Source organism: Moraxella macacae 0408225 (assembly GCF_000320365.1).
Classification (GTDB): Bacteria; Pseudomonadota; Gammaproteobacteria; order Pseudomonadales; family Moraxellaceae; genus Faucicola; species Faucicola macacae.
Genome location: NZ_ANIN01000002.1, coordinates 115,344 through 230,686 on the forward strand (window position 1 = coordinate 115,344; position 115,343 = coordinate 230,686).

Annotated in this window: 98 protein-coding genes, 2 tRNA genes, 3 rRNA genes and 2 riboswitches (1 of these 105 only partly in view); of the genes, 71 read left to right on the forward strand and 32 right to left on the reverse strand. The window is 40.5% G+C overall.

Annotated elements, in window-relative coordinates; genetic code table 11:
- From MOMA_RS06035 to MOMA_RS06045, 3 genes are all read left to right on the forward strand, one after another.
- Nucleotides 1-253 carry the final stretch of an amino acid ABC transporter permease gene (locus MOMA_RS06035; RefSeq protein ID WP_009501594.1) on the forward strand. Its footprint begins 419 nt before the window's first position, so 253 of the gene's 672 nt are visible here — the last part of the coding sequence; its start codon lies beyond the left edge, outside the window; its stop codon occupies nucleotides 251-253.
- A 103-nt stretch (nucleotides 254-356) separates the two neighbouring features.
- Nucleotides 357-1,085, forward strand: a complete 729-nt coding sequence (locus MOMA_RS06040) for an amino acid ABC transporter ATP-binding protein (protein WP_009501595.1) — start codon at nucleotides 357-359, stop codon at nucleotides 1,083-1,085.
- Between the two features lie 113 nt (nucleotides 1,086-1,198).
- On the forward strand, nucleotides 1,199-1,489 hold the full coding sequence (locus MOMA_RS06045; protein ID WP_009501596.1) for a GNAT family N-acetyltransferase: 291 nt from the start codon (nucleotides 1,199-1,201) through the stop codon (nucleotides 1,487-1,489).
- 105 nt (nucleotides 1,490-1,594) lie between these two features.
- Here the strand turns inward: MOMA_RS06045 and MOMA_RS06050 are convergent, their stop codons facing one another.
- Complete coding sequence (locus MOMA_RS06050; protein WP_009501597.1) at nucleotides 1,595-2,482, reverse strand: transporter substrate-binding domain-containing protein; 888 nt, start codon at nucleotides 2,480-2,482, stop codon at nucleotides 1,595-1,597.
- A 280-nt stretch (nucleotides 2,483-2,762) separates the two neighbouring features.
- Here MOMA_RS06050 and MOMA_RS06055 point away from each other — a divergent pair, with 280 nt between their 5' ends.
- Complete coding sequence (locus MOMA_RS06055; RefSeq protein ID WP_009501598.1) at nucleotides 2,763-4,655, forward strand: DUF294 nucleotidyltransferase-like domain-containing protein; 1,893 nt, start codon at nucleotides 2,763-2,765, stop codon at nucleotides 4,653-4,655.
- Nucleotides 4,652-5,317, forward strand: a complete 666-nt coding sequence (locus tag MOMA_RS06060) for a 3'-5' exonuclease (protein WP_009501599.1) — start codon at nucleotides 4,652-4,654, stop codon at nucleotides 5,315-5,317. The genes MOMA_RS06055 and MOMA_RS06060 overlap by 4 nt, the downstream gene beginning before the upstream one ends.
- Nucleotides 5,318-5,364: 47 nt before the next feature.
- On the opposite strand, the gene MOMA_RS06065 is transcribed toward MOMA_RS06060, so the two are convergent.
- Nucleotides 5,365-6,402: a polyprenyl synthetase family protein gene (locus MOMA_RS06065; RefSeq protein WP_009501600.1), complete on the reverse strand. Its 1,038-nt coding sequence runs from the start codon at nucleotides 6,400-6,402 to the stop codon at nucleotides 5,365-5,367.
- 238 nt (nucleotides 6,403-6,640) lie between these two features.
- On the opposite strand from MOMA_RS06065, the gene rplU reads away from it, so the two are divergent.
- On the forward strand, nucleotides 6,641-6,952 hold the full coding sequence (gene rplU / locus MOMA_RS06070) for a 50S ribosomal protein L21 (protein ID WP_009501601.1): 312 nt from the start codon (nucleotides 6,641-6,643) through the stop codon (nucleotides 6,950-6,952).
- A gap of 21 nt (nucleotides 6,953-6,973) precedes the next feature.
- Nucleotides 6,974-7,234 carry a 50S ribosomal protein L27 gene (gene rpmA, locus MOMA_RS06075; RefSeq protein WP_009501602.1) on the forward strand — a complete coding sequence of 87 codons (261 nt, stop codon included), beginning with the start codon at nucleotides 6,974-6,976 and terminating at the stop codon, nucleotides 7,232-7,234.
- 118 nt (nucleotides 7,235-7,352) lie between these two features.
- Here the strand turns inward: rpmA and MOMA_RS06080 are convergent, their stop codons facing one another.
- On the reverse strand, nucleotides 7,353-8,588 hold the full coding sequence (locus MOMA_RS06080) for a lipoprotein-releasing ABC transporter permease subunit (protein ID WP_009501603.1): 1,236 nt from the start codon (nucleotides 8,586-8,588) through the stop codon (nucleotides 7,353-7,355).
- Nucleotides 8,589-9,041: 453 nt separating this feature from the next.
- Between MOMA_RS06080 and MOMA_RS06085 the strand changes: the two genes are divergently transcribed.
- A complete protein-coding gene (locus MOMA_RS06085; protein WP_040625166.1) occupies nucleotides 9,042-9,971 on the forward strand; it encodes a hypothetical protein in 930 nt (309 codons plus the stop codon).
- A 154-nt stretch (nucleotides 9,972-10,125) separates the two neighbouring features.
- Here the strand turns inward: MOMA_RS06085 and htpX are convergent, their stop codons facing one another.
- The 5 genes from htpX to hflX all read right to left on the reverse strand — a co-directional run bounded on the left by htpX (nucleotide 10,126) and on the right by hflX (nucleotide 15,209).
- Nucleotides 10,126-11,016, reverse strand: a complete 891-nt coding sequence (gene htpX, locus MOMA_RS06090; RefSeq protein ID WP_009501605.1) for a protease HtpX — start codon at nucleotides 11,014-11,016, stop codon at nucleotides 10,126-10,128.
- Nucleotides 11,017-11,294: 278 nt separating this feature from the next.
- Nucleotides 11,295-12,020 carry a lytic transglycosylase domain-containing protein gene (locus MOMA_RS06095; protein ID WP_009501606.1) on the reverse strand — a complete coding sequence of 242 codons (726 nt, stop codon included), beginning with the start codon at nucleotides 12,018-12,020 and terminating at the stop codon, nucleotides 11,295-11,297.
- Nucleotides 12,021-12,446: 426 nt separating this feature from the next.
- Complete coding sequence (locus MOMA_RS06100) at nucleotides 12,447-13,208, reverse strand: LrgB family protein (RefSeq protein ID WP_009501607.1); 762 nt, start codon at nucleotides 13,206-13,208, stop codon at nucleotides 12,447-12,449.
- Complete coding sequence (locus MOMA_RS06105; RefSeq protein ID WP_009501608.1) at nucleotides 13,205-13,645, reverse strand: CidA/LrgA family protein; 441 nt, start codon at nucleotides 13,643-13,645, stop codon at nucleotides 13,205-13,207. The genes MOMA_RS06100 and MOMA_RS06105 overlap by 4 nt, the downstream gene beginning before the upstream one ends.
- A 214-nt stretch (nucleotides 13,646-13,859) precedes the next feature.
- Entirely contained in the window at nucleotides 13,860-15,209 is a 1,350-nt protein-coding gene (hflX, locus tag MOMA_RS06110) for a ribosome rescue GTPase HflX (RefSeq protein WP_009501609.1), read from the reverse strand.
- Between the two features lie 219 nt (nucleotides 15,210-15,428).
- On the opposite strand from hflX, the gene MOMA_RS06115 reads away from it, so the two are divergent.
- The 8 genes from MOMA_RS06115 to MOMA_RS06150 all read left to right on the forward strand — a co-directional run bounded on the left by MOMA_RS06115 (nucleotide 15,429) and on the right by MOMA_RS06150 (nucleotide 22,225).
- Nucleotides 15,429-16,346 carry a lysophospholipid acyltransferase family protein gene (locus MOMA_RS06115; protein WP_009501610.1) on the forward strand — a complete coding sequence of 306 codons (918 nt, stop codon included), beginning with the start codon at nucleotides 15,429-15,431 and terminating at the stop codon, nucleotides 16,344-16,346.
- A gap of 303 nt (nucleotides 16,347-16,649) precedes the next feature.
- On the forward strand, nucleotides 16,650-17,012 hold the full coding sequence (locus MOMA_RS06120; protein WP_009501611.1) for a roadblock/LC7 domain-containing protein: 363 nt from the start codon (nucleotides 16,650-16,652) through the stop codon (nucleotides 17,010-17,012).
- Between the two features lie 127 nt (nucleotides 17,013-17,139).
- Nucleotides 17,140-17,637 (forward strand): PAS domain-containing protein, encoded by a 498-nt coding sequence (locus MOMA_RS06125; RefSeq protein WP_009501612.1) that lies wholly within the window; start codon nucleotides 17,140-17,142, stop codon nucleotides 17,635-17,637.
- Nucleotides 17,634-18,380 carry a phosphate/phosphite/phosphonate ABC transporter substrate-binding protein gene (locus MOMA_RS06130; protein WP_009501613.1) on the forward strand — a complete coding sequence of 249 codons (747 nt, stop codon included), beginning with the start codon at nucleotides 17,634-17,636 and terminating at the stop codon, nucleotides 18,378-18,380. Before MOMA_RS06125 ends, MOMA_RS06130 begins: the two co-directional genes overlap by 4 nt.
- Nucleotides 18,381-18,667: 287 nt before the next feature.
- Complete coding sequence (locus MOMA_RS06135; protein ID WP_009501614.1) at nucleotides 18,668-19,333, forward strand: hypothetical protein; 666 nt, start codon at nucleotides 18,668-18,670, stop codon at nucleotides 19,331-19,333.
- 83 nt (nucleotides 19,334-19,416) lie between these two features.
- Nucleotides 19,417-20,754: a hypothetical protein gene (locus tag MOMA_RS06140; protein WP_009501615.1), complete on the forward strand. Its 1,338-nt coding sequence runs from the start codon at nucleotides 19,417-19,419 to the stop codon at nucleotides 20,752-20,754.
- A gap of 138 nt (nucleotides 20,755-20,892) precedes the next feature.
- Nucleotides 20,893-21,429 carry a GTP-binding protein gene (locus MOMA_RS06145; protein WP_009501616.1) on the forward strand — a complete coding sequence of 179 codons (537 nt, stop codon included), beginning with the start codon at nucleotides 20,893-20,895 and terminating at the stop codon, nucleotides 21,427-21,429.
- A 118-nt stretch (nucleotides 21,430-21,547) separates the two neighbouring features.
- Nucleotides 21,548-22,225 (forward strand): hypothetical protein, encoded by a 678-nt coding sequence (locus MOMA_RS06150; RefSeq protein WP_009501617.1) that lies wholly within the window; start codon nucleotides 21,548-21,550, stop codon nucleotides 22,223-22,225.
- A gap of 106 nt (nucleotides 22,226-22,331) precedes the next feature.
- Here the strand turns inward: MOMA_RS06150 and MOMA_RS06155 are convergent, their stop codons facing one another.
- From MOMA_RS06155 to ccoG, 9 genes are all read right to left on the reverse strand, one after another.
- Entirely contained in the window at nucleotides 22,332-23,099 is a 768-nt protein-coding gene (locus tag MOMA_RS06155) for a segregation and condensation protein A (RefSeq protein ID WP_009501618.1), read from the reverse strand.
- A 39-nt stretch (nucleotides 23,100-23,138) separates the two neighbouring features.
- Nucleotides 23,139-24,191 (reverse strand): tryptophan--tRNA ligase, encoded by a 1,053-nt coding sequence (gene trpS / locus MOMA_RS06160; protein WP_009501619.1) that lies wholly within the window; start codon nucleotides 24,189-24,191, stop codon nucleotides 23,139-23,141.
- A gap of 144 nt (nucleotides 24,192-24,335) precedes the next feature.
- Nucleotides 24,336-26,141: a monovalent cation:proton antiporter-2 (CPA2) family protein gene (locus tag MOMA_RS06165; RefSeq protein WP_009501620.1), complete on the reverse strand. Its 1,806-nt coding sequence runs from the start codon at nucleotides 26,139-26,141 to the stop codon at nucleotides 24,336-24,338.
- Nucleotides 26,142-26,236: 95 nt separating this feature from the next.
- Nucleotides 26,237-26,953, reverse strand: a complete 717-nt coding sequence (locus MOMA_RS06170) for a hypothetical protein (RefSeq protein ID WP_009501621.1) — start codon at nucleotides 26,951-26,953, stop codon at nucleotides 26,237-26,239.
- A 113-nt stretch (nucleotides 26,954-27,066) separates the two neighbouring features.
- The gene (locus tag MOMA_RS06175; RefSeq protein ID WP_009501622.1) at nucleotides 27,067-29,319 is read right to left on the reverse strand and encodes a primosomal protein N'; all 2,253 of its coding nucleotides are present in this window, start codon (nucleotides 29,317-29,319) and stop codon (nucleotides 27,067-27,069) included.
- A 78-nt stretch (nucleotides 29,320-29,397) separates the two neighbouring features.
- Entirely contained in the window at nucleotides 29,398-29,676 is a 279-nt protein-coding gene (locus tag MOMA_RS06180) for a hypothetical protein (RefSeq protein ID WP_009501623.1), read from the reverse strand.
- 65 nt (nucleotides 29,677-29,741) lie between these two features.
- The gene (gene hisC / locus MOMA_RS06185; protein ID WP_009501624.1) at nucleotides 29,742-30,869 is read right to left on the reverse strand and encodes a histidinol-phosphate transaminase; all 1,128 of its coding nucleotides are present in this window, start codon (nucleotides 30,867-30,869) and stop codon (nucleotides 29,742-29,744) included.
- Nucleotides 30,870-30,893: 24 nt separating this feature from the next.
- Nucleotides 30,894-31,442, reverse strand: a complete 549-nt coding sequence (locus MOMA_RS06190; RefSeq protein ID WP_009501625.1) for a FixH family protein — start codon at nucleotides 31,440-31,442, stop codon at nucleotides 30,894-30,896.
- A 123-nt stretch (nucleotides 31,443-31,565) separates the two neighbouring features.
- Nucleotides 31,566-32,945, reverse strand: coding sequence for a cytochrome c oxidase accessory protein CcoG (gene ccoG, locus MOMA_RS06195; RefSeq protein WP_040625266.1), 1,380 nt, complete (start codon nucleotides 32,943-32,945; stop codon nucleotides 31,566-31,568).
- Nucleotides 32,946-33,691: 746 nt separating this feature from the next.
- Here ccoG and MOMA_RS06200 point away from each other — a divergent pair.
- From MOMA_RS06200 to gloB, 9 genes are all read left to right on the forward strand, one after another.
- A 16S ribosomal RNA gene (locus MOMA_RS06200) occupies nucleotides 33,692-35,222 on the forward strand.
- Nucleotides 35,223-35,321: 99 nt separating this feature from the next.
- A tRNA-Ile gene (locus MOMA_RS06205) sits at nucleotides 35,322-35,398 on the forward strand.
- 12 nt (nucleotides 35,399-35,410) lie between these two features.
- Nucleotides 35,411-35,486, forward strand: a tRNA-Ala gene (locus MOMA_RS06210).
- Between the two features lie 413 nt (nucleotides 35,487-35,899).
- Nucleotides 35,900-38,752, forward strand: a 23S ribosomal RNA gene (locus MOMA_RS06215).
- 148 nt (nucleotides 38,753-38,900) lie between these two features.
- A 5S ribosomal RNA gene (rrf, locus tag MOMA_RS06220) occupies nucleotides 38,901-39,014 on the forward strand.
- Together the 16S, 23S and 5S rRNA genes with 2 tRNA genes alongside form the textbook arrangement of a ribosomal RNA operon.
- Before the next feature lie 178 nt (nucleotides 39,015-39,192).
- Entirely contained in the window at nucleotides 39,193-40,056 is an 864-nt protein-coding gene (cysT, locus tag MOMA_RS06225) for a sulfate ABC transporter permease subunit CysT (protein WP_040625267.1), read from the forward strand.
- A complete protein-coding gene (gene cysW / locus MOMA_RS06230; RefSeq protein WP_051012741.1) occupies nucleotides 40,020-40,913 on the forward strand; it encodes a sulfate ABC transporter permease subunit CysW in 894 nt (297 codons plus the stop codon). The genes cysT and cysW overlap by 37 nt, the downstream gene beginning before the upstream one ends.
- Nucleotides 40,914-40,984: 71 nt before the next feature.
- A complete protein-coding gene (locus tag MOMA_RS06235; RefSeq protein WP_009501630.1) occupies nucleotides 40,985-41,725 on the forward strand; it encodes a sulfate/molybdate ABC transporter ATP-binding protein in 741 nt (246 codons plus the stop codon).
- A gap of 76 nt (nucleotides 41,726-41,801) precedes the next feature.
- The gene (gloB, locus tag MOMA_RS06240; RefSeq protein WP_009501632.1) at nucleotides 41,802-42,617 is read left to right on the forward strand and encodes a hydroxyacylglutathione hydrolase; all 816 of its coding nucleotides are present in this window, start codon (nucleotides 41,802-41,804) and stop codon (nucleotides 42,615-42,617) included.
- A gap of 74 nt (nucleotides 42,618-42,691) precedes the next feature.
- Here gloB and MOMA_RS06245 read toward each other — a convergent pair whose 3' ends face one another.
- Together MOMA_RS06245 and MOMA_RS06250 are read right to left on the reverse strand one after the other, a co-directional pair.
- Complete coding sequence (locus MOMA_RS06245; protein ID WP_009501633.1) at nucleotides 42,692-43,546, reverse strand: SPFH domain-containing protein; 855 nt, start codon at nucleotides 43,544-43,546, stop codon at nucleotides 42,692-42,694.
- Between the two features lie 81 nt (nucleotides 43,547-43,627).
- Nucleotides 43,628-44,038, reverse strand: coding sequence for an NfeD family protein (locus MOMA_RS06250; protein ID WP_227498096.1), 411 nt, complete (start codon nucleotides 44,036-44,038; stop codon nucleotides 43,628-43,630).
- Nucleotides 44,039-44,045: 7 nt separating this feature from the next.
- On the opposite strand from MOMA_RS06250, the gene MOMA_RS09880 reads away from it, so the two are divergent.
- From MOMA_RS09880 to MOMA_RS06270, 4 genes are all read left to right on the forward strand, one after another.
- Entirely contained in the window at nucleotides 44,046-44,297 is a 252-nt protein-coding gene (locus tag MOMA_RS09880) for a hypothetical protein (protein ID WP_202593261.1), read from the forward strand.
- A 178-nt stretch (nucleotides 44,298-44,475) separates the two neighbouring features.
- A complete protein-coding gene (gene yejB / locus MOMA_RS06260) occupies nucleotides 44,476-45,525 on the forward strand; it encodes a microcin C ABC transporter permease YejB (RefSeq protein WP_009501638.1) in 1,050 nt (349 codons plus the stop codon).
- A gap of 65 nt (nucleotides 45,526-45,590) precedes the next feature.
- Nucleotides 45,591-46,607: an ABC transporter permease gene (locus tag MOMA_RS06265; protein ID WP_009501640.1), complete on the forward strand. Its 1,017-nt coding sequence runs from the start codon at nucleotides 45,591-45,593 to the stop codon at nucleotides 46,605-46,607.
- 66 nt (nucleotides 46,608-46,673) lie between these two features.
- Nucleotides 46,674-48,305 carry an ATP-binding cassette domain-containing protein gene (locus tag MOMA_RS06270; protein ID WP_009501642.1) on the forward strand — a complete coding sequence of 544 codons (1,632 nt, stop codon included), beginning with the start codon at nucleotides 46,674-46,676 and terminating at the stop codon, nucleotides 48,303-48,305.
- 4 nt (nucleotides 48,306-48,309) lie between these two features.
- Here the strand turns inward: MOMA_RS06270 and MOMA_RS06275 are convergent, their stop codons facing one another.
- From MOMA_RS06275 to infC, 3 genes are all read right to left on the reverse strand, one after another.
- The gene (locus MOMA_RS06275) at nucleotides 48,310-50,037 is read right to left on the reverse strand and encodes a sigma-54-dependent transcriptional regulator (protein WP_009501644.1); all 1,728 of its coding nucleotides are present in this window, start codon (nucleotides 50,035-50,037) and stop codon (nucleotides 48,310-48,312) included.
- A gap of 198 nt (nucleotides 50,038-50,235) precedes the next feature.
- Entirely contained in the window at nucleotides 50,236-51,765 is a 1,530-nt protein-coding gene (locus MOMA_RS06280; protein ID WP_009501645.1) for a catalase, read from the reverse strand.
- A gap of 263 nt (nucleotides 51,766-52,028) precedes the next feature.
- Entirely contained in the window at nucleotides 52,029-52,526 is a 498-nt protein-coding gene (infC, locus tag MOMA_RS06285; RefSeq protein WP_051012753.1) for a translation initiation factor IF-3, read from the reverse strand.
- A 357-nt stretch (nucleotides 52,527-52,883) separates the two neighbouring features.
- Here infC and MOMA_RS06290 point away from each other — a divergent pair, with 357 nt between their 5' ends.
- Entirely contained in the window at nucleotides 52,884-58,898 is a 6,015-nt protein-coding gene (locus tag MOMA_RS06290) for a YadA-like family protein (protein ID WP_009501648.1), read from the forward strand.
- A 135-nt stretch (nucleotides 58,899-59,033) separates the two neighbouring features.
- Complete coding sequence (locus tag MOMA_RS06295) at nucleotides 59,034-59,441, forward strand: outer membrane protein assembly factor BamE (RefSeq protein ID WP_009501650.1); 408 nt, start codon at nucleotides 59,034-59,036, stop codon at nucleotides 59,439-59,441.
- Nucleotides 59,442-59,622: 181 nt separating this feature from the next.
- Here MOMA_RS06295 and cysK read toward each other — a convergent pair whose 3' ends face one another.
- From cysK to gmk, 3 genes are all read right to left on the reverse strand, one after another.
- Nucleotides 59,623-60,606, reverse strand: coding sequence for a cysteine synthase A (gene cysK / locus MOMA_RS06300; protein WP_009501652.1), 984 nt, complete (start codon nucleotides 60,604-60,606; stop codon nucleotides 59,623-59,625).
- Between the two features lie 259 nt (nucleotides 60,607-60,865).
- Entirely contained in the window at nucleotides 60,866-61,720 is an 855-nt protein-coding gene (locus MOMA_RS06305) for an SDR family oxidoreductase (RefSeq protein ID WP_009501653.1), read from the reverse strand.
- A gap of 174 nt (nucleotides 61,721-61,894) precedes the next feature.
- A complete protein-coding gene (gene gmk, locus MOMA_RS06310; RefSeq protein ID WP_009501654.1) occupies nucleotides 61,895-62,509 on the reverse strand; it encodes a guanylate kinase in 615 nt (204 codons plus the stop codon).
- Nucleotides 62,510-62,746: 237 nt separating this feature from the next.
- Here gmk and ispH point away from each other — a divergent pair, with 237 nt between their 5' ends.
- A complete protein-coding gene (gene ispH / locus MOMA_RS06315; protein WP_009501655.1) occupies nucleotides 62,747-63,685 on the forward strand; it encodes a 4-hydroxy-3-methylbut-2-enyl diphosphate reductase in 939 nt (312 codons plus the stop codon).
- Between the two features lie 52 nt (nucleotides 63,686-63,737).
- Nucleotides 63,738-65,051 carry an ABC1 kinase family protein gene (locus MOMA_RS06320; protein ID WP_009501656.1) on the forward strand — a complete coding sequence of 438 codons (1,314 nt, stop codon included), beginning with the start codon at nucleotides 63,738-63,740 and terminating at the stop codon, nucleotides 65,049-65,051.
- Here the strand turns inward: MOMA_RS06320 and MOMA_RS06325 are convergent.
- Nucleotides 65,048-65,905: an ion transporter gene (locus tag MOMA_RS06325; protein WP_009501657.1), complete on the reverse strand. Its 858-nt coding sequence runs from the start codon at nucleotides 65,903-65,905 to the stop codon at nucleotides 65,048-65,050. The two genes, MOMA_RS06320 and MOMA_RS06325, sit on opposite strands and share 4 nt — an antisense overlap.
- A gap of 254 nt (nucleotides 65,906-66,159) precedes the next feature.
- Here MOMA_RS06325 and MOMA_RS06330 point away from each other — a divergent pair, with 254 nt between their 5' ends.
- The 20 genes from MOMA_RS06330 to MOMA_RS06430 all read left to right on the forward strand — a co-directional run bounded on the left by MOMA_RS06330 (nucleotide 66,160) and on the right by MOMA_RS06430 (nucleotide 91,861).
- Nucleotides 66,160-66,909 carry a YebC/PmpR family DNA-binding transcriptional regulator gene (locus MOMA_RS06330; RefSeq protein ID WP_009501658.1) on the forward strand — a complete coding sequence of 250 codons (750 nt, stop codon included), beginning with the start codon at nucleotides 66,160-66,162 and terminating at the stop codon, nucleotides 66,907-66,909.
- 213 nt (nucleotides 66,910-67,122) lie between these two features.
- Entirely contained in the window at nucleotides 67,123-69,006 is a 1,884-nt protein-coding gene (gene mnmG / locus MOMA_RS06340) for a tRNA uridine-5-carboxymethylaminomethyl(34) synthesis enzyme MnmG (protein WP_009501660.1), read from the forward strand.
- Nucleotides 69,007-69,008: 2 nt separating this feature from the next.
- Complete coding sequence (locus MOMA_RS06345; protein ID WP_009501661.1) at nucleotides 69,009-69,965, forward strand: AEC family transporter; 957 nt, start codon at nucleotides 69,009-69,011, stop codon at nucleotides 69,963-69,965.
- Between the two features lie 37 nt (nucleotides 69,966-70,002).
- Complete coding sequence (locus MOMA_RS06350) at nucleotides 70,003-70,890, forward strand: ABC transporter substrate-binding protein (protein ID WP_009501662.1); 888 nt, start codon at nucleotides 70,003-70,005, stop codon at nucleotides 70,888-70,890.
- 470 nt (nucleotides 70,891-71,360) lie between these two features.
- Entirely contained in the window at nucleotides 71,361-72,737 is a 1,377-nt protein-coding gene (locus MOMA_RS06355) for a diaminobutyrate--2-oxoglutarate transaminase (protein ID WP_009501663.1), read from the forward strand.
- A 105-nt stretch (nucleotides 72,738-72,842) separates the two neighbouring features.
- A complete protein-coding gene (locus tag MOMA_RS06360) occupies nucleotides 72,843-74,402 on the forward strand; it encodes a pyridoxal phosphate-dependent decarboxylase family protein (RefSeq protein WP_009501664.1) in 1,560 nt (519 codons plus the stop codon).
- 132 nt (nucleotides 74,403-74,534) lie between these two features.
- A riboswitch (glycine riboswitch) is annotated at nucleotides 74,535-74,679 on the forward strand.
- 4 nt (nucleotides 74,680-74,683) lie between these two features.
- A riboswitch (glycine riboswitch) is annotated at nucleotides 74,684-74,877 on the forward strand.
- A gap of 139 nt (nucleotides 74,878-75,016) precedes the next feature.
- Nucleotides 75,017-76,141: a glycine cleavage system aminomethyltransferase GcvT gene (gene gcvT / locus MOMA_RS06365; RefSeq protein ID WP_009501665.1), complete on the forward strand. Its 1,125-nt coding sequence runs from the start codon at nucleotides 75,017-75,019 to the stop codon at nucleotides 76,139-76,141.
- 169 nt (nucleotides 76,142-76,310) lie between these two features.
- Complete coding sequence (locus MOMA_RS06370; RefSeq protein WP_009501666.1) at nucleotides 76,311-76,691, forward strand: MliC family protein; 381 nt, start codon at nucleotides 76,311-76,313, stop codon at nucleotides 76,689-76,691.
- A 277-nt stretch (nucleotides 76,692-76,968) separates the two neighbouring features.
- On the forward strand, nucleotides 76,969-77,349 hold the full coding sequence (gcvH, locus tag MOMA_RS06375; protein ID WP_009501667.1) for a glycine cleavage system protein GcvH: 381 nt from the start codon (nucleotides 76,969-76,971) through the stop codon (nucleotides 77,347-77,349).
- 139 nt (nucleotides 77,350-77,488) lie between these two features.
- Nucleotides 77,489-78,211: a nitroreductase family protein gene (locus tag MOMA_RS06380; protein WP_009501668.1), complete on the forward strand. Its 723-nt coding sequence runs from the start codon at nucleotides 77,489-77,491 to the stop codon at nucleotides 78,209-78,211.
- Nucleotides 78,212-78,282: 71 nt separating this feature from the next.
- Nucleotides 78,283-81,138, forward strand: coding sequence for an aminomethyl-transferring glycine dehydrogenase (gene gcvP, locus MOMA_RS06385; protein ID WP_009501669.1), 2,856 nt, complete (start codon nucleotides 78,283-78,285; stop codon nucleotides 81,136-81,138).
- A gap of 238 nt (nucleotides 81,139-81,376) precedes the next feature.
- Nucleotides 81,377-82,960, forward strand: coding sequence for a PIF1 family DEAD/DEAH box helicase (locus MOMA_RS06390; RefSeq protein ID WP_009501670.1), 1,584 nt, complete (start codon nucleotides 81,377-81,379; stop codon nucleotides 82,958-82,960).
- Between the two features lie 137 nt (nucleotides 82,961-83,097).
- Entirely contained in the window at nucleotides 83,098-84,714 is a 1,617-nt protein-coding gene (gene sthA / locus MOMA_RS06395; protein WP_009501671.1) for a Si-specific NAD(P)(+) transhydrogenase, read from the forward strand.
- 2 nt (nucleotides 84,715-84,716) lie between these two features.
- Nucleotides 84,717-85,391, forward strand: a complete 675-nt coding sequence (gene rsmG / locus MOMA_RS06400; protein ID WP_009501672.1) for a 16S rRNA (guanine(527)-N(7))-methyltransferase RsmG — start codon at nucleotides 84,717-84,719, stop codon at nucleotides 85,389-85,391.
- Between the two features lie 124 nt (nucleotides 85,392-85,515).
- Nucleotides 85,516-86,322 carry a ParA family protein gene (locus tag MOMA_RS06405; protein WP_009501673.1) on the forward strand — a complete coding sequence of 269 codons (807 nt, stop codon included), beginning with the start codon at nucleotides 85,516-85,518 and terminating at the stop codon, nucleotides 86,320-86,322.
- 114 nt (nucleotides 86,323-86,436) lie between these two features.
- Nucleotides 86,437-87,531, forward strand: a complete 1,095-nt coding sequence (locus tag MOMA_RS06410) for a ParB/RepB/Spo0J family partition protein (protein WP_009501674.1) — start codon at nucleotides 86,437-86,439, stop codon at nucleotides 87,529-87,531.
- 33 nt (nucleotides 87,532-87,564) lie between these two features.
- A complete protein-coding gene (locus MOMA_RS06415; protein ID WP_009501675.1) occupies nucleotides 87,565-88,242 on the forward strand; it encodes a MotA/TolQ/ExbB proton channel family protein in 678 nt (225 codons plus the stop codon).
- A gap of 16 nt (nucleotides 88,243-88,258) precedes the next feature.
- Complete coding sequence (locus MOMA_RS06420) at nucleotides 88,259-88,711, forward strand: ExbD/TolR family protein (protein WP_009501676.1); 453 nt, start codon at nucleotides 88,259-88,261, stop codon at nucleotides 88,709-88,711.
- 149 nt (nucleotides 88,712-88,860) lie between these two features.
- Entirely contained in the window at nucleotides 88,861-90,615 is a 1,755-nt protein-coding gene (msbA, locus tag MOMA_RS06425) for a lipid A export permease/ATP-binding protein MsbA (RefSeq protein WP_009501677.1), read from the forward strand.
- 175 nt (nucleotides 90,616-90,790) lie between these two features.
- A complete protein-coding gene (locus tag MOMA_RS06430; protein ID WP_009501678.1) occupies nucleotides 90,791-91,861 on the forward strand; it encodes a sulfate ABC transporter substrate-binding protein in 1,071 nt (356 codons plus the stop codon).
- A gap of 51 nt (nucleotides 91,862-91,912) precedes the next feature.
- On the opposite strand, the gene MOMA_RS06435 is transcribed toward MOMA_RS06430, so the two are convergent.
- Both MOMA_RS06435 and MOMA_RS06440 read right to left on the reverse strand, forming a co-directional pair.
- A complete protein-coding gene (locus MOMA_RS06435; protein WP_009501679.1) occupies nucleotides 91,913-92,239 on the reverse strand; it encodes a YbeD family protein in 327 nt (108 codons plus the stop codon).
- A gap of 98 nt (nucleotides 92,240-92,337) precedes the next feature.
- The gene (locus MOMA_RS06440) at nucleotides 92,338-92,922 is read right to left on the reverse strand and encodes an FxsA family protein (protein ID WP_009501680.1); all 585 of its coding nucleotides are present in this window, start codon (nucleotides 92,920-92,922) and stop codon (nucleotides 92,338-92,340) included.
- Nucleotides 92,923-93,118: 196 nt separating this feature from the next.
- On the opposite strand from MOMA_RS06440, the gene ruvC reads away from it, so the two are divergent.
- The 17 genes from ruvC (at nucleotide 93,119) to MOMA_RS06530 (ending at nucleotide 110,027) form a co-directional block, all read left to right on the forward strand.
- Nucleotides 93,119-93,724, forward strand: coding sequence for a crossover junction endodeoxyribonuclease RuvC (gene ruvC, locus MOMA_RS06450; protein ID WP_009501682.1), 606 nt, complete (start codon nucleotides 93,119-93,121; stop codon nucleotides 93,722-93,724).
- 162 nt (nucleotides 93,725-93,886) lie between these two features.
- Nucleotides 93,887-94,405: a peptidoglycan-binding protein LysM gene (gene lysM, locus MOMA_RS06455; RefSeq protein ID WP_009501683.1), complete on the forward strand. Its 519-nt coding sequence runs from the start codon at nucleotides 93,887-93,889 to the stop codon at nucleotides 94,403-94,405.
- Nucleotides 94,406-94,638: 233 nt separating this feature from the next.
- Nucleotides 94,639-95,145 (forward strand): hypothetical protein, encoded by a 507-nt coding sequence (locus MOMA_RS06460; protein ID WP_009501684.1) that lies wholly within the window; start codon nucleotides 94,639-94,641, stop codon nucleotides 95,143-95,145.
- 28 nt (nucleotides 95,146-95,173) lie between these two features.
- Complete coding sequence (topA, locus tag MOMA_RS06465; RefSeq protein WP_009501685.1) at nucleotides 95,174-97,873, forward strand: type I DNA topoisomerase; 2,700 nt, start codon at nucleotides 95,174-95,176, stop codon at nucleotides 97,871-97,873.
- Nucleotides 97,866-98,873, forward strand: a complete 1,008-nt coding sequence (locus tag MOMA_RS06470; protein WP_009501686.1) for a DNA cytosine methyltransferase — start codon at nucleotides 97,866-97,868, stop codon at nucleotides 98,871-98,873. Before topA ends, MOMA_RS06470 begins: the two co-directional genes overlap by 8 nt.
- A gap of 13 nt (nucleotides 98,874-98,886) precedes the next feature.
- Nucleotides 98,887-99,663 carry an Eco47II family restriction endonuclease gene (locus MOMA_RS06475; protein WP_009501687.1) on the forward strand — a complete coding sequence of 259 codons (777 nt, stop codon included), beginning with the start codon at nucleotides 98,887-98,889 and terminating at the stop codon, nucleotides 99,661-99,663.
- Nucleotides 99,660-100,748 (forward strand): DNA cytosine methyltransferase, encoded by a 1,089-nt coding sequence (locus MOMA_RS06480; RefSeq protein WP_009501688.1) that lies wholly within the window; start codon nucleotides 99,660-99,662, stop codon nucleotides 100,746-100,748. Before MOMA_RS06475 ends, MOMA_RS06480 begins: the two co-directional genes overlap by 4 nt.
- Nucleotides 100,742-101,302, forward strand: coding sequence for a hypothetical protein (locus MOMA_RS06485; protein ID WP_009501689.1), 561 nt, complete (start codon nucleotides 100,742-100,744; stop codon nucleotides 101,300-101,302). The genes MOMA_RS06480 and MOMA_RS06485 overlap by 7 nt, the downstream gene beginning before the upstream one ends.
- A 21-nt stretch (nucleotides 101,303-101,323) precedes the next feature.
- Nucleotides 101,324-102,373: a tRNA (adenosine(37)-N6)-threonylcarbamoyltransferase complex transferase subunit TsaD gene (tsaD, locus tag MOMA_RS06490; protein WP_009501690.1), complete on the forward strand. Its 1,050-nt coding sequence runs from the start codon at nucleotides 101,324-101,326 to the stop codon at nucleotides 102,371-102,373.
- Nucleotides 102,374-102,632: 259 nt separating this feature from the next.
- The gene (locus MOMA_RS06495; protein WP_009501691.1) at nucleotides 102,633-103,163 is read left to right on the forward strand and encodes a hypothetical protein; all 531 of its coding nucleotides are present in this window, start codon (nucleotides 102,633-102,635) and stop codon (nucleotides 103,161-103,163) included.
- A 337-nt stretch (nucleotides 103,164-103,500) separates the two neighbouring features.
- A complete protein-coding gene (locus MOMA_RS06500) occupies nucleotides 103,501-104,169 on the forward strand; it encodes a c-type cytochrome (RefSeq protein WP_009501692.1) in 669 nt (222 codons plus the stop codon).
- Between the two features lie 292 nt (nucleotides 104,170-104,461).
- Nucleotides 104,462-105,616 carry a phosphate ABC transporter substrate-binding protein PstS gene (gene pstS / locus MOMA_RS06505; protein WP_009501693.1) on the forward strand — a complete coding sequence of 385 codons (1,155 nt, stop codon included), beginning with the start codon at nucleotides 104,462-104,464 and terminating at the stop codon, nucleotides 105,614-105,616.
- Nucleotides 105,617-105,739: 123 nt separating this feature from the next.
- Nucleotides 105,740-106,693 carry a phosphate ABC transporter permease subunit PstC gene (gene pstC / locus MOMA_RS06510; protein WP_009501694.1) on the forward strand — a complete coding sequence of 318 codons (954 nt, stop codon included), beginning with the start codon at nucleotides 105,740-105,742 and terminating at the stop codon, nucleotides 106,691-106,693.
- Nucleotides 106,690-107,670, forward strand: a complete 981-nt coding sequence (gene pstA / locus MOMA_RS06515) for a phosphate ABC transporter permease PstA (protein ID WP_009501695.1) — start codon at nucleotides 106,690-106,692, stop codon at nucleotides 107,668-107,670. The genes pstC and pstA overlap by 4 nt, the downstream gene beginning before the upstream one ends.
- A gap of 112 nt (nucleotides 107,671-107,782) precedes the next feature.
- Nucleotides 107,783-108,577 carry a phosphate ABC transporter ATP-binding protein PstB gene (gene pstB / locus MOMA_RS06520; protein ID WP_009501696.1) on the forward strand — a complete coding sequence of 265 codons (795 nt, stop codon included), beginning with the start codon at nucleotides 107,783-107,785 and terminating at the stop codon, nucleotides 108,575-108,577.
- A 138-nt stretch (nucleotides 108,578-108,715) separates the two neighbouring features.
- Nucleotides 108,716-109,540, forward strand: coding sequence for a threonine/serine exporter family protein (locus MOMA_RS06525; protein ID WP_152411810.1), 825 nt, complete (start codon nucleotides 108,716-108,718; stop codon nucleotides 109,538-109,540).
- Between the two features lie 22 nt (nucleotides 109,541-109,562).
- Entirely contained in the window at nucleotides 109,563-110,027 is a 465-nt protein-coding gene (locus MOMA_RS06530; protein WP_009501698.1) for a threonine/serine exporter family protein, read from the forward strand.
- Between the two features lie 79 nt (nucleotides 110,028-110,106).
- Here the strand turns inward: MOMA_RS06530 and MOMA_RS06535 are convergent, their stop codons facing one another.
- Nucleotides 110,107-110,574, reverse strand: coding sequence for an Lrp/AsnC family transcriptional regulator (locus MOMA_RS06535; protein WP_009501699.1), 468 nt, complete (start codon nucleotides 110,572-110,574; stop codon nucleotides 110,107-110,109).
- Between the two features lie 202 nt (nucleotides 110,575-110,776).
- Between MOMA_RS06535 and rarD the strand changes: the two genes are divergently transcribed.
- Nucleotides 110,777-111,742 carry an EamA family transporter RarD gene (gene rarD, locus MOMA_RS06540; RefSeq protein WP_009501700.1) on the forward strand — a complete coding sequence of 322 codons (966 nt, stop codon included), beginning with the start codon at nucleotides 110,777-110,779 and terminating at the stop codon, nucleotides 111,740-111,742.
- On the opposite strand, the gene MOMA_RS06545 is transcribed toward rarD, so the two are convergent.
- From MOMA_RS06545 to MOMA_RS06555, 3 genes are all read right to left on the reverse strand, one after another.
- Entirely contained in the window at nucleotides 111,720-112,322 is a 603-nt protein-coding gene (locus MOMA_RS06545) for a DNA-3-methyladenine glycosylase I (protein WP_009501701.1), read from the reverse strand. The genes rarD and MOMA_RS06545 overlap by 23 nt on opposite strands.
- A 24-nt stretch (nucleotides 112,323-112,346) precedes the next feature.
- Nucleotides 112,347-113,666, reverse strand: a complete 1,320-nt coding sequence (locus tag MOMA_RS06550; protein ID WP_009501702.1) for an MFS transporter — start codon at nucleotides 113,664-113,666, stop codon at nucleotides 112,347-112,349.
- Nucleotides 113,667-113,835: 169 nt separating this feature from the next.
- Complete coding sequence (locus MOMA_RS06555; RefSeq protein WP_009501703.1) at nucleotides 113,836-115,194, reverse strand: GGDEF domain-containing protein; 1,359 nt, start codon at nucleotides 115,192-115,194, stop codon at nucleotides 113,836-113,838.
- Nucleotides 115,195-115,343 lie beyond the last annotated feature (149 nt).

Consider the following 115,343-nt stretch of genomic DNA (forward strand, 5'->3'; position numbering starts at 1 on the left):
TTATGTGATTTTACCGCAGGCATTTCGTAAAATGTTTCCGTTATTGTTGCAACAATCGATCATTTTATTTCAAGACACAACCCTTGTGTTTGCGATTGGTTTGGTGGATTTTTTCCGTGCAAGCTATGTGCGTGGCGATTTGATGGGTTTTTTAACCCAATATATTTTGCTTGCAGGTTTTGTTTATTGGATTGTGGGTTTTGTGTTGTCAAGTCTTGTCAATCATCTTAAAATGAAATTTAAAACTTCTTAATAAGGATAAAAATATGGCGGTTGTAACCAAAATTGATGACAAAACATGGATCAATGAATTTGGCGGACTGGTGTCAGATGCAGGTCATCAAAGTGATGAAATAATGATTAATATCAATAAGATAAGCAAATGGTATGGCAGTTTTCAAGTTTTGACTGATTGTACCGCCCACGTTCATAAAGGTGATGTAACTGTAGTTTGTGGGCCGTCAGGGTCAGGAAAATCCACGCTTATTAAGACGGTAAACGGACTTGAACCGTTTCAACAAGGTGAGATTTTTGTCAATGGCATTTCGGTTGGTGATAAAAAAACCGATCTACCAAAACTGCGCAGCCGTGTAGGCATGGTGTTTCAACATTTTGAATTGTTTCCGCATTTGTCTATTGTGGATAATTTAAGCCTTGCACAGATTAAGGTTTTGGGGCGTTCTGAATCAGATGCCAAACAAAAAGGCCTGGGTTATCTTGATCGCGTGGGCTTATCTGCTCATGCCAATAAATTCCCCGCTGAACTATCAGGTGGGCAACAACAACGCGTGGCAATTGCTCGTGCGTTAAGCATGGATCCGATTGCCATGCTCTTTGATGAACCAACTTCCGCCCTTGATCCTGAAATGATTCAAGAGGTGCTTGATGTGATGATTGAATTGGCTCGCGAGGGCATGACGATGATGTGCGTAACTCACGAAATGGGTTTTGCTCGTCAAGTGGCAAACCGTATTATTTTTATGGATAAGGGCAGTGTGGTGGAAAACTGTAGCCGCGATGAATTTTTTAGTGGGGCAAAATCAGAAAGAGCACAAGATTTTTTGGCAAAGATTTTAAATCATTAACAGTTGGTTGTTGGCTAATGTTTTAATCCAATTTTTTTAATCCAACTTTGTTGAGATAAGTTTTTTGATCTAAATTTTTGATATAAGTTTTTGATCTAAATTAAGGAAAAGCTATGGTGAAAGAAAAAGCGATGAAAATTGTGCATAAAGCCGACAATCAGCGTTTTGAAACCACGATTAACGGCCACACGGCTTTTTTAAGTTATGAAAAAGTGAACGAAAATACCTTGAATTATAATCATACCATCGTACCTTACGCATTGGGTGGGCGTGGCGTAGGTAAGGCGTTGGCTAAATTTGCATTGGATTATGCTTGTGATCATAACTTTAAAATTATACCAAGCTGCTCATTTGTTAAATATTTTTTAACCAAAAATCCAGAGTATGCAGATTTGGTGGTTTAGGTTTTGCCAAATTTAATGAGTTGGGTTGTGTGTTATTCAACCCAACTTAAATGTGTTTTGTTAAATGCTGTTTTGTTAAGCGATTGCTGTGCTACAAAACGGAAGTTAAGACACGCCTCCAAACCATTTTTGCATTAAACGGTCATAAGTGCCATTTTCTTTGACTTTTGCTAAGCCACTGTTTAGTTTGGTTAATAACTGAGTGTCGCCTTTTTTCACCGCGAAAGCCAAGTCTTTTTTGCCACTATTTAGATCAATGGTTTTGATTTTGATGTTTGGATATTGGGTGATGTAATAATCAAGTACGCGATTGTCGCTAATTACCGCATCCGCTTTGCCAGAAAAAACCTCTCTGACAGAAAAATAAAATGACTCTAGCGGTACAACAAACTGTTCTGAACCCGATAGCTTAAGTGCATATTCTGATGTGGTTTTGGCGTTTTTGTTTACGGCGATTTTTTTGCCTTGCAAATCTGCTGCAGTTTTGATATTTGCATTTTTTTCGTTATCAATCACGCCTGCAATTATCTCCGAACTGATGATCGGCGTGGTAAAATCCATCACTTCAGCACGTTCAGGTTTGATTGACAATGCCGATGCCCAAATGCGATATTTGTTATTATCGAGGGTTTCTTTGATTTTGGTGCGATCGTGGTGAAGAAATTGTACATTAAATTCTTCAGCTTTGCCAATTTCTTGTAACAATTCTACCTCAAAACCCGTTGGTCTGCTGTTACTGTCTTGAAATTCAAAAGGCGGATAGTTAATCTCTGAACCAACCAAAAGGGTTTCCCATTTTGGATTTGGTGTGTAATCAGAAACGGTATCGATGGCGGTTGGTGTTTCGGTTAGTGTGGAGGCTTGGGCGGAGGCGGTGTCAGTTTTTGGTTGGTTTTCGGGTTTTGAACAGCTTGCTGTTATAACCGCCACGCACAAACACGATGCCAACAATGTATTTTTTCTGCACAACACATTCTTTGAAAATAACAACATAAATTTCTCGCTAAATTAACATGAATGGGATTGGTGACTTAATAAATTGAAAACAACTAACAATAAAACAACTAACAATAAAACGACTAACAATAAATAAATAGTTAACAATAAACTATAAATTTTAAACATTTTAGCAAAAACAGTTGTAAACAGTTGTACTATTTTGTTTTATTTTGTATCAAAAATAAATCTTTTTTTCAAGTGAAATTTGATAAAATAAATCAAATTCAATTTTAAGTCTAATAAAACTAAGTCTAATAAAACAAGGAATGGTTTTATGAACAACGCTTTATTTTATCTTACCAATCCGCCCTTTGATGTGTTAACCGATAACGAACGTCAGATTTTGGCAAACAACAGCCAAATTAGCTATTTGGAACAAGATCAATCCATTCCAAATAGTTGGCAACATGATTTTTTTGTCATTATTAAAGGCAAGATTAAGCATTATGCAGACGGTGAACTGATTGCAGGATTGAACGCATCGGATTGGTTTTTTAACAAAAACACCGAAGCGGTTACATCGGAACAAACATTGTTATATCGCTTAGATGGGGTTTTGATTGAAAAAATTGCCAAAACCAATGCCAAGTTTGGTGCGTTATTGTTTGCTGATTTGTCTGCACGCACTCATGCACAAAGTGAACGTAAGGCCTTTTCTGAAACGCAAAGTTTGCTATCCATTGCTATTGCTGATCTAAAAGATCATATTAAATTGCCTAACATCATTGATGGCCAATTAAGTTTGTTTGAGGCAACCGTTGCTATGAATACCGCCCATGCCAAGCATATTTTGGTAAAAAAAACCACGGACAATCAACCAATTAGCCTGGCAAATTCCAATCCAACAAATTCCAATCCAATAAATTCTAACCCAATAAATTTACAAAACATTGGTATTTTTACCCAAACCGACGTATGCAAAGCAGTGGCGGATAATGCCAATTTTCATGCCACGCCTGTTGCCAATTACAGTTTTTTTGATGTCAAAGCCGTTCATCACGAACAAGATGTTGGCGAAGCCTTGGTTTCTATGCTGGAAAATAAAGTACACCGCTTGCCAATTATTGACGACAATGGTGATATTATTGGCGTGATTGGACAGACCGAGCTGTTAAATTTTTTGGCAAATCACACCCAAATGATTATGGCTCGCATCGAAAGTGCAACAAGTTTAGAAGAGCTTAACACAGTGGTAAATCTTATTGGTAAATATATCCGCCGCCAGTCTGAACAGGGCATGAAAGTAGGGCTAATTGCACGTGCAGTGCAAAGTTTAAATGTTCATGTGTTCAAAAAAACATGGGAGCTGATTGCACCTAAGCAGGTTTTTGCCAATACCGCTGTTTTTGTCATGGGATCGGAGGGGCGTGGCGAGCAGATTATGCGTACCGATCAAGACAATGCCTTGATTGTGAATGATAATTTTTTTGCTGATAAGCCAAATTTTGCCAAAGATTTACAAAATTATGCCAACCAATTTAACAATGCACTAAATGATTTTGGCTACCCATTTTGTGAGGGCGGCATTATGATGAAAAATCCAAAATGGCAAATGCCCTTAACAAAGTTTAAAGAGCAGATTAGCAGTTGGTATTTATCACCTGATAGCCAAAATCTGATTTGGCTTGCGACACTTTTGGACGCTTATTTTGTTTGTGGGGATAAGGCGTTGTTTGAGGCATTACGCAGGCATACGTTTGATTTTTATCAAGCGTTTCATGGCAGCAATTTTATCAATCGTTTTGCTCTACCTGGTGTACAAATTGGCAACACTGCAAGTTTTTGGCAAAAATTTACAGGTGGGGCGGACAGCGATATTGACTTAAAAAAAGCAGGCATTTTTCCCATTGTTCACGGTACACGCACGCTTGCTTTAGAATTTGGCATCACCGAAACCAGTACCAAAGCTCGGTTAAACGCCCTTGTAAAACGCGGTGCAATTGACAACAAACTTGCCAAAAACACGCTTGAGGCGTTGGAGTTTTTTCTAAGCAAACGCTTGGCTGTTTCTTTGATCACCTCCGATAAAACCGCAAGAAAAGTTAATCCAAATACTTTGTCAAACCTAGAGCGCGATCTGTTAAAAGAAAGTTTGATTGTTGTCAAGCAGTTTAGAAGTTTTATCATTCATCATTACCGCTTGGACGTGTTTGGGGTGAGTAGATGAATTTTTTTAAAAAACTATTTAATAAAAACTATAAATTTAATCATTTGCGTCGTAAGGCCTTGGCAAAACTCAATGACGATGGTTACCGCTATTTGTTTGATGATACGATGACAGATGAGTGGGTTTGCTTGGATTTTGAAATGACAGGCATCGATCCAAAGCGTGATCAGATTTTAAGCGTCGGAGCGGTAAAAATCGTTAAAGACCAGGGTTTTTTTACCTTAGACATGTCAACATCGTTGTCTATGATTTGTCGCACGCCCATTATGCCACCGCCTGCAAGCATTGTTGTGCATGGGATTCGCCCTATGGATTTAGAAGCAGGCGTGGATTATGATACGATATTAAAGGCGTTGTTGCCTTTAGTAGGCAGTCGTCCGATTGTAGGGTTTTGCCCTCAGATGGATAAGGCGTTTTTAAATGTGCAAGTGAAAAACTTCTTAGGCACAGAGCTTATCAATCCGTGCATTGATGTCAGTATTATGGAGAAAAATCACCGCCAAAAACTCATGCCAAACCCCGATATGATAGCCGAACAAAAGCATTTAACAACCTTATTGGCTGAATACAATATTCCACTGCTTCCTGCCCATGATGCCTTAAATGATGCAATCATGACCGCCATGCTGTTTTGTAAATTAATGAATTTAACTAAAATTTAATTAAAATTTAACTAAAAAATAAGTTGGTTTAAACTTAATAGATAAATTTAATATAAGCGTTGGCTTGCCAATTGCATCAAATCAAGCAAGCCTTGACGATAGATGGAGTTTGGTAAACTTAACACCGCGTTTTTTGCCAAATTGGTTTCATTGAGTGCTTTTTGACAACAATAATCCACCGCCCCTGATGATTTGACAATATGAATGATCTTGGTAATGTCTACCGCCTCACCTGTTTGGATAGCAATACGCAAGGTTTCATAATCATTTGGATTATTGGTTTTGGTAAATTCTAAGGCTTTAATTAAAGGCAATGTTGGCTTGCCCTCAGCAATGTCGTCGCCAACATTTTTGCCTAAAACGTCGCTATCACCTGTAAAATCAAGCACATCATCAATAATTTGGAAAGCATTGCCAAAATGTTGTCCAAATTTGGCAAAAGCGTCGTTAAATTCTGGACGGTTGTGCAAAATTGCCACGCCTTGACTGGATAACATAAACAAGCGAGAGGTTTTACCATCAATGATTTTCATGTAATCTTCTTCGGTTGCTTGTGGGTTGTGTTGATGTTGTAACTGCAATACTTCGCCCTCGGCAATATCGCATGTACCGTCTGAAAATAGCTTTAGCAAAGGCAATGAACCAAACTCTACCAACAGATTAAACGCCCGCGCGATCAAATAATCACCCACCAATACCGCGGTTGCATTATCCCACATTGCGTTGGCGGTCGGTTTGCCACGTCGCATTTTTGAACTGTCAATCACATCATCGTGTACAAGGGTTGCTGTGTGGAGCATTTCGGTAATTGCACCTAAGTGCATAGCTGGCTTGAACTGTTTGTCATCACAAATTCTTGAGCATAACAGCGAAATTAACGGTCGCATCCGCTTGCCACCTGCATCAATCACGTGTTGGCTTACCGACATGACAAGCTGAACTTTGGAGTTTAAACTACCAAACACTTGTTTATCCATGATCTCAAAATCACAAGCGACAATGGATTGGATTTGGGCGTAACTAATAGGATTGCTGTTTGTGTCAATGTGATGGGCGTGATTGGTAACAGTGTTTGGGGTTGGCATATTTAAAAACTCAATAAAGTGTTGTTAAAGTATTGGTGCTGTCAAAAGTTGCAAAACTTAGCAAAAATAACCGCCACTATACCACAAAAGCCTTAAAGAAAATAGTGCTAAAACCACTTGCAAAACCCTAAAAAATCAAGTAAAATTACGCCCCTATATTCTATTTATGTCCCTGTGTATCCGTTTAAAAGCATTACCGTCGGTAATCACGGTGTACGGGTTTTTTGGAGCAACTTAAATGTATGCAGTAATCAAAAGTGGCGGTAAACAACACCGTGTAACAAAAGATGAGCTTTTAAAAGTTGAACTTTTAAGAGCAGAAAAAGGTGCAACCATTAAAATTGAAGAGGTATTGATGGTTGTTGACGGTGAAAACATCAAAATCGGTCAGCCGTTAGTTGCTGGTGCAAGTGTTGAAGCAGAAGTGGTTGAATATGGTCGTGGTGAAAAAGTACGCATTGTAAAACATCGTCGTCGTAAGCACTACCACAAAGAGCAAGGTCATCGCCAATGGTATACCTTGTTAAAAATCAAAGCAATCAACGCTTAATTTATTTTTAGGAGCTAACTTATGGCACATAAAAAAGCAGCAGGTTCGACTCGTAACGGTCGTGATTCTAATCCAAAAATGTTGGGTGTAAAAGTTTTCGGCGGTCAACAAGTTATCGCAGGTAACATCATCGTTCGTCAGCGTGGCACGGAGTTTCATGCAGGCGAGGGTGTTGGTATGGGACGCGATCATACTTTATTTGCTTTAACTGATGGCGTGGTAAAATTTTCAGTAAAAGGCAAATTTAACCGCCGTTATGTAACGGTTGAAAGTGCATCTTAATTTATTATGCAGTTTAACTTGTTGATCTTAACTTGTTAACCTTAACTTATTAAGTAGTAAAACCAAAAAACCCAGTCTTATCAGATTGGGTTTTTTATTGTGGGGTTTTTTGGCCAGTTTATTCATAACGCAAAGTTTGAGCAGGTTGAATGCTTGCTGCTCGTCTTGCAGGATAAATTGTTGCTAAAAAACTAATGACAAGCGATGCCGACACGATCATGAGCACATCTTGCCATTGTAATTCTGATGGCAAATAATTGATAAAATAGGCGTCAAATAAATGCAAACCAAACGCCGTATTCACCCAGCTTACCGCATGACTTACCGACAATGCCATAATGATACCCAAAATCGTACCAAAAATTGTACCGATGACGCCAATAAACAGACCTTGCACCATAAATACTTGAGTGATAAGTTTTGGTGAGGCACCAAAGGTTTTTAAAATTGCAATATCGGCTTTTTTATCGGTAACCAACATCACAAGCGATGACACAATATTAAAAGCCGCTACCAAAATAATTAAGAATAACAGCAAGCCTACCATAGCTTTTTCCATTTGGATTGCTCCAAATAAATTACCATGCGTGGTTGTCCAATCACTTGGCAATAGCAACTTAGGCGATAAGTTGGCAGCCTCGCGAGCGACTTTTGGGGCGACAAACAGATCGTTAAGTTTCATGCGAATGCCTTGAGCACCCTCAGGCAAACGCAATAATGTACCAGCATCTTGCATTGGAATAAACGCCATAATGCCATTAACTTCAGGACTAATGTCATAAATTCCGCTTACGGTAAAGCGTTTAAAACGCGGAATTACCCCTGCAGGCGACGGCGATGCTTCTGGCAACACCAAGGTTACTTTATCACCCAGCCTCACATCAAGCGATCGTGCCATGTCTTGCCCGATGACAATGTTAAACGTACCTGCTGTAAGACTGTCAATGTTGCCCTCGTGCATGTGTTTATGAATAATAGACACGTTTTTTTCGTATTCAGGTTCAATTCCTGTTACCATAATGCCCGCAACTTGGGCGTTTACGGTAAGCATGCCTTGTAATTGGATAAAAGGGGCAACCGCTTCTACATTGGGGTTTTCATCAATTTTTTTGGCAAGTTGTTGCCAATTGGGAATAATTTCACCTGCGATCACCGTTGCTTGTGGCACCATGCCTAAAATCCGGCTTTTAAGTTCGCGGTCAAAACCATTCATCACCGACAATACTGTAATCAATACTGCCACTCCAAGCGTCAGTCCAATCATTGAAATCAGCGAGATAAACGAAATAAAGCGGTTACTACGCTCGGCTCTGGTATAACGTAAGCCCAAAAATAAAGCTAAAGGACGAAACATAAAGTTTTTACTTCCAATTTTTGCTATGAATTTATTAAGTTTAATTTACATTTTTTACATTTTTTACATTTTGTTTAAATTTGCAATTTGCAATTTGCTAAAAAGTTGTTGGTGATTAGCTGTTTTACAAAAAATGTTATAGTTTGGCATATTTTAACCCAAAAAGGTATTGTTTTTTTATGAAGATTCACAAAATTTTGCAAATGATGATGTGGTTGTCAAAAGTTGCCAAAAATTACCCAAAAATTTGGTTTTTGTGAAAAATTTTTTGTGAAAAATCATGCTTAATGGGTGAAAAAAAATTAACCGCCCCCATTAACAATCTGTTAAAGCAACAACCTGTTAAAACCGACAGCACAAATCAAATTAAACATATCAAATTAAATATAAATTAAAACCGCGTAAATTAAAACCGACCGCGTAAATTAAAATCGATAGCACAAAAGGCTTTTCATGATGACCAATTCGCCAGATATTATTTCACTAAACTGTGAACAAGCTGTTGGACATGCCGATCATTGGGCGTGTTTTACCAACAATATTTCACAAGACATACCAAAATGGCTTGCCGAACATATTGACAGTGCAACCTTGCCAACACCGCTTAAGGCAGATGTGCAAAAACCTTGCATGTTGTTGTCAGGCAATCAAGCCATTCATCTAAATCAGGTTATTGAGATAGACGAGCAGGGTAGACCGTTGCGTTTTGTCAATGCCTATCCTTGTATAAACAGTCCGTATACACAGTGGGCGGTGATTGAAAGTGTGTATCACTGCAAAGAGCAAGTCGAAGCAATTTTACGTTTAAAGTTAGATGATGGTACGATTTTGTACGCATTTGATACCTGTTATGCGATGAATGCTCAATGTTATGAAAAAAATCAACGTTATCGGATCAATCTTGGAGCACTGGCTTATCAGGTAAAGCCGAGCAACCGTTCAGAGGTGATTGTGGTGGATCAGCCTGATGCCATTCGCTATCATCGTGCTTTTAACGATATTTTGGCAAAAAATAACAATGTTGCCCCTATGGATTTAGAAGATCAAATTGCCAAATGGCAACCTGATCCTGCAGATTTGCCACTTGAACCAATTGAAATTAATGTGGGCAATATGTGTGCGTATTTGTTTGGTGATACGCTTGGACAACAAGACGAAGCGTGGTGTCAAGGACAAGTTGTTGGCAAACAAACCACAGCGTTTGATGGCATTGAATTTGTATTGTTGGACGTGGTGATTTTGCGTGAAAGCCTTGAAAACCCTGTGGTTATTCGCATGGCGGTGAATGTAAACGATATGGATAAATCCATTGAGGTCAATGATTATATTCAAGCCAATATTTGGCTACAAGCTACGATTTATCAGAAAAACCAAACAACTTAATCATTTTTAAAAAATTTACATATTAAAATAAAAATTTAGCCCAACAATATACATGATTGGGCTAAATTTTTTGGCTAAGCGATTGATTTTTAGCGATTGATTTTTTGTTTGAATTAAATCAATTGTTCATGAAAATTATGCGTGTTCATGAAAATTACGCGGTTAGTTTTTGCAAACTTGCAATTCTGTCATCTAAACTCGGGTGGCTTGCAAACAATTTAGCCAAGCTAAAACCTTCAGTTTTGCCCTCGTTAATTGCCATAGATTTCATATTTTCTGGCAAATAATCAGGGTGCCCGCTGGCAGGTTTTAGCATGTTTAACGCTGCGATCATTTTGTCGCGTCCTGCTAATTTTGCACCCATTTCATCGGCACGAAACTCACGATAACGCGAAAACCACATCACAATTGCACTTGCTGCAAAACCAAACACAATATCCAGTACAATTGTGGTGAGATAATAGCCAATGCCATAACCTTCTTCGTTTTTAAACACCGCTTTATCTACAAATTGACCGATAATGCGTGCAAAAAACATCACAAATGCGTTCATAACACCTTGTACAAGTGCCAGTGTTACCATATCGCCATTGGCAACATGTCCAATTTCGTGGGCGAGAACTGCCTCTACCTCGTCTTGATTCATGGTTTGTAGCAATCCTGTCGATACGGCTACTAAGGCTTGGTTTTTATTCCAACCAGTTGCGAACGCATTGGGCGACGGATTGTCAAAAATTCCCACCTCTGGCATATCAATGTTTACCGCTTCGGCTTGACGGCGCACGGTTTCTATAAGCCAAATTTCCATTGGATTGCTTGGATTTGTAATAATTTTTGTGCCTGTTGAGCGTTTTGCCATCCATTTTGACAAAAACAACGATACCAATGAGCCGATCATACCATACATAAAGCACATTACCATCAGCCCTGTCATGTTGCCATGACCTACATGAATGCCAAATACTTGGCTTAAAATCATCATGACAATGCCAAATACCACCATGACTGCAATATTAGTCAACAAAAATAGACCAATTCTTAACATAACATTGTTTCCTATTGAAACCTAAAATTAAACTTAAAACCTAAATTATTAAACCTAAACTATTAAACCTAAACTATTAAAACCTAAATTAAAACAAAAAATAAGCAAAATTGCCATGTATCAAAACGAAAATATAAGGTAAAAAACCCAAATTAACAAGTAAAATTTTGCAGATTATTGTATTTTTTAGTAAAAATTTTGCAAAACAAAGCACAAAATCATCAAAGTACAAAAACCAGTCATTAACTGGTTTTTGTCAAACAATCAGCAACTAAAAATTAATGTCGTGCTTGTAAGTTTGGATCATTGCGATATAAATTGTGATAACGGCTAACCACGCGTTTTACATAATCGCGTGTTTCACGAAAAGGCGGAATGCCACCGTATTTTGATACATTGCCCTCGCCTGCGTTATAACCTGCAATGGCGTGTTCCAAATCAGCAAAACGCTCGGTTAAATATTTGATGTATTTGGCCGCCCCTTCAATGTTTTGGGCGGGATCCCATGCATTGGCAACGCCAAATCGTCTGGCGGTAGCAGGCATTAACTGCATCAAACCTTGAGCGCCGACTGGTGAGCGCGCGTTTGGATTAAAGCCTGATTCGGTGTGCATCATTGCTTTCATCAATGCAGGATCAACGCCATGACGCAAAGCTGAGGTTATGATTAGATTGTCATAGGCATTGCGATTTTTGCTGCCACTGGCAGGCACGGAGGATTCGGTTTTGCCCCAGTTGCTGTAGCTATGCACGTTGGTGTCTGGGTAATAGGTTACTTTTACCGTTTGGGTGAATTTGGAAAAATTCTCGCCTGTTGGTTTGCCATTATTGACCACATTGGTTAATAGCACTTGCCCTTTGTTGTCTTTAAACACATACATATTGGCAGCATGGGCAATGTTTGTTGCACCAAATGTCAATAACAATGAACAGGGCAACAATGAACAAGATGTTAAATGAGACAAAAATAAATTAAGCAAAAATCGTGTCTGTTTTACAAACATGAATTAACCTTTTCACAATCGGACAACTTAAAAATTTGACAACAAATAATCAACCAAAAACAACAAAAATCTTTCAACAACAATTCTAGCAATAATTGCAAGTACAGTCTTTTTAATAATAACATGATTTTGCAAAAAAAGCGAAAATTTTTGTTAAAATGAATTTGTTAAAATGAAAATGAATTTTTAACGTAATAAAAAAACAAAAAATAAAAAAAACAAAAAAATTGCTTGATTTTTCTAAGTGTATGATTTTTTTAGCAAAAAAGCAACATTAAAAATTGGTTAAAAAATGTACAATTTTAGCCAAAAGCCGATAACGATAAGGGTTAAGTTGTCAAATTTTTTAACTTATCCACAAGGTTATCCACAGATTTTGTGGAAATTTTTATAACTTATTGATTTTAAATAAAAAATTTAAGCGGTTTAGGCCGATTGCCAAGCCAAATATACAAGCGGAAACCAAATGGCGGTGATGATGCCATTGACCGCCAATCCAAAAGCTGCGTAACGCCCAGCCAGTGGGCTAATTTGCCACGCTTCTACTGTACCAAATGCATGAGCAACCAAGCCTAACGCTAAGCCTTTGGCACGTTCATCGGTTACGTCTTTGAGTAAAAATTTGCCTGCAAACGCTCCCATTAAGCCCGAAATGACGATGATTAAATTCACCATAGCAAGCGGCGCGTTGACAAGTGTTGCGATATTAAGCCCAATTGGTGTGGTTACCGAGCGAGAGGAGAATGCCATAATTGTGTCATGACTTAAGCTTAAACCTGTTGCCAATAACATGGGAAATAAAGCCCCAGTTGTGGTGGCTAATACAATGATTTTGCTAAGTTTTTTTAAAGGAATGCCCTCAAAATTTAGCGATGCCAGTGGGATAGCAAGCATGACGGTTACATAGCCGAGCAAATGTCCAAACAAAGGTTGAGCAAGGTCATAATAATGACGATAGCCCCATTTTGTTAAAAATAAAAACAACAATGTTAAGCAAATTGCAAAAATAATTGCAGGAATAACATTAAATTTGGCATTTAATAGCCTGGAGCCAATATGAGCACCCAAGGTTAACAATACCGCACAAATAAGCATCATACCTGAACTGATATTTTGTAGGTATTCTGGCGGTAAATTGGTGGTTAAACCACTTAACATAAGGCCGGTTGGCACAAAATTTGCTATCATTGGCTTTCTCCTTGTGTGGCTGATGAGGCTTGTTTTTGGCGTCTGCTTAAACTTTTGCCATTAAGCCACCTTCCGGCCAAATGTCCAATTGCCCATAGCGGAAGCAGAGTGCTAATTGCCATAATTGCAAACATGCGCCAAAACTCGTCGCCCAAATTAAACATAAGCAAGCCTGCCCCTGCTGAAATGGGCAAAAATGCAAAACCGCTGTCTTTAAGCCAAATGTTACTGGATTCGGTAAGCCAAGTGGGTAAGCCTTTGGTAAAGCGCCAAATGATGAGTAAAATTAACATAACCACCATGCCAATAATATTACCCGCCGAGCCTAAACCAAGCGGCTCACTTAGCCACATACAGCCCTCGCGCACCACAATAACCAACAATAATGTGGCAAGCATCGGTAAAAACCGCTGTTTTACGTTGGCAAAATTTGGCATAACAATCACTCTTTACTTTCAATTTTTTTACTTGAATTTTGGGTTTATGTTGTTTTGTGGGGAGGGTGGCTTTGCAACCTGCCGATTATGAATAAAATCAATAATAAACCAATTAAACCAATGAATAAATCAATTATAGTCAATCAATCTTAAAAATTATAGTAAAAAATGATTGGTATTTTATTTAAAAATACCATCAGTCAAATTTGGCATCTTAAATGTTAGGAATCTCAAATGGTTCTGGGGGTGGTATTAGCCGTGCGATATCAGTTGGTGCCAAGACATCATTGGCTAAAATTTTGTGTTGTCCGAGCAATTGACGCAAACGATTGTTGGCAAGGCGTATATTGACGAGGGTATTGCCTTGTTCATCGTAGTTTAGTTGCCAAATCACGCCCAAATCGTGTAAATGATTTAACAATTGTCCACTGTTTGGCAAGGTTGGAGCTATGGTTAGTTGATAGTTTTGTAGATCGCCTGCGATAAGCTGTTGCACGGCTGTGGTTAATTTGTCTATGCCAAGTGCGTTTTGTGCTGAAATATAGACGCGGTTTGGTTGATGGTTGTCGCTGTAACCAATGTGTGCAGGCTTGCAGGTTAAATCAATTTTGTTAAACACATTTAAGACAGGCACGTTGTTTTTAATTTGGCTTAATACGCTTTTTACGGCATCAATTTGTTCGTGCATATCTTCGCGACTGCTGTCAATGACGTGTAGCAATAAATCCGCTTCCAAGGTTTCTTCTAGTGTGGCATGAAAGGCTTCTACCAATTCATGTGGCAAATGACGTACAAAACCTACCGTATCCACCAAAATCACCGAACCAAGTCCTTTCCAGTTGACGTGGCGTAAAGTTGGATCTAATGTGGCAAAAAGTTTATCAGCTGCGTAAACGGTTTCATTGGTCAAATGGTTAAATAATGTTGACTTTCCTGCGTTGGTATAGCCCACAAGCGAAATGGTTGGAATGTCGGATTTTTGTCGTTTGGCACGCCCTTGAGCTCTGGTTTGCTTGACTTTATCCAGTTTGGTGTTAAGTTGATTGACACGCACTTGTAACAAACGGCGATCGGTTTCTAACTGGGTTTCACCAGGGCCACGCAAGCCAATACCGCCTTTTTGTCGCTCCAAATGCGTCCAACCACGCACAAGACGCGTTGCCAAATGATTGAGTTGGGCTAATTCCACTTGCAGTTTGCCCTCATAAGTTCTGGCGCGTTGGGCAAAAATATCCAAAATCAATCCTGTGCGATCAAGCACACGACATTTTAGCAAACGTTCCAAATTTCGCTCTTGTGATGGGGTTAAACTGTGATTAAAAATCACAATATCTGCTTCGTGTAGCGTTACCAATTGGGCAATTTCATCGGCTTTGCCTGTACCGACAAAATATTTGGCATCAGGTTTACTGCGCCTGCCTGTAACGAGTGCTTGCTGAATTGCTCCTGCCGACTCAACCAAAAGTTGAAATTCTTCCAAATCGTCAGGATCGGTTAAATGGGTTAGGGTTAGATGTACCAAAATGGCATTTTCACCGCCTTGATGTCGCTCAAAATATTGCAAATGTAGATCCTTTATATAGTATTGTTTGTATTATATGGTAACAATTGGCAAAATTACAATTGTTAAATTACTGTTGTTAAATTACTGTTGTTAAATTGTAGTTGTTAAATTGTAGTTGTTAAATTACAGTTGTTTTGGTGCGTTGTGGTGATTTTTTGTCATGCTTTTTTGTAAAAAGATTGTTATAATAAAAAACATTTGTTAACAAAAAGGTCATATATGCCAATGCAAACGAAGAAAAAACTCAAGCCCAACAATGTCAATAACGCTAATATCAATAACAGCAACACCGATTATAAAAGCACAATGACAAACCTGGTATTTGGCACTGCCAAACAATTAATAAAACCAAAAAACTACACACCGTCCGCAATAAAAACCCAGCTTTCTCGCAGCAAACGCGTGGCTTATGCCTTGGTTTCCTTGGCAAAGGTGAGTAAAACCGCCTATGAGATCGATCAGAAATCAAATGTCACCAATCAAGAAATTATTGCAGCCATTCAAAAATTTTGTTTGGAGTTTTGTCAATCCATTCGATTAGATGTGGTTGCAATAAAACCCATTCCGCAAGATCATGCGTTATGGACAAGCAACCATATTTCGTGGCTGGATATTCCGGTAGTGGGTAGCATTATTCCGACGTTTTTTTTGTCAAAAGCTGAAATTGCCCAGTGGCCACTCATTGGCTGGCTTGCACGTACGGGCAATACACTGTTTATTCAGCGTGGTTCTGGTGATACAGGCAGTGTTGGCGAGCAGATGGCTAAGTTTTTACAAGCAGGATCGCCTGTGGTGTTTTTTCCTGAGGCAACAACCACAAACGGTCGATCCATTAAAAAAATTCATGGCAAATTATTGCAATCAGCGATCGACACGAAGGTGAATATTCAGCCAATTGTAATTGCTTATGTGAACGATAAAGGCAAGCTTGACGACAGCATTCCTTATTTTGGTGATATGAGTTTTTTGCAAAGTATCAAACGCGTGCTTGACAATCACCCTGCCAAAGCCTATGTTTTGCCACTTGATCCAATCAGCCCCATTGGTAAAAGCCGCGATGAATTAACTTACGCACTTCAGCAGGCTATGACAGACGGTTTGGCAAAATTGCACAAACAAGTGTTAATCCAAGATTAATTCTAAGATTAATCCTAAAATTATTCACCAAATAACAATGACAAACTCAACAAAAAATTGGGTAAAAGTGATAAAAGTAATGAAATGAACGATAATTGGTGATTTTTGCCACAATTTTTTGGTGAAAACTGCTTTAAAATCGGTTATAATCGAGAAATATTTTTAAACAGTTGGTTATCAATTGCTAACAATCAGCGGTTGTTAACAACTTTTTAGTAAGATGGGATTTTAATTGGATTTTATTTTTTAATAAACAATTAAAATATGATTAAAAATTAATAACAAAACTAAAGGACAGTCGCCATGCGTACCGAAATGTTTCAACAAGTATTAAATGATTTAAACAGTTCATCATCAGATGTAGAAGCATCTGCATTGATTTCAACCGACGGTTTGATGATAGCATCAGCCTTGCCAGTGGGTATTGATGAAGACCGCGTTGGTGCGATGTCAGCTGCTTTGCTATCACTCGGTGATCGTGCAGGCCGTGAATTGGCTCGTGGTACAATCGAGTGTGTTATGGTGCAAGGTGAAAAAGGCTATGTCATCATGTCATCATCAGGTTCTGAAGCGGTATTAACTGTTTTAACCAAGCCAAATGCAAAATTGGGCTTGATATTTTTGGATATTAAACGTGCGTCAGAAGCCTTGGCAAAATTAATTTAATTGATTGGCGTTTTTTGATAAATTTGTTAAATTTAACATGAATTTTTAACATTGATTTTTAATATTAATTGTTTTTAGCATTAATTGTTTTTTAATATTAATTTTAGGGCTAATTAAGGAATGAACAATGACAGTGATTGAACTTCCAGATATGCAAAAACCTGCAGGCGACAGCAAAGAGTATCGGCTAAAATTTAATGACAATAGCGAGCGTACTGTGTATGCAACCAGTAATGAATTGCCGTATCCTGATGGAAAATTGATTGTTTCGCGTGTGGATTTAGATGGTGTGATTACGCATGCCAATGATGCGTTCGTGGATATTAGTGGTTATACACGCGATGAATTGATCGGAAAACCGCACCATATTTTGCGTCACCCAGAAATGCCAAAATGGGCGTTTAAAGACTTGTGGGAGACGGTAAAATCAGGCAAAAAATGGCATGGCTATGTAAAAAATTTGTGCAAAGATGGCAGTTATTACTGGGTGTATGCAACCGCTGTACCAAACGTGCGTCGTGGTGAAACTGTGGGTTATACCTCGGTGCGTCGCAAACCATCGCGTAGCAAAATTGCTGAAACAGAACAACTGTACGCCAAAATGCTACAGGAGGAGCAGGCATGAAATTGAACTTATTAATTGCTCTGGATTTTGCCCCAGAGCGTTTTGCAGGTTGGCATATGCTTAACACTTTGTTACAAAAGCGTGCAGGCATTCATATGCACCTACTAACCCCTGCCAATCACCAAGAACAAACGCAAATGATTGACGAAGGTGATGTGGATATTATTTATGCCAATCCATTTGATGCGGCTCATTTGATTCGCGAAAAAGGCTACCGTGCCGTTGCTCGTCCCAAAAACAAAGCCAATGAAATGGTAATTGCCACTAAAGCTGAAGGTGCATTTAAGCAACTTGATGAACTAAAAAAAGGCTGTAAAGTTGCGATGGCGGACAATCGCGATGTTAAATTAATTGGCTTGCGTTTGCTAGAAGCGGTGGATTTGGCAGAAAATGACATTGAATGGAATATTACCGAAAACTACCAAGCGGCTGCTCGCGAGGTGATTAAAGGCAATGCCGATGTTGGTTTTTTCTTATCAGAGGTGTATCACAGCTTGTCGCGCTTAACCTTGTCGCAACTGCATATTTTGATCGAAAGTGATTTAAGTGATATTACTCATGTTGTGCTTGTCAATGAAAAAATGACAGGCAATCAAGAGGCCTTGCAAGCATTAATGGGATTGACCGCAGATACTGAAGGGCAGGAAGTGTTGGCAGAGCTTGGTATAACCGCAGGTTTTGAGCCAATGACCGAAGAAGACGGTGAGTTTATGATTGATTTAATGGACACGTTGCTGGACTGATGTTGTATTAATGCAGTTGGATTGATCCAATTTGTTGATTTGTTAATTTTAAACAAAAATCCATTAAAGCGTCATTTATCAGGCATGAATGACGCTTTTTTATGACAAAATGTTTAGTTGCACTAAAGTTATGCTAAAATAGCACAATTTTACCCTGATTATTTATTACTCTGATTGTTTAAGGTGTGATAAATTGGCAACATGCCTTAAGCGTTGCATTTTTGTTATCCATAAATTTTGTTTTTGTAAATTTTTTTATAAGTTTTTGTTATTCATAAGGAATTTGTATGTATTCATTGTCGGCACATAGCCGTAAAAAACACAACAAGCATTGGATAAACTACCGTTTTTATAGCCGTCAAATCATCAGTCAACCGATGAATATGGATTTGCATACCAGTCGCGTTATGACGGCAATGGAGCTTGATGAAAAAGAGCCGCTACAGGGTGCGTTGACCGATATGTTTTTTGGTTGTTGGTATGATGTGCCTTATTTTGGTGAACGCATGTTGTCTCAAGTCAAAGAAAAACTCAATCCAAAAGTAATCGAAGGTTATGAAGAGTGTATTAATAATAAAAAATATATTTTAGAAAGCAGTGTGCTTGCGACGCGTTGGAGCGTGTTGGTTTCGCCGTCTATGTCGGTATTTGACAACCAAATGTTTGTATCGCCTGATGATTCGCGTTCTGTGGCTGCCATCACCATTTCGGCGTTGCTTGATGCGTTAGAAGATTATGAAGATGACCCTGAAGAAGTTGGGGCGGAAATTGTTGCAATTGAAGAAGAGTTTTTTAAGCATTGCTTAACAACCGACGATCGGTTGGCGTTTACCATTGTGTGGTGGGAATTGTCTAAAAGCAAATGGCAGTTTAGTGAGCATTGGACAAAAACGCGTCATGCTTTTGAGGAAAAAATGCGCCAAAAAAATGATAATAAAGAAACAAAAAATTGATGAAGCGTAAGTGTCAAAAACGTAAATATGTGCTGATTTTGATATGAATTTGATTGTTTATGGGTTGTTTATGGGGAGTAAAAATGCCAAATACGCCAAGTTTATTGTTGATTGGGTTTACCGAAACCAATGCCAATGTTATTCAAATTTTTTTGGAAATGACGTTTAAAAACATTCAGGTTAATCGGATTATCCGTAACTTGGGGCAAACCACATTTGAGTTGCCAACCTTGAGTGATAAAGAGCAACAAAGCGATGTTTTTATCATTGATTTTGAGGGCGTGGGGCTTGATTTGGTTGACAACAAACCGCCAAAAAAGTTAAAAAGTTATACCAATAACAAGCCGATTTTGTTTATCACGCGTCAAAACGAGATTTTGCTTGATACATTTGCCAACTATGAATTTTTGACCATACCTTACACGCGTCAGCAAATGACAGATTGTATCAAAGTTATGCTTGATTTGCCAAAATTTGCACCAACAAATCACGACATTAATAACGATAGCGCAAATATAAAAAACGTAAAAAACGTAAAAAATGCGTTAAATATATTGCCAAAAAACCCAAACAAAGCAGTGCAAGATTTGATCAACGAATCGTTTGCAGGGACAAAAATTGCCAATTCTCGCTCATTCACAAACTCCAATTTATCAACAACTCAAAAATCACCAAACCTTAATAATAGCCTAAGCAAAACAAGTGGCAATGTCGATGAAATTAATCAAGTATTTGCACTGTTGTCGGATATTTTCACTGATATCGCTGAACGCCCATTGTTTAGTTTTGCTAAAAAATTGCAGTCGCTTACCGAATTTAGCAGAGTAACGATTAACGGCTATCAGATGTATATCAATCCGATTGACAAAAGTGTGATTAGCGATAATTTAGAGCGTATTGGCGATGGTTTTGTCGTGGGGATTGGTTTAAAAGAAGAAAATTTGCTGTTTCAAGTGCTAGATATCAATCATTTTCGGCAAAGAACAGCCAATTTACTGGAGCTGGGGGCAAAGCAATACAGTCTAACTCAGGTGATTTGGTTTATTGGATTAGAGCTTATGCAAGTGCGTCGCAATAATTATGGCGAAAGTCATTGCTTGCAAATTCAAGCAACATTTATGCCAAATTTTGCAGGTATCAATTTTGTGCCAAATTATGTTGTGCCCTTGATCGCAAGCTGTTTGGGGCGTCCGCGTACATTGTTGGATTTTAACACATTATTTCCACAACTAACCAATGCACAAGTTAACCAAGTGTTGTTATTGCTTATTATGTCAAATGCGGTAAATAATGAAGTTTTGCTAAACAGTTACAATAAATCTACGCAAAATACTTCACAAAATTTGGTTAAAGCAGTTGACAATCCGATCAATACAGGCATTCAAAAAGCCAATAAAACAGGATTTTGGCCAGATTGTTAAACCGTTTGGGCGTGGCATAAAATTGATTGCTTGCTAAATTGTTCTTAAAACGATATTATGAATGCAATATACATTTTTTTTTGCTAAAACTAAATTGCTAAAACTAAAATTGCTAAAAACTAAAATTAGAGTAAATCCATGTTAACATCACAAACTGATATTTATAAAATTATTTTTGCAGGACCTGTTGGAGCAGGCAAAACCCAAGCGATTAAATCCTTGTCTGATAAAGAAGTGGTTACTACCGAAGAAAGTGCCAGTGATGACGTCAAATTGATGAAAAAAACCACCACAGTGGCAATGGATTATGGCATTATGAAATTACCAACCGGTGAACAGGTGCGATTGTACGGCACACCTGGGCAAAAACGTTTTGATTTTATGTGGGAAATTTTAAGCGAAAATGCGTTGGGTTTGGTGCTATTAATCAATGCCGAAAATCCTGATCCTGTGCAAGATATGAAAGATTATATGGCAAGTTTTTTGCCCTTAATTCATAGCAGTGCGTTGATTGTTGGTATTACTCATGCGCAAAATATGCCGTGGGATTTACACCAAAGGCTGTCTGATGAATTGATAAAAATGAACATTCCGGCCAATGTGATGGTGGTTGATGCCAGAGATAAAGCCCAAATGGCACAGTTAATTAGCGTGTTGGTTTATGCAATTTTGTGATGTTTTGCCAAACTGACTAATAAATTCACTACCTTTTATCGTAACAAACTTTTTATTTTGCGAAAATTACGCTAAAATTAGCCAATTTTTTATAAATCAAACAAAAAAGGACAACTTTATGGCAACGATCAACGAACCGATTGTTAATCATGTGATTTTAACCCCTGATGGTGTGTTGCATGGTTTTTCACAAGTGAATCCATCGGAACAACAACTTGCTTTGCAAGCCATGCTCTCACCTGAACAAACGATGACTGCTCATGAATGGAGCGAGCGTTATAGCGAAACCTGGCTTGATATGTTTATTGAAGAAGGGTGGGTGGAGGTTGTGGATAAAGCCATTGTTGCTCCACGCGTTCAGTTAGATGATTTTTTGCGTTATGTGTCAGCGAGTTTGTCCAGTTCGCGCCGTGTGGCAATTGGTTCCGATGAGGGTTTTTGTTTGGCAAAAATGGGCTTTACGCAACAAGAAGCCGATACATTGTGTGTGGCGGCGGCTGATTTTTTTGGCTTTTTACAACGTCAACAACAACGCGGTTGGGCGATTCATGGTCAAGCGGTGTCATTTTTCTCAACCATTGACATGCTAATGCCAAACACAAGTTTTATTTTTCTGTGGATTAACAACCAAGGCTACTGGCTGATTATTGAAGATGAACCGCTGTTAAATAACCGTGCGTTTGTTGAGTTGGTTTGGGGTATTAAAGCCACAGGCGAGCGGTTTGAGTTGCGTGCTGAACGTGCTTTGCAAGAAGAGCAAGGGCGCGAACAGGCAGAAAGCGAAGCTCAAAAATAAGCCAATATACCAAATCTTTAACCTTTAATCTTTTAAATTAACCAACTCTTAAATTTACGGTTTAAGGGTTTGGCTATGCTGTTATGACGAGGTTATGACGATGCTGTTAGGCAGTCCAAATTAATGTCAAGTCATTGATGTTGGTTGCATTATCGCGTATCAGTGCAAAATCAATCAACTTTTGTTTGGCAAGTTCAAGGATAGCGACAAAACTCACCACCACGCCAAGCCGTCCTTGTGATTTGTCTAAAATCTCCCCAAACTCACTTTTGCCACGGCTTGCCAAAATCTGACTGATGTTTGCCATACGTTCAGCAAGCGGAATTATATCTGCTTTGATATGGTGCATTTGATAGTCTGGTTTAATTTGCATGTTAATTAAACTGTTGGTTAATAACACAACAGGGTAAGATGGGCTTTTGGTAAGGTTTTCATCTGGTAGACTGGCAAATGCCAAAAATACATCGCGCTCCAAACGGATAAGCATGTCAATTTTTTTGCTGACTGCTTTAATTTGGGCGTACTCTTCTAAGCGGCGGATAAGTTGCTTAGTGGGATTTTTTTCGTCATCGGCCAGCTTTGGTGTTGGCAACAGTAGGCTGCTTTTGATGTTGATCAGCGTGCTTGTCATTAACAAATAATCACCTGCCAACTCAAAATACTGTTCGTCTAATTCGTTGATATAACTCAAATATTGTTCAGTAATTGGCAAAATTGCAGTTGTTGTAATGTCAAAATTGTTCTTTTTGACAAGGTATAATAAAAAATCCAAAGGCCCTTCAAATTGCTCAAGCCAAACAGCAAACGCTTCTGGCGGAATGTATAAATCGTCAGGAAGCGATTGGACTGGTGTGGTGAAAATACGAACTTGCATGCTTGGTACTGTTATTTGGTGATTGTTTTTATTTCATGATTATTTTAATTTTGCCAATGGTTTAATTCCCACGGCTTTTCGTATTTTTGCTAAGCGTTTGCGACTTTCATAGCGAGCTTTATTAGCGCCAAATTGTAAAATTTCTTCCATTTCTTTGGGGTTTGCCATAAGATCGGCATAACGTTTGCGAAATGGGGCAATTTCATCATTGATTTTGTTAAATAAAATTTCTTTAGCTTCGCCCCAGCCAATGCCTGTTGCAAAACGTGTGCGAAACTTAGCAATTTCATTTGGAGTGGCAAAGGCTTTATAAATCTCAAAAATCGTACTGTCGTCTGGGTTTTTTGGTTCTTCTGGCAATTGAGAATTGGTTACAATGCGCATAATTGCTTTTTTTAGGGCTTTTTCGCCATCGATATTTGGATCTTCGCCAAATAACGGAATGGTATTGTGGTATGATTTACTCATTTTACGCCCATCAAGCCCTGTCAATAAAGGCGTATCGTCATCAATCATTGCATTTGGCAACACAAATAGCGGATTGTCTTTTGTGCAGTATTTAAAATTAAACGTACCTGCGATATCACGTGCCATTTCAATGTGCTGAATTTGATCTTTGCCAACTGGGACGTGCGTGGCGTTAAACATCAAAATATCTGCAGCCATGAGAACCGGATAACCAAACAATCCCATCGAAATGCCAAAATCTGGATCAAGCCCTGGCGTGGTATTGTTAATATCAACTTGGGCTTTGTAGGCGTGGGCTCGATTCATCAAGCCCTTGGCACAATTACAGTTTAACACCCAAGCAAGCTCTAAAATTTCAGTAATATCGGATTGACGATAAAAAGTTACACGTTCAGGATCAAGTCCGCAAGCAAGCCATGTGGCTGTAATGGCTTTGGTGCTGTTATGTACCGCGACTGGATCTTGGCATTTGATAAGGGCATGCAAGTCTGCCAAAAAGAAAAAAGCCTCATCGTCATTATTTTGGATTGATTGAATAGCAGGGCGGATTGCTCCGACATAATTACCCAAATGTGCAATGCCCGAGGTAGTAATGCCTGTTAAAATGCGTTTTTTTTCGCTCATACAAGTCTCTTTTGTGGTAAATTCAATTAACGTATTGACAATAAATAGGTGGATTATACCAATTTTTTGCTGATTTATCGATATTTGATTGTTTGTTGATAACGATTTATTATAAAAAGTTTATAATCTGTTTAATATTTTTGCTTAATGTTGTTCTTTTTGGGCTTCATCAACATCGCTGTCAAACAGTCTTTCTAACTCACGGCTTGCAGATAGGGCGGATTCTATGAGTTTGGCTTCGTTGTCATAAATTGCTTGTTGGCATGCCAATAATTCTTCATCATATTTGCGAAAAGTTTCAATGCTGTTTGAGGCTTGTGCATCGGAAAAACCCAATATATTAAGCGAGGTTTTTGCCATGTCAAGCGAGGACAAAAATGTTTCGCGCCAAATGTATTGCACACCAATTTCACGCAAGCGATAATAGTATTGGCGGTCGGTGGCTCTTGCCAAAATGGTGATGTGTGGGTATTGTCGCAAAATATACTGGGCGGTACTAAGGGCAAGTTCAAGATCGTCAAAAGCAATGACAAATAATTTGGCTTTACCAATGCCTGATGTGCGTAAAATTTCGGGGTTTTGTGGGTTGCCATAATACACTTGATTGCCAAATTTTCGCACAAAATCAACACGGTGGGCTGATTTTTCAATGGCGGTAAATTCAATGTTGTGCATGCTTAACACGCGTCCAACGATTTGTCCAAAACGTCCAAAGCCTGCGATAATCACGCGGTGGTTGTTGTTGGGAATTTGGTCAAATTCACGAATTGGCAATTGTTTGGCAAATTTTGGTTCTAATATTTTCTCAAGTAGTAAAAATGCAAACGGCGTTAAAGCCATAGATATGGTAACAATTAAGTTTAAGGCGGTGTGATGTGGCGTGGTTAATAAGTTTTGAGCGTAGGCTTCGCTAAACAACACAAATGCAAATTCACCGCCTTGAGCCAAAGTTAAACCCAAACGCGTACTGTTGGCGGTGGTTTTTTTTAAAAATTTTGCCAAAACGCTTAAGATAAAAAATTTTACCAACATTAAACCAATTGCACTGCCAATAATAAATAACGGCTGTGCGATCAATAATTTAACATCGGTTAACATGCCAACCGACATAAAAAACAAACCGAGCAACAAACCTTTAAACGGTTCAATGCTGGCCTCCAGTTCATGACGATATTCTGAATCAGCAAGCAAAACCCCTGTCAAAAACGCCCCCAATGCCATAGACAAGCCAATTGATTCCATCAATACCGACACGCCAAACACGATAAACAATGCCACCGCAGTCAACAATTCATTGGCACCGCTGGCATCAATAAATTTAAAAAACGGACGCACCACATAGCGACTGGCGAGGATTAAGCCTGCAAAAACACCACCGATTTTGGCAAAATACACCCAGTCATAAGTTTGTGCTTGTACGCCTGACAAAAACGGCAACATAGCAAGCAGTGGAATGACGGCGATGTCTTGAAATAATAAAATGGTAAATGCTTGCTGTCCGTGGGTGCTGGATAATTGTTGTTTTTCGGTTAATAGTTGTAACACAAAGGCTGTAGATGACAAGGACAAACCAAAACCTATGACAAAACTTGTGGACAAACCAAGACCAAAAATTTGCCAAACCAGCATCATTAACGCAAGCCCTGTTAACAAAACTTGCAAACCGCCCAATACAAAAATTGCATGACGCAACGCCCATAACCGCGATGGTTGTAACTCAAGGCCAATGATAAACAACAACAAAACCACGCCAAATTCAGAAAAATGCAACAGGGTTGTTGCATCATTTTCCACCGCAAACCCACTTGGACCTAGCATTAAACCGAGTAATAAATAACCCATAACGGTTGCTATGCCAAAACGTTTTAGCAGTGGGATAAATATCACCGCCACGCCTAAAAATAGGGTGGCTTTAAGCATTAAATTATCCGTCAAAGACACTAAAAGCATTGGAGCAATTCCCTTTTATATGGTTTTGTTAACAATATGGACTAAATGGGCTAACGATTGTTTAGGTTAATTTAAATTTGTTCAATTCGTTTAAATTAATGTTTAACAAAAACCTTCCAAAGATCATTATTGGCAATTGGGTTTTGGTAGGCATCGTTGCGTTTTTTTCTCGGCGTTTGTCGACTGTCAACCAATTTAAAACCGGGCAAGGCGTGAATGATAAGTCCAGTTCGGTAAAAGCGTAACCGCTGTGGATCAAGCATTTCACCATGTGCATCGCGACAAAACACATAGGCACGTAAGTCAATAAATTCACGATGGGCGACCAACCTGGCATTGGGGTTTTGATTAAAAACTTGCTCCATTGCCAAAATTTCAGCATCTTTAAATTCGCCACATTTGTTGAGCAATGCACCCACCGAACCAAAATTTTTTGACTCTTTGGCATACGTTTTGGCTAAATGTAGTTTTTGCACCCAATATACAAATTGTGGAATTTCAAGACTGGCAGGCAGTGGCAGATAGTCAGGGGGCAAATAGGCGGACGGATAAAAAGATTTTGCTCGTTCAATAAAATTTTGCCATTCAGCTTGATATTGTTGAACCTCGGCCAAGTTGCCTGTGTAGATTGGCATGTCTTGCACTTGTTTTAAAATTGGTGGTGGAAAACGGCTGCTTTTAAATTGGGCAATATCCGCTTGCAGTGTAGACAATAGAACTTTTGTCTGCTTTTTGGCAGATTTTTCGTCCAAAGTTTGTTGATTTTCACCAATAAGTGGCGGAATGGTTAGCGGTGCAGAGCGGTGAGACATAGTATTCTTCTGTATCCTGTCAAGTTTTTGCCAGTTTAACATAAATAGCCTAAGTAATAAAGAGCAAGAATCTTATGCACTAATGTTATGCACTAATGTTACAATTTGTAAAGTTAGCCCCACCCACTGGGATCGATGTCTAAGGTGATTTTGATGTATTTTGCTGATGGCAATGTTAATACTTGTTCCCACCATACATTGAGCAAGTGATGTAAACTTGATCGTTGTGGGCTTAATAGCAACAATTGAGAATGATAACGGCTATTTTTTTTTGTCATCGGTGCATCAATAACGCCCATCACCGCCAAACCCATTTGGATTAATGTTGGTTGATCGGGTAATAATTGTTTGGCATCATTTAATAATTTATGATTTTTTTCTAAAGAATTGCTTTCTGTTCGCACCAAACAGGCAAACCTTATCGGTGGCAAACCAAGCAGTCTACGCGTGCTTAACAGTTGCCTGGCCAATGCCTCGTAGCCATCGCGCACAAGCAACAACAAATCAGGATTATCAGGCTGTAATGTTTGGATTAACACACGTCCTTGCTTATCTGCCCGCCCTGCCCGCCCTGCCACTTGGGTGATAAGTTGGGCGGTGTGTTCAGGCGAACGAAAATCCGCGGACAAAAATCCCCTATCAGCATTTGGCATTGCCACCAAAGTTACATTGGGAAAATGATGTCCTTTGGCTATCATCTGTGTGCCAACCAAAATTGCTTTTGGGTTGTCTGCGATTTGTTGGTAAATTTTTTGCCAACTGTCCTTGCGTCTTGTGGTATCGCGGTCAATTTGAATGATCGGTATGTCGGTAAAAATCTTACCAAGCCCTTCTGTAAGCCGTGCCGTTCCCATACCAACAGGGTCAATATTGCCACTACCACAGTCAGGGCAAGTTTTTGGTATGGGGTTTTGCCAATCACAATGATGACATTTTAACAAGGCAATGGGTGATAAATGTACGGTCAAATGGGCATCGCACCGCGGACAATCCGCTTGCCAACCGCACGCATCGCACAATAAAATCGGAGCATAGCCGCGACGATTAAGAAAAACCAACACTTGTTCGTTTTTATCCAAGGTTTTTTGCATAGCGTTAATCAGATTTTTTGCCAAACCGTGAGTGCGTTTTTGTTGCCGAGCATCAATGAGTTGAATGGGAGCGGATTTGGCATTGCCCGCTCGTTTGGTTAAACGCAGTTCGGTTAATTTACCCAAATTCACCAGTTGCAAACTTTCAAGCGACGGCGTTGCTGTACCAAGTATGACAGGAATTTTTGTCATTGCCCCACGGTATAACGCCACATTGCCTGCATGATAACGCAAGGTGTCTTGTTGTTTGTAGGATTGGTCATGACTTTCATCAACGATAATCAAACCTAAGTTGACAAATGGATAAAAAATCGACGAGCGAGTGCCAATGACAATTTGGGCTTGTCCTGTGCGACACGCTTGCCAACCGTGTAGGCGTACTTTATCGGTCAAATCCGAGTGCAACATCAGTACATTGGCTTTAAAACGTTCAGAAAACCTGGCCAATGTTTGTGGGGTTAAACCAATTTCAGGGACGAGAATTAGCACCTGTTTGCCTTGTTGCAAAATCGGTTGCATGACTTGCAAATACACCTCGGTTTTGCCAGAACCTGTAACGCCGTTTAACAAAAACCCTTGATAAATCTGATCGTTAAAGGCTTGTACAACTTTATCAAGTGCAAATTTTTGTTCATCATTTAATGTTAAATTGGCTTGTTTTAGTTCAACTGGCGGCGGTGGGGTTAATTTTGGCAAAGCGGTAAAGGATTCAATCAATCCTTTTTGGGCGAATTTTTTTAAAAAATGTTTTTTTACCCCTTGCTCCAGCAGCTTGCTTTCTAAAATTTGAGTGGTTTGATTGGCTAAGTCAAATTGACAATGCTGTTCAATGAGTGCAAATTGCTCACGCTCTTTGGTTGCTTTGGCGGAAAAATCATGATCATTTTTTTGGCGTAATAGGCGCCAAAAAGTCTCATCTTGTTCAAGCGGACTGCCTTGTCGCACTAAAGTTGGCAAAATCACTCCAAACACATCACCAATTGGATAATGGTAATACCGCGCGAGCCAATGGGCAAGTTGTAACAAATTTTCGTCAATAATTGCTTGATTATCAAGCACTTCGATGATAGGTTTGAGTTTGTTTTGTGCAATATTGCTGTGTTTTAGATGGGCAACAACAATACCAATCAACTTTTGTCGACCAAAAGGCACGCACACGCGACTGCCAATTTTTGGGAAGTTTTTTGTGTTTTGCAAATCATCAGGGATCAGATAATCAAACACGCGGTATAGTGGCGTGGGTAGGGCGACTTGAATAAGCATAAGTTCTTGCATGATAAATTCTTACATGATAAATTTTTGCGTGATAAGTTTTGTATGATAAATTTTGTATGATAAATTTTGTATGATAAGTTATTGCAACCATTCATGAAGTTGCACGCGTCCATCTAACGCCGTGTTGATATCTCCACTGTTGATTTTTGTGGCATGATCAAACGCATCATTGTTAAACGGATTAAACAAAGGTTGTATGTCATAAAATACAATATGTGTATCAATAATTGATAATAATTTTTCACCAATCAACTTAGAAAAATTTAACAAATCTTGTTCATTGCTAAATCGATACGTCAAAATTTGACCGGTTTCAACCTGCTGACATTTTAAATAATATTGTAAAACAGCACTCATTTTTTGATAACTTCCAAGCAAAGACACTTCCAAGCAAAGGTAACTTCCAAGCAAATGTTCATGAATTAAGGGTTGTTAAGAATTTCTTGTAGTGCATTGATTAAACGTTGATTTTGTGCTTGTGTGCCAACGGTAATGCGCAAATAATCTGTGATTTTTGCTGAATCAAAATGACGCGTAATCACGCCTTGGTTGCGTAATCTTTCAAACAATTGTTTGGTTTCACCGCAGTAGCTTGGCGGTTTGGCAAACACAAAATTAGCCTGTGATGGCAATACATGAAAACCAAGCATCATCAGATTTTTTACCAAGTCTTGACGCAGTGCAATCACCTGCTTGCAACAATCTTGAAAATAAGCATGGTCTTGTAGGCTTGCTGTTGCGCCGACTTGTGCCAAACGATCAAGCGGATAACTGTTAAAACTATTTTTGTAACGGTTTAACGCTTCAATGAGCGAAGGATTAGCAAACGCCATGCCAACTCGAAGCCCCGCCAATGAACGCGATTTTGAAAAAGTTTGGCTAACGATTAAATTGTCAAATTCATGTATTAAACCTATTGCTGAGCTTGGATTTTCGGCAAAATCAATGTAGGCTTCATCTACAACCACCACGCTATTTTGATTATTTTTTAATAACTGTTTAATTTTTTCTAAACTTAATAAAATTCCCGTTGGGGCATTTGGATTGGCAAAAATAATGCCACTGTTTGGTTGATTATAATCGTTGATATCAAGGCTAAAGTCTTGTTTTAACGCAATTTTTTGTAAATTTACCCCAAACGTATTGGCGTATACAGGATAAAAACTATAACCGATATCAGGCGTCAAAATAGGCAGATTTTTGACAAAAAAACACGCAAAAATATGTGCCAATACTTCATCAGAACCATTGCCAACAAAAATTTGGTTTTTGTCTAACTGGTAAACATCGGCCAAAGTTTCTCGCAATGCGTCAGATTCAGGAGCTGGGTATAAGCGTAAATCATTGGCTTGGTTGCTAAGAGCTTGGGTAATTGCTTCGACGACTTTTGGTGATGGTGCAAAGGGATTTTCATTGGTGTTGAGTTTGCACAGATCGGCGTGTTTGGGCTGTTCGCCGGGTGTGTATGGATTTAGGTTTTTTACCACATTGCTCCATAAGCGGCTGTTAATTTGGTGATTGTTAATTTGGTTTTGGTCAAAATTGGACATGGTTATTCCTTTTTTGGTTTTGATTTATGGGTTGTCAAACGATGTCAATGGCTTAAAGTCAATTTTTTTATCAGTTGGCAAAATGTGCGTGCTGCGCAATCGCCATGAATTTTCAGGGTTATGCACGATAATGTAATATTTTCCTGCATCGGGATCAAAATCCACCATTCCGCTAAACTTGCCATTTGCTAAGTGTTTTAAAGTAAGATCGCGATCTTTTTGCACTTGGGTTGCGTGAGAAATTTCTATTTTTAACTCATCAGGGATATGAAAGTCTTGTGTTGGTGCATGTAGTTGAAAATTAACATGATTTTGTTGAATATCCATCACGCCATTTAAGCCCAAATCATGGGCAAGTTTGTCTTTAGACACGTCGGCGTACAAAGTTTTTCCGTCCATATACCAGTCATCACGCACCACGCTGTCCTTGATTTGCACCGAATAAATGATAAAAAAGATACAAGCAATCACCACAAACACAGGCAAACCAATCACAAAAATCCAAACCATGTAATTTTTATACCAAAGTTTTGAAATGGGCTGTGTGGCATTTTTAGTTGTGGTTTTGTTCATCATCGTGGCTCAATCTTAAAAAACAAAAAGTTAAAAAACAAAAGGTTATTAGTTATTATAGCAAAAAATGTTAAACTGATACCAATAAGTACCAGTTTATTTTTGGTAAGGTTTAAAAGGCTTTTATTTAGCCTTAATAAACACATTTTCTTTTGTGGCTTTATATTGACCATTGTCATCAACGCTAATAACCTGCAACTGAATTGGGGTTTTGTTTTGTGTGATAACATTTGGATCGCCAATAACACTCACAGGCATGTCGTAACTTTCACCTGCTTCTAGCGGAATGGTTTTAAAACGACTGTCCAGTGTTAAACCTTTTTGTGGTATAAGGCTAATTGCATATTCATGCGAATGTTGGGTTTTGTTGGTAATTTTGACAATATAGGTATTTTCCACCATGCCTTGAGCGGTTATAGATGACAATTGACCACGATCGCGCCGAATATCCAGCTGTAGTGGCACGCGTCCCCATAAGGTATAAATCGACCCACCAAACAACACAATCAGCACAAACATATAAGCAAATAAACGTGGACGCAGTAATTTGCTTGTTTGATTTTCTTCTAATTGTCTTTCGGTAGAATATCGAATCAAACCGCGTGGCAAATTTACTTTATCCATAATTTCGTTGCATGCATCAATACACGCTGCACATTGAATGCACTCTACTTGTAAGCCATCGCGAATATCAATCCCAGTTGGACAGACTTGCACACACATAAAACAATTGACACAATCCCCTAAATCAGGATTTTCTTTGCCTTTTTTTCTTGCACCGCGTGGTTCACCGCGTTTGTAATCGTATGAGACAATCAAGGTATCTTTGTCAAACATAACGCTTTGGAAGCGGCCATATGGACAAATATGAGTACACATATGTTCACGCATATACCCTGCGTTAATAAAAGTTGAAACGGCGAAAATAAACAAAGAAACCCAAGTTAACGTTGACCAATTTAAAAAATCGCCATATAAATAATCTGTGCCAACTGCATAACTGGTAAATGTTAACGCTGTTATGATTGACATTAATGCCCAAATCACATACACAATACTGCGTTTGATAATTTTTTCAGTATTTAAAGGTGCTTTATCCAGTTTAAATTGTTTGTTACGATCGCCGATCACAAGTTTTTCGGTATATTGAAACATATGAGTCCAAATTGTTTGTGGGCACGCATAACCACACCACACCCGTCCTGCATACACGGTTATAAAAAACAATAAAAACGCAGCAATGATAAAGAAAAACGCAAAAAAGAACATATCTTGAGGCAAAAATGTCATTCCAAAAATATAAATGCGTTGCCCTGTAAAATCAAACCAAATTGCCTGATGCCCATCGTAGCGTAGCCATGGCAATGCCAAAAACAACGCCAATAAAAAATACATACTTACCAAACGAATATTTTGATAAAATCCAGTTACAAAGCGCGGATGCACACGTTTTTTGGTCGCATCTATCTGATGTACGGGAATTTTATAATCCGAACTTGACATATAAGCCCCCATGAAAAATAAGCTAACGCATCATTTAGTCAATTTAGTGTAACAAAATGACTTGCTGGCAAAACTACTTTTATTATACGCTTATAAACCATTAAAAGCCAATAAAACTCAAAAAAGCAAAAGAAACAAAAAATTTGAAAATAAATCCCCCTAAAAAACAAACACTTACACAAAAAACCCCAAAAACCCCAAAAAACCCCTTGACCTATCCAAAAACTTCTATATAATACGCACCCACTTAAGCAACAAAGCTTATCTTATTCTTATTAACTTAAGCAACAAAGTTAAGTTAAGCAACAAAGCTTAAACAAATAATTTTTTTAAATAAAAACAACTTAATTAAAACAACTTACTTAATCTTAATTAAAAGTTTTTTTAATCAAAAGTTTTTTAATCAAAAGTTTTTTAATCAAAAGTTTTTTTAATCAAAAGTTTTTAATTAAAAAAAGCATAAAAAATAAAAAACAGCTTGACAATAAAAATAAAGCTGATAAAATATGCAACTCTTAACAGACGATGTTAAGAACAAAACTAAATAACAAATTAAAATAAAAAACAACTTGTGTAGATTTTCTACTGGCACAAATAAATATATAAAACAAAAAACTTTTTATATTCTTTTGTACAGAAGAAAACTTTCGTAAGTTTATTTGAGCAAACAGTATAAAAAGAGCCTGAGTTTGACTAATAACATAATAATAAAATATTATGCAAAAATCAACTCTAAATAAAAGATTAAACTGAAGAGTTTGATCATGGCTCAGATTGAACGCTGGCGGCAGGCTTAACACATGCAAGTCGAACGATGATTATCCAGCTTGCTGGATAAGATTAGTGGCGAACGGGTGAGTAACATTTAGGAATCTGCCTCATAATGGGGGATAGCTTGGGGAAACCCAAATTAATACCGCATACGTCCTACGGGAGAAAGATGGCGCAAGCTGTCGTTATGAGATGAGCCTAAACCAGATTAGCTAGTTGGTGGGGTAAAAGCCTACCAAGGCGACGATCTGTAGCTGGTCTGAGAGGATGATCAGCCACACTGGGACTGAGACACGGCCCAGACTCCTACGGGAGGCAGCAGTGGGGAATATTGGACAATGGGGGAAACCCTGATCCAGCCATGCCGCGTGTGTGAAGAAGGCCTTTTGGTTGTAAAGCACTTTAAGTGGGGAGGAACAATTATCAATTAATACCTGATAATCTTGACGTTACCCACAGAATAAGCACCGGCTAACTCTGTGCCAGCAGCCGCGGTAATACAGAGGGTGCGAGCGTTAATCGGAATTACTGGGCGTAAAGCGAGCGTAGGTGGCTAATTAAGTCACATGTGAAATCCCTGGGCTTAACCTAGGAACTGCATGTGATACTGGTTGGCTAGAGTAGATGAGAGGGGGGTAGAATTCCAGGTGTAGCGGTGAAATGCGTAGAGATCTGGAGGAATACCGATGGCGAAGGCAGCCCCCTGGCACCATACTGACACTGAGGTTCGAAAGCGTGGGTAGCAAACAGGATTAGATACCCTGGTAGTCCACGCCGTAAACGATGTCTACTAGCCGTTGGGTGTCTTGAACACTTAGTGGCGCAGTTAACGCGATAAGTAGACCGCCTGGGGAGTACGGCCGCAAGGTTAAAACTCAAATGAATTGACGGGGGCCCGCACAAGCGGTGGAGCATGTGGTTTAATTCGATGCAACGCGAAGAACCTTACCTGGTCTTGACATATCTAGAATCTTGCAGAGATGCGAGAGTGCCTTCGGGAATTAGAATACAGGTGCTGCATGGCTGTCGTCAGCTCGTGTCGTGAGATGTTGGGTTAAGTCCCGCAACGAGCGCAACCCTTTTCCTTACTTGCCAGCGGGTCATGCCGGGAACTTTAAGGATACTGCCAGTGACAAACTGGAGGAAGGTGGGGACGACGTCAAGTCATCATGGCCCTTACGACCAGGGCTACACACGTGCTACAATGGTAGGTACAGAGGGTTGCTACACAGCGATGTGATGCCAATCTCAAAAAGCCTATCGTAGTCCGGATTGGAGTCTGCAACTCGACTCCATGAAGTCGGAATCGCTAGTAATCGCGGATCAGAAAGCCGCGGTGAATACGTTCCCGGGCCTTGTACACACCGCCCGTCACACCATGGGAGTTGATTGCACCAGAAGTAGTTAGCCTAACGCAAGAGGGCGATTACCACGGTGTGGTCGATGACTGGGGTGAAGTCGTAACAAGGTAGCCGTAGGGGAACCTGTGGCTGGATCACCTCCTTAAAACAGTGGTAGTAGAGAATCTACAGCAAGTTGTTTTTTATTGAGTAAGCAGCTAATAAAGTTAAAAAGCCAAAAGCATTGCCTTTTTAACAGCTTTTAGGGTCTATAGCTCAGTTGGTTAGAGCACTGCCTTGATAAGGCAGGGGTCATAAGTTCAAGTCTTATTAGACCCACCAGCTTTTAATAGCGGGGTTATAGCTCAGTTGGTAGAGCGCCTGCCTTGCACGCAGGAGGTCAGGAGTTCGACTCTCCTTAACTCCACCAGTTTATTAACTAACAAGTAAACTTATATTAATAGAAAAAGTAATTATAGCAAACAAACAAGTACAACAAACAAACGATTGCTGATTTACTGATTGCTTTATTCTATTAAGTATAATAGAACTGTCCCTGATGAAGTGACAGACAATTCAATAACAACATAGAGAAATGAGTCTGGGTTAATTATTTAATTCCAACAAATAATTAACCTTTACCACCACACAATCTGTTGACAGCACAATCTGTTGACAAAACTGTATGGTGGTATAAAGTAAAGAGAACTGAAATACCATCACAAAACACCGTGATGGTAAAAATCAAGCGTAAACCAGGTATTAAAATCGTTACAATTACCGATACAGCTCATACATGAAGTATGTCATTAAATATGACACAAAGCATGCTTAAGGTTGTATGGTCAAGTAATTAAGTGCACATGGTGGATGCCTTGGCAGTCAGAGGCGATGAAAGACGTGACAGCCTGCGAAAAGCGTCGGGGAGGTGGCAATATCCTGTGATCCGGCGATATCTGAATGGGGAAACCCACTTATCATAAGATAGGTATCGTAATTTATTACGAGGCAAACCGGGAGAAGTGAAACATCTCAGTACCCCGAGGAAAAGACATCAATAGAGATTCCCTTAGTAGCGGCGAGCGAACGGGGAGGAGCCGACTGATTTAAATGTAGAAGAACAACTTGGAAAGGTTGACCGTAGAAGGTGATAGTCCTGTATTTTAAACATTTAAAAAAGCATATTAAGTAGTGCGGGACACGTGAAATCCTGTATGAAGATGGGGGGACCATCCTCCAAGGCTAAATACTCCTGACTGACCGATAGTGAACCAGTACCGTGAGGGAAAGGCGAAAAGAACCCCTGTGAGGGGAGTGAAATAGAACCTGAAACCGTGTGCATACAAGCAGTCGGAGCCCACTTGTTGGGTGACGGCGTACCTTTTGTATAATGGGTCAGCGACTTATATTCTGTAGCAAGGTTAACCGTTTAGGGGAGCCGTAGGGAAACCGAGTCTTAATAGGGCGTCTAGTTGCAGGGTATAGACCCGAAACCGAGTGATCTATCCATGAGCAGGTTGAAAATGCCGTAACAGGCATCGGAGGACCGAACCCACTGTCGTTGAAAAGCCAGGGGATGACTTGTGGATAGGGGTGAAAGGCTAATCAAACTCGGTGATAGCTGGTTCTCCCCGAAAGCTATTTAGGTAGCGCCTCGGACGAATACCATTGGGGGTAGAGCACTGTTTCGGCTAGGGGGTCACACCGACTTACCAAACCGATGCAAACTCCGAATACCGATGAGTACTATCCGGGAGACAGACAGCGGGTGCTAACGTCCGTTGTCAAGAGGGAAACAACCCAGACCGCCAGCTAAGGCCCCAAATTCCTAGTTAAGTGGGAAACGATGTGGGAAGGCACAGACAGCTAGGAGGTTGGCTTAGAAGCAGCCACCCTTTAAAGAAAGCGTAATAGCTCACTAGTCGAGTCGGCCTGCGCGGAAGATGTAACGGGGCTCAAACTAGGAGCCGAAGCTGCGGATTTAATTGTTTCAATTAAGTGGTAGGGGAGCGTTGTGTAAGTCTGTGAAGGTGTGTTGTAAAGCATGCTGGAGGTATCACAAGAGCGAATGCTGACGTGAGTAACGACAAAACGGGTGAAAAGCCCGTTCGCCAAAAGACCAAGGGTTCCAGTCCAACGTTAATCGGGGCTGGGTGAGTCGACCCCTAAGGCGAGGCCGAAAGGCGTAGTCGATGGGAAATTGGTTAATATTCCAATACTTGTTTATGATGCGATGGAGGGACGGAGAAGGTTATGTCAGCCTGGCGTTGGTTGTCCAGGTGAAAGGTTGTAGGTAGGCTAAGTAGGCAAATCCGCTTGGCTATTACTGAGAGCTGACAGCAAGCCAATTTATTGGCGAAGTGGCAAATACCCTGCTTCCAGGAAAAGCTTCTAAGCACAATCATAAACAAATCGTACCCGAAACCGACACAGGTGGTCAGGTAGAGAATACTAAGGCGCTTGAGAGAACTCTGCTGAAGGAACTAGGCAAAATGGTACCGTAACTTCGGGAGAAGGTACGCTGCTGATGGTGATAAGACTTGCTCTTTGAGCTGTTGGCAGTCGCAGATACCAGGCCGCTGCAACTGTTTATTAAAAACACAGCACTCTGCAAACACGAAAGTGGACGTATAGGGTGTGATGCCTGCCCGGTGCTGGAAGGTTAATTGATGTGGTTAGCGCAAGCGAAGCTATTGATCGAAGCCCCAGTAAACGGCGGCCGTAACTATAACGGTCCTAAGGTAGCGAAATTCCTTGTCGGGTAAGTTCCGACCTGCACGAATGGCATAATGATGGCGGCGCTGTCTCCAGCAGAGACTCAGTGAAATCGAAATCGCAGTGAAGATGCTGTGTACCCGCGGCTAGACGGAAAGACCCCGTGAACCTTTACTACAGCTTTACATTGAACTTTGACCTAACTTGTGTAGGATAGGTGGGAGGCTTTGAAGCAGATACGCCAGTATTTGTGGAGCCAACCTTGAAATACCACCCTGGTTATGTTGGGGTTCTAACTTAGAATTAACAAATTCAAGGACAATGTATGGTGGGTAGTTTGACTGGGGCGGTCTCCTCCTAAAGAGTAACGGAGGAGTACGAAGGTGCGCTCAGGACGGTCGGAAATCGTCCAAAGAGTATAAAGGCAAAAGCGCGCTTAACTGCGAGACCCACAAGTCGAGCAGGTACGAAAGTAGGTCTTAGTGATCCGGTGGTTCTGTATGGAAGGGCCATCGCTCAACGGATAAAAGGTACTCTGGGGATAACAGGCTGATACCGCCCAAGAGTTCATATCGACGGCGGTGTTTGGCACCTCGATGTCGGCTCATCTCATCCTGGGGCTGAAGCAGGTCCCAAGGGTATGGCTGTTCGCCATTTAAAGAGGTACGCGAGCTGGGTTTAGAACGTCGTGAGACAGTTCGGTCCCTATCTACCGTGGGCGTTGGAAATTTGAGAGGATCTGCTCCTAGTACGAGAGGACCAGAGTGGACGAACCTCTGGTGTTTCGGTTGTCACGCCAGTGGCATTGCCGAGTAGCTATGTTCGGATGGGATAACCGCTGAAAGCATCTAAGCGGGAAGCCCACCTTAAGATAAGATTTCCCCAAAGAGCCGTTGTAGACTACGACGTTGATAGGTTGGGTGTGGAAGTGTAGTGATACATGTAGCTAACCAATACTAATTGCTCGTTTGGCTTGACCATACAACGCTTAAGTGTGTTTATGGGTTAACGATTAAATACCAAAACCTTGATTGAAAACCTTGATTGGTTGGTTCTTTTTACAAAGATAAAGACAGAACCTAAGTTAACTAAAAAACTTAACTTAGCTTCATTTCTCTATACCCTTTTTGCTGACGATTATAGCTTGTTGGTACCACCTGATCCCTTCTCGAACTCAGAAGTGAAACAACAATACGCCGATGGTAGTGTGGTTTTCCCATGTGAGAGTAGGTAATCGTCAGCTTCCTATTTAAACCCCTGTTGCTGTTTGAGTGATGGGGGTTTTGGTTTTTGGTTTTGGGTATATTCTTAGGGTGAATAAGTATAGGATATAAAACTATTTTTTAGCATATTAAAAAATGGGTTACAATACTGAAAATTTATTTTTTATTGTAACATTGTTGTATCACAAGGATTATTGCATGGCAACCGTCAATTCTTTGCTAAGTTTATCCAAAAATACAAAACGCCATATTATGCCCTTTTTTAATCTAAGCCTTGGCATCAGTGTGTTTGCGTTGTCGCTTTTGGTGTTTTTACCTTTTGTGGCACTTGTGTTTACCGCAAGTGATTTGGGTATGACTGGGTTTTGGCAGGTGATTAATGAAGCACGCGTAAAACACGCCATTTATTTGACCTTAAAAACATCACTGTTGGCAACGGTAACCAATTTGGTATTTGGTACTTTGATTGCGTGGGTGTTGGTACGCTATGAGTTTTGGGGAAGATCGCTTGTAAATGCCTTGGTGGATTTGCCTTTTGCTTTGCCAACTGCGGTAATGGGAATTTCGTTGGCTACTTTGTATGCTCCAAATGGTTTGATAGGGCAATGGTTTATGCTGTTTGGTGTTCGCATTGCATTTACGCCGATTGGGATTTGGCTTGCGTTAATTGTGGTAAGTTTGCCGTTTGTTATCCGATCGGTGCAACCTGTCTTAGCCGAAATGTCAGTGGAGTACGAGGAAGCCAGTGCGGTTTTGGGAGCAAATCGCTTGACGACTTTTGGTAAAGTGGTGCTGCCAGAGCTGTATCCATCTTTACTTATGGGTGGTGGCATGATGTTTGCGCGGGCGATGGGTGAATATGGCTCGGTGATTTTTATTGCAGGCAACCTGCCAATGAAATCTGAAATTTTACCGCTTATCATCATTGGCAAATTAGACAGCTATGATGTGGCGGGTGCATCGGCAGTGGCTTTATTTATGTTATTGATTTCATTTATTATTTTATTTGTGATTAATGCATTGCAATGGTTATTTACCAAACGCATGGGAGGGGTGTTGTGATTGGTGGGCATGGTTATCACTATCAGACACAGGTGGCAACAAAAGAACCGACGTGGGTGCGTTATGTGCTGATTGTTGTGGCGGTTGGTTTTATGTTTGTTATGCTTGTCATTCCTTTGCTTGCAGTGTTTTATGAAGCGTTAAAATCAGGTTGGCAGTTATATCTTGCGTCTTTAACAGAAAGCGAGGCTTTGCATGCTATTAAACTTACGCTGATTACTGCATTTATTGTTGTGCCAATTAATGCTGTGATTGGTGTTGCTGTGGCATGGCTTTTGACTCGGTTTGAATTTAAAGGCAAGCAGATTGTAACAACGTTGCTTGACATTCCCTTTTCGGTGTCGCCTGTGGTTGCAGGGCTGATGTTTGTGGTATTGCTTGGGCAAAATTCGTGGCTTGGTGGTTGGCTTCAATATTTTGGTGTTCAGGTGATTTTTGCCCTTCCGGGGATAGTGATTGCCACGATGTTTGTAACTTTTCCTTTTGTGGTTCGTGAGATTATGCCTCTTATGCAATCGCAAGGAGCAAGTGAAGAGCAGGCGGCTTTGACACTTGGAGCAAGTGGTTGGCAGATGTTTTATCGGATAACTTTACCTAATATTAAATGGGCATTGCTTTATGGTATGATTTTAACCAATGCTCGTGCGATGGGTGAATTTGGGGCGGTGTCAGTGGTGTCAGGGCATATCCGCGGACAGACGAATACCATGCCTTTGCTTGTAGAAATTGCTTATAACGAATACAATTTTACCGCAGCTTTTGCGTTGTCAAGTTTATTGGCATCGCTTGCGTTAATCACCTTGTTGTTACAACAATTTTTAAGTTATCAACAGCGTAAAAAGCAATTGGCAATGTAAAAAATTTATTTTTATTAAATAATAATTTTAAAAATATTTAATTAAATGAATGGGTTAGATGGGGTTATTAGATGAGTATTGAAATTCGTGATGTTACCAAACGATTTGGCAATTTTACCGCCTTACAGCCTCTTAATTTAACCGTTGCGACAGGAAAGTTAACCGCACTGCTTGGGCCGTCAGGGTGTGGCAAAACCACGTTATTGCGCATTGTTGCAGGGCTTGAATGTGCTGATACTGGGCGGGTTTTGTTTGATGGTGTAGATGTAACCGACACGCCTGTGCAAAAGCGTCATATCGGTTTTATGTTTCAGCATTACGCTTTGTTTCGGCATATGAACGTGTTTGATAATGTGGCGTTTGGTCTTCGTGTTATGCCAAAACATAAACGTCCAAACAAAGATGAAATTGACAAAAAGGTCAATCACTTGCTGGAGCTTGTGCAATTGGCTCATATGATAAAAAAATATCCGCACCAACTTTCAGGTGGACAACGCCAACGCATTGCCTTGGCTCGATCTTTGGCGATAGAACCAAAACTGTTATTGCTTGATGAGCCTTTTGGCGCTTTGGATGCCAAGGTGCGCAAAGAGCTTAGAGCGTGGTTAAAATCCATGCATCAAAAACTTGGCGTAACGAGCATACTGGTTACGCACGATCAAGAAGAAGCGGTAGAACTTGCCGATGAAATTGTGGTGATGAATCACGGACAAATTGAGCAGGTTGGTGATTATAAAACCTTAAAAAATAGCCCAAAAAGTCATTTTGTGGCAAGTTTTTTACAAGATGGTTATGACAAGATAGACCGATAGATTTTGTTTTCATGATTGAACGTGTTAAAATAAGTGTTTCGTACGATAATTTTGCCGACAAATGTTAAGGAATATTATGCTGGATATCACACCGATCGCTGCTTTTGATACGAATTATATTTGGTTGTTGATTAATCGCGATAAGCAAGAAGCGATTGCTATTGATACAGGTGATGCAACCGTTGTGCAGAATTTTTTACAACAAAATCAAATAAAACTACAAGCAATTTGGATAACGCATCACCATCATGATCATACTGGTGGTGTGTTGCAATTGGTAAAACAAAACCCTGATGTGCAGATTTTTGCTCATAAAAATCATGGACTAACGGATAAAATTGCTCAAAAAAATTTAACCTTGATTGATGAAAATATTCCGATAACCGCTTGGGAATATGCGGTAAAAGTTTGGCAAACCTTTGGGCATACCGACAGCCATTTGAGTTTTTTATTGCAAGTTGGTAATAAGCAAGTTGGTAATAAAATACATGTTTTTTGTGGTGATACATTGTTTGCAGCAGGCTGTGGGCGTGTGTTTACAGGCACGATTGAACAGTTGTTTGCCAGTTTTCAGCGCTTTAATGCGTTAGCGACAGACACGTTATTTTATCCTGCGCACGAATATACGCTACAAAATCTTGAATTTGCCAACTTTATTTTACCAAATGATAACAATATCAAGCAAGCCCTGAAAAATTATGCACAACTACAAAAAATCAACAAGCCAACTTTACCCACAACTTTAGCAAATGAACGCCAAATTAATGTATTCTTGCAAGCACTTAACCCATCTGATGACTTAAGTTTGGCGGTGCAACAAAAAACCAACATCAGCGACAACCAACCGCTCACCATTTTTGCAGCATTAAGAAAATTAAAAAATAATTTTTAATCAAAACTCAATGGAATATTAGCGGTGAGTTGTTTTTTAAAAGTAAAAATTTACCACGTCAATGTGTTTATAAATTAAACTTTAAATTTATCTCCTGCTAATCCCTTAATGGTGCTTAAAATATCCGCGGGCAATACCACCATTTTGGAATTATTAGAGCTTGCCAAATCGTTCATCGCTTTGATGTATTGTTCGCCAAGCAAATATACCGCGGGCATTTCTTTGCCATCTAGGGCTTGGCTGATTAGGCGAATCGAGGCTTCCGAACCGCGTGCCAGTACCACTTGTGCTCTAGCATCGCGGCGCGAGGCTTCCAGTCGCCCATCGGCTTCCAAAATCGCGGCCTGTTTTTGCCCATCGGCGCGCGTAACAATGGCGCGGCGCTGGCGCTCGGCGGCGGCTTGTTCTTCCATCGCCAGTTGCATGGTGGGCGAGGGCTTGATGTCTTGAATTTCAACGGTTTTGAGCGTAATGCCCCAATCGGCAATCTCGGCGCTAATGGCTTGTTTGAGCTGCGCTTTGATTTGGTCGCGGCTAGACAGCGCGTTGTCCAAATCCATCTCGCCCACAATGGAACGCAAAGAAGTTTGCACCAGCGTGCGAATGCCTTGCTCATAATTTTCAATGCCATAAACCGCCTTTTCAGGCTGCACAATGTTGATGTAAGCGACAGCGTTAGCGATGATAACGACGTTATCGCGCGTGATGACTTCTTGACTCGGGATATCCAGCACGATGTCTTTTGTTGTAATTTTGTAAGCGACGGAATCCACAAATGGAATAATCAAGCTAAGACCGGGTTCTAGCGTGGTGTGATATTTGCCCAGCCTTTGCACAATCCATTTGCTGCCTTGCGGCACAAGGCGCACGCCTTTCATTAAGATGATAAGGGCAAAAACGATTAAAATGATTGATAAACTAAGTCCCATGGTTGCTCCTAAGTAAACTGATGTTGTTGTTTTGTAATAACAGTGTAACTAAAATGTAATTAAAGTTTAATTAAAGCGTAACTAAAGTTTTGTAACCAATAATTCATTGCCTAAAATATTGCTAACCAACACTCTGTCGCCCATGGTCAAAAGTTCGTTTTGCGCGCGGCACGCCCATTCGGTAGCGCCTGCTTTAGGGGTGCTAAAGCGCACAAGCCCCGCTGCATCAGGTGTTGGCGGCACGACAATCATACCAACATCACCAATAATAACGCCCGCGCCAAGCCCCGATTTGGTGCGCGTTTTGATTTTGGGATTGATAAACACAAACCACAGCGCGCACAAAGCGGCGGATAAAATCAGCCACAACACCACCAGCGACAAATAGCCATCAAAAGTGGCAGGCATCAAGTAAAAAATGACAGCGGTCAAAATGCTCGCCACGCCCAGCCACAACAGAAAAAAACTCGGCAGCAGAATTTCGGCGCTCATCAAAACAATGCCTAGCGCTAACCAATGCCACGGTTCTAAAAATAGCGTCATTTTGCCTCCTTATTGTGTGTCTTTTATTTTTCTATTTTTGCCCTTATTGTTGCACAACAAAACGGCAAAACCAAATGGCAAACTGTTAACAATTGTGATAGGTTTTGTGGCAAATTTGCACCAAATTTATACCAAACGCACTGTTGCTAAATTGTATTTGCCAAATTATGTTGCCAAATGTGCTATAATGACGGATTATTTGCTTTGATGGTTGCTTATGACTGACACTTTAACTGATAATGTTTTGTCCGCTTGTCCAAAGTGTGCTGAAAATTTTACTTATGATGCGGTCATGTATTCTTACAAGCACTCAATCGCTCACCATTTTTGCAACATTAAGGGAATTAAAAAAATAATTTTTAATCAAAACTCAATGGAAGATTAGCATGGCTAAATATATTTTAAAGCGAATTTTATTGATTATTCCGACTTTGTTATTGATATTATTAACCAATTTTGCCCTTATTCAATCCGCTCCCGGTGGGCCTGTGGAGCAGAAAATTGCCCAAATCGAACACGAACAAAAGCAAAGCAAAATAGACACGCAAGTGATTACCCAAAATTATCAAGGCAGTCGCGGTTTATCACCGGATATGGTGGAAGCGATTAAAAAACAATACGGTTTTGACAAATCCGCCCCTGAACGGTTTTGGCTTATGCTAAAAAATTATGCCACGCTTGATTTTGGTGAGTCGTTTTTTAAAGGCAAAAAAGTTACCACGTTAATTGTGGAAAAAATGCCTGTTTCCATTTCGCTTGGACTTTGGAGTACCTTGCTGATTTATATCATTGCCATTCCGCTTGGTATTTATAAGGCGGTTTATCACAATTCTTTTTTTGATAAAAGCACGGCTTTTTTGTTGGCGGTGGGTTATGCTGTGCCTGTGTTTATTTTGGCAATTTTGTTGTTGGTATTGTTGGCAGGCGGTAGTTATTGGCAAATATTTCCGTTGCAAGGATTGGTGTCGGAAAATTTTGCTGAATTGTCTATGACGGCTAAAGTGAAAGATTATTTTTGGCATTTGGCATTGCCCTTAATTGCAAGCAGTATTGGTGGATTTGCAGGGCTTGCGTATTTAACCAAATTTAGCTTTATGGAAGAGTTGAGCAAACAGTATGTTTTAACTGCACGAGCCAAAGGTTTGCCTGAAAAAAAAGTACTCTACGGTCATGTGTTTAAAAATGCAATGCTGATTATTATTGCAGGCATTCCGTCTGCAGTGGTGGGGATATTTTTTACCGGTAATTTTTTGATAGAGATTATTTTTAACCTAGATGGGCTTGGACGCTTGGGTTTTGAGGCAACACAGCAGCGTGATTATCCAGTTATTTTTGGCACGTTGTTTATATTTACGCTTGTTGGATTGATATTGCAATTAATGAGTGATATTAGCTATCAGTTTGTTGATCCGCGCATTGATTTTGAAAGTCGTTAGATTATGAAAGGATACTGTTGTATGAATTTAGCATTGCTTAATTATTTGGTATGATGAGGTTGGTTATGAAGCTATCTGCCATTCGTAAAGCCCAGTTTCGCCGTTTTAAAAATAACAAAATAGGCTTTTGTGCGTTTATTTTATTTATGATTGTTTTTGTGTTGTGTTTGGGGGCAAATTTTATTGCCAATGACAAACCATTGTTGGTTAAATATAACAACAGCTTTTATGTTCCTGTGCTAAAAACCTATCCTGAGACGACATTTGGCGGGGTGTTTGAAACCGAAGCCGAGTATAAAGACCCCATTGTGCAACAATTAATCAAGCAAAACGGCTATATGCTTATGCCACCGATTGAGTTTGCCGATCAAACACCAAGTTTGGATCGCACGGAATATCCTGCACCACCAAATGCTACTAACTGGCTTGGTACGGACGATCATGGGCGTGATGTGTTGGCTCGGATTTTGTATGGACTTCGCGTGTCGCTTTTGTTTGGGTTGGCACTTACGTTGGTAGGATCTGTGATTGGTATTTTGGTTGGGGCGGTGCAAGGTTATTACGGCGGAAAAATTGACCTTATCGGCCAGCGATTGATGGAAGTGTGGAGCGGTATGCCACAGCTTTTTATGATTATTATTTTGGTAAGTTTGTTTAGTCCCAGTGTGATGGTGCTGTTTTTTATGATGTTGTTGTTTGGTTGGCTGGGGCTTGTTGGGCTTGTGCGTGCAGAATTTTTAAAGGCGCGTAATTTTGATTATGTGCGTTCGGCCAAGGCTATGGGGGTAAGTGATCGCAATATCATGTTTCGCCATATTTTGCCTAACGCTTTGGCAAGCAGTCTTTCGCAATTGCCATTTATTTTAACAGCAAATGTGGTAAGTTTAACCGCCCTTGATTTTTTGGGTTATGGGCTACCAGCAGGATCGCCGTCTTTGGGAGAGCTTATGAATCAAGCTAAAAATAACCTTGATGCGCCGTGGTTGGCTCTTTCGGCATTTTTTAGCTTGACAATCATTTTATCACTGCTGATTTTTATTGGCGAGGCATTAAGAGATGCGTTTGATACACGGCAAAGTTAGCATGTGTTGACAACTCATTGTATTTTTATCAAAAAAACAAACCGCAAGCTCGCCTTGGAAAAAATCATGCAAAACACAAACAACTTACAAAAAACAAACAACCTATTAAGCATCGAAAATCTGACCATAAAATCTACCAGGCAAACCTTGGTTGATGGGTTAACTTACCAATTAAACTTGGGTGAAACGCTTGCGATTGTTGGTGAAAGTGGTTCAGGAAAATCACTGTCCAGTCTTGCTTTGCTTGGACTTTTGCCAAATAGCCTAAGTGTTTTTGGCAAAATTAGCATAACCGATCCACAAACACAACAAAATTTTACCGAACAATTTGAACGCTTGTCTAAAAACAAAACGTTTTTTCAAAAATTGCGTGGCAAAAAAATTGGTATGATTTTTCAAGAACCGATGACCGCACTCAATCCGTTGCATCATATTGGCAAACAATTGTTTGAAAGTTTGTTGCTTGCTGATACGCCAAAAAATGAGTTAAAAAACCAAGCGATCCGGTTATTAGAGCAGGTGAATATTCGTAACCCCAGTGGACGGTTGTTGGCTTATCCGCATGAATTGTCAGGCGGTGAACGCCAGCGGGTGATGATTGCGATGGCATTGGCACAGCGGCCACAAATTTTAATTGCTGATGAACCCACCACAGCCCTTGATATGAGTTTGCGTCATGAGATTTTGGCGTTGTTAAACAAACTCAAACAGCAGTACAATATGGCTATCATTTTGATCAGTCATGATTTAAACTTGGTAAAAAATTACAGTGATACGGTTTTGGTAATGCACCAAGGGCGAGTGCTTGATGAGGGTAAAACCCAACAAATTTTTGCCAATCCACAACATGATTATACCAAGGCCTTGATTTATCAGGATTTTGGCAGTCCAAATCCATTTAATCCAAACACTCAAACAAGCGTGTTGACGGTACAAAATTTGTCCATTGGTTTTGTAAAAGATAAAAATTTGTTTGGCAAAGCGTTAACTTATACCGATACGGTAAAAAATCTGTCTTTTGAGTTAAAACAAGGGCAGTCGCTTGGTATCGTTGGCGAAAGCGGATCTGGTAAAACCACCACATCATTGGCTTTGCTAAAATTATTGTCAAATAAAACCAAATTGTTTGGTAAAATTAATTTATCAATAGCCACAAAAACCATCGATATTTTGGCGTTAAACCATCAACAATTTAAACCCTATCGTTCGCAGATCCAAATGGTATTTCAAGATCCATATGCCAGTATCAATCCGCGTTTTACTGTGGGTGAGATTATTGAAGAGGGGTTGTTGGTACAAAAAATTGATAAGCCGGCGCGAGAACGCATGGTGGCAGATGCCTTGCAAACGGTGAATTTACCGACTGATTTTGTGCATCGTTATCCGCACGAGTTGTCAGGTGGTCAACGTCAACGTGTTGCCTTGGCAAGATCGCTTGTTATGAGGCCAAAAATTTTGATTTTAGATGAACCAACGTCAGCATTAGACAGCCAAACCCAAATTGCCGTGGTAAAATTATTAAGAAAAATTCAACAAGAATTTAACTTAAGTTACATTTTTATTAGTCATGATTTGGCTGTGGTGCAAGCCTTGTGTCAGCAGGTGATTGTACTAAAACAAGGCGAGTGCGTGGCGTATGGTGATACGGACAGTGTTTTGCACAGCCAGTTTAAGCCAAACGTTTCATGGTTGGCTTAAGCGTTTATTCATCTTCTAAACCCAATTTTTTTAATCGATAGCGCAATGAACGAAAACTCATGCCGAGTTTTTTGGCAGCACTGGTTTTATTCCAGTCGCTTTTTTGTAGGGCGGTGATGATAAGTCGCCGTTCCTGATCGTTTAGGTATTCTTCTAAGCCTTCTTTTGGCAAGGTGTCAAATCCTGTGCCTTCAGGGTAATGTTTTGACAATGGGTGTTCGCCATAATAGCGCCGTTCATTGTTGGTGGCGATTGAGGGCATGATTTTACCGATAATTGGCGGTAAGGTTTGGATAATGCGTTCGGCGGTTCGTGGTGGGGTAATGCTAACCGATGTATTGCTGTGATTGCCAAAAATCCCTTGCGTATAATTGCCAAATAAACCATGATCTTGTGCTTGGTTTTGTGGTATGGTGGTTTGTTGTTGCGTGGCTATGTTTTGAATGTGATTGATGGGATTTGGTACGGTTGCATGGTTTACACGATTATTGTTATGATTGTTATGATTGTTATTTGATTTGGTCGTTGGATATATTGTGTTGGCGGCGGTATTTTGTACATGGCTCGGTGTTTGCTTATCGCGCTGCAAATTTAGATGTTGCACTTCGATCACATGGCCGTCAGATAGGGTAATGGCGCGTTCTAAAATATTGCGTAATTCACGCACATTGCCTAAATAATGATGTTGTAATAACGCTTGACTGGCAGATTTGGTAAGTTCAATTTGTTGTTCAAGTCCCCAATCGTTGGCAATCAGCTGTAAAAAATGACCGGCCAGCAGCGGAATGTCGCTTTTGCGTTCGTTCAAACTTGGCAATTTTACCTCGATCACATTGATGCGATAATACAAATCTTGACGAAAATCACCTTGTTCTACAAGTTTTGCCAAATTTTTATGAGTGGCTGAAAGCAGGCGAATGTCCACGGCAATTTCTTGCATACCGCCGATCGGACGGATTTTTTTTTCTTGAATGGCACGCAGCAGTTTTACTTGCATAGCAAGCGGCAAATCTGCCACTTCATCTAAAAACAGCGTGCCTCCATTGGCTTGTTGAAATAAGCCTTCTTTGTCGGCGGTAGCACCGGTAAAACTGCCCTTTTTATGTCCAAAAAACTCACTTTCCATCAGTTCAGATGGAATTGCACCACAGTTAACCGCCACAAAATTTGCCAACTTGCGTGGGCTAAGTTCGTGAATGAGTTTGGCAACCACTTCTTTACCGCTGCCTGACTCCCCCCATAAAAATACCGGAGCTTGGCTGCGAGCGAGTTTTTGAATGGTCTGTTTTAAGGTGGTAATGGTGGCAGATTGGCCGATAAGTTTGCCTGCAAAAGGATCGGGTGTGTCGGTTTTGGCATGAAGTTTGTCTTGAGCGACTTTTAGAGCGTTTTCTACCAACAGGCGCAATCTTGGCAATTCTAACGGTTTATTGACAAAATCAAAAGCGCCAAGTTTTAACGCCTCAATCCCCAAATCAGTGCTGCCATGGGCGGTAATGACAGCCACAGGCGTGCGCGGACTGTGTTCGTTAATCAGTTTGACGATATCAAGCCCTGATCCATCTGGTAGGCGTAAATCGGTCAGACAAAAGTCAAATTCGCGGTTTAAAATATAATCTTTTGCAGTGGCAAAGTCATAGGCAATGATACTGTTAATTTGCATTTTTTTGAGTGCCATTTGCATTAAACGGCATAAATCTACTTCATCATCAATAATTAGTGCTAAAGACATTGTTTAAACCTTTATGATAATTGATAAAACTTGTCATCATTATAACACAAAGGCGTAACATTGGATAAATTTTGTTAATGCTTGGTGATATTTATCCATGATATTTATCCATGATATTTATATTGGTTAAACCTCCAAACAAAAACCACGCCAAACAACGTGGTTTTTATTTAATTGGTAAAACTTCTTAAAAGCCAATCACGGAGCCAAACAGCCCTCAAGTCCTTTGGCAGGATCTGTGTCGTATGCTTTAATAGCATTTTCTACCGTTAAACCGAGTGATTTTGCCACGCCTTTGGCATAATCTTCGTGGCATTTTAGGCAATTGCGAATATGACGGTATTTGATAAAATCGGGGGCATCGCCCATAGCGGCTGCTGTGTTGTCAAACAGTGCTTGTTTTTGTGTGTCGTTCATGAGTTCAAACAAGGCTTTTGGTTGACTAAAGTAATCACTGTCATCTTCACGAAAATTAAAATTCTCTGCTGTATCGCCGTAGAGTTTTAGGGCAGGGTCGGCGTATTGTGGCTGCTGTTGCCATTGTCCAAAACTGTTTGGTTCGTAGTGGGGACGCCCGCCGTAATTGTCATCGGCTCGCCCTTGCCCATCACGCTGATTGCTAAACACGGGGCAACGTGGGCGGTTTACCGGAATTTGGTTACGGTTCACCCCAAGGCGGTAACGCTGGGCATCGGCATAGTTAAACAGGCGCGCTTGCAACATTTTGTCAGGGCTTACCGAAATGCCCGGAACAAGGTTACTGGGGGCAAACGCCGATTGTTCCACATCTAAAAAGAAGTTTTCTGGGTTTTTATTAAGCTCAAACTCACCCACTTCAATCAGTGGCCATTGTTTTTTGCTCCAAACTTTGGTTAAATCAAACGGATTAAAATCCACTTCACGAGCCTCATCTTCACTCATCACCTGAATGTACATGGTCCATTTTGGAAAATCACCGTTTTCGATGGCATCAAACAAATCACGCTGATTGCTTTCACGGTCTGATGCGATGACGGTTTGTGCTTCGCTATCGGTTAAATTTTGTATGCCTTGTTGGGTGCGAAAGTGGAATTTTACCCACACACGTTCGTTGTTGGCATTGATAAAACTGTAAGTGTGCGAGCCAAAACCGTGCATGTGGCGGTAAGATTTTGGAATGCCACGCTCACTCATGACGATGGTAACTTGGTGAAAGGCCTCAGGCAATAGCGTCCAAAAATCCCAGTTGTTGGTGGCAGAACGCAAATTTGTGCGGGGATCACGTTTTACCGCTTTGTTTAAATCGGGAAATTTGCGCGGATCACGCAAAAAGAACACGGGGGTATTGTTACCCACCATATCCCAGTTGCCCTCTTCGGTGTAAAATTTTAGGGCAAAACCACGAATATCACGCTCTGCGTCCGCTGCTCCACGCTCGCCTGCCACTGTGGTAAACCGGGCAAACATTTCGGTTTTTTTGCCAATTTGGCTAAAAATTTTGGCTTTGGTGTATTGGGTGATGTCGTGGGTTACGGTAAAAGTGCCAAACGCTCCTGAACCCTTAGCGTGCATGCGACGCTCTGGAATCACCTCACGGACAAAATCGGCTAATTTTTCGTTCAGCCACAAATCTTGAGCAAGTAGCGGCCCACGCACGCCTGCGGTTAGGCTGTTTTGGTTATCGGCAACGGGAGCACCGTTACTCATGGTAAGGTTGGTATGACTGTAAGGACATTTTGATTGGTTCATAATGGACTGCCTTTTTGGTGGTTAAAAGTGTAAAAGTTAAAGTTAATGTATAAAAGTTCTTGCTTGGTTTGTTTTTTAAACAAATTGGCTGCACCTTTATTGGTTGTATTATGATTTGAGTTTATTATTTTGTAAAATAAATTAATTTTAAGTTTTTGATATATTTTTTAAATGAAAATAACGGATCTATTGAGTCAAAACTTTAGATCAAAAATTAGATTAAAAAATAAGGGCGGAAATTCCACCCTGTTTGTTTTGGAGAGTTATTTTTTTTTGGTAGGGCCTAGGAGCATACCCATCTGACGTCCTTCCAGTTTTGGGGCTTGTTCAACATTGCCGTATTCTGTGGTGTCTGTGATGATACGTTCAAGCTGTTGTAGGCCAATCTGCTGATGTGCCATCTCGCGTCCGCGAAAACGAATCGATACTTTTACTTTGTCTTGTTCTTGTAAAAACTCGATGATTTTACGCAATTTTACCTGATAATCCGCCTCTTCAGTACCCGGACGCAGTTTTATTTCTTTTAACTGTGTCTGTTTTTGGTTTTTTTTGGCTTCTTTGGCTTTTTGTTTTTGCTCGTAGAGGTATTTTTTGTAATCCATCACTTTGCAAACAGGGGGTTTTGCATCGGCGACAATCTCAACCAAGTCAAGGTTTGCCTCGCGTGCGGTGGCAAGTGCGGTTTTTAGATCGACAACGCCTGCTTGTTCACCGTCGGCTTTTATTAAGCGGACTTCTTTGCTGCGAATGTCTTCATTGATGTTTAAACGGTTTGACGCTTTAATGGCTCTTACTCCATAAAAATATAAAAAGTCTATTTTACTGTAATTTTGGATAATTGACAAGGTTTTTTTGGCTAAATTTTTTTAAAAATTAACTTATGAAAAATAATTTAATTATTAAGACACAATTGTGCAATAATGGCATGATATTTGTACAATTTTAAAGATAAGTTGTAATTAAGTATCTGTATGTAACCTTATGTACATTTAAACGAGCGGATCGATTGCCAAAGCAGCTAATTTGTTATAAATTTTGTCAATTGATCTGGTTATTAACATTGCCACTCACTCGCCACCAGTATGAATGGGGGGGGAGAACTGTCAAGGAAAATCAGCATGAACCACATTTATAAAGTGATCTTTAATCAGGCAACCAACACTTTTATGGCGGTAGCCGAATATGCCAAATCACACACCACAAGCGCCGCAAAATCCACAACCCCCCCCCTAGCAAATAACCACAACGCAGACTTTGGACAAAAATTTGGACGGACGGCACTTGCAGTTGCGATGACAGGGATCATGGTGCTGATGGGAAGTGGGGCGTGGGCAAATGATGTACAAGATGAGATAAAAGCCAAAAAAATTAGCATCGGTGATATATCAATCACCAGTGCACAAGGTAGTCAAGGTGCAAGTGTTGATTTTCATCATACCACGGTTAAAAATATTGGCAAAGCCAAAACCAATCACGATGCGGTAAATTTAGAGCAGTTGTCCAGTTCTACGGTTACATTTACCGAGAATAATACAAACTTAAATCCTGATGTGATTGTTACACAGAAAAAAGCTTTTAATCATGATCCAATGAATGGTGAGGTTACCGCCCCTGATTATGAAATAACTTTAAAACATGAATTAAAACAAAAGATTATTGGTGCGGTGCAACAGGGGCAACTTGAAGCTACGGTTGATGAAAAAGTTCAACAAAAATTTAATGAAAAAGTTGATGCAAAAGTCCAAGAGAAAGTTAACGAAAAAGTCGATGCAAAAGTTCAAGAAAAAATAAACCCATTAACCGACAAAATAACCAAAGCCGAAGAGGCTTCAAATAAAGCCCTACAAACCTTTAAAGTCAAAGGCGATGACAACGACGACTCTAAAAAAATCGAAGTTAGCAAAAACAATAGCGAATTCACCATAACAGGTGGCCAAACTGGCAGTTCTGATAGCAAGAATATCACCGTTACCGCCGATAAAGCCCAAAAAACCTTAACCGTAAAACTTGCCAAAGACTTAAAAGGTTTAGACAGCGTTACAACTGGCAACAGTCAGTTAAATAACGGCGGGTTAAGTGTGATCTCTGCTACTGGTCAACCGAGCAAAGGAATACAAGTTGGTGCAGATGGCATTAAGTTTACCAATGGTGGCAGTCATTCTGCCCCTACTGTGCAAAACACAGTGCGTATTAATAAAGACAGCGTAGGTTTTGCAGCTTCAGATGGTACGCTTGATACTCAAAAACCCCATCTAAAAGCCAGTGGTTTAGATATGGCTAATAAAGACATTACTAACGTCAAAGACAACAAGCCTTTATCCGAATTTGTATCCAAAGCCGACAAAGCCCTACAAGAAATCACCGTAAAAGGTGATGAGCCAGAAGACAGCAAAAAAATCACCCTAAACAATACCAACAAAGAGCTAAACATTAAAGGCGGGCAAACCAACGGCGCCGGTACAACCAATATTAGTGTAAATGCCAATCCCGCTACTAAACAACTGGACATTAAACTTGCCAAACAATTGTCAGGCATTGAGAAAATTACCACCGTAGATAAAAATAATTCAGGGGCATCAACTGTTTTAACTTCGGGTGGCTTAGAAGTAACTGGCCCTAATTCAATAAATGGTGTTGAACAAGCTCTGTACGGTTATGATGGTTTAAAATTTACTCATGTTGGTGGTGTGTCAATAGATGGCAGCGTGCGTATTAATAAAGACGGCATTGGCTTTAGCGATGTGGCAGGTTCATTAGACAGCACAAAACCAAAACTTACCAAAACTGGCCTTGATATGGGTAGCCAAAAAATTACCAATGTAAAAAACGCCGAAAATGACAATGATGCGGTAAATTATAGCCAGTTTAAACAGGTTAAAAGTGAGTTTGACGCTGTTAAGAAAAAAGCAGAAGAAGCCCAAAAATCCCTAAAAAATTTAAGTTGGAACCTTAAGGCCGGAGATAACGGCAACAGCAATAACGTAACCAGTGGCAATACCGTAACGTTTAAGGGCGATGACAATATTAAGGTGAGTGCAAACGGTGATAGCACCAAGGGTTATAACGTTAATTACACGTTAAACAAAACCTTAACCGGGCTAACCAGTGTCAGTGCGCAAAGTTTTACCGCCGGGGGTGTTTCTATTACATCTGATGGTATTAAAGCGGGCAATAAAACCATTTCAGGTGTTGGTAATGCCAAACAAATTAGCGATGCGGTAAATTTACAGCAACTCGCCTCATCGGTTGTTACGTTTACCGAAAATAATCAGCAAGCCAAACCTAACGCTGATATTATTGTTACGCAAAAATCACCATTTCAATTTGATCCAAACAACGGTAGTATCACCACCCCTGATTATGAAGTAACTTTAAACAGTACGTTAAAAAATAAAATCACCAATGCAGTGCAGCAAAATGATTTTAACAAAAAATTTGACGAAGCTCTAAAACCATTGAACCAAAAAGCCACTGAAGCCCAAACCAAGGCCAATCAGGCGGCCACATCTGCAACCACCGCCCAGCAGTCTGCCAAAACCGCCCAAACCGCCGCTCAAAACGCAAAAACTCAAGTTACCGAAGCGGGTAAAAAAGTAACCGCTGCCGAAGAATCTGCCAAAACCGCCACTCAAAAAGCCACTCAAGCAGAAACTTCCGCCAAAACCGCAAAAGAATTGGCCGAATCAGCAAAAGGCTTGGTTACAACTGCTCAAGGCGAAGTTACCAAAGCCCAAGAAAATGCCAAAAAAGCCCAAACCGAGGCTGAACAAGCCAAAGCCGAAGCCCAAAAAGCCACAACCGCCTCTGAGAGTGCAAAACAGGCTGCCGAACAGGCCAAACAAACGCTTGGTAATTCTGTGCAAGAATTTGAGGTCAAAGGCGAGGGCAATAATAACAAAATCACCATTAACAAAACCAACAAAACCCTTACGGTAAAAGGCGGTCAAACCGATGACAATGACGCTACCAGTAAAAACATCAGCGTTGTCTCAAACACAAATGATAAAACCTTGACGGTGAAACTTGCCAAAGAGCTTAAAGGCTTAACCAGTGTAACCACGGGCAACAGTCAGTTAAATAGTGGTGGGTTAAGCATTATCAGTTCTACTAACACGTCAAAAAAAGGCATTCAGATCGGTGCTGATGGCATTAAATTTACCGATGGCGTTTCGCACACCACTTCTGCCAAAAACGGCACGCCGTTTATCACCCAAGCAGGTTATGGTTTTGCAGGAGCAGATGGCAATATAGATGGTAAAAAACCAAAACTTGGTGCAACTGGGCTTGATTTGGCAGGTCAAGACATCACCAATATTGGCATGGAAAATAAAACCTTATCGGATATTTTAAAAACCGCCGAGGGTGCACAAGCTGCAATTACCGGTGCTAAGTTTAAAAATGGCAACACAGAGCAATCGTTGGGCGTGAGCAATGCCAATCCGCTAACTTTTATCCAAGGCGATAACATTACCCTAGCCAAAGAATCAGACGGTAAGCTAAAAATCAGCGCCAAAGCCTACAAATGGAAAATTAAAGCCGACAATCAAAATGAATCGGAGGTTACTGATGACAGTGCGGTAGATTTTAGTGGTAAAGAGGACAGCGGACATAAAAACATCGTTGTTAGCAAAGAAAGTGGTAAAAATAACCTAAAATTTGCCCTAAATGACACCATCAAAACCAAAAATATACAAGCTCAAACTAAGCTTACGGTTGGTAATTCTAATCAAGCACCATTTGCAGAATTGTTAAACAGTGGTTTAACTTTTAATCAAGCAGGCAAAATGGGTAGCCCGGTAAAAAACAAAACTGTTTACGGCGTCGATGGCATTAAGTTTACGGATAATAATAATGCAGCGGTAAAAGATACGGTGCGTATTACCAAAGATGGCATTGGTTTTAGCGATGTGGCAGGCTCGATTGACAACAACAAGCCTAACCTTAAAGCGAATGGGCTAAACATGGCCAACCAAAAAATCAGCAATCTCCAATCAGGCGAGATCGCAGAAAATAGCAACGAGGCGGTTAGTGGAGCAAAAGTTGCCAAAAAGATCGAAGAGGTGAAAACCGAGCTGAAAAATACATTTACCAGTACACCGTCATTTTTTAAAGGTGATACAGGCGTGGATATTGCAGGTGGTAATGCAGAAAACAAAATCACTCACAAGTTGGGTGATACCTTAACCATAAGTGGCAGCAAAAACGGCAGTAACGCGATTGGTGATAATGACTTAACCTACAGCAATGTTGCGGTAAAAGCCGACAAACAAAACAATCGTATTAATATTGGCTTAAGAAAAGATTTATCTGAATTAAACAGTGCAACTTTTGGCAACAATGGCAATGCCTTTAAAGTTGACTCTCAAGGCATGCGCTTTTTAAAATCAGGTACTAACGGCAGCTTGCAAACCGATACCGATAAACCTAATCTAACTGCAACCGGCCTTGACATGGGCGGTCAAGACATCACCAATATTGGTACCGATCGCAAATCACTTAGCCAGATTATCAATAACTTTAAAGACGAGGTAAAAGGTGGCAGTGCACTTACTTTGACTGGCCAAGTAGAAAGCAAGGGCAAAAAAACCAATGTGGCAGTCATTAAAAAAGGTGGTAAATATTACCAAATCGGTGCAAATGGTGCAGCGGATACCAGCAAAGAAGTGCAAAAAACCAATGTTCACGCAGACATTGGCGGTGTTAAAATTAGCGGCCTTGCCAATGGCAACATTGCTGAAAATTCAACCGATGCGGTTACGGGTGGACAAATTCACACTTTGCAAAAAACTTTGTTTGGCAATGGTGCAGGCACGGCATCATCACCGGTTGCCAAAACAAAAGAGATTTTGACCGAAGATGGCAAGTCTAAGAAAAAAGTTCAAGTGGTTGCATCTAAAGATGAAAAAGGCAAAGAGCACACTTTAAAAACCTATAATGTGCAAGGGCAAACCGAGTATGTAACCAACAATGTGGTGCAAGCCATTAGCAAAATGAACGAGCAGGGCATTAAGTATTTTCATACCAATGACGGCGAAACTGATGTCGTTGTGCAAAGCAAAAACGAAAAAGACTCTAGTGCAGGCGGTTCGCATGCCAGTGCAATTGGTTTTAAAGCCATAGCCAATGGCAAAAGTTCGTTGGCAATTGGTGATGGTTCGCAGGCATTAAGCCAAAACACAGTGGCGATTGGTGCAGGCAATATCGTATCTGGACAAAATTCTGGCGCTATTGGCGATCCAAGCTATGTGTTAGGCAGCAACAGCTATGTGCTTGGTAATGACAACGGTGTGAACGAAGATACCAAAAATGCGTTTGTGATTGGCAACAAGGTAAAACTTGGCACATCAAATCTGAATGACAAACAGCTTGAAGAAGTTGCCAGAAAATTGGTAAGTTTATCCGGGCGTAAGTTTGAAGATCTGAAACAAGATGAACAAGCCAAAATCAAAGCCAACATTAAAGACAGAGTGTTGGCAGGCAATGTGTCAGGAGCGACAGCGTTTGGTAATGAAACCAAGGTAAAAGTTGCAGGCGGCGTGGCTATCGGTGAAAAATCTGATGCCAAACGCGAAAAACTTGATAAAGTTACCCTATCTAATACCGCCGTCAAAGAAGTAGAAAATAAGGGTACAGTAACAGTAAACACGGTCTATGCAGCAACCGATGCAGGCAGTGAAACAGGCAAGGCGGTACTTGCCACCACTCAAAACAGCCAAGGTGCGATGGATATTGGTCATCGTCAAATCACAAGTGTGGCTGCAGGATCTGCCGATAGCGATGCGGTAAACGTTGCCCAGTTGCGTTCGGTAGCAAGCACTGCTGCTTTGGCCAATCAAAACCTTGTGAATGCGGTCAATGATTTGGGTTATCGTTTGGATACGCGTATTGGCAAAACCGAAGATAATGCCAACGCAGGCATTTCCTCGGCAATGGCAATGGCGAGCATGCCACAGGCTTATTTACCGGGCAAATCTATGGTTTCAGGTGGTATGGCAAGTTATAACGGTCAAGGTGCAGTTGCAGTTGGTATCTCAAAATTGTCGGATAATGGCCGTTGGGTTATTAAAGTTAATGGCAGTGCGGATACGCAAGGCAATGCAGGCGCAGCTGTGGGCGCAGGTTTTCACTGGTAGTTGTTTTCACTTTTACTGGTAGTATTGCCACCAGTAATTTGTGCTTGTTTAATAAAAACGCAATAAAAAACGCAATAAAAATTTGTTGCGTTTTGGCTTAAAATTTTAAAAAATTAAATCAATTTAGGAATAATCATGAAACAAATCAAACAGTTCGTCGCGTTAAGCCTTGTTTTGGCTGGGTTGGCAGGTTGTATGGGAACAAAACATTTAAGCCAAAATATCAGCCATGATGGGCATGTAAAGCACGAGGATATCAAATTTCCAAAACTTGATAATGCTTGGCAAAAAGACGGTCAATTCCCAAATTCAGAAAATTTGGCAAAAGTGCGTGCAGGCATGAGTAAAGACAATCTGTATCAATTGATCGGATATCCGCATTTTAGCGAAGATCATAAGGCTCGTGAATGGGATTATGTTATGAAGTTTTATCGCCCTGATGAAAGCGTACAAACTTGCCAATATAAGGTAATTTTTGACAAAGATTACAAGGCTCAAGAATTTTATTGGCAACCTGTCGATTGTGTGAATTATGTCAAATAGCGGTTTATTATCACAGTGATTAAAAAAACAGTGATTAAAAAAACAGCTAAGTTTTGATTGGTTAAACTTAGCTGTTTTTGTTTTTGTTGGTTGTTGTTTTTGTGGGGTTTACGGTTTTGCTAAACCTAAGCAAAATAACTTAAGCAAAATAACTTAAGCAAAATAACTTAAGCAAAATAACTTAAGCAAAATTTTCACCTGTAAACACACCGTCAAACAGCACGCTTGACAAATAACGCTCACCGCCGTCAGGTAAGACTACTACGATTGTTTTGCCTTGAAATTCTGGTCGGCTTGCCAATTCATAAGTGGCTTTTAACGCCGCCCCTGATGAAATGCCACACAAAATGCCTTCTTCTGTCATAGCACGTCTTGTCCATGCCAATGCGTCATCGCTTGTTACGCCAATAACTTCATCTAATAAGTCTAATGCTAAATTTTTTGGAATAAAATTTGCTCCAATGCCTTGAATTTTGTGTGGTCCTGGGGTTAAATTTTCACCTTGTAATGCTTGGGTGATGATCGGTGATTCGGTGGGTTCAACAGCCACGATGTGGATATTTTGTCCTTTGTCTTTAAAGTATTTAGCCACGCCAGATACTGTGCCTCCAGTACCCACGCCTGCTACAAACGCATCAAGATTGCCTGCTGTGGCATGGTCAATTTCAGGGGCGGTGGTTTTGATGTGAATTGCAGGGTTGGCTGGGTTGTCAAATTGTTTGGGTAAAAAGTATTTGTCAGGATCGCTATTGACAATTTCATGGGCTTTTTCTACCGCACCTTTCATACCAAGCGCAGGATCGGTTAACACCAAATTTGCCCCCAAGGCGATCAAAGTTTTTCGGCGTTCCATACTCATAGAAGAGGGCATGGTAAGCGTGATCGGATAGCCTTTGGCAGCAGCAACAAACGCCAATGCAATGCCTGTATTTCCACTGGTTGCCTCAACGATGTGCATGCCTGCTTTGAGTTTGCCTGATTGCTCGGCATCGCTAATCATGCCTGCACCGATGCGATCTTTTACCGAAAACGCAGGGTTTCGGCTTTCGATTTTTGCCAAAACCGTAACACCTTGTGGCATTAGGCGGTTTAGGCGTATTAGTGGGGTATTGCCAATTGCATCGGCGTTGTTGTCAAAAATAGCACTGCTGGTAAAATTAGGCATAAGTTTTCCTTGTTAAACAAATGATTAAAATTGATCGTATAAAAATTAATTGTATGATTGTATCAATACTAAAGTATAGAGTACTAAAACACAAAGTACTAAAATATAAAGCACTAAAATATAAAGGCTAAAAATCGGTCAAAAACCACAACCAACACAACGCCTTGTATTTTACAAACATTTTACAAAAATTGTCAAAATTTTTTTATTATCATTTGTAATTAACTTATGCTAAAATTTTATGGTTTTTGCATAAATGTTACAAAAACTTAACAATCAATTTTAACGGTAAGGTTTTCATACCAACACCAATCGGAAGCCACGGCCATGTCGGAACATACGCTTCATCTACATACGCCTCAATTGCCTGTACAATAGCCTCCGCACCGTCTTCTTCGCTGCTTTCAAACGGTAGGTATTTTGCGCCAATATTGAGTTCGGTACGAATGTAACCTGGGTAAATTGTGCTAACTTTAATCGGTAATTTTTCGCTTAACATGTCAGCTCGGATTCCCTCAGCAAGGTTGGCAAGCCCTGCTTTGGCAGCAGCATATGTGGTTAAATGACGTGGCAACCCACGCACCGCGGACATAGATGAAATAACCACCAAATGTCCGCTGTTTTGACGGCGAAAAATTTTCATAGCTGCCTCGCACTGGGCGATGGCACTGATAAAGTTGGTTTCTGCGGTTTTGCGATTGGTTTCAAAACGCCCATGACCGATGACGCGACTGTCGCCAACGCCAGCATTTACCACGATGCGATCAATTTCACCCAAATCATTGGCAAATTCATCAAAAACAACAAACACTTGTTCGTAATTGGTAACATCAAGGGTTTTTACCGCAACTTTTACCGCAAATTGTGCTTCAATTTCTTGTTTTAATTGCTCTAAACGCTCCTTGCGTCTGGCACAAATTGCCAAATCATAGCCCAAATAAGCAAAACGGCGCGCCATCATAGCACCAAGCCCTGAGCTTGCACCTGTGATCAGCACGGTTTTGCCACGTCCTATGCCTTGTAAATCGGCTAAGTCTTTGCGTTTTAGCAGTTTATTGGCGATAAAGTTGCCATATTTGTCAATTTTTTGGAATGCTTGTTCAAGTTTTTTCATGTTGTTGCCCACAAATAAAATACAAGAAAGTAAAATACAAATTATAATGATTTTTAAAAAAACTCACGAGCTAAAAAAATAACTCGTGAGTTTTTTGGTGGATTTTGACAAAATTTGTATGATTTTTTGAGCCAACAATTGATTAGGCTAGTAATTGATTGGTCTGGTAATTGATTAGGCAAGCAATTGAGCAATGCGATTGTGATGTCGCTGTTGTTGTTTGTCAATGGTCAAACGATGAGAAATGATAATGGCTTTAATTTCAGCAAGTGCCACATCAAAATTATCATTAATCACCACATAATCAAAGTGCAAATATTGGGCCATTTCACGCACAGAGCCTGCCAGGCGTTTGTTAATCACTTCATCGCTGTCTTGTTTGCGATTGGAGAGGCGTTCACGCAAGGCGTTTTTGTCAGGCGGTAAAATAAAAATCATCACCGCATTTGGCATGAGTTTTTTAACCTGAAATGCCCCTTGCCAATCAATTTCTAAAATCACATCTGTGCCATGATTAAGCATATATTCCACTGATTTTTGTGAAGTGCCGTAAAAATTGTCAAACACTTGGGCGGATTCTAAAAATTCAGCGTTATGAATCATTTGGTTAAATTCATCGCGACTGATAAAATGATAATGTTGGCCGTTTATCTCACCAACTCTGGGTGGCCTTGTGGTGTGTGAAATACTAACTGCAAGGTTGTTGGTTGTGTTGGTAAGTTGTTTGACAAGTGAGGTTTTGCCTGTGCCTGAGGCGGCGGTGATGATAAAAAGTGTGCCTTGAGTCATGATGTTGCCTTTACATGGTAAAATTTAGATGGCAATGCCTTAAAAGATTGCTAAAAGAAAAAATTGCCAAAAAGCCATTTAAAAACCATTTTACCACAAATTAACGTGGTTATTTTTATCATTTTTGGGTAAAATTAACAAAAGACAAATTTTTTTCAATATTAATTTTTCAATATTAATTTTTTAAATGTTGTATAGATTTTAAATATATAGATTTTCAATATTATAGAGATGATTATGCAAATTTTACTTGCCAACCCTCGTGGTTTTTGTGCAGGCGTTGATCGTGCAATTGAGATTGTCAATGTCTGTCTAAAGCGTTTTGCACCTCCCATTTATGTACGCCACGAAGTCGTGCATAATAAATTTGTGGTGGAAGATTTGGCAAGGCGTGGGGCGATTTTTGTAGAAGAGCTTTGCGAGGTGCCAGATGGTTCTGTGGTGATTTTTTCTGCTCATGGTGTATCAAAAGCAGTAGAAGATGAAGCAAAACGCCGTGATTTGGCTGTGTTTGATGCCACTTGTCCTTTGGTTACCAAAGTGCATATTGAAGTGGGTAGATTTGCCAAAACGGGCATGGATGCTATTTTAATCGGACATGCAGGACACCCTGAAGTAGAGGGGACGATGGGGCGATTTGATACGCAATTTGGTGGTAAAATTCATTTGATTGAAGATATTGAAGACGCCAAAAACTTAGATTTGCCATCTGATAGCGAACTTGCGTTTGTAACCCAAACAACACTATCCATGGACGACACTTCTGGTGTGATTGATGCCTTAAAAGAAAAGTTTCCCAAAATCCACGCTCCGCGCAAAGACGATATTTGTTACGCCACTCAAAACCGCCAGGACGCTGTCAAAAACTTAGCCAAAAATTGTGAAATTGTGTTGGTTGTCGGATCGCCAAATTCCAGTAACTCCAACCGTTTGCGCGAACTGGCCGAAAGGCTTGGAGCAAAAGCGTATCTGATTGACAATGCCTCACAAATGAATAAGCAGTGGTTTGAGGGCATACAATCAGTTGGCGTAACCGCAGGTGCGTCCGCACCTGAAGTTTTGATTCAAGAGGTGCTGGATACCTTGCAAATTTGGGGCGGTGAAAAGCCCATAGAATTATCTGGTATTGAAGAAAACGTTACGTTTAACTTGCCAAAAAGTTTAAGAAATTCTTAATTGTTAACAAAACATTGCTAACCCAGTTTAGATTAAAAATACAGAGAACACAATGTCATCAAATCGTTTTTTAAAATTAGCAGGCATGACTGCCAGTATTGCCACCAAAGCCACAAAACACACGCTGTCTGGGCTTGTTGGTTCAAAAGAAGATCGACAAAAATCCAAAAGCGAAATGCTTGAAACCATTGGCGTACAGATCGCAGACACTTTAGGCGAGATGAAAGGGGCGGTGATGAAAGTGGGGCAAATTGCATCGCAATATAAAGATGTCTTTCCGCCCGAGGTTGCTAAGGCTTTAGAAAAATTGCAAAAAGATGCCCCGCCAATGCCTTTTTTGGTGATTAAAAAACAAGTGGAACATGAGTTGCAACAACCACTTGAACAATTGTTTGCTTATTTTGAGGAGCAGCCGTTTGCATCGGCGTCTATAGGACAGGTGCACAAAGCTGTTTTGACAACGGGTGAGGCGGTTGTGGTAAAAGTGCAATATCCCGATATTGACAGCAACATTGACAGCGACTTAAGACAAGTGCGTATGGCATTAAAAATTGCAGGCGTGATCAATATGAGCAAGGAGGTGCAAGACAAGATTTTTAGTGAAATTCGAAGCAGTTTGTATGATGAGTTGGACTATACAAAAGAAGCTCAAAATTTGGCAATTTTTGCCCATTTTCACAAAGATGATCCAGGGATTGTTATTCCAAAAGTGTTTCACAGTCATTCTGCCAAACGCGTGCTAACATTGTCTCAAGAGCTTGGTGAAAGCATTGAAATTGCAAGCACTTGGGATAACGCTACCAAACAAAAACTTGCCGAAAATTTGTTTCGTTTTAGTGCAGGGCAACTGTTTAAACTGTATCGCGTGCATTGTGATCCGCACCCTGGTAATTTTGCGTTTCGTGCCGATGGATCGCTTGTGGCGTATGATTTTGGTGGAATTAAATCTTATAGCTATGATGAAGTGTCATTGTTTGAGCGTTTTGCTATTCATTGTTTAATAGGAGATGTAACGGCTGTTGAGCAAGATTTGGTAACGCTTGGGGTGAAAAAAGACGATGAAAAACTGCCTGCTGATTTTTATGATAATTGGTTAAAAATTGGTTTAAAACCGTATGGTTTTACCCAGTTGTTTGATTTAAGTCAACACAAACCTTATGATTTTGCCAGTAGTGTAACCCATCATGAGATTATTGCTGAGGCGAAAAAATCATTAAAATACTGGCAAAAGTTTCAACCATCTGCCAAAACCATGATGCTTGATCGCACCATTTCTGGACAATATTGGAATTTGGTTAATCTTGGAGTTAAGATTGATTTAAGCGTGTTAATGAAAGAGTACATTCATTTGCAACAATTGCCTTAAACGTGCAAATCATGTCCGCATCTATCACAAAATTTTGCCTCGGCAGCATGTCCAAATTTACCGCAATTTGGACAACTGATTGGTTGTAATTGTGGGCGCATGGTTTTGGTTAATTCAGCGGTAAACAGCCCTGTTGGCACAGCAATAATAGAATAACCCATAATCATCACAAACGATGCAATTGCTTGTCCAACGGGGGTTTTTGGCGACATATCACCATAGCCTACCGTTGTCATGGTAACAATTGCCCAATAAATGCTCACAGGAATGCTGGTAAAACCATTTTCCGCCCCCTCTATCACATACACCACCGAACCAAAAATCGTTACCAAAATAATCACCGCCAAAAAAAACACCACGATTTTATGACGACTGCTTCTTAAGGCCATGGTTAAAAAACCGGCTTGTTGCATATAATCAGCCATTTTTAAAATACGAAATATGCGCAACAAGCGTAAAATTCGCACCACAAGCAAATATTGCAATCCGCCAAACATTAAACTTAAATAAGTTGGCAAAATACTTAAAAAATCCACAACGCCATAAAAACTTAACATATAACGCAGTCGATTGGGCGTGGAAAACAGACGCAACACATACTCAAACGTAAACAAAATGGTAAAAAACCATTCAGCATAAAAAAAATAACGCCCATATTGCATGCGCATGATTAACACACTGTCAAGCATGACCACTGCAACACTGGCAAGTACCGCCACCAACAGCACAATGTCAAACAACTTACCCATTGGTGTGTCTGTACCATCGATCACCACATGAATGTCATGACGCAAGCGGCCTAAAGTCAGTGGTTTGTCTTGGGTTTTTGAGAGGCGGTTTTTGATTTGTTTCATAAGATAAGCAAAAAATAGATTGAGGTTTTGTCTGGGTTTATTGTCAACATTGTCAGCAAAATTGCCAACAAAAATTGGTTGTCATCGTAAAAAAAATTGGCGTTATCGTGAATGGTTAAAAAACCACATTTAACCAAATGATTAACGAAAAATTGCAAATTTTTGCTAAAAAACCTTACATCATTGGTTAAAGCGGTTTATAATAGCACATTCAGATTTTTATTTTAACCACTTTTGAAAAATAAGGAATCCAAATGGCAGGCCATTCCAAATGGGCAAACATTAAACACCGTAAAGCCAAACAAGACGCCGCAAAAGGCAAAATTTTTACCAAAATTATTCGCGAAATTGTATCAGCGGCCAAAGCAGGCGATCCTGATCCTGCAAACAATCCGCGTTTGCGTGCTGTTTTGGAAAAAGCCAACGCAGCCAATATGACCAAAGATGTCATAAAACGCGCCATTGATCGCGGTGCAGGCGGTGGTGATAATGACAATATGGAAGAGATCACTTATGAAGGCTACGGTATTGGCGGCGTGGCGGTATTGGTAGAAACCATGACCGATAACGTTAACCGCACCGTAGGCGATGTGCGACATGCTTTTAGCAAAAACGGTGGCAACCTTGGCACTTCAGGATCAGTTGCGTATTTGTTTAACAAACGCGGTGAAATTACCGTGGCCGATGTGGCACTGGAAGATACCGTCATGGAGCTTGCCCTAGAAGCAGGGGCAAGTGATATTGAAAATGACGGCGAAAGCCTGCTTGTTGTTACCGAACCTGAAAATTTTGGAGCGGTGATGGATGCACTACAAAACGCAGGCATTAAGGTAGATAATGCTGAGGTTACCATGTCGCCATCTACAAGTGCTGAAATTACCAATATTGACGATGCCCAAAAAATCCTAAAAATGATCGATATGTTGGAAGATTTAGACGATGTACAAGACGTTTATACCAATGTGAATTTTAGCGATGAGGTTATGACACAGTTGGATACATAGGTTGGTTAAGTGTATAAAATTTAACCAACAATTCATGCAACAAACCATTTACAAAAACTGCAAAAACCGCTGTGCTGTGCATGTCGGTTTTTGTGATAATTTACGTTTATTAAAATTTACGATGTCAATAAAAATTGCAACATACAAATTAATACAAATTGCAATGTACAATAAAGACAAACACAAAAAAGACAAACACAAAGAGATAAAGCCATGAAATACCCAAAAATTTATGATGTCGTTGTTATTGGCGGTGGGCATGCAGGGACAGAAGCGGCACTTGCAGCAGCTCGCATGGGGCAACAAACCTTATTGCTTACGCATAATATTGAGACGCTTGGACAGATGTCATGCAACCCTGCTATTGGCGGTATTGGCAAGTCGCATTTGGTGCGTGAGGTTGATGCGTTGGGTGGGGCGATGGCACTTGCAACCGATCACGCTGGCATTCAATTTCGGGTGCTTAATCGTCGAAAAGGAGCAGCCGTTCGAGCAACGCGTGCTCAAGCTGATAGGTTATTGTACAAAGCATTTATTCGTAAAACCCTTGAAAATCAACATAATTTAGACATTTTTCAGCAAAATGTCGATGACATTGTGATTAAAAATGGCAAGGCGGTTGCGGTTCTTGCAGCTGGTATTGAGTTTGGTTGTGGGGCGGTGGTTTTAACTTCTGGTACGTTTTTGGGTGGGGTTATCCATATTGGACTAGAAAATTACCAAGGAGGCAGAGCTGGCGATCCGCCGTCAACTCGTTTAGCCAACAAACTGCGTGAACTAAACTTACCCGTTGGGCGACTAAAAACTGGCACACCGCCACGCATTGATGCACGCACCGTGGATTTTAGCAAAATGCAGGTACAGCCGGGCGATACGCCTTTGCCAGTGATGAGTTATGTGGGCTGCGTTGATATGCATCCGCGCCAAATTAATTGCCACATAACCCATACCAATGAACGTACCCATGATATTATCCGTTCTGGCCTTAGCCGATCGCCGATGTATTCAGGCGTGATTGAGGGCACAGGGCCGCGTTATTGTCCAAGCATTGAAGATAAAATTCACCGTTTTGCCGATAAAAACAGCCACCAGATTTTTATTGAGCCTGAGGGCTTAACCACGCATGAATTATACCCAAATGGTATTTCTACAAGTTTGCCTTTTGATATCCAATTGGCATTGGTGCGTTCAATGCAAGGGCTTGAAAACGCCCATATTTTGCGAGCAGGGTATGCAATTGAGTACGATTATTTTGACCCACAAGCTTTACACCCAACTTTGGAAACCAAAGCCATTGCCAATTTGTTTTTTGCAGGGCAAATCAACGGCACAACAGGCTATGAAGAAGCGGCTGCTCAAGGTTTATTGGCAGGGTTAAATGCAGGCTTGCGTACACAGGGCAAAAATGGTTGGACGCCACAGCGACACGAAGCTTATTTGGGGGTATTGGTGGACGATTTAATCACCAATGGCACAAAAGAGCCGTATCGTATGTTTACAAGCCGTGCTGAATATCGTCTGTTGTTGCGCGAGGACAATGCAGATGAACGTTTGACGGCCAAGGGGCGAGAATTGGGCTTAATTGATGATGTACGGTGGGCGAAATTTAACCAAAAACAAGACATGATCGCCAAGGAAACCGAGCGGTTAAAGGACTTATGGGCAACGCCAAATAATGAGATTGGCAAAACTTTTGTGTTAAACAATCCTGATGAAGTGTTAAGCAAAGAAAACAATGTGTTGGATTTGTTAAAACGGCCTAATATTACTTTTAAAGAAATTGCCAAATTAACGGATTCTAACGTAAGCGATGAAGTGGGCGAGCAGATTGAAATTCGCGTAAAATATCAAGGCTATATCGATCGGCAAGCCGACGAAATTGAACAGATGAAACGCTTAGAAAATACCGCCTTGCCACTTGATTTTGATTATACAAGCGTATCAGGGCTGTCTAATGAAATTGTGCAAAAATTATCGCACATTCGCCCTGCTACGCTTGGACAGGCCAGTAGAATCAGCGGTGTTACTCCGGCTGCACTAAGTTTGCTTGCAATGACCATCAAAAAACTCAAAAAACAACAAAAAATTAGCGATTAACCATGCTTGCTGCTATACTATTCGCCATCAACATCACCGCGCCCAATTTATTATTAATGGCGCTGGGGTTTTTGTTACAAAAAAAGGCGACGATTGACGCTGATTTTGTCAACATTGCATCCAAAATTGTATTTAATTATTGCTTGCCGTGTTTGTTGTTTTTTAGTGTGTTAAAAAGCGAAATTCATTTTGCCGAGCAGCTTAATTTACTGATTGCGGGCATTTTGGTAACCTTTGCGCTGTTTTTTATGGCGGAACTTTATGCCAAATTTTTTGTAAACGATGTGCGCGATAAAGGCGTGTTTGTGCAAGGCGTGTTTCGCTCCAATATGGGCATTATGGGGCTGGCGATGGTGGCGAGTGCTTACGGCGATAAGGGTTTGTCCATTGGCGCGGTGTATATGGGTGTGGTTACGATTTTGTACAATATTTTGGCGGTGATTACGCTGTCGCGCACCGATGTCAGTGCCAAAGGGTTTGCACAAAAAGCGCGCAATATGGGCAAAAAAATGGCGACCAATCCGCTGATTATTGCCCTTATTGCGGCGTTTGCGTATAAACTGTTAAATTTGCCAGAGTTGCCAGAATTTATCACCAAAACGGGCAAATTGTTGGCAAACATTGCCTTGCCGCTGGCGCTGATTTGTGCAGGGGCGTCCATTAATGCGCGCGCGATGTTGTCGCCGTCTGGCGTGTCTATGCAGGCGAGCATTGGGCGTGTGGTGATTGCACCCATTGCGGCGGTGGCGGCAGGTTTGGTGTTTGCACTTAACGCGGTGCAATTTGGCGTGCTGTTTATGATGGTGGCAAGCCCTGCGGCGGCCGCCAGTTACATTATGGCAAAATCTATGGGCGGTAACGATGTGTTGGCGGCAAATATTTTGGCCTTTACCACGGTGGCAAGCGTGATTGGCATGGGTGTGGGCATGGCGGTGTTGCGCACTTTGGGCTGGGTGTAACAATCATGCAATTTTTTTTACCAAATAGGAGTATTTTATGACAAAACTTAACATTGCACTAGAATGGTTTTTAAACCCCGACCATTTGCCGATGATTGCAGGCATTAAAACAGGCGCATATGCTAAAGCTGGGCTTGATGTCAACATGACCGCGCCCGATGACCACTACGACGGCTTTCACGCGCTAGAAAAAGGCGAAATTGACTTGCACACCAACGAGCCGCTGCATTTATTTGAGCATTATGCGCCCAATTTGCGCGCGCTGGGCTGCTTTTTTGCAACCGATGGCGGCATATTAATGCGTAAATCGTCTATGCATAAATTGCAAAGCGGCGAAACCATTAAAATTTGCACGCCGTCTGCTGCGCCCAAAACCAATAAAATCGGTTTTGAAATTTTGCGCCGTTATGCCAAAACACAAAACATTGAATTAAATTCTAGCAAGGTAGAATTTATAGAAATGGACTTTCATCATATTGATAATTTGCAAAACAATGCGCAATTAGATGGCGCGTGGTTGTGTTTTTATAATTTTGAAGGCGTAGAAGCTAAACATAAAGGTTTGGAATTTGTTTTTATTGACCAAAATAATACGCCTTATGCCAATTTTTCGGCATTGGAATTTATTACCACCGAGCAAATTTTAATAGAGAAAAAAGATGCCATAAAAACCTTTATTGAAATCACCAGCCAAATGGTAACCTTTTGCCAAAATAATCCCGACAAAGCCAAAGCAATCTATTATGACTATAGCGGTGAAGAACAAAGCGCATTAATGGATGCCATTATTGATGACACCTTGCCGCGGTTAATTAGCCCAATTAGTGCAGACAGTGCGCGCTGGCAAAAGGTGCGCGAAATGCTGGCGCAACTGGACATTGTAGCGCTGAGTGATGAAGAATATAAAGGGATTTTTGCGCATTAGTAAAAATTAGGTATAGAGTTTTTGTCAGATTGCCATTTGTCTTAAAAATAAATCCGTTTATCCCAAATGTAGTCGCAAGTTTAAAAAATGTTGGCTTTTTTAAAAAAATAGCGTATCATACGCCCGCACCAAAAAGCTAAAGTTTTAATATTGACAACAATTTAACATTTAATTTTACCAATAAAAAATTGCTAAAATTTCAAAAAAGGTCATTAAGATATAAGTTTTAGACAAAAAAGTGATAGCAAGTTTGCTGTTTTATTAAAAACAGATAACCCAATATCGGACTTATTTGTTGGAATAAGTTTGTCTGCCATTTTTATGCAACAATTGTTTGCTTGTTATCGTTTGGATAGCAAATTAAAACAAGCGTTTGTATAAATCTTAGAGCCTATGCTGTGCGTAGGTTTTTTGTGTCCGCCGGTTATTATCGGTATTTTTCTAACCCTTATCTGAGATGGTAATCTGATATGAGCGTTTCTCAAGTAATAAACAGCCCTGTAACTCCTATTTCTTCTGCAACAAATGCCTACTATCTTGATCGTCAAGACAAGATGGAATCTAACGTGCGCAGTTATCCACGAAAACTACCTCTTGCCATTGCTAAAGCGTACGGCTGCTGGGTAACTGATGTTGAGGGCAATGAATACCTTGACTGTTTGGCGGGTGCTGGCACGCTTGCCTTGGGGCATAATCACCCAGCTACAATTAATGCTATCAAAGATGTGTTAGACAGTGGCTTACCACTACATACGCTTGACATCACCACTTCAGTCAAAGATGCTTTTACTGAAAAATTATTGTCATTTTTTCCAGAAAATTTCGTTTTGCAGTTTTGTGGTCCAACGGGTGCAGATGGTACGGAAGCTGCGATTAAACTTGCCAAAACTTACACAGGACGCAGCAATGTAATTGCGTTTTCAGGTGGTTATCATGGCATGACTCACGGTGCGTTGGCAATGACAGGCAATTTATCGGCGAAAGAAAAAGTAGCAAATCTTATGCCTGGGGTACAATTTATGCCCTATCCGCATGAATACCGTTGTCCGTTGGGTATTGGCGGTGAGGCGGGTGTGGACGCGTTGACTTATTATTTTGAAAATTTTATTGAAGATGTGGAAAGTGGCGTGGTGAAACCTGCTGCTGTGATTTTAGAGGCGATTCAAGGCGAAGGCGGTGTTGTGCCTGCTCCCAAAAAATGGCTACAAAAAATCCGCGAAGTTACCGCACGTCATGACATTGTGTTGATTTTAGATGAAGTGCAAGCAGGATTTGCACGTTCTGGCAAAATGTTTGCTTTTGAACATGCCGAAATTATACCCGATGTGGTGGTGATGAGTAAGGCAGTTGGTGGTGGGTTGCCTTTGTGTGTGCTTGCTATCAATAAAAAATTTGATGCATGGTCGCCTGCAGGTCATACAGGCACCTTCCGTGGCAATCAGCTTGCAATGGCGGCCGGTTACAATGTGCTTGAAGAAATTATTAATCACAATTTGATAGAAAATTCACGCATTCAAGGTGAGTTTTTGCGCACTGAATTGAACAAAATCTCTGAAGAATTTGGCTGTATTGGTCATGTACGTGGACGTGGTCTTATGACTGGCATTGAGATTGTAGATGAACGTAAAAATGCGGATTGTATGGGATCATACCCTGCCGATGCCAAACTTGCCACTGCAATTCAACAAGCGTGTTTTAAGCACAAATTGCTCTTGGAGCGTGGTGGGCGTGGTGGTACAGTTGTTCGCTTGTTGTGTCCGATTACCATTACTCACGATGAATGCGTGCAGGTGATTGAGCGGTTTAAAAAGGCACTTGTTGATGCAATAAAAGCGGTGCGTGGCTAGTTGGTTGTGTTACGTTATTAGGATAAAATCATGTCAAACACTTACATGTCAAACACTTACATGTCAAACACTTACATGTCAAATTCTCACATGTCAAACACTCATATGTCAAACATTGAAAAACATCGTCAGGCTTTATTTTGTAACGATGTTCGATCCATTGGCGATTATGAAACGGCGATGCATACCGCCGTTCAAGCGGTCAGTGCTTGGCTAAAAAACGAAAAAATGTACCCAGGTGGTAGTATTAATGAGTTACGCCAAGCAATTGGTTTTTATCCAACCAAAGATGGTTTGGGGCTTGCTAAGGCGTTAGAACGGGCAATTGAGTTGTTTTTAAACAAAAGTTTAAAAGTTCATCATCCGCATTCGCTTGCTCATTTGCATTGTCCGACGATGGTAACCAGTCAAATTGCTGAAGTGTTAATCAATGCCACCAATCAGTCGATGGATTCTTGGGATCAATCCCCAGCAGGTTCATTGATGGAGGTGCAGCTGATCGATTGGTTATGTCAAAAAGTTGGTTTTGTTGATGGTGCAGCCGGTGTGTTTACTTCAGGAGGCACGCAGTCAAATTTGATGGGGGTGCTGCTTGCTCGTGATTGGTGCATTGCAAAAAATTGGCAAAACAACAATGGACAAGCATGGTCAGTACAGCGTGATGGTATTCCGCCAGATGCGATGCAAAGGGTAAAAGTCATTTGCTCCAAAAATGCCCATTTTAGCGTACAAAAAAATATGGCCATGATGGGTATGGGTTTTCAATCGGTTGTTAGTATTCCTGTCAATGCTAACGCCCAAATGGATACAGACGCTCTACAGCACACCATTGATACACTACAAAAAGATGGCAAAATCGTAGCATGCGTGGTGGCAACCGCTGGCACAACGGATGCAGGGGCGATTGATGATATTGTGGCGATTCGTCAAATCAGCAAAAATTGTGGTGCGTGGCTACACATTGATGCAGCTTGGGGCGGTGCGTTAATTTTATCAAACAATTACCGCGATAAACTAAAAGGCATTGAAACGGCGGATTCGGTAACACTTGATTTTCACAAGCATTATTTTCAAAGCATTTCGTGCGGTGCGTTTTTGTTAAAAGATAAAAACAATTACCGTTTTATGCACTATGAAGCCGAATATCTAAATTCATCGTATGACGAAGAGCACGGCGTACCAAATTTGGTGTCAAAATCATTACAAACCACTCGCCGTTTTGATGCGCTAAAACTGTGGCTAACAGTAGAGGCTTTGGGTGAGGATTTATACGGTTCAATGATTGATCATGGCGTGGATTTAACGCGTAAGGTGGCAGATTATATTCAAGCAACCGACGGCTTGGAGTTGCTTGTTTGTCCACAATTTGCCTCTGTGCTGTTTCGCGTGATACCAAAAGATTATCCTATTCATTTGATTGACAGTTTAAACCAAAACGTAGCAGATGAATTGTTTGCTCGTGGCGAGGCAAACATTGGCGTAACGCGTGTTGGCTATAAAGATTGTATGGGTAATCAACAAAATGTGCAATCTTTAAAAATGACGACTTTAAGTCCAATTGCAACCCTTGAGAATGTAAAAACCTTGTTAAATCAAGTCTTAGCAGAAGCCAATCGCATTAAAGACGATATCAAAAACGGCACTTATACACCGCCGATTGATTGACAATCAAGGCTTAAGCGTTTAAAAACCCTCTTGGCATAAGCAAAGAGCATAAGCAAGAGGGTTGATAACAGCATAAATTGCAACAAAATAACAAATCTTACTTGCTAAAAGCAAAAAAACCTAGCATAATAGCTGACAATTTCAGGAGAGTATGATGTTAGGCTTGTTTGGCAAAACAGTGGTTGTTTTGACAAAAATAGCCAAATTCACAATAAACATCATCACCGAAGGCGTAAAAACCCTATAATCGCTCAGGTAAATGGACTGAAATTGCATTTTAAAATGATAAATCTGGAGAGTGTGTTTTTTGTAAAAACACCACCGAAGGGGAAAAAACGACTTTTGACGGCTTAGCAAATTTACGTTGTTAGCCCATGTTACATATTATTCTATACTGCATTTTATTCTATGCTACATTTTATGTTGCGTGTCAAAATTCGTTGAAAATCTCAGGTAACAGGACAGATGGGGCACTGATTGATTTGATTAAAATCAGTCTACTGATTTGCAGGCTACTGTTGCAGACTTACTGTTTACAGGTTTACTGCTTGTTACAGGTTTACTGCTTGCAAAATTTTGCCCAATTTTTCCAAAAAAAACGCTAAGGATTTATCATGTCTGATTTACAATACACGCCGTTTTATCAATCTCACCTTGACAGCAATGGTAAAATCGTTGATTTTTCAGGTTTTGGCTTGCCTATTCATTATGGTTCACAAATTGCCGAACACGAAGCTGTGCGTAACGATGCAGGCATGTTTGATGTGTCGCACATGGTGGTAACCGATATCGTAGGCAATGATGCCAAATCTTGGTTGCAAAAATTACTAGCCAATGACATTGCCAAAGCAAAATCTGTGGGGAAGGCAATTTATTCAGCAATGTTAAATGATAATGGTGGCGTGATTGATGATTTAATTGCTTATCGCATGAATGAAGCAGAAACGCAATATCGCATTGTATCAAACGCTGCCACGCGCGAAAAAGATTTGGCACAGTTTCATAAAGTTGCGTTGGCATTTGGTGATGTAAAAATTACCGAGCGTCCAGAGCTTGCTATGCTTGCAGTGCAAGGTCCAAAAGCGGTTGAAAAATTAACAAAAGCCAAGCCACATTGGGCAGAAATTTTAAACGGTTTAAAACCGTTTGTTGGTAAAGATTTAAGTGAGATCGAGGCTAACGATTGGTTTGTTGCCAAAACAGGTTATACAGGCGAAGATGGCGTCGAGGTGATTTTGCCAGGAAGTCAGGCGAATGAATTTTTTGCTTTATTGAAACAACATGGTGTCATGCCAGCAGGTTTGGGTGCAAGAGACACGCTTCGTTTGGAGGCGGGTATGAACTTGTACGGCCATGAAATGAATGAAACCATTAATCCTTATGAATGTGGTATGGCGTGGACATTGGCAATAAAAGATGATCGCGATTTTGTTGGGCGTAAAGCCATGCAAGACAAACAAGCAAAAGCTGTTGCGGAGGGCACGGATGTCATGCAAGTAGGTTTGGTACTTGATGGCCGCGGTGTGTTGCGCGAGGGTATGGAAGTTACACTTGCCAATGGCAAAAAAGGCATAATTACAAGCGGTACATTTAGCCCCAGTTTAAAACAATCCATTGCCATTGCTCGTATTCCGACCACAACAGACACAACCGCCCATGTGGATATGCGTGGCAAAGCGACTGAAGTTTGCATTATTTCGTTACCGTTTGTTAGAAATGGTAAAAAACAGTTTTCTTAACCGTTTATCGGTGTTATGATAAACTTGAGTTGAGTGTTTTTTAATGATTTGTTTTTAATGATTTGTCATTGTAGTGATTTTTTAAAAAATGCAAAAAACACAAAAACACTTGGCTTGATGGTTAACGTTTACATTTACTTTACATTTACATTATTTAAAGGTATTGATTATGAAAAAACTACTTGCTTTAATTCCTGCAGTTATGGTTTTAACTGCTTGTAACACCAGTAATGTGGCACAACCAAGTCCATCACAAGTACAAGCGGTTTTGGCAAACTCACAAACATTTAAATGTGATAACAATGCTGAGGTGGTGTCTGTGATCACACAACGTGATGGCGTAAATTACGCAAATATCCAAATCACCGCCCCAACGTTAAGCCTAAACCAAGCACCTGTGCAACTAAAACAAGACGTAGCAGCCTCTGGCAACCGTTTTACTGTATCAAACAGCACTGTTGGTTATGATTGGCATGTAAAAGGTGGCGAAGCGGCATTAACCGTAACTTCACAAGGTCAAGAAATTAACTTTGGCTGTATGGCTCAATAATTTTTTAATTGACATTTTTTAATTGATGTTTAGATTGTAATTGATGTTTAGATTGTAATTGATGTTTAGATTGTAATTGATGTTTTAAGTTATACTATATCTATTAAAAATATCTATTAAAATTTTGTTAAAAATGTGGTTGGTAAAACAAGTTGGTAAAACAATGTGCTTATCAATCACATTTTTTTGATGAATGAATGTTTTATTAATTTTATTGTGTAATATTTTTATTACTTATAATTTTTACCACTTATAATTTTATAAAAGGAATGACGCTATGAGCAACACCCCTGCTGATTTAAAATATGTCGCAAGCCACGAATGGTTACGCCAAGAATCTGACGGCGTAATTACAGTTGGTATTACCCACCATGCCCAAGATTTGCTTGGTGATGTGGTTTATATTGAATTGCCAGAAGTTGGTACAAATGTTGAAGTGGATGCTGAAATTGCGGTTGTTGAATCAGTAAAAGCAGCCTCAGATGTGTATGCACCGATTGCAGGTGAGATTGTTGAGATAAACGATGCCTTGGTTGATACACCAGAAATTGTAAATTCTGATCCGTATGGCGAGGGTTGGTTCTTTAAAATTAAACCAACCAATGCAAGCGATTATGATGGCTTAATGGATGCAGATGAATATTTGGATTCAATCTAAATTGATTCATTGTTCTATGTGGTTTATTGTTAACTTGCACTTAACTTACAAATTAACTACAAATTAGTATTGCAGTTAAATGCTATTGTTAAATACTGGTAAAGTTAAATACTGGCAGTAAAGCGACTGGAGAAAAAGGGTGAAAATTACCGATCCAACACAAGTTAATTTTTATGACGTTATTACCAGTCGTCGTTCGGTGCGACGTTTTACCGATACGCCGATACCCAATGAAGTGATCGATGCGTGTTTGGATATGGCGATGCTTGCTCCAAACTCCAGTAATTTACAGCCGTGGGCGTTTTATGTGATTGAAACGCCTCACGTTCATCAAAAAGTCGTTAAATATTGCATGAATCAAAACGCTGCTCGCACGGCTAAGTGCTTGATTGTGTGCGTGGCTCGTGGTGATACTTGGCGACAAAACTCTCAAGACAACATAAAATATTATCCCGTCAAACCTGTACCAAAAGCGGTCAAAAATTATTATGGCAAACTTATGCCCTTTGGTTTTAGTTTAGGCAAATTTAACGCGTTTGTTCCTGCAAAATGGGCACTCACCCAAGCTGTGCGCCAAGTACGCGGTGCGTTTATTGATCCTATGTACAGCCAAGCTGATGTTAAAAATTGGGCATTGATCAGTACGTCTTTGGCTTGCCAAAATTTGATGTTGGCGTTTCGATCGTTTGGTTTTGATACTTGTCCGATGGGCGGTTTTGATGAAGGTAAATTAAAAAAATTATTAAAATTAAATGAACATCAATACGTCTGTATGGTATTGGCTGTGGGTGAGCGCGATAGCTCGGGCATTTATAGCGAGCAATATCGTTTTGATAAAAAGCGTTTTGTGATTAAAGTTTAGTTTGGTCTAAACTTGGTTCAAATAGCCACGATAACTTAAACTATTTTAAACCTTAATGAAAAGGAAATTTTATGAGTCAAGATTTTAAAACCTTTACTGATGTATTTAATCACGGCGAATTTATCAATCGTCATATTGGCATTGATGAAAGCGAAAAACAAGCCTTGCTAAAGGCTGTTGGTGCAAAAGATATGGCAGATTTTATCAGTCAAACCGTTCCTGCGTCGGTAAAACTTGGCAATGATTTAGACTTGCCAAACAGCATGCCTGAACATGAAGCCCTTGCCAAATTGCGTAAGATGGCAGATGACATAACGGTAAATCGCAGTTACATCGGGCTTGGTTATTATCCAACGCGCGTGCCTGCTGTCATTGCTCGTAATGTATTGGAAAACCCCGGTTGGTATACCGCCTACACGCCTTACCAAGCAGAAATTGCTCAAGGGCGTCTTGAAGCTTTGCTAAATTTTCAGCAAATGTGTATTGATTTGTCGGGTTTAGAATTTGCAGGTGCATCATTATTAGATGAAGCTACCGCTGCCGCCGAAGCAATGGCAATGGCAAAACGTGTTAGCAAAAACAAATCCAATCAATTTTTTGTAGACAGCCGTATTTTTCCACAGACTTTAGATGTTATTCGCACGCGTGCCAAATATTTTGGTTTTGACGTGATAGTGGGTGATTTTGATGTGGCAAAAAAAGGTGATTTTTTTGGAGCGATTTTTCAATACGTTGGCAAAGACGGCGATGTTGTTGATTTAACAGAGATTATTGCCACTGTAAAAGCCAACGGTGCACAAGCCATTGTGGCAGCGGACGTGATGAGCCTTGTGTTGTTAAAATCACCTGCGGATATGGGGGCAGATGTGGCACTTGGTAATACGCAACGTTTTGGTGTGCCGATGGGTTTTGGTGGGCCACACGCTGCGTATTTTGCTTTTAGCGACAGTGCCAAACGTTCTGCTCCTGGGCGCATTATTGGCGTTTCGGTAGACGCCCAAGGCAAGCCTGCATTGCGTATGGCATTACAAACGCGTGAACAGCACATTCGTCGTGAAAAAGCCAATTCAAACATTTGCACCTCGCAAGTTTTGCTTGCCAATATGGCAGGCATGTATGCAGTTTATCATGGAGCAAAAGGGGTTGCGCGTATTGCAACTCGCATTCATGCACTGGCAACTGCGTTTGCACAGGCGGTTAAAACGGCAGGGTTAACCGTGGTTTACGATCAATTTTTTGACACGGTTTTGGTAAAAACTGATAACGCAGGTTTCATTTACCAATCTGCGTTAGACAAAGGCATTAATTTACGTCAAGTAGATGGTGAGCATTTGGCGGTTGCATTTAGTGAAGTAAGCGATGAGCAAGATTTTGCCGATTTGACCGAAATTTTTACAGGTAAGCCGGTAAAACTTGGTGAGTTAACAATTTCACTTAAGGCCAATTTGTTGCGCAAAGATAAAATTTTAACCCACCCTGTGTTTAACCGCTATCATACCGAACACGAAATGTTGCGCTACTTAAAAAAACTGGAAAACAAAGATTTGGCAATGAATCATAGCATGATTTCACTTGGTTCTTGTACCATGAAATTAAACGCAACCAGTGAAATGTTGCCAATTACTTGGAATGAATTTGCCAATGTGCACCCTTTTGCACCGCGCGAACAAGTTGGCGGTTATTTGGCAATGATTGAGGGTTTACAAGAGCAGCTAAAAGCAATCACAGGTTTTGATGCGATCAGCATGCAACCAAATTCAGGTGCCTCTGGTGAATATGCAGGGTTGCTTGCTATCCGCCGTTATCACGAAAGTTTGGGGCAAACTTGTCGTAACATTTGTTTAATTCCGCGCTCAGCACACGGCACAAACCCAGCAACCGCTCAAATGATGGGTATGCAAGTGGTTGTGGTTGCAACCGATGAGTTTGGCAATGTGGATATTGCAGATTTGACTGCCAAAGCCGAACAACATTCAGCCAATTTGGGTGCGCTTATGATTACTTACCCATCGACGCATGGTGTGTTTGAAGAGGGAATTCGTGATATTTGCGATCTGATTCACAAGCACGGCGGTCAAGTGTATATGGACGGTGCAAATATGAACGCCCAAGTTGCAATGATGCAACCTGCGGATGTGGGGGCAGATGTGTTGCATATGAATTTACACAAAACGTTTTGCATTCCACACGGTGGCGGTGGCCCTGGTATGGGTCCAATTGGCATGAAAGCACACCTTGCACCGTTTATTGCCAATCACAGTGTTGCTCCTGTGCCAAACGCCCAAAATGATATGACGGCAGTGGCGGCAGCTCCATTTGGTTCGGCGAGTATTTTGCCAATTTCGTGGATGTATATCACCATGATGGGTAAAGACGGCTTAAAACAAGCGACTGAAAGTGCGTTGTTAAATGCCAATTACATAGCCACTCAGCTAAAAGACGATTATCCTGTACTGTATACTGGCAAAAATGGCCGTGTTGCTCATGAATGTATCATTGACATTCGTCCATTAAAACACGAAACAGGCATTACCGAGGTAGACATTGCCAAACGCTTGATGGATTATGGTTTTCACGCACCGACCATGTCATTTCCAGTGGCAGGTACGCTTATGATTGAACCGACCGAAAGTGAGAGCAAAGAAGAACTTGACCGCTTTATTTTGGCATTAAAACAAATCAAAATAGAGGCAATGAAAGTCAAAAATGGTGAATGGCCAACCGATGACAATCCGCTTGTTAACGCACCCCACACCGCTCAAGTGGTACTCGGTGAGTGGAATCGCAGTTATAGCCGTGAAGTGGCCGCCTATCCATTAGATTATATCCGCGACAATAAATTTTGGCCAAGCGTTAGCCGTGTCGATGATGTGTACGGTGATAAGAATTTGATTTGTTCTTGTCCAAGCATGGAAAATTATGAATGATTGTCAATTTTTTGTCATTTAACATTGTCATTTAACATTGTCATTTAATGCTAATTAATCATTAAAAACCGTCTAAAATTGTAGGCGGTTTTTATTTTTTACCGTATGACTTTGTTTTTTTGTAGCCTAGCCTAGTGTAAACAGAATAATTTTGTTATAGTAGTCATATTTTTAGCCAAATTTTGACAAATGACACATGATATCTGGCAACATATGATATCTATTAACAGACGCACCTATGAAACAATCCACGGCACTTGATATCTTAAAAACAGGCAAAAATGTCTTTTTAACAGGCTCGGCAGGAGCGGGAAAAACCTACACCATTAACCAATATTTACACTATCTGCGCGCCAGAGGCGTTGCTGTTGCTGTTACCGCCAGTACAGGCATTGCATCTACGCATATGAACGGTATGACCATTCATAGCTGGGCGGGAATTGGCATTTTATATGAATTAACCACTAAAGATTTGCTTCGTATCAAAAGCAGACCACAACTTGTTGATCGAATACAGCGCACTCAAGTATTGGTGATTGATGAAATTTCTATGTTGCATCTGAAACAATTTGACATGATTAATCAAGTACTACGCCTGATCAAAGAAAATGAACAGCCTTTCGGTGGCGTGCAGTTGTTAGTAGCGGGAGATTTTTTTCAGTTGCCTCCCATTGGCAATCCAAGCGAAAGCAACCGTGATAAATTTGCTTTTATGTCGCAGTCTTGGCTCGATGCTGATTTTCAAGTGTGTTATTTGAGCGAACAGCACCGTCAGGTTGTTGCTGAAAATCAGGCTGATAACAACCGCTATTTTGGTTTGGATTTGAACGATATTTTGAACCAAATTCGTCGTCAGCAGTTTAGCGAAAATACCATGTTGGCATTGCAAGCCACCAAAAATCATACGTTAAACCAAAGTCGCACGCGGCTTTATACGCACAATATCAATGTGCAAAATATTAACGAACAAGAGTTGGCAAAATTAAACACAAAATCACACCTTTATGTCAGTTACGGCGAGGGCGATGAAAAACTTCTAGAAAGCCTTAAAAAATCAGTGCGTAACACGCCTGAATTGACCCTAAAAATTGGAGCAAAGGTGATGTTTATCAAAAACAATGCCGATTTAAACGTGTCAAATGGTACCATGGGGATAATTGTGGATTTTCAGCCGATTGTAGAAAAAGACCATGATGATGAAGATGATGCCACTCAAGATACAACAACCAAAGATCCAACAACCAAAGATACAAAAACTCAAGAAAAAGATGACGATCAAAACAAACAGTTATTCCCCGTGGTGCAGCTAAATGATGGACGTCAAGTGGTAGCCGTGTATGATGTATGGAAAGTGGAAAACGAAGATGGTGAAATTTTGGCAGCTTATTATCACATTCCGCTTACCTTGGCATGGGCAATTACCATTCACAAAAGCCAAGGCATGACCTTGGACAGTGCCGAAATTAACCTAAGCAGAACTTTTGAAAAAGGACAAGGTTATGTGGCCTTATCACGCCTAAAGCAATTATCAAGTTTGCAGTTGCTGGGCATTAATGAGCTTAGTTTACAGCTTGATCCATTGGCACGCGGAGCGGATAAGCGTTTTATTGAGTTGTCTTATGAACTTGAGCAAACCTTTTTGCAAAAAAATGCCAAAAAATTGCAAGCATTGCACGATGCCTTTATTTTAAAAAGTCGCGGTACGCTAAATCCAAAAAAAATCCATGCCTATGAAAAACGCATTGAACAAAAAGAACAGGCCTTAAAACGCAAAATCTACTTAGTTGGTAAAAAAAGTGCAGATATAGAACCTAAAAAATGAGACACAGCAAAAATAAACTGTGTTTTGTGGGATAAACTGTTATAATACCGCCTTGTTATCAATTGTTAAATTTTAAGGCATTGAGTTTTAACAACCACACAAAAAATCAAGAGAGCAACAAATCAAGAGAAAAAACCATGGCAAAACCCAAAAAGAGTGCTGAAAAAAACACCAGTACAGCCCAAAACGTAACTGATGAGATGCTAAAAAAAACCGTGTCTGAGTCGGATATGCAAGCAAACACCGTAAGCATTAGTGAAGATGACAAGCACAATCACTTTGATGACGTGTCAAAACATTTTGATTTGATCAGTCCGCTTGACAGTACGCGCATTAATGTCAAACGTTATAAGCACACAGATTTTGCAGGGCATAGCTATGACTATGATGCGGTGGTAATTGGTGCAGGGCCTGCAGGCGAGGCGGCTGCGATGAAAATTGCCAAATCCGGACAAAAAGTGGCCGTGATTGATCCACGCAAACAAGTGGGTGGCAACTGTACGCATGTTGGTACAATTCCAAGCAAGGCATTGCGTCAGTCAGTATTTAACATTTTAAGCAATCGCCGCGATCCGGTACTCAATAAAAGCGTGGATTATAATTTAATTCCACTAAACAAAATATTAACAAAAGCTCGTGATGTGGTGCGATCGCAAGTGGATACACACACGCGTTTTTATGAACGCAATCGCATTGATTTGATTAATGGTTGGGCAAGTTTTAAAGATTGTCATACGATTGTTGTGGATATGAATGATGGCACGCAACAAGAGATTAGTTTTTATAAGGCAATTATTGCTGTAGGCAGTCGGCCGTATCGTCCTGATTTTTTGGAATTTGAACATCCGCGCGTGTTTGATTCGGATCAAATTTTGCAAATGGATTATGTCATTTCGCGCATTATTATTTACGGTGCTGGCGTGATTGGTTGTGAATATGCGTCCATTTTTACAGGGCTTGGTTATAAAGTGGATTTGATTAACACACAAAACCAATTGTTAAGCTATCTTGATGATGAAATTTCAGACGCTTTGTCGCATGACTTTCGCCAATTTGGGGTATTAATTCGTAACAATGAAGAAATTGATCGTTTAGAAACGTTTGATGACTGTGTGATTTTGCATTTAAAATCAGGCAAAAAAATTAAATCCGATGCGCTGTTATGGTGCAATGGCCGTTCTGGCAACACTGACAGTTTAAACCTTTCTGGCATTGGGCTTGAAGCCAATAAACGCGGTCAATTAAGCGTGAATGAATTTTACCAAACCAGCGTTGACAACATTTATGCAGCAGGCGATGTGATTGGGTGGCCATCATTGGCATCGGCCGCTTATGATCAAGGGCGTTATGCAGCTGCCCACATGGTTGGCGATGAAAATGCGATGCCTGTGCGCAGCGTGCCAACGGGTATTTATACCATTCCTGAAATTTCCAGTATTGGTAAAAATGAAAAAGAACTCACCGAAGAAAAAATTCCATACGAAGTGGGGCAGGCGTTTTTTAAACATTTGGCTCGTGCTCAAATTGTTGGTGAACGCAGCGGCGTGTTAAAAATCTTATTTCACCGCGAAACGCTACAAATTTTAGGCATACATTGTTATGGCAATCAAGCATCGGAAATTATTCACATCGGTCAGGCGGTGATGTTGCTTGGCGGAACGCTTGAGTATTTTGTGAATACCACGTTTAACTATCCAACCATGGCAGAGGCCTACCGCGTGGCGGCGTTAAATGGTTTAAATCGGGTGTTTTAATCATGTTAATTGTTGATAACAACTACCAAATTGATAATAGCTACCAAATTGATAACAACTACCAAAAATTATTACCAAAACTACAAGCTGGTTTGGCACAATTAAACCTTACATTGTCAATACAGCAACAAACACAGCTTCTGTATTATTTACAACAATTGCTGTTTTGGAATAAAGCCTACAACTTAACGGCGATTAAACAGCCCGAGGTTGCACTGGTCAAACATATTTTAGACAGCCTAGGTATTCTACCGTATTTGCCTACAGGACGGCTTTTGGATATTGGTACAGGGGCGGGTTTGCCAGCGGTGGTGGTTGCAATTTGCCAGCCAGATCGTTTCGTAACCGCCCTGGACAGCAATGGTAAAAAGGTGCGTTTTATCAAACAAATCAGCAGCGAACTTGGTTTAAAAAATCTCAATCCAGTTGCCTTACGCATTGAAGAGCATACAGATACATATGATGTCATTACCTCCAGAGCGTTTGCATCACTTGAGGATTTTGTGGCATTGGGAGCGGACAATTTGGCGGTCAACGGCGAGTTTTTGGCAATGAAAGGTGTTTTACCAACCGATGAATTGGCACAATTAAACACTGCTTGGCAAATTTTGGTAACCGAGTTAAACATACCGTTTTTAGATGAAGAGCGGCATTTGATCCGTTTGACGCGGCGGTAACATTTATCAATCATCTTAAGATAAGTTTTAAAAATCATTTAAAAAATAACGTTAAAACATATCAACGAAAAAACATATCAACGAAAAATATCAACTCAACGAAAAAATATCAACGAGAAACAACATGGATATTTTAGCAATTGCAAATCAAAAAGGCGGTGTTGGCAAAACGACAACCGCGGTAAATCTTGCTGGTGCATTGGCAAAAAAACGCAAAAAAGTACTGTTAATTGATCTTGACGCTCAAGGTAACGCAACCACAGCATCAGGGCTTGATAAACGTGAACTAAACCACAACATTGCTGATGTGTTGCTAGATGACATACCGCTATTTGATGCAATTGTCAAATCATCAGCAGGCTATGATGTGGTAGGGGCAAATGGGGATTTATCAGGCATCGATTTGTCTTTAAGTCAACTTGACAACAATCATGCCTTGCTTGCGACAGCGATACAAGCCTTAAAAATGCAAATGCAAACTCAAAATTTGGCAAAAAACAGCCGAATTCAAAAAAACTATGATTTTGTGGTGATCGATTGTGCACCCAGTTTAAGTTTATTGACCATCAATGCGATGTGTGCAACAAATGGGGTGATTATTCCGATGCAATGTGAGTATTTTGCTTTGGAGGGGCTTGCGGATTTGTCGTTAACCATTGAACGTTTGACTGAACTAAACCCAAATTTGCACATTCGTGGGGTATTGCGTACCATGTTTGACTCGCGCAATACCCTTGCCAATGATGTGTCGCGTGAATTAAAGCAACATTTTGGCGATATTTTGTTTAACACCATCATTCCGCGCAACATACGCCTGGCAGAAGCTCCAGCTTACGGTATGTCCGTGCTTGATTATGAATCCGGATCTACAGGGGCTTATGCTTATACCAAACTTGCCAATGAAATTATCAAACAAAACCAACAGGTGTAACCATAATATAAGGTTTATGTAGTAAAAATTGCATAAAATATTTTATTGTTTGTTAATAATCTGTTAAAATACCGCGTTTAAAACTCGTTTTGTTTTTCACACAGGTACAATCAAATGGTAAAAAAACGTGGGTTGGCAACCAATCGCGGACTCGATGCTTTATTGGGTTCAATCAAAAAAGAAACATTGATTGCAAATACGCTTGCTGACACGTCTGTTGTGCCTGATGCTTCCGCACCTGATACTTGTGTGTCTGATATTTCTGCACCTGTGGAAAAAACCACTTCTATTAAAAAAGTTAAACCAATTTCACCACAATCAGTTTTACCACAGCCAATTGCACAAATTAATCAACTTGTAGAAAATGACAAAACAGCGACTGATTTGGACGGTTTTAATTTAGACGGTTTAAACCTGCTACACATTGATGTAGGGCGGCTACAACGTGGCAAATATCAACCGCGCATTAATCTTGGCGAAGATGCCTTACAGGAGTTGGCAACCTCTATCAAACAGCACGGTGTCATGCAACCGATTGTTATTCGACCCTTAGCTATCCCAAACCAACAAATTACCCATGAAATTATTGCAGGTGAACGCCGTTGGCGAGCGGCACAAATTGCAGGTTTAAGTCAAATTCCTGCGATTTTGCGTCCAATTTCTGACGATTTGGCAATTGCATTGGCATTGATCGAAAACATTCAGCGCGAAGATTTGACCGTGATGGAGCAGGCGGTGGCTTTACAACGTTTTCACGATGAGTTTGGTATGAGTCATGCTCAAATTGCAGATGTGGTGGGCAAAGCACGAGCCACTGTGTCAAATTTACTACGCTTAAATCAATTGCACGATGATGTCAAACAGGCATTAAATCAAGGCTATATTGACATGGGGCATGCCAGAGCATTGTTATCATTGTCAGCACCCCAGCAGCCCTTAATTGCCAAACGCATCGTACAAGAACAATTAACCGTGCGCCAAACTGAAACCTTGGTAAAAGACATTCTTGATCCAAAACAAACAGACAAACCAAGCAAAGAAATTGATTATGACCGTTTACGCTTAAATCAGCAGTTATCCGAACAACTGGGTGCATTGGTAAAAATCAAAGGTTCATCGACAGGCAAGGGCAGTATTGAAATTTTCTTTCACAGTGAAGATGAATTAACAACTTTAATTGAACAATTGCAAGGGCGATTGGACGAATAACACAGTCGTTTTGAAAAAAAGTGAGAAATAGGTATGTGGGAGTTGGTTAAAGCAGGCGGTTGGCTTATGATGCCAATTGTGCTGTGTTCGATTTTTATGCTAATTGTGATGATTGAGCGTGGAGTCAAGTTGCGTTTTTGTAAGGTGGCTCCTGATCAGTTGCGCGAGCAGTTAACCGAAAGGTTGCTTGAGCAAGGCATGATTAACCGCGAACAATTGTTAAATGTCAAAGAAAATTCACCGCTTGGTGATATTTTGGCAACAGGTCTGTTATATCGCCAATATGGGCTTGAGTCCATGAGTATGCACATGCAAAACCGAGCCAGCGTGCAAATTCACCAACTGGAAAAAAACATTAACATGCTTGGTACAATTGGGGCGGTTGCTCCATTGTTGGGACTGCTTGGTACGGTGCTTGGTATTATTACATCATTTTTGGCAATTACCGATGGCTCGATGCAAGATCCTGCGATGCTTGCAGCTGGCGTGTCGCAAGCCTTAATTACAACGGCCGCCGGTATGTTTGTGGCAATTCCTGCGGTGATCGCTTATCGTTTTTATCAACGGCGCATTGTGGATATTAATGCCCATTTTGAACGAGAGGCAGGGCTTATGGTACAAGATTTATTGGACAAACAGTTGATTGGCTATGCCAACGATGTCGCAACCACAGAACCGAACCATACGCATTTAACCGAAACAAATTCATAAAACACAAGGGCTTGTCATGCGTTTTCGTAAACCGACTGTTGAACCTGTTGATATTAACTTAACACCGATGATTGATTGTTTATTATTTCTTATCGTGTTTTTGTTGTTGTCCACCACGTTTAATCATTTTAGCAAGCTGAACATTGTATTGCCACAAGCTGAGGGCGTGCCTATTACCGAAAAGGATCAGCGTATCGAAGTGGCTGTACAAAAAGACGGCAGCTATCTGATTAACGGCATAGCACTGGCAGGAACGGGCGAGGCGGAAATTACCTCTATGATACGTCAAGAAACCGGTGATAATCGCAAACTTTTGTTTGTTATTTCCGCTGATGCCAATACAACGCACCAATCCGTGGTAAAAATCATGGACATTGCAGGTAAAATGGGGTTTTTAAATTTAAACATCAGTACTGTTGTTCCTGCAGGACAAACGATAAACAAAGTAAACGATAAACAAAGCAATTGATAAACAAAACAGTTGATAAACAAAGCAAGCGATAAACAAAACCAATCCAAAAACAGTTTTTTTAGAACAATCACCTATTGACAATTCTTATTCATTATTTTTTAATTTATTTGTTTTTTAATTTATTGATTATTAAATCTACCTAATTCATGCCAAATTTATCTCAAAAATCCGCCAAAAAATCACAAAAATGGCAAACTTATCGACGTTTGTTGGGTTATATTACGCCCTATTGGATAGCGATTGTACTGATGATCATGGGTTTTTTGATAAATGCAGGCACAGAAATGGCAACCGCTAAACTTATAGGGGTTATCACCGATGCATTGGCAGAAAACGACCAAGCCCATAAGAATCTGTTACCTTTTTTGGTGATTTTGTTGTTTGTGTTTCGAGGGATAGGGGTGTTTTTGGGCAACTATTTTAGTGCCATTATTTCTCGCAATATGGTGTATCGGTTGCGTTTGGAGGTGTTTCATAAACTGTTAAATTTACCGAGTGAATTTTATCTTAATCATTCACCAGGGCAAGTGTCCGCCAAGCTAATTTTTGATGTGGAGCAAGTAACAGCGGCAGGGACAGATACCATTAAAGTGTTGTTGCGCGAGGGGCTAATTGTCATTGGGTTGTTTGGTTATTTGTTGTATTTAAATTGGAAATTAACTGCGATTATTTTTTTGGTTTTGCCTCCAATTGCTTGGTTAATCCGCATTGCAAGCAGGCGGTTTCGTAAACTCTCCAAAGACATTCAAGACAGCATGGGCGAGGTTAGTCATATTGCCAATGAAGTGATTGGCGGTTATCAAGTGGTGAAAAATTACGGCGGCCAAAGAAGCGAGATGGTGCGTTTTACGCAAGCATCTAAAAACAATTTGTTAAAAGGTTTAAAAATCGTGGTGGTGAATAGCATTAACACGCCGATGATTCAATTATTTATGGCTATGGCTATGGCATTGGTGATTTGGATTGCATTTCGTCCCAATGTGATGCAGGGTGTGTCAGCAGGAGGGTTTATTGCTTATTTGGTGGCGGTAGGGCTATTAAACCGCCCAGTCAAGGCGTTAACCGAGGTCAATCAAGGCTTACAGCGTGGGCTTGCAGCCGCTGAGTCGATTTTTCAGTTGTTAGATGCCAATAACGAAAAAGACACAGGCTGTATTGAGCAAACATTGACAGGTGATATTCACTTTCGTGATGTGTCAGTGGTTTATCCTGATGGTAAAAAAGTGATTGACAAACTTAATTTGCATATCCAAGCAGGCGAAACGGTAGCTTTGGTGGGGCGTTCAGGAGCGGGAAAAACCACATTGGCAAATGCACTCATGCGAGCGGTAGATCTAAGTGCAGGCGAGATTTATCTAGATGGCATACCAATTGATGAATTAAAATTGACGAGTTTGCGTTCTCAAATTGCCAGTGTCAGTCAGCAAGTGGTATTGTTTCAAGCCACCATTGCTCAAAATATTGCCTATGGAGAATTGGAGAATAAATCACGCGAGCAGATTGTGCATGCAGCAAAATCAGCGTATGCACATGAATTTATTGAAAAATTACCCAAAGGTTATGACACGCATATCGGTTCAGATGGGTTGCAGTTATCAGGAGGGCAGCGTCAAAGGTTGTCTATTGCTAGGGCGTTGCTAAAAAACGCTCCGATTTTGATTTTAGATGAAGCAACCAGTGCACTGGATAACGAGTCGGAATTTTTTATCCAAAAAGCCCTTGAAGCGGTGATGCACGGACGCACAACCATTGTCATTGCTCATCGTTTAACCACCATTCAAAATGCCGATAAAATCGTGGTGATGGACAACGGAACAATCGTGGAAGTTGGCAATCATGCAAGTTTGATGGCAAAAAATAACCATTATGCCAAATTGTATGAGCGCCAATTTAATGCATAATTTAGCAAAATTGCTGTTTTGATTGCTGTTTTGGCATAAAAGTTGCTCCAAAGAAGTTGCTCCAAAGTTGTTATGCCAAAATTGCATATTGATAAGCAAATAAATAAAGTGTTTTTGCATAAGCGGTTAATTATAATAACTTCAATGTTAGACATACCAATTGGAGTTTATACCGATGATCGCAATAAAAAATCACGCTAAACTTACTGTTTTTGCTCTGTTGGCAGGCTTGTTGACAAGTATGGTAGGTTGTGCAAAAGCCCCCACTCAACACCAAAACAGCACACAAGAAAGCACACAAGACAATGCAAATCACAAACTTTTAAATGTGTCTTATGATGTGGCAAGGGATTTTTATAAAGATTTTAATCCGTTGTTTGTCAAAGCCTACGCGGCGAATAACCAAGGCAAATCCATTGAAATTCAGCAGTCGCACGGCGGTTCTAGCAAACAAGCCTTAGCGGTTGCCAATGGTTTACAGGCAGATGTGGTTACGATGAATCAAGGATCGGATGTGGAGTTGTTGGTTAACAAAGGATTGGTGGCGGCCAATTGGCGGTCGCAATTTCCCAATGATGCCGTGCCCTACACCAGTACGGTGGTGTTTTTGGTGCGTAAAGACAACCCAAAAGGCATTAAAGATTGGTCAGATCTTAGCAAAGACGGCGTACAAATTGTGCTTGCCAATCCAAAAACCACAGGCAATGGGCGGTATGCTTTTTTGGGAGCGTATGGTTATGGTTTACATACTTTTAACAAAGATGAAACAAAAACGAAAGAATTTGTCAAAGCCTTGTTAAAAAACGTTTCTGTCTATGAAAACGGTGGGCGATCAGCAACCACGACGTTTTTACAGCGCCAAATTGGTGATGTGTTGGTAACGTTTGAAAATGAAGCGAACTTGGCGGTTCAAAACTTCGGTCAAGGACAGGTAAAAATCATCTATCCAAGTTACACTGTTTCTGCTGGCAACCCCGTGGCGATTGTCAATGCTGTTACCGACAAAAAAGGCACAACCGCCAAAGCCAAACAATATTTGGATTATTTGTGGAGCGATTCTGCTCAGCAACTGGCCGCGGATTTGTATTTACGCCCAAGCAATCAAGAGGTGCTTGCGAAAAATAGCACCAAATTGCCAAAACTTGACACTTTTAATCCGCGCGATGTGTTTGGTGATTGGAAAACCATTATGAAAGTGTATTTTCAAGACGGCGGTGTGTTTGATGAACTTGCAACACCAAATTAAGCCAAAATAATTTAGCACAAAATAACTGGGTATAAAACATGCTTGATTTATTTAAAAAACCGTTTTTACCGTTTCTGCTTTGTCTAACATGGCATAAAGCTTATTAATTTGCTCGGCTTTTGTGGCGTATAAATTGGCACGCACCGAGTGAAAACGTCCTGTTTTTGAGGTGTTTAGTGTCAAGGTTGCCAAATCAAAATCAGGAAATAACGTCGCCAAAATCAATTTGACTTCGTTTAACAGCGTGTCTTTATGCCCTTCGTGGCCGATAATGCTGATGGGGTAATTCATTGGAAAATGCCACAATTCTGGATGCTGAATGTCGGTGCGTTTGCCAATGATGTTGTTGCCAAAATCTGATGGTGTGGTTTTGGTCATGATTATTCCTTGTGTTTAATATCAATGCGTTTAGTATCAATGCGTTTAGTATCAATGTGCTTAATATCAATTTTATTTAACATCAATCTTATTGAACGTTAATCGTCATTTGCAGATCGGGTTTTTTTAACCTCTTTTATGGTTTTGGCTGTGCCGTTAACGGTTGTACCACCGCCAAAACCGCCACCAAAACCTCCGCCAAATGGATTGTTTGCACCAAACGGATTTTGCCCGCCCATACCACCCATTTTTGATGGATCAAATCCGCCCATACCGCCCAGTTTACCAGCCATCATTTGCATAAGTTTTTCAGGGTTTTTAGTCGCGTAGTCTTTGGCGTAATTTTTCGCTTTGTTTTGTAAGGCAGGCAACATCACAAGCAGTGCAAAAAGATCGCTTAAAATTCCGGGTAATGTCAACAATAGCCCTGCAAACATGAGTGCAACTGCTTTAACAACGGTATTTTCTTGTGGGCGTAATGCAGGATTGAACATAGCAGCTTGGGCTTGTCCTGCCAAAGGTTTTAAAATGCTTGCCCCTTTTTTTATCAAACCAACACCCATCACCCCTGCCAAAATAAACCAACCAAACACCCACCACCCACTGACAAATTGAGCGATCAAATACCATAGCAACATTTCAATGATAAACCAAACAATTGCAATGCCAAGAACATTTCCCATAATCGTAAAACCTTTTTTAGTTAAAACCTTTCGTTAAAATCGTGCAAAAACGCCAAAAAATAATAAACCTACATTGTAAAGGATTTTGGTATATAATGGGGGAGTTTTTTGCAAAAAAAACGCCAATTTGACAATTTTTTTTGCAAATTTTTTAACGATTTTATTTTTTAACAATTTTAAAAAAAACGGTTGTGTTATGACGATTTTTATTGGCATTGATCCGGGTTCGCGTATGACAGGTTACGGCATTATTCGTCATGCCCAGGATAAACTTGAGTTTTTGGACGCAGGGGTGATACACACGCAGTTAAATTATGATACCGAAACCATGCCAGAGCGGCTCAAGCGTATTTTTCAGGGTATAACTAGGATTATAGAATACTATCAAAAATATACCAATGAGACGATGACGACGGCGATTGAACAGGTATTTATGGCAAACAATCCCGATTCTGCGTTAAAATTAGGCCAGGCACGTGGGGCGGCAATTACCGCGTTGGTTGCCAAAGATTTAGAAGTGGCAGAATACACCGCACGTCAGATCAAGCAAGCGGTATGTGGTTACGGAGCGGCGGATAAAGAGCAGGTACAGGCAATGGTCATGCGTTTGTTAAATCTATCGGTATGCCCTCAAGCGGACGCAGCCGATGGTTTGGCATGTGCAATTTGTCATGCTTATCATCACCATAGCTTAAATAAAATATTAAATAATGTTAATAAAACCAACAACACCACGTTATCACGCACGAAGAAAAAAGGGCGATGGCGTCTTAGCGAAGCGGATATTGTAGCAAAAATATGAGGGTATGTGCGTGCATAGCGGTTGCAAAAATTAACAGATTTTAACGCAACCTTGGCAAAAATTTTGTTATACTGACTTTATGCAAACATGATACAAACATGTATGTTTGTTTTTTTAAAATTAAATGAATGAGTTTTAAAATTAAATGAAGTGAGAAAACATATGGGAATTTTTAGTTTTGCTAAAGACATTGGTGATAAAATCTTTAATCGTGATAAAAAACCACAAGCAGATACAACCCAAACGCCAACCCAAACCGCAACACCTGTGCAAGCACCCACCGAAACAACACAAGAGCCATCAGCTCAAGAAATCGCAAACTTATTGTTGGCACGTATCCAAGCCAATGCCACCATTGACGGCTTAAGTGTGCATTACAACAGTGCTACTGATACCGTGAATGTATCAGGCACAGCGAGCAATCAAGCCGAGCGTGAAAAAGCAATTTTGGCCGCAGGCAATGTGCAGTATGTTGCTACCGTTGTTGACAACATTAGCGTGATAGCCGCAGAGCCTGAATCACGTATGTACACGGTAAAATCAGGCGATACATTGTCAAAAATTGCCAAAGAAATGTATGGCAATGCCAATGAATATCATAAAATTTTTGCAGCCAATCAGCCCTTGTTAAGCCACCCTGATAAAATTTATGTGGGTCAAGTGTTGCGTATTCCTGCGTAGTTTATTAACAAGTAGTTTATTAATATTAACAAGTGGTTTATTAACAATCTGATTAAAGCAGTTTATTAAAAAAGTCTGCACAAAGGTAAAAAACGCATCAAGTCAAATTGGTGCGTTTTTTGTGGTTTTGCATCAATCAACTATTAAGTATTAATTAACTAATTATTAAGTAAATAAGCATTAAGTAACTATAAAGAAGTACGAAAGAAGAAGCACGAAAAGGCGGTAAAATTATGGCAACTTGGATCATCATTGGTACGATTTTATTTATCATAGGCGGTATTATGGGTTTAAAACCATCGGCCAAAGAAACCCATCTTGATAACCTACGCATGGCTGCACGTAAAATTGGTCTTATGCCAAAACTTGTGGCTTGTCCTGCATGGCTTACAGGCAAAACTGGCGAGCGTGGTAAAGGTATGATAGCTCAATACGGCTTGATTTTAGATGGGGGTAAATTGCCACCTTGTGATTTTCAGGTGATTGATGGTGAATGGCGTCCGATGGTTGATAATTTTGCACCCAATTTTGCCCTTGATAAACAGACAGTGGATTTTGGTAACAATATCACTCCAACGGTGCAAGGTTTGAGTTGTAAGGCGAATTTTATTTGTTTGTATTGGCATGAAAATGGCCGTATGGGTAACCCACTAGCCCTTGAAAATAGCGAAAAAGACCTAATTTTTTTAAAAAATCAATTGCAAACTTTAGCCAATTTAGTGCAAAATAGCCAATTTTAACCCCATTGTTAACCTTTTTGAGTAGCTCATGGCAAAAACTGCAACCAAACCCACCAAAAAATCAACCGCCAAAACCACTGCAACATCCGCCAAAAAAGCGCCTGCTGCCAAAAAACCCACCAAAAAAGCGCTCGTCATCGTAGAATCGCCCGCCAAAGCCAAAACCATCAACAAATATTTGGGCGCAGGCTACATTGTGCGCTCAAGCGTGGGGCATGTGCGCGATTTGCCCGTGGGTGCAAGCAAAAAAGCCGCTGCCTCTGATGCCGAGACCAAAGCCAAAGCCAAAACCACCAAACTCACCGCCGCCCAAAAAGCCGCCGACAAAGCCGAAAAAGCCCAATTGGCATTGGTGCGCCGCATGGGCGTTGACCCAGAACACGATTGGCAAGCGGTGTATGAAATTTTACCCAATAAAACCAAGGTGATTAAAGAGCTAAAAGCCTTAGCCAAAGAAGCCGATACCATTTATCTGGCGACCGATTTGGACAGAGAGGGCGAGGCGATTGCGTGGCATTTAAAAGAAGTCATCGGCGGCGATGACAGCAAATATCGGCGCGTGGTGTTTAACGAAATCACCAAAAACGCCATCACCGAAGCCTTTAAACAACCCAGCACGCTCAATATGGACAGAGTAAACGCCCAGCAGGCGCGGCGGTTTCTTGACCGCGTGGTGGGGTTTATGGTGTCGCCGCTGTTATGGGCGAAAGTGGCGCGCGGCTTATCAGCAGGGCGAGTGCAAAGCGTGGCAACGCGCCTTGTTGTGGAGCGTGAGCATGAAATTCGCGCTTTTATTCCGCAAGAATATTGGCAAATTCACGCCAATACCCGTTACAAAAATGATACATTAAAACTAGAAGCCACCCATCAAAATGGCAAAGAATTAATACTTAAAAACCAAAATGACACGCAAAAAGTAGTGGACATTTTGCACGGCAATGACTTTATTGTCAGTGCGCGCGATGAAAAACCAACCAGTTCCAAGCCGTCCGCGCCGTTTATCACTTCAACCTTGCAACAAGCCGCCAGTACGCGCCTTGGTTTTAACGTCAAAAAAACGATGCTTTTAGCCCAGCGTTTATACGAAGCTGGGCATATCACCTACATGCGTACCGACAGCACGTTTTTATCCAAAGACGCGCTAGAAAGTGTGCGCGGTTTTATTGATGGCGAGTTTGGTGCAAAATATTTGCCCAAAACGCCCAACGTTTATGGCAACAAACAAAACGCCCAAGAAGCCCACGAAGCCATTCGTCCGTCAAATGTTGCCATTCGTCCAAGTCAATTGCACGATATGGAACGCGATGCCCAAAGATTGTACGAGCTGATTTGGCGGCAATTTGTGGCGTGTCAAATGACCCCTGCCAATTATTTGGCGGCGACGTTGATTGTCAAAGCGGGCGATGTGGAGCTAAAAGCGCGCGGCCGCGTGTTGATGTTTGATGGCTATACGCACATAAATCCGCCTGCCAAAAGCGACGATGTGCTTTTGCCTGATGTCAAAGTGGGCGATAAATTAAGCGTTGATGAAATTTTACCCAGTCAACATTTTACCAAACCGCCTGCGCGTTATACCGAAGCCAGTCTTGTCAAAGAACTGGAAAAACGTGGCATCGGGCGGCCGTCCACTTACGCATCCATTATTTCTACCATTCAAGAACGCGGTTATGTCAAAACCGAAAACAAACGCCTGTTTGCCGAAAAAATGGGCGACATTGTAACCGACCGCCTAACCCACAGTTTTCCCGATTTGATGGATTACACGTTTACCGCCCATTTAGAAGATAAATTGGACGATGTGGCGGCAGGGCAAATTTATTGGAAGCAGGTGTTGGATAATTTTTACGGCGATTTTAAGGCAAAACTAGAAACCGCCAAAGGCAAAGACGGCATGAAGCCCAATGACCCAACCGATGTGCCAGATGTGCATTGCGATTTGTGCAGCCGTCCCATGCAATTGCGCACAGGCGGAACAGGCGTGTTTTTAGGCTGTACGGGCTACAATTTACCGCCCAAAGAGCGTTGCAAAGGCACAAAAAATTTAATGCCCGTAGAAGCGTTTGCCAATCAAACCGCGGACGATGATAGCGATGAAATTGTTGCTTTGCTTGAGAAAAAACGCTGCCCCAAATGCCACACCGCGATGGACGGCTACATTGTGGACGGCGGTTTAAAATTGCACGTTTGTGGCAACAATCCCGATTGCGATGGCTATTTATTGGAGCAAGGCGTGTTTGAAACCGCAAGCAATAACGACGCGCCGAGCATTGATTGCGACAAATGCGACGGACAAATGGTGCTAAAAACGGGGCGTTTTGGGGCGTATTTTGCTTGCCAAAGTTGTGATAACACGCGTAAAGTGCTTAAAAATGGCGAAGCTGCGCCGCCGCGCATGACGCCGATTGATATGCCAAATTTGCGCTCGCAAAAATTTGACGACCATTATATTTTGCGCGAAGGGGCGGCAGGCTTGTTTTTGGCGGCGAGTAAATTTCCCAAAGTGCGCGAAACGCGGCCGCCTAAAATCAGCGAATTGCAAGCGATAAAAACGCAATTGGAAGATAAATTTCACTATTTGCTCAAAGCGCCAGTGGTTGATGACGATGGCAATCCGACGATTGTGCGTTGGTCGCGCAAATTGGGCGAGCAATATGTTGGCTCGGAAAAAGACGGCAAGGCGACGAAATTTGCGCTGTTTTGGCGTAAAGGGGCGTGGGTGAGTGAGTAATTATAAACCAACCCTTATCAGCCTATTTGCAGGGGCGGGCGGTATGGATTTGGGCTTTATGCAAGCAGGTTTTGAGGTTATTCTTGCCAATGAATACGATAAAAAAATCTGGGCAACGTATGAATACAACCACCAAACGCCGCTATTAAAAGGAGATATTCGCCATTTTAATGCCGATGATTTCCCCAATTGCGATGGCATAATTGGCGGGCCGCCGTGCCAAAGCTGGAGCGAAGCTGGGGCATTGCGTGGCATTGACGACGCACGTGGGCAATTATTTTTTGATTACATTCGCATTTTAACCGCCAAACAGCCTAAATTTTTTGTTGCTGAAAATGTTTCTGGCATGCTCGCCAAACGCCACAGCTTTGCGGTGCAAAATATTTTGGCACAATTTGAACAGGCGGGCTACCAAGTATTTGTAAAAATGTTGGATGCGTATGATTTTGGCGTGGCACAAAATCGCAAACGCGTGTTTTATATTGGCTTTAGAAAAGATTTGGGTGTAAATGACTTTTTATTTCCTACGCCGCTAGAAAATAAATTGGTATTAAAAGATGTGATTTTTGATTTAAAAGACAATGCCATTTCTGCTTTGCCTAATAATAAAACCAATGGCGATAAATGTCAAATTGCCAATCATGAATATTTTATTGGCGGTTATTCGCCCATTTATATGAGCCGCAATCGCGTACGCGCGTGGCATGAGCCGTCATTTACCATTCAAGCCAGTGGCCGCCAAGCGCCGCAACATCCGAATGCGCCCAAAATGCAGCAAATAGAACCTAATCGTTTTGAATTTGTGGGCGATGAAAGCAATTATCGGCGTTTATCGGTGCGCGAATGTGCCAGAATTCAAGGTTTTCCCGACGAGTTTATTTTTATTTATGACAATTTGCAAGATGGTTATAAAATGATTGGCAATGCCGTGCCTGTGAATTTGGCTTATGCGATTGGGCGGCGGGTTTATGGGGTGCTTTTGGGTTTGGGTGAAAAATAATAGGAATTATTTTATGAGTAAATATAATTTGGATTTTATTAGTGATGATGATTTATACAATCATGTCAGAAATACGGTGTTTAAATATCGTTTTAGCATTGATTTTAAAAAATTTAATAAAAATTTAATTGATCCAATTAAACTTACCTTTGATAGTGCGGTTTATCATGGTGGATTTGATGATGTGATTTTAACTACAATTATTGAGAGTGAAATTCAGCGCCAAATGGATAAATCTAATACCAATCACATTGGTTATTTTCACCAAAATATTTTTAACTTTATTGGCAAAAGTGATGGTTGGGTGGTGTCAAAAAAAGGTTTTGATATTGAAAATCATCAACGTCAAATTTATGTAGAGATGAAAAATAAACACAATACGATGAACAGTTCATCATCGGCCAAAACTTATATGCGTATGCAGCATAAGATTTTGCAAGAACCGAAAGCAATTTGTATGCTTGTTGAGGTGATTGCTAAAAACAGCCAAAATGTCGCATGGCAATGTTCGCTTGATAAACAAAGCGTGAAACACGATCAAATCCGCCGTGTGTCAATTGATAAGTTTTATGAAATTGTAACAGGCGATAGTTTGGCGTTTAAAAAATTATGCCAGATTTTGCCAAAGGTGCTTTTAGATGTTTTAAACAATGAGCAATTAAGTTTAATTGACAATCAAGTATTTAATGATATTAATAAACAAAAAATCAATCATTTATTGACTGGTTTATATGTGTTGGCTTTTAAAAAATATCAAGGTTTTGATGATTTTTCATTGGAGTTATCGTGAAAACTTTAGATTTATTTGCAGATATGGTTAACGATTTGCCACAAGAAAATTTTGTTAAAAAATTCACCAGTATTGAATTGTTTGCAGGGGCAGGTGGTTTGGCATTGGGCTTTGAAAAAGCAGGATTTGAAGTGGTTTTGTTGAATGAGTGTGATAAATACGCATGTCAAACTTTACGCCAAAATCGCCCAAATTGGCATGTATTAGAGCAAGATGTGGCGGATGTGGATTTTCGCTCTTATCGCAATAAGGTGGATTTTTTGTCAGGCGGTTTTCCGTGCCAAGCGTTTTCTTATGCAGGTAAGGGCGAGGGTTTTAATGATACGCGCGGTACGATGTTTTTTCAATTTGCCAGAGCAATTGATGAGGTGCGTCCTAAAGTTATTTTAGGCGAAAATGTTAAAGGATTGTTAACTCATGACAACGGCCGTACGCTTGCTATTATTCAACAAACTTTAACAGATTTGGGTTATGTGTTGATTGAACCAAAAGTGTTGAATGCGGTGAATTATCGCGTTCCTCAAAAACGTGAACGGGTTTTTATTGTAGGCATTCGTCAAGATTTGGCGGATAAAGCCAAGTTTTATTGGCCACAAGCTCATCACCGCCCCATGACCATGACTGATGCATTAAAATGCGGTGAATTGTACGACAGCGATGTGCCAAAATCCGATGGACAGGCATACCCTGAACATAAAAAAGCGGTGTTGGATTTAGTGCCACAAGGCGGCTGTTGGCGTGATTTACCCGATGAAATTGCACGTCAGTATATGAAAAAAAGCTATTTTTTGGGCGGTGGCAAAACAGGCATGGCAAGGCGTTTGGGCTGGCATGAGCCAAGTTTAACGCTAACGTGTTCGCCCGCCCAAAACCAAACCGAGCGTTGCCACCCTGATGAAACTCGCCCCTTGACTGTGCGTGAATATGCACGCATTCAGACTTTTCCTGATGATTGGCAATTTGCAGGATCAATTAATCAGAAGTACAAACAAATAGGCAACGCTGTGCCTGTGAATTTGGCTTATGCAATTGGGCTACAAATCCATAAAACGCTTTTAGATTTGTCAAAGGATTTTTTATGTTAACTAAACAATCAGTTATTTGGTTTATGGGTGGATTAAGCATCATGCTTGCACTATCATCTTGCCAAAAAAATGAACAACATCAGCCCATTAATCAAGATAACACAAGCACCACCAAACCTATAACCACTCAAACTGACAAGCTAAAAAAAATTGATTGGCAATTATTAGCCACCGATATCCCACCAGTTTCTGTAGAAAAATTTAACTATCCATTTCAATTAGACAGCGAGCCTGTCAAAATTTATGCACAATCTTATCAATTAGACAACCAAACGGCACGACATCATATGACGGTTGGTATGGCGAGCAATGAGCTTTTATCAAAACTGCTTGATCAGTTGGGTGAAAACTATGTATCACACGAAATGACCACCGACAAAAACCCAATTTTTGTTGTGCATACCACGCCAAATGTTGAACCGACACAAGGCAAATACATTTTTAGCGATCCATTTGCCAAAGGGCTAAGCATTGATGTTAAAATTGTAAATGATGGTATCAAAAAATCGTTGGCCGACTTGCACGAAATGGACAAAAAATTAACAAAAAACTAAGAACAGCATGAAAGGAAAAGTATGAAAGTATTGGGCTTAGAAACGTCTTGTGATGAAACGGGTTTGGCGATTTTTGACAGCAGTCAGCGTCATAATACCAACCAAGGTTTAATTGGACAGGTGCTGTATAGCCAAATTGAACTGCACGCTACTTATGGGGGTGTTGTACCAGAATTGGCAAGTCGCGATCATATTCGCAAACTCATTCCTCTGTTAAATCAATTGCTTAACGAATGCCAATTGCAAAAAACCGACATTGATGCCGTCGCTTTTACCAAAGGCCCTGGACTTGTTGGAGCGTTGATGACAGGGGCGTTATTTGGGCGTTCGCTTGCTTTTGCCCTTGATATTCCAGCTGTTGGCGTACATCATATGGAGGGGCATTTGCTTGCTGTGCTGCTTGGACAAGATGCTCCTAAATTTCCGTTTGTTGGCTTGTTGGTATCTGGCGGACATACCTTGTTGGTGGCGGTAAAAGGCGTTGGACAATACCAAATCTTAGGCGAAAGCATTGACGATGCGGTAGGAGAGTGTTTTGACAAAACTGCAAAAATGTTGGGACTTGCTTATCCAGGCGGGCCAAACATAGCCAAACTTGCCGAAACAGGCAACCCGCACGCTTTTGATTTGCCGCGCCCCATGCTTGGCAAAGGCTTGGATTTTTCTTTTAGCGGTATGAAAACTGCGGTGCATAATCTGATCAAAGACAATCCGACTGATATTGACAATCCCAATCACGCTCAAACCAGGGCGGATATTGCTGCAGGTTTTCAATTTGCTGTGGTGGATACGCTTGCCAAAAAATGCGTAAAAGCCTTACAACACACAGGTTTTAGCCGTCTTGTCATTGCAGGGGGCGTAAGTGCCAACCTTGAGTTGCGCCAAATTTTGGCAAAACAATTGGCAAAAATTGGGGCAACCGTGCATTACGCTCCGCCTGCTTTGTGTACCGATAACGGTGCGATGATTGCATTTGCAGGTTGGTGGCGTCTTCGCGCAGGGCAGTGCGATGATTTGGCGGTGAGTTGTTTGCCACGTTGGTCGATGTCAGATTTGGCAAAAGTCGATTAAATTTCACAATTTTGTAAAAAAAATTAGCAAAATTTACGGAAAAAACTACAAAATATTACCAGTTTTTGCAAAAAACACTTATACAAAACCCAAAAAACGCGTTAAAATAATGGGCAGTTTTTAAGTTTTGATAAAATTTATCAAGTTTCATTGGTTTTATCAAGCGTTTTTCATCGTTAGTTTTTCATCATGAATTTTTTTAATCACTAATTTTTTAATCATTAGTTTTTTAATTGCTAAATTGAAATAGGAACAGTAAATGTCAAATGTAAAACAGCCAACTGTAGAACAATTGCCAAACAGCATTGACCCAGATTTAAATTTGGAAAAAGTCAAAGTAGAGTGCGAAGAATTGGTAAAAAAACAAGCCAAAATTTCAGCAGGGGTTGCAATTGTGCCTGTGCCCTTTTTTGATGTGGCCGTAGATGCAGGCTTGTTAACCAAATTATTGCCAGAAATTTCACAACGTTTTGGTTTGGCGGACGATATCACCAAAAAAACCAACAACGAAAAAGAAAAAAACAGCTCAAGTTTTGAGCAATACAAAGATCGTGCTGTGGATTTTGCAGGTTTGGTGGCAACGCGTGCACTTGCCAAAAAAACTTTTCAAGGTTTTGGTAGTCGCATCATTACTAAGCAAGTTACCAAATTTGTACCGTTTGGTGGTCAGTTGGTTGCAGGGACGATTGGTTATTTGATGTTCAAAAAAATTGCCAATGATCACATCGAAAAATGCTACCAAAATGCAAAAAAATTGCAACGAGAATATCATGAAAAAACGGTTAACTAATTGTTAAACAAAAACAGTTAACTAATTGTTAAACAAAATAAAATATTTCGCTAAAGTTGGATAAACCTTTATCCAACTTTTTATTGTGGAATAAATTTACGCAAGTTTAGGCAAATCGCGTTTATTTGCTGATAAAATTGTGGCATAATACGGTTATATCAATAATGCAATTGGGGTTTTCGTGGGCTTGTTGGCATAGACTTTGTGAAAAGTTTAAAAAAATCAAACAAAACTGTCAAAATCTTGTTATAATAGCGAAATTATAACCTATTTTTTTGTGTTTAACGATGGTGTATCTTTAAAGATTGCCAGAATCTTTTTTGTAGGAAGATGACCGATGAAAAAAATTATCACTGCTGCCAGCCTTTTGATTGCTAGCGTAAGCGGTTGGACGGCTGTTGCTGTGCCAAAATACGATATTCAAAAAGGCAAAGTGATTGCCGAAACGGTATGTGCTGCTTGTCATGGGGCAAATGGCGTGAGTGCTGTGCCTGCGCAACCAAATTTGGGCGGCCAAGGCGTAAAATATCTGTATAAACAATTGGTTGCATTTAAAAACGGCGATCGTGCCAATGCGATCATGAAATCTTACGCATCTCAATTAAGCGATCAGGATATGGCAAATGTGGCCGGTTATTTTGCCAGTCAACCACGCTGGAGTGTTGGTTATGCCAATCCTGCAACGGCTGATCAAGCTCAAAAATTATACTTCGGTGGTGATAGCAAACGCGGTGTCATTCCGTGTTCTGGCTGTCATGGTGGTAAAGGCAATGGCAACCAATGGGCGGCCTTTCCGCGTTTGGGAGGGCAACACCCAGAATATATCGCAACGCAGTTAAAACTATTTCGTGCAGCAGGTCGTGAAGATGAAATTGCCGATCCCACTCAATCACGCACCAATGACGCTGCCAAACAAGGTGAAAAAGGCATGATGCAAGTGGTTGCCGCCAAATTATCAGACAATGATATTAAAATTTTGTCCGATTTTATCGGTGCATTGCACTAGTTTTCTAAGTGCACTCATTTTTCTAAGTGCACTCATTTTCTTAAGTGTATTAACTTTTTTAATTACGCCAATTTTTTAAACTTCCTAATTTTTTAAACCTTTCAAACAGTTTTAACAAAACAGCCAAATTGTCATGATTTGGCTTTTTTGTTGCACGATTGTCATTATTTGTTCATCATTTTGTCATCATTTTGTCATATTCAAATGGCATTATATAAAAACCAAAAACGAAGCGTAAAAAGCAACAAAAGTAAGCAACACATGGTTTTTAACATTCAAAATAGGTGATGATATGAAATATTTCTATAGCAACAAATTTTACCGCAACAAATTCACGGTTAGCACATTGCTGCTAAGCATGTTGGCATTGAATGCTTGTTCTGACAATCAATCAAATGCCAATCAGGCTACTCAACCAAATCAAGCCAGTAGTGCAATTAAAGCCGATTCAGAAAATGTTACCAATGCAATTTTGGGAGCGGGGGCGTCGTTTCCACAGCCAATTTATGCCAAATGGTCGGCTGATTTTAAAAACGCAACAGGCGGACAGGTGAATTATCAATCCATTGGTTCATCAGCAGGGGTTAAGCAAATTATAGCAAACACGGTGGATTTTGGAGCAACAGATGCGCCGTTAACCAAGGCGGAGCAGGATAAAGAAGGCTTAATCCAGTTTCCAACGGTTATTGGCGGTGTTGTGCCTATTGTGAATGTAGACGGCGTAACAGCAGGGCAGTTAAAACTTGATGGAGCAACGCTTGCCAATATTTATCTGGGTAAAATCAAACAGTGGAATGATCCTGCAATTGTGGCATTAAATCCAAATTTGACTTTGCCAAATAGCAACATTATCACCGTGTTTCGTTCAGATGGTTCTGGCACAACCTTTAATTTTACCCATTATTTGTCAGCCGTTTCAAAAGATTGGCAAACAAAAGTTGGTGCAAATAAAACCATTAAATGGCCAACCGCCCAAACAGGCGTAGGTGCAAAAGGCAATGAAGGCGTGGCAAGCAATGTTGCGCGGGCAAAAAATGCAATTGGCTATGTGGAATATGCCTATGCCAAACAAAACAACATGGCATACGTTTCGCTAAAAAATCAAGCAGGCAATTTTGTGCAGCCGTCGATCGAAAGTTTTGCAGCCGCAGGTGATATCAACTGGTCAGCAGATGACGGCTTTAATGTTGTGCTAACCAACCAAGCAGCTGTGCAAGCATGGCCAATCTCAGCGGCTACGTTTATTTTGGTGCATAAACAACCAAAAAACCCTGAAAAAGTGAAAAATGTACTGGCGTTTTTTGATTGGGCTTATCAAAAGGGTGATGATAGTGCAAAAAGTTTGGATTTTGTGCCCTTTTCTACACAAAGCAAACAAACTTTCCGTCAAAGTTGGCAACAAGTGGTCGATAGTGATAATAAACCACTGTACACAATCAATCCATAAATTTTTTAACAATTTATAATAGTTCATATTAAAAAAAATTAATTCATATTAAAAAAATTAATTAATGTTAAAGATTGGTGTTAAAAACTGGTGTTAAAGATTATTGATAAAAAGGCGGTTTATATGTCAAATTTATCATCACAACTGGCAAAACAACAGCGTTTGGATTGGCTATTTGTCAATGCGACACGTTTGTTTGCATGGTTTGTGTTGTTGTTATTGAGTGGAATTTTGCTATCGCTGTTTGTTGGAGCGTGGCCGAGCATGCGTCAGTTTGGACTTGGATTTTATAGCACGCAAGATTGGAATGTGGGTACTTTTGAATTTGGAGCACTTGCACCGATTTATGGCACACTGGTTACATCATTGTTGGCAATTTTTATTGCCATACCGATAAGTTTTGGCATAGCGATGTTTTTAACCGAGCTTTGTCCAAATTGGCTAAAACGTCCGCTTGGGGTTGTGGTTGAATTGTTGGCGGGTATTCCATCTATTATTTATGGCATGTGGGGATTTTTTGTGTTTGCACCTTGGTTTGCCAAACATGTTCAGTCGCCGTTGATTGATAAATTTGCCAATATTCCTGTGTTAAATCAACTGTTTACAGGTTCTGCGTTTGGCATTGGCTTGTTTACCGCCAGTTTGATTTTGGCAATTATGATTATTCCGTTTATTGCCTCGGTCATGCGAGATGTGTTTGGTGTTGTGCCAAATCTGCTTAAAGAGTCGGCGTATGGGCTTGGAGCAACGACGTGGGAGGTGATGTTTCATGTGGTGTTGCCTTATACCAAAACAGGCGTGGCAGGTGGGGTGATTTTGGGGCTTGGGCGAGCATTGGGCGAAACCATGGCGGTTACGTTTGTGATTGGCAATGCGTATAATATTAGTCCAAATTTGTTTCAATCTGGTGTGTCTATCACGTCCGCCCTTGCCAATGAATTTGCTGAGTCTGAGGGGTTGCATCAAGCATCGCTATTGCATTTGGGGCTGTTGTTGTTTGTGATTACTTTTATTGTGTTAATGATTTCAAAAATTATTTTAGTAAAACTGGATAAAAAAGCAGGGAGTCATGTATGAATCAGCGCAACCGTTTATCAAACCAAGCAAATTTATCAAACAAATCCTCACAAAAAGGCAGTGTTACCTTGCCTTTGTCGCAAACCTTATCCTGTCATGTAAAAGATTTTGAACCGGTGTCTTTGTCTAATAAAACCTTGTGCTTACCAACTTATCAAAAACGTAAAATCAAAAACCAACTAAGTTTATTGTTTGCAGGATTTGCGTTGGTGTTTGGTTTAAGTTTTTTGGTGTTGATTTTGTATAAACTGTTGGTGTCTGGTTTTGCAGCAATGTTAACCATGCCAATTTTTAGTGCCGATACGCCTGCGGGTATGGATATTGGCGGTTTACGCAATGCAATTGTTGGTTCGCTAATGATGACAGGGCTTGCACTGGGGGTTGGCGTGCCAATTGGTATTATGGCGGGGGTTTATTTGGCAGAATTTGCTCAAGGCAGTTGGCTTGGTAAAACCACGCGGTTTATGAATGATATTTTGTTATCCGCTCCGTCTATTATTATCGGTTTATTTGTGTTTACGTTGATGGTGCATGGACGCGGTTTTTCAGGTTGGGCGGGGGCATGTGCACTTGCATTGATTGTCATTCCTATCGTGGTGCGAACCACAGAAAATATGCTAAACCTTGTGCCGGATACCTTGCGAGAGGCAACTTATGCCCTTGGTGCACCAAAGTGGAAACTGGTGGGTTATGTTACGCTGCGTTCTGCTAAGGCGGGAATTTTGACAGGCGTGCTGTTGGCATTTGCACGGATTTTTGGTGAAACCGCACCGCTGTTATTTACCGCTATGAACAATCAATATTTTAGTCTAAATATGGGGGCACCGATGGCAAATTTACCCAATGCCATTTATCAATTGGCCCAGCAGCCTTATGAAAATGCGCAACAATTGGCATGGGCAGGGGCGTTGTTGGTTACCTTGGCAGTGCTTGGACTGAATATGTTGGCAAGGCTACTGGGAAAAGAGCGGTATTAAAAACCGATTTGGCTTAAGCACTTTAGCCTAAGCATTTAATCCAATCAATAAATTTAACAAAAAATTTAACAAAAAATTTAACAAAAAATTTAACAAAAATCAAGGCAATCTTATGCAAAGCAATTTACAAACCAACGCTCATACCAACAGCCCTCATACCAAAATCCAAGTTAACCAACTTGATTTTTATTATGGTAAATTTCACGCTTTAAAAAATATCCATCTTAATATTTATGACAAAAAAGTTACCGCGTTTATTGGGCCGTCAGGCTGTGGCAAATCTACGATGTTGCGCACCTTTAACCGTATGTATGATTTATATCCAAATATGAGTGCTCAAGGTGAGATTTTATTGGACAATGAAAATATTTTGGCAAAAAACCTTGATGTTAATCTATTGCGTACAAAAGTTGGCATGGTGTTTCAAAAACCCACGCCGTTTGTCATGTCTATTTATGACAATGTGGCGTTTGGCGTGCGTTTATACGAAAAATTAAGCAAAAGCGATTTGGACGAACGCGTAACTTGGGCGTTAAAAAAAGCAGCATTGTGGACAGAGGTTAAAGACAAACTCAAAGCATCAGGGCTTTCGCTATCAGGAGGGCAACAGCAGCGTTTGTGCATTGCCAGAGCCATTGCCACGCGTCCTGAAGTGTTGTTGCTTGATGAACCAACATCGGCGCTTGATCCCATTTCTACAGGTGCAATTGAGACATTAATTGCAGATTTAAAACAAGATTATACCATAGCAATTGTTACCCATAATATGCAGCAAGCCTTACGCGTGTCTGATTATACCGCGTATATGTATTTGGGTGAGATGATAGAAATGGATAAAACCGAACAAATGTTTAACAATCCAAAAAACCCTCAAACCCAAGGTTATATTCGTGGGCATTTTGGCTAAGGGTTGTTAAGTGGTGCAAATTGCCAATTTGCTGATTTTTTATTTTGCTGATTTTTGTTTTGAAAAATGCAACAAATTTGTGTAAAATTCATCTGTTAAACTCATTTCATTTTACATGGTTAAAAATCACATCAGCGTATGTCAACCCTTATTCGACGCTTGCCCTATATGGCATACGAAGACCAACAACAAATCACTCGCCTGTGTGTGCGTTGTGGGTTATTGCTTATGCAATATGGTGCCGAGTCTACGGTTGTGGTTGATTTGTGCAAACGTCTTGGAGCGGCTTTAGGGGTTGCCAGTGTGGAGTGTGGGCTTGCGTTTAATGGCATTACCATTACCACGATTTACAACAATCGCTGTATCACCACTTTGCGTGCCTCTACCACGCACGTGATTAATGTAAGCATGATTATTCAAATTCAGCGAATTGTGCTTGATTTGGAGCGTATGCCAATTTCTAACACCAGTATGACAACGCCACTGGAACACGCTCTTGAACGTTTTGATGCTTTGGATAAAAGTACGTATCCGTTTTGGCTTGTAGCCATGATGGTTGGGTTGTCTTGTGCATGTTTTGCTCATTTAGCCGGCGGTGATTTGGTGGTGGTGGCAATGACTTATTTGTCAGCAATGACCGGGCAATTGGTGCGGTATTTTTTAACCAAACATCATTTTAATCCTTTTGTGGTGGCAGGCATGACGGCTTTTTGTGCGTCTATTTTGAGTAGTTTGGCATTGCTGGCTCATATTGGCAACGATCCGCACATAGCCATTGCATCAAGCGTGCTGTTGCTTGTGCCGAGTTTTCCACTGATTAATTCATTGTCTGATATGTTAAAAGGTTATATGAATATTGGCATTGGCCGTTTTATGTTTGTGGTGATTTTGACCTTGTCATCGGGTGTTGGCATTAGTTTGGCATTGATTTTGTTAAACATTCGTCAATGGGGCATTGCTTAAAAAATAGCCTAAGGAAATAGCTGTGATCGATGTTGGTTTGTTGCTAGAGGCGGTATTTTTCGCTTCGTTAATGACACTGGGCTGGAGCATGATGGTGAATGTACCGGCCAAACATTTGGCAAAATGCGTGCTCATCACTGTGGTGGGTTTTGGGCTTAGAAATATTTGGTTACAATTTGGGGCAAATTTAATCGTTAGTACTTTTATTACCGCTATGGTAACAGGTTTTTTATCGGTTTATTTGGCAAAACGCTATCTGATTACACCAAAAGCTGTGCTTGTCCCTGCACTGTTGTGCATGATGCCGGGTGTGCCTGCTTATAAAGCGATGTTGAGTTTGGTTGAGCTTGGTTATGCAGGTTACAATCAGTTGTTATTTGTCCAAATGATGGATTATGCGTTAAATGCACTGTTTGTTACTTTTGCATTGGTGTTTGGTTTGTCATTGCCATCAACGATCATTTATCGCAAAGAGCCAATTGTTTAGGTTGGCTTAATCCTATTTAAATTAATATTGACTTAAATTAATATTGACTTAAATTAATCCAGTTTAATTATTTTAATTATTAATCCAATTCAATTTTTGTGCCAACTTTTGCAAAATTCATCACAAACTGGCTTTTAAAGCGTCTGACATTGTTTTCAAATGTCAAATAATCACGGGTAAAACGGTGATAGTCTTCCATGTTTTTGGCATGCACCAACAATAAAAAATCAAAATCCCCTGAAATTTCATAACAACTCATGACATTTGGTAGGCGATTCATCAAGCGTTCAAATCCCTCTTGCAAGGCAGTATTTTGTTTTTCCATTTCAATAAGCACAAAAGTCGTAAGGCTAAAACCCAGCTCCACAGGATTAATAATTGCCACTTGTTTGGTAATCACCCCGGTATCCATCATAAACTGAATGCGCCGTTGACAAGTGGCAACCGAAGCGTGGACTTGTTCGGAGATGTTTTTGAGCGGTAAAGTCGCATCTTCTTGTAAAATATTTAAAATACGTTTATCAATATCATCAATTTCGTGTTGCATAACAAACCTGTTACAGACATTAAAAAATCATTTTGTGCAAAAAAAGCATTTTTTTATAAAAAAATAATATGCTAATTTAGCACAATTTGTTAAAAAATGAAATATTTTTTCAAAAAAACCTTTTATAATATCTCAATATTTTTTAATCAAACATCTTTGTCATGTTGTGTGTGCAAATTTTAAATCTTAGGCTGTCATCTGTATGTTAAATTTAACCGCTTATCCGAAAAATTATCCAAAAGCCAATTTTGCCAATTTTTTACAAAATCACAAAATTTTGTTTGGAATTGTGTTGGCTTTGTTGTCCAATGTGCTGTTTGCGGTGTTGTATCTGTACAGTCATTGGCTGTCGCCGCTGACGGGCACGCAAGTGTTTTTGTGGCGTATGGTGGCAATGTGGTTTGGGTTGTTTGTGATTATGTTGTTAAGCGGTGGTTTTGCAAAATTACGCAAGTTTTTTCAATCACTTACCACGTTGCATCAAAAAATTTGGCTTGTGTTGCCGACGCCGATTTTGGCAAGTCAGTTATGGCTGTTTATGTGGGCGCCTGTCAATGGGCAAGCGGTGAATGTGGCAATGGGGTATTTTTTGTTTCCGCTTGTGATGGTGGTGGCAGGCTGTTTGGTGTTTGGTGAAAGGCTAAGTTTATTAAAAACGGTGGCAATTGGTCTTGCGGTTTTGGGTGTGGCGTTGCAGGTGTATTTGGCAGGTTCGGTATCGTGGGCGACGGCGTGGGTGTGTTTAACTTATCCGATTTATTATACCTTTCGTCGTTGGCAAGGCGTGCCTGCATTGCTTGGGTTGTTTTTGGATTTGACGATAATTGCACCGTTTGCGTTGGCGGTGCTGTTGTGGCAAGGTGATAGTTTTGCACTGATTGGTGGTTCGTTGTCTATGCTGATCTTGATTTCACTGCTTGGCGTGATTAGTGCAGTTGCGATGCAAAGTAATTTGCAGGCAAGTTCGTTATTGCCTGTCAATTTGTTTGGCATGCTAAGTTATCTTGAGCCTGCGTTGATGTTTGTGTTGTCCATCGTGGTGTTAAATGAGGCGATGAGTGTGGAAAAAATGTTTAGTTTTGGGCTGATTTGGGCGGCGGTTTTGGTGATGATCGGACAATCACTTTGGCAAAACAAGCACAAGGCTAACGAAAATCACACGCAATAACATGGTCATTTACCATACCGACTGCTTGCATGAAGGCATAACAAGTTGTTGCACCGACGAACTTAAAACCGTCTTTTTTTAGCTGTTTTGCCATTGCATCGGCATAGACGGTTTTGGTAGGAATTTCGCTTTCATGTGCAAAATGATTGACAAGCGGTTGTTTTTGATGATTTTCCACAAAATTTGGCGACATTTGCCACAGATAATCACTAAATGACTGGGTTTTTGTAATTGCCAAATACGCTTTTGCATTGTTAATAATTGCTTCAATTTTGCCACGATGACGGACAATACCGTCATTTTGCATTAATCTATCCACGGTGTTGTTGTCAAATTTGGCAATCAGATTTGGATCAAAATCTAAAAACGCACGGTAATAATTTTGGCGTTTTTGCAAAATCGTAATCCAACTTAGCCCCGCTTGCATGCCCTCAAGGCATAGCATGGCAAACAAATCGCGATCGTTAAAGTTTGGCTTGCCCCATTCTGTATCATGATACGCTTGATACAATCTATCAAGTGGCGGTTTAACCATGCACCATGCACAGCGATGGGGTGGGTTTTTGGTAATTGGTATCATTTAAATGGATTAATCAAAAATAGCCTAAGCAGTTAGATCAATGTTTTTGGTTTCTTTCATTGTCATTAGGGCAAAGAGCGACAATATTGCATTGGCAAACATATAAATACCAACGCCCATCATGCCAAAGCGATTGTTAATTTCAATTGCGACTAAGGTTGCAATTGATGCTCCAACAATGGCTGCCAAATTATACGACAACGATGCCCCAGAATAACGCACCTCGGTTGGAAATAATTCAGGCAACAAGGCCGCCATAGGGCCAAACGTCATACCCATAAATGCCATGCCAATCACCAAAAATAACAACACACTCATTGGCGTACCTTGGGTTAAAAACAGTGGCAAACACAAACCAAAAATCATAATGCCAATGGTAACAAGGCTAAGCCATTTTTTGCGGCCAATTTTATCAGCGGCGATGCCTGATACGCTGGTAAACAAACCAAATACAATTGCACTTAACAACAAAAATCCTGTAAAAGTATTGGGTTCGATGCCAAGCCCCATCGGATGCCCGGCCGGTGAAAGTTTTGCTGGACTTTTGGAATAAACCTGCACAAAGGCAGTCATGATATAAAACAGCACATAAGTGGCTGCCATGACAAACGTTCCTTGTAAAATCGGCCGCCAATACTCGGTTAAAACTTTAAACACAGGGGCATTGACTTTTTTGCCTTGTTCTTCAGCGGCGCGATATACGTGGCTTTCATGCAAGGTTAAACGCACATACAAGCCTACACCTACGAGCACAATCGAAATTAAAAATGGAATTCGCCACGCCCATTCTACCAAAGCTTCTTTGCCAAGCATTGCACTTAGTACAAAAAACACCGCATTTGCCAAAAACAGTCCAATCGGCGCTCCAAGTTGTGGAAATGTTCCATACCATGCACGTTTGCCCTCAGGGGCGTTTTCAGTGGCAACCAAAGCCGCTCCTCCCCATTCACCGCCAAGGCCAATGCCTTGCCCTATGCGTAAAATACACAAAAGTAAAGGGGCGATCACGCCAATTTGGGCGTAAGTTGGCAACAATCCAATGGCAACTGTGGATAAACCCATTGTCAACAGTGAAGCCACTAAGGTTTTTTTACGCCCTAATTTATCACCAAAATGTCCAAACAATGCCGATCCAATTGGGCGAGCAATAAACGCCAATGCCAAAGTTGATAGTGAAAACAAAGTAGCCGCCGCAGGATCGGATTTATCAAAAAACTGCGTGTTAAACACCAAAACCGCAGCAGCTGCATAAATATAATAATCATAAAACTCAATTGCAGTGCCAATCATCGAAGCGGTGGCAACTTTTTTTGGATCATTGCGTAAGGCGATGGTTTGTGTCATATTTGTTCCAATATGTATACTGTAAATTAAGTGTATACTATAAATTATTGACATGCATCAGAAAAGCAAAAAAATTAGGAATAATTTTTATACGGACAATAACAATTGGTTATCAAAAACAATTGGTTATCAAAAACATGTCAAGGACAACCGGTTGCCAAAAAAGTGTTTAGGCATTGTCATAAAAACGCATGGGTTTTGCCAATACCAACCGATTACGCCCCGTGGTTTTGGCTTGGTACATGGCATCGTCAGTGCGATGAATGAGTTTTTCAAATGCGATCGGTAAGCCTAAATTTGGGGCAGTTTGTTGGCGTAAATAGCGCAAAAAACTGGGTTTTTGTGGGTTGGCTAAGGTTTCACCAATCCGATACACAGAACCTGCTCCTAAACTTGTGGTTACGATGAGTTGGTGTCGTCCTTGATTGGCTTTGATGTGGGCTTTTTCGGTTAGGGTAATGGGGCTGTTGGCAATGGCATGACGGATTTTTTCGGCAAATGTTTGAGCTTCGTGTTGTTCGCTGTTGGGTAAAATCACCAAAAACTCTTCACCGCCAAGCCTGCCTAATACTGCTTGTTTTGGCAAAACCGTCTTTACTGCCTGCACGGCTTGAATGAGTACTTTATCACCAATCGGATGCCCATAGGTGTCATTGATGTTTTTAAATTTATCCAAATCAAAATAAATCACGCTTGTTACTTGCCAATCTCGATACGCCCACAAATGATTAAAAAACGCATACACACTGCGCCGATTGTAAGCCCCTGTTAATGCGTCCACCTCAGACAACCGATAAATAGACTGTTCTTGTTTTTCTAGCACACGCAAAACTTGGGCAACGGCAAGCACGGTTAGGGTAACTTTTGGCAAAGCAAGGTAAAGATAGCTTAATTGCCAAATGGGCGTACCGTACAAATTTTCTGTTGGATAAAAACTTGGCACAGATCGAAAATATTGAAAATGCTGATTAGCCAAAAAAAATAGCAACGCCGCCACACATAACAAATAAGCTGTTAAAATAAACCGCCAACGCAACAAAAACAGTCCAAGCACCATACTTCCTAAAAACATAATGCCAACAGCACTGGTATTTTCACCAATTGCCAAGGTAAATAACAAGCCGTAAAACAAGTACATAAGCACATACGAGCCTTGCACCCAAAACCAACGAGCGGTATTTTCAGGGATATTTAACACCCCTGCAATTGCCAAAATTGACAAACTAAACAAGGCAAGGGCAAACATTGCAAGCGACAACATGACATCATCTACCACAATGTTGCCAATTCCTATGATATTTTGGCTTTTTGATGACAGCATAAACGCATACCAACTGCCATGCAAAGCCAATTCAGCCATAGTTAACAAAATAAATAAGATAAACTTATCTGTTTCAGTGGCTTTTAGGTTGTATTGGTTGGCCGGATATTTATTAGGAAATAAGTCAAACACCATTGCCAAGCGTTGCCAAAATCCAAGTGGCGTATCGGTATGGACAAGGTGAGTTTGCGTGGTTAAACTTGGCATAGCGGTAAGTGGGGCGTAAGCGTAAGTAAAAAGCTAAATAAGTAAACAGCTAAATTGGCAAAAATTTTAACGCCAAATTTTTAACATCAAATGAATGATAATTATTTTTTTAATGGTAAACTTTTTAATTATAAGCATTTTTTAGCAAA

What these genes read in the sequence shown, in the direction of transcription:
- MOMA_RS06165 (WP_009501620.1), bottom strand. Translation starts at nt 26,141, where the DNA reads ATGCTTTTAGTGTCTTTGACGGATAATTTAATGCTTAAAGCCACCCTA.
- MOMA_RS06500 (WP_009501692.1), top strand. Translation starts at nt 103,501, where the DNA reads ATGAAAAAAATTATCACTGCTGCCAGCCTTTTGATTGCTAGCGTAAGC.
- MOMA_RS06050 (WP_009501597.1), bottom strand. Translation starts at nt 2,482, where the DNA reads ATGTTGTTATTTTCAAAGAATGTGTTGTGCAGAAAAAATACATTGTTG.
- MOMA_RS06430 (WP_009501678.1), top strand. Translation starts at nt 90,791, where the DNA reads ATGATCGCAATAAAAAATCACGCTAAACTTACTGTTTTTGCTCTGTTG.
- ccoG (WP_040625266.1), bottom strand. Translation starts at nt 32,945, where the DNA reads ATGTCAAGTTCGGATTATAAAATTCCCGTACATCAGATAGATGCGACC.
- MOMA_RS09880 (WP_202593261.1), top strand. Translation starts at nt 44,046, where the DNA reads ATGCCTAGCGCTAACCAATGCCACGGTTCTAAAAATAGCGTCATTTTG.
- gcvT (WP_009501665.1), top strand. Translation starts at nt 75,017, where the DNA reads ATGTCTGATTTACAATACACGCCGTTTTATCAATCTCACCTTGACAGC.
- rarD (WP_009501700.1), top strand. Translation starts at nt 110,777, where the DNA reads ATGTTAAATTTAACCGCTTATCCGAAAAATTATCCAAAAGCCAATTTT.
- sthA (WP_009501671.1), top strand. Translation starts at nt 83,098, where the DNA reads ATGGCAAAACCCAAAAAGAGTGCTGAAAAAAACACCAGTACAGCCCAA.
- MOMA_RS06100 (WP_009501607.1), bottom strand. Translation starts at nt 13,208, where the DNA reads ATGATAGCAAATTTTGTGCCAACCGGCCTTATGTTAAGTGGTTTAACC.
- MOMA_RS06330 (WP_009501658.1), top strand. Translation starts at nt 66,160, where the DNA reads ATGGCAGGCCATTCCAAATGGGCAAACATTAAACACCGTAAAGCCAAA.
- hisC (WP_009501624.1), bottom strand. Translation starts at nt 30,869, where the DNA reads ATGTCCAATTTTGACCAAAACCAAATTAACAATCACCAAATTAACAGC.
- mnmG (WP_009501660.1), top strand. Translation starts at nt 67,123, where the DNA reads ATGAAATACCCAAAAATTTATGATGTCGTTGTTATTGGCGGTGGGCAT.
- ruvC (WP_009501682.1), top strand. Translation starts at nt 93,119, where the DNA reads ATGACGATTTTTATTGGCATTGATCCGGGTTCGCGTATGACAGGTTAC.
- MOMA_RS06555 (WP_009501703.1), bottom strand. Translation starts at nt 115,194, where the DNA reads ATGCCAAGTTTAACCACGCAAACTCACCTTGTCCATACCGATACGCCA.
- MOMA_RS06360 (WP_009501664.1), top strand. Translation starts at nt 72,843, where the DNA reads ATGTCAAACATTGAAAAACATCGTCAGGCTTTATTTTGTAACGATGTT.
- MOMA_RS06290 (WP_009501648.1), top strand. Translation starts at nt 52,884, where the DNA reads ATGAACCACATTTATAAAGTGATCTTTAATCAGGCAACCAACACTTTT.
- gmk (WP_009501654.1), bottom strand. Translation starts at nt 62,509, where the DNA reads ATGACTCAAGGCACACTTTTTATCATCACCGCCGCCTCAGGCACAGGC.
- gcvH (WP_009501667.1), top strand. Translation starts at nt 76,969, where the DNA reads ATGAGCAACACCCCTGCTGATTTAAAATATGTCGCAAGCCACGAATGG.
- rpmA (WP_009501602.1), top strand. Translation starts at nt 6,974, where the DNA reads ATGGCACATAAAAAAGCAGCAGGTTCGACTCGTAACGGTCGTGATTCT.
- MOMA_RS06175 (WP_009501622.1), bottom strand. Translation starts at nt 29,319, where the DNA reads ATGCAAGAACTTATGCTTATTCAAGTCGCCCTACCCACGCCACTATAC.
- msbA (WP_009501677.1), top strand. Translation starts at nt 88,861, where the DNA reads ATGCCAAATTTATCTCAAAAATCCGCCAAAAAATCACAAAAATGGCAA.
- MOMA_RS06305 (WP_009501653.1), bottom strand. Translation starts at nt 61,720, where the DNA reads ATGAAAAAACTTGAACAAGCATTCCAAAAAATTGACAAATATGGCAAC.
- MOMA_RS06485 (WP_009501689.1), top strand. Translation starts at nt 100,742, where the DNA reads ATGTTAACTAAACAATCAGTTATTTGGTTTATGGGTGGATTAAGCATC.
- MOMA_RS06370 (WP_009501666.1), top strand. Translation starts at nt 76,311, where the DNA reads ATGAAAAAACTACTTGCTTTAATTCCTGCAGTTATGGTTTTAACTGCT.
- MOMA_RS06475 (WP_009501687.1), top strand. Translation starts at nt 98,887, where the DNA reads ATGAGTAAATATAATTTGGATTTTATTAGTGATGATGATTTATACAAT.
- lysM (WP_009501683.1), top strand. Translation starts at nt 93,887, where the DNA reads ATGGGAATTTTTAGTTTTGCTAAAGACATTGGTGATAAAATCTTTAAT.
- pstB (WP_009501696.1), top strand. Translation starts at nt 107,783, where the DNA reads ATGCAAAGCAATTTACAAACCAACGCTCATACCAACAGCCCTCATACC.
- MOMA_RS06065 (WP_009501600.1), bottom strand. Translation starts at nt 6,402, where the DNA reads ATGCCAACCCCAAACACTGTTACCAATCACGCCCATCACATTGACACA.
- MOMA_RS06115 (WP_009501610.1), top strand. Translation starts at nt 15,429, where the DNA reads ATGCCAATGCAAACGAAGAAAAAACTCAAGCCCAACAATGTCAATAAC.
- MOMA_RS06250 (WP_227498096.1), bottom strand. Translation starts at nt 44,038, where the DNA reads ATGAGCGCCGAAATTCTGCTGCCGAGTTTTTTTCTGTTGTGGCTGGGC.
- MOMA_RS06040 (WP_009501595.1), top strand. Translation starts at nt 357, where the DNA reads ATGATTAATATCAATAAGATAAGCAAATGGTATGGCAGTTTTCAAGTT.
- MOMA_RS06235 (WP_009501630.1), top strand. Translation starts at nt 40,985, where the DNA reads ATGAGTATTGAAATTCGTGATGTTACCAAACGATTTGGCAATTTTACC.
- MOMA_RS06295 (WP_009501650.1), top strand. Translation starts at nt 59,034, where the DNA reads ATGAAACAAATCAAACAGTTCGTCGCGTTAAGCCTTGTTTTGGCTGGG.
- pstS (WP_009501693.1), top strand. Translation starts at nt 104,462, where the DNA reads ATGAAATATTTCTATAGCAACAAATTTTACCGCAACAAATTCACGGTT.
- MOMA_RS06055 (WP_009501598.1), top strand. Translation starts at nt 2,763, where the DNA reads ATGAACAACGCTTTATTTTATCTTACCAATCCGCCCTTTGATGTGTTA.
- MOMA_RS06145 (WP_009501616.1), top strand. Translation starts at nt 20,893, where the DNA reads ATGTTAACATCACAAACTGATATTTATAAAATTATTTTTGCAGGACCT.
- MOMA_RS06355 (WP_009501663.1), top strand. Translation starts at nt 71,361, where the DNA reads ATGAGCGTTTCTCAAGTAATAAACAGCCCTGTAACTCCTATTTCTTCT.
- pstA (WP_009501695.1), top strand. Translation starts at nt 106,690, where the DNA reads ATGAATCAGCGCAACCGTTTATCAAACCAAGCAAATTTATCAAACAAA.
- MOMA_RS06150 (WP_009501617.1), top strand. Translation starts at nt 21,548, where the DNA reads ATGGCAACGATCAACGAACCGATTGTTAATCATGTGATTTTAACCCCT.
- MOMA_RS06275 (WP_009501644.1), bottom strand. Translation starts at nt 50,037, where the DNA reads ATGTCTTTAGCACTAATTATTGATGATGAAGTAGATTTATGCCGTTTA.
- MOMA_RS06410 (WP_009501674.1), top strand. Translation starts at nt 86,437, where the DNA reads ATGGTAAAAAAACGTGGGTTGGCAACCAATCGCGGACTCGATGCTTTA.
- MOMA_RS06245 (WP_009501633.1), bottom strand. Translation starts at nt 43,546, where the DNA reads ATGGGACTTAGTTTATCAATCATTTTAATCGTTTTTGCCCTTATCATC.
- cysT (WP_040625267.1), top strand. Translation starts at nt 39,193, where the DNA reads ATGGCAACCGTCAATTCTTTGCTAAGTTTATCCAAAAATACAAAACGC.
- MOMA_RS06320 (WP_009501656.1), top strand. Translation starts at nt 63,738, where the DNA reads ATGTCATCAAATCGTTTTTTAAAATTAGCAGGCATGACTGCCAGTATT.
- MOMA_RS06125 (WP_009501612.1), top strand. Translation starts at nt 17,140, where the DNA reads ATGACAGTGATTGAACTTCCAGATATGCAAAAACCTGCAGGCGACAGC.
- MOMA_RS06325 (WP_009501657.1), bottom strand. Translation starts at nt 65,905, where the DNA reads ATGAAACAAATCAAAAACCGCCTCTCAAAAACCCAAGACAAACCACTG.
- MOMA_RS06550 (WP_009501702.1), bottom strand. Translation starts at nt 113,666, where the DNA reads ATGACACAAACCATCGCCTTACGCAATGATCCAAAAAAAGTTGCCACC.
- MOMA_RS06345 (WP_009501661.1), top strand. Translation starts at nt 69,009, where the DNA reads ATGCTTGCTGCTATACTATTCGCCATCAACATCACCGCGCCCAATTTA.
- topA (WP_009501685.1), top strand. Translation starts at nt 95,174, where the DNA reads ATGGCAAAAACTGCAACCAAACCCACCAAAAAATCAACCGCCAAAACC.
- MOMA_RS06190 (WP_009501625.1), bottom strand. Translation starts at nt 31,442, where the DNA reads ATGAACAAAACCACAACTAAAAATGCCACACAGCCCATTTCAAAACTT.
- MOMA_RS06390 (WP_009501670.1), top strand. Translation starts at nt 81,377, where the DNA reads ATGAAACAATCCACGGCACTTGATATCTTAAAAACAGGCAAAAATGTC.
- yejB (WP_009501638.1), top strand. Translation starts at nt 44,476, where the DNA reads ATGGCTAAATATATTTTAAAGCGAATTTTATTGATTATTCCGACTTTG.
- pstC (WP_009501694.1), top strand. Translation starts at nt 105,740, where the DNA reads ATGTCAAATTTATCATCACAACTGGCAAAACAACAGCGTTTGGATTGG.
- MOMA_RS06155 (WP_009501618.1), bottom strand. Translation starts at nt 23,099, where the DNA reads ATGCAAGTTCGTATTTTCACCACACCAGTCCAATCGCTTCCTGACGAT.
- MOMA_RS06095 (WP_009501606.1), bottom strand. Translation starts at nt 12,020, where the DNA reads ATGTTTGTAAAACAGACACGATTTTTGCTTAATTTATTTTTGTCTCAT.
- gcvP (WP_009501669.1), top strand. Translation starts at nt 78,283, where the DNA reads ATGAGTCAAGATTTTAAAACCTTTACTGATGTATTTAATCACGGCGAA.
- MOMA_RS06435 (WP_009501679.1), bottom strand. Translation starts at nt 92,239, where the DNA reads ATGACCAAAACCACACCATCAGATTTTGGCAACAACATCATTGGCAAA.
- MOMA_RS06415 (WP_009501675.1), top strand. Translation starts at nt 87,565, where the DNA reads ATGTGGGAGTTGGTTAAAGCAGGCGGTTGGCTTATGATGCCAATTGTG.
- MOMA_RS06280 (WP_009501645.1), bottom strand. Translation starts at nt 51,765, where the DNA reads ATGAACCAATCAAAATGTCCTTACAGTCATACCAACCTTACCATGAGT.
- MOMA_RS06045 (WP_009501596.1), top strand. Translation starts at nt 1,199, where the DNA reads ATGGTGAAAGAAAAAGCGATGAAAATTGTGCATAAAGCCGACAATCAG.
- MOMA_RS06495 (WP_009501691.1), top strand. Translation starts at nt 102,633, where the DNA reads ATGTCAAATGTAAAACAGCCAACTGTAGAACAATTGCCAAACAGCATT.
- MOMA_RS06525 (WP_152411810.1), top strand. Translation starts at nt 108,716, where the DNA reads ATGTCAACCCTTATTCGACGCTTGCCCTATATGGCATACGAAGACCAA.
- MOMA_RS06105 (WP_009501608.1), bottom strand. Translation starts at nt 13,645, where the DNA reads ATGCCAAATTTTGCCAACGTAAAACAGCGGTTTTTACCGATGCTTGCC.
- MOMA_RS06140 (WP_009501615.1), top strand. Translation starts at nt 19,417, where the DNA reads ATGCCAAATACGCCAAGTTTATTGTTGATTGGGTTTACCGAAACCAAT.
- MOMA_RS06545 (WP_009501701.1), bottom strand. Translation starts at nt 112,322, where the DNA reads ATGATACCAATTACCAAAAACCCACCCCATCGCTGTGCATGGTGCATG.
- MOMA_RS06120 (WP_009501611.1), top strand. Translation starts at nt 16,650, where the DNA reads ATGCGTACCGAAATGTTTCAACAAGTATTAAATGATTTAAACAGTTCA.
- MOMA_RS06270 (WP_009501642.1), top strand. Translation starts at nt 46,674, where the DNA reads ATGCAAAACACAAACAACTTACAAAAAACAAACAACCTATTAAGCATC.
- MOMA_RS06170 (WP_009501621.1), bottom strand. Translation starts at nt 26,953, where the DNA reads ATGTCTCACCGCTCTGCACCGCTAACCATTCCGCCACTTATTGGTGAA.
- MOMA_RS06265 (WP_009501640.1), top strand. Translation starts at nt 45,591, where the DNA reads ATGAAGCTATCTGCCATTCGTAAAGCCCAGTTTCGCCGTTTTAAAAAT.
- htpX (WP_009501605.1), bottom strand. Translation starts at nt 11,016, where the DNA reads ATGTTAAGAATTGGTCTATTTTTGTTGACTAATATTGCAGTCATGGTG.
- rplU (WP_009501601.1), top strand. Translation starts at nt 6,641, where the DNA reads ATGTATGCAGTAATCAAAAGTGGCGGTAAACAACACCGTGTAACAAAA.
- gloB (WP_009501632.1), top strand. Translation starts at nt 41,802, where the DNA reads ATGCTGGATATCACACCGATCGCTGCTTTTGATACGAATTATATTTGG.
- MOMA_RS06405 (WP_009501673.1), top strand. Translation starts at nt 85,516, where the DNA reads ATGGATATTTTAGCAATTGCAAATCAAAAAGGCGGTGTTGGCAAAACG.
- ispH (WP_009501655.1), top strand. Translation starts at nt 62,747, where the DNA reads ATGCAAATTTTACTTGCCAACCCTCGTGGTTTTTGTGCAGGCGTTGAT.
- MOMA_RS06460 (WP_009501684.1), top strand. Translation starts at nt 94,639, where the DNA reads ATGGCAACTTGGATCATCATTGGTACGATTTTATTTATCATAGGCGGT.
- cysW (WP_051012741.1), top strand. Translation starts at nt 40,020, where the DNA reads ATGGTTATTTACCAAACGCATGGGAGGGGTGTTGTGATTGGTGGGCAT.
- MOMA_RS06535 (WP_009501699.1), bottom strand. Translation starts at nt 110,574, where the DNA reads ATGCAACACGAAATTGATGATATTGATAAACGTATTTTAAATATTTTA.
- MOMA_RS06135 (WP_009501614.1), top strand. Translation starts at nt 18,668, where the DNA reads ATGTATTCATTGTCGGCACATAGCCGTAAAAAACACAACAAGCATTGG.
- tsaD (WP_009501690.1), top strand. Translation starts at nt 101,324, where the DNA reads ATGAAAGTATTGGGCTTAGAAACGTCTTGTGATGAAACGGGTTTGGCG.
- MOMA_RS06180 (WP_009501623.1), bottom strand. Translation starts at nt 29,676, where the DNA reads ATGAGTGCTGTTTTACAATATTATTTAAAATGTCAGCAGGTTGAAACC.
- MOMA_RS06440 (WP_009501680.1), bottom strand. Translation starts at nt 92,922, where the DNA reads ATGGGAAATGTTCTTGGCATTGCAATTGTTTGGTTTATCATTGAAATG.
- MOMA_RS06130 (WP_009501613.1), top strand. Translation starts at nt 17,634, where the DNA reads ATGAAATTGAACTTATTAATTGCTCTGGATTTTGCCCCAGAGCGTTTT.
- MOMA_RS06420 (WP_009501676.1), top strand. Translation starts at nt 88,259, where the DNA reads ATGCGTTTTCGTAAACCGACTGTTGAACCTGTTGATATTAACTTAACA.
- rsmG (WP_009501672.1), top strand. Translation starts at nt 84,717, where the DNA reads ATGTTAATTGTTGATAACAACTACCAAATTGATAATAGCTACCAAATT.
- MOMA_RS06085 (WP_040625166.1), top strand. Translation starts at nt 9,042, where the DNA reads ATGATGACCAATTCGCCAGATATTATTTCACTAAACTGTGAACAAGCT.
- cysK (WP_009501652.1), bottom strand. Translation starts at nt 60,606, where the DNA reads ATGCCTAATTTTACCAGCAGTGCTATTTTTGACAACAACGCCGATGCA.
- trpS (WP_009501619.1), bottom strand. Translation starts at nt 24,191, where the DNA reads ATGAGCGAAAAAAAACGCATTTTAACAGGCATTACTACCTCGGGCATT.
- MOMA_RS06350 (WP_009501662.1), top strand. Translation starts at nt 70,003, where the DNA reads ATGACAAAACTTAACATTGCACTAGAATGGTTTTTAAACCCCGACCAT.
- MOMA_RS06060 (WP_009501599.1), top strand. Translation starts at nt 4,652, where the DNA reads ATGAATTTTTTTAAAAAACTATTTAATAAAAACTATAAATTTAATCAT.
- MOMA_RS06080 (WP_009501603.1), bottom strand. Translation starts at nt 8,588, where the DNA reads ATGTTTCGTCCTTTAGCTTTATTTTTGGGCTTACGTTATACCAGAGCC.